The 112,818-nt window shown below is 69.8% G+C and carries 106 protein-coding genes and 11 pseudogenes (2 of these 117 only partly in view); 58 read left to right on the top strand and 59 right to left on the bottom strand.

Annotated features, from left to right (window positions below; translation table 11 throughout):
• Positions 1-185: the 5' end (the start) of a 4-hydroxyphenylpyruvate dioxygenase gene (gene hppD, locus QEG98_RS14635; RefSeq protein ID WP_090488868.1), read on the bottom strand. It extends 880 nt beyond the left edge of the window; the window shows 185 of its 1,065 coding nt (coding positions 1-185); the start codon lies at positions 183-185; its stop codon lies off the left edge, out of view.
• 368 nt (positions 186-553) lie between these two features.
• Here hppD and QEG98_RS14630 point away from each other — a divergent pair, with 368 nt between their 5' ends.
• The 6 genes and pseudogenes from QEG98_RS14630 (at position 554) to QEG98_RS14605 (ending at position 7,851) form a co-directional block, all read left to right on the top strand.
• Positions 554-1,690: a PAS domain-containing protein gene (locus tag QEG98_RS14630; protein ID WP_316567129.1), complete on the top strand. Its 1,137-nt coding sequence runs from the start codon at positions 554-556 to the stop codon at positions 1,688-1,690.
• On the top strand, positions 1,587-3,584 hold the full coding sequence (locus QEG98_RS14625) for an ATP-binding protein (protein WP_316567895.1): 1,998 nt from the start codon (positions 1,587-1,589) through the stop codon (positions 3,582-3,584). The genes QEG98_RS14630 and QEG98_RS14625 overlap by 104 nt, the downstream gene beginning before the upstream one ends.
• 120 nt (positions 3,585-3,704) lie before the next feature.
• Positions 3,705-4,383, top strand: a pseudogene (locus QEG98_RS14620) (hypothetical protein).
• Positions 4,384-4,543: 160 nt separating this feature from the next.
• Positions 4,544-5,917 (top strand): ABC transporter permease, encoded by a 1,374-nt coding sequence (locus tag QEG98_RS14615; RefSeq protein ID WP_316567128.1) that lies wholly within the window; start codon positions 4,544-4,546, stop codon positions 5,915-5,917.
• Positions 5,918-5,988: 71 nt separating this feature from the next.
• Positions 5,989-6,945, top strand: a complete 957-nt coding sequence (locus tag QEG98_RS14610; RefSeq protein WP_316567127.1) for an FtsX-like permease family protein — start codon at positions 5,989-5,991, stop codon at positions 6,943-6,945.
• A 135-nt stretch (positions 6,946-7,080) separates the two neighbouring features.
• Positions 7,081-7,851 carry a hypothetical protein gene (locus tag QEG98_RS14605; RefSeq protein ID WP_316567126.1) on the top strand — a complete coding sequence of 257 codons (771 nt, stop codon included), beginning with the start codon at positions 7,081-7,083 and terminating at the stop codon, positions 7,849-7,851.
• A gap of 22 nt (positions 7,852-7,873) precedes the next feature.
• On the opposite strand, the gene QEG98_RS14600 is transcribed toward QEG98_RS14605, so the two are convergent.
• Positions 7,874-8,572, bottom strand: a complete 699-nt coding sequence (locus tag QEG98_RS14600) for a pyridoxal-phosphate dependent enzyme (protein WP_316567125.1) — start codon at positions 8,570-8,572, stop codon at positions 7,874-7,876.
• Between the two features lie 232 nt (positions 8,573-8,804).
• Between QEG98_RS14600 and QEG98_RS14595 the strand changes: the two are divergent.
• The 3 genes and pseudogenes from QEG98_RS14595 (at position 8,805) to QEG98_RS14585 (ending at position 12,269) form a co-directional block, all read left to right on the top strand.
• Positions 8,805-10,631, top strand: a pseudogene (locus QEG98_RS14595) (sensor histidine kinase).
• Entirely contained in the window at positions 10,628-11,344 is a 717-nt protein-coding gene (locus QEG98_RS14590; protein WP_090488889.1) for a response regulator transcription factor, read from the top strand. The pseudogene QEG98_RS14595 and the gene QEG98_RS14590 overlap by 4 nt, the downstream one beginning before the upstream one ends.
• A 424-nt stretch (positions 11,345-11,768) precedes the next feature.
• On the top strand, positions 11,769-12,269 hold the full coding sequence (locus QEG98_RS14585) for an energy transducer TonB (protein WP_316567124.1): 501 nt from the start codon (positions 11,769-11,771) through the stop codon (positions 12,267-12,269).
• Positions 12,270-12,802: 533 nt separating this feature from the next.
• On the opposite strand, the gene QEG98_RS14580 is transcribed toward QEG98_RS14585, so the two are convergent.
• On the bottom strand, positions 12,803-13,405 hold the full coding sequence (locus tag QEG98_RS14580; protein WP_194863318.1) for a hypothetical protein: 603 nt from the start codon (positions 13,403-13,405) through the stop codon (positions 12,803-12,805).
• Between the two features lie 645 nt (positions 13,406-14,050).
• Between QEG98_RS14580 and QEG98_RS14575 the strand changes: the two genes are divergently transcribed.
• Entirely contained in the window at positions 14,051-14,320 is a 270-nt protein-coding gene (locus QEG98_RS14575; protein WP_316567123.1) for a hypothetical protein, read from the top strand.
• Between the two features lie 955 nt (positions 14,321-15,275).
• Here the strand turns inward: QEG98_RS14575 and QEG98_RS14570 are convergent.
• From QEG98_RS14570 to QEG98_RS14560, 3 genes are all read right to left on the bottom strand, one after another.
• Positions 15,276-16,394 (bottom strand): tetratricopeptide repeat protein, encoded by a 1,119-nt coding sequence (locus QEG98_RS14570; protein ID WP_316567122.1) that lies wholly within the window; start codon positions 16,392-16,394, stop codon positions 15,276-15,278.
• A 285-nt stretch (positions 16,395-16,679) separates the two neighbouring features.
• A complete protein-coding gene (locus QEG98_RS14565) occupies positions 16,680-17,279 on the bottom strand; it encodes a PDZ domain-containing protein (protein ID WP_316567121.1) in 600 nt (199 codons plus the stop codon).
• Positions 17,276-17,941, bottom strand: coding sequence for a hypothetical protein (locus tag QEG98_RS14560; protein WP_316567120.1), 666 nt, complete (start codon positions 17,939-17,941; stop codon positions 17,276-17,278). Before QEG98_RS14560 ends, QEG98_RS14565 begins: the two co-directional genes overlap by 4 nt.
• A 341-nt stretch (positions 17,942-18,282) precedes the next feature.
• Here QEG98_RS14560 and hsp20 point away from each other — a divergent pair, with 341 nt between their 5' ends.
• The 11 genes and pseudogenes from hsp20 (at position 18,283) to QEG98_RS14500 (ending at position 24,904) form a co-directional block, all read left to right on the top strand.
• The gene (gene hsp20, locus QEG98_RS14555) at positions 18,283-18,807 is read left to right on the top strand and encodes an archaeal heat shock protein Hsp20 (RefSeq protein WP_316567119.1); all 525 of its coding nucleotides are present in this window, start codon (positions 18,283-18,285) and stop codon (positions 18,805-18,807) included.
• Between the two features lie 80 nt (positions 18,808-18,887).
• Positions 18,888-20,587 (top strand): annotated as a pseudogene (locus QEG98_RS14550) (AAA family ATPase).
• The gene (locus tag QEG98_RS14540; RefSeq protein ID WP_316567893.1) at positions 20,518-20,937 is read left to right on the top strand and encodes an AAA family ATPase; all 420 of its coding nucleotides are present in this window, start codon (positions 20,518-20,520) and stop codon (positions 20,935-20,937) included. Before QEG98_RS14550 ends, QEG98_RS14540 begins: the two are co-directional and overlap by 70 nt.
• On the top strand, positions 20,934-21,776 hold the full coding sequence (locus QEG98_RS14535; RefSeq protein WP_316567892.1) for a GvpL/GvpF family gas vesicle protein: 843 nt from the start codon (positions 20,934-20,936) through the stop codon (positions 21,774-21,776). The genes QEG98_RS14540 and QEG98_RS14535 overlap by 4 nt, the downstream gene beginning before the upstream one ends.
• A complete protein-coding gene (locus QEG98_RS14530; protein WP_316567118.1) occupies positions 21,773-22,540 on the top strand; it encodes a GvpL/GvpF family gas vesicle protein in 768 nt (255 codons plus the stop codon). The genes QEG98_RS14535 and QEG98_RS14530 overlap by 4 nt, the downstream gene beginning before the upstream one ends.
• A 7-nt stretch (positions 22,541-22,547) precedes the next feature.
• Complete coding sequence (gene gvpJ / locus QEG98_RS14525; RefSeq protein ID WP_140788962.1) at positions 22,548-22,772, top strand: gas vesicle protein GvpJ; 225 nt, start codon at positions 22,548-22,550, stop codon at positions 22,770-22,772.
• A gap of 30 nt (positions 22,773-22,802) precedes the next feature.
• Positions 22,803-23,612 carry a GvpL/GvpF family gas vesicle protein gene (locus tag QEG98_RS14520; protein WP_316567117.1) on the top strand — a complete coding sequence of 270 codons (810 nt, stop codon included), beginning with the start codon at positions 22,803-22,805 and terminating at the stop codon, positions 23,610-23,612.
• The gene (locus tag QEG98_RS14515; RefSeq protein WP_316567116.1) at positions 23,609-23,890 is read left to right on the top strand and encodes a gas vesicle protein GvpG; all 282 of its coding nucleotides are present in this window, start codon (positions 23,609-23,611) and stop codon (positions 23,888-23,890) included. Before QEG98_RS14520 ends, QEG98_RS14515 begins: the two co-directional genes overlap by 4 nt.
• A complete protein-coding gene (locus QEG98_RS14510) occupies positions 23,887-24,108 on the top strand; it encodes a gas vesicle protein (RefSeq protein WP_011552834.1) in 222 nt (73 codons plus the stop codon). Before QEG98_RS14515 ends, QEG98_RS14510 begins: the two co-directional genes overlap by 4 nt.
• A gap of 48 nt (positions 24,109-24,156) precedes the next feature.
• A complete protein-coding gene (locus QEG98_RS14505; protein ID WP_316567115.1) occupies positions 24,157-24,483 on the top strand; it encodes a gas vesicle protein K in 327 nt (108 codons plus the stop codon).
• 34 nt (positions 24,484-24,517) lie between these two features.
• Complete coding sequence (locus QEG98_RS14500; RefSeq protein WP_316567114.1) at positions 24,518-24,904, top strand: gas vesicle protein; 387 nt, start codon at positions 24,518-24,520, stop codon at positions 24,902-24,904.
• Between the two features lie 50 nt (positions 24,905-24,954).
• On the opposite strand, the pseudogene QEG98_RS14495 reads toward QEG98_RS14500, so the two are convergent.
• From QEG98_RS14495 to QEG98_RS14460, 8 genes and pseudogenes are all read right to left on the bottom strand, one after another.
• Positions 24,955-26,108 (bottom strand): annotated as a pseudogene (locus QEG98_RS14495) (hypothetical protein).
• Positions 26,105-27,670 carry an ATP-binding protein gene (locus QEG98_RS14490; RefSeq protein WP_316567113.1) on the bottom strand — a complete coding sequence of 522 codons (1,566 nt, stop codon included), beginning with the start codon at positions 27,668-27,670 and terminating at the stop codon, positions 26,105-26,107. The pseudogene QEG98_RS14495 and the gene QEG98_RS14490 overlap by 4 nt, the downstream one beginning before the upstream one ends.
• An 88-nt stretch (positions 27,671-27,758) precedes the next feature.
• The gene (locus QEG98_RS14485; protein WP_316567112.1) at positions 27,759-28,664 is read right to left on the bottom strand and encodes a TIGR02757 family protein; all 906 of its coding nucleotides are present in this window, start codon (positions 28,662-28,664) and stop codon (positions 27,759-27,761) included.
• 174 nt (positions 28,665-28,838) lie between these two features.
• Positions 28,839-29,195: a GatB/YqeY domain-containing protein gene (locus QEG98_RS14480; protein ID WP_090488926.1), complete on the bottom strand. Its 357-nt coding sequence runs from the start codon at positions 29,193-29,195 to the stop codon at positions 28,839-28,841.
• Between the two features lie 106 nt (positions 29,196-29,301).
• Positions 29,302-31,344: a M20/M25/M40 family metallo-hydrolase gene (locus QEG98_RS14475; protein ID WP_316567111.1), complete on the bottom strand. Its 2,043-nt coding sequence runs from the start codon at positions 31,342-31,344 to the stop codon at positions 29,302-29,304.
• A 165-nt stretch (positions 31,345-31,509) separates the two neighbouring features.
• Positions 31,510-31,977 (bottom strand): molybdenum cofactor biosynthesis protein B, encoded by a 468-nt coding sequence (locus QEG98_RS14470; RefSeq protein ID WP_090488930.1) that lies wholly within the window; start codon positions 31,975-31,977, stop codon positions 31,510-31,512.
• Positions 31,953-32,129, bottom strand: coding sequence for a hypothetical protein (locus tag QEG98_RS14465; RefSeq protein WP_316568093.1), 177 nt, complete (start codon positions 32,127-32,129; stop codon positions 31,953-31,955). The genes QEG98_RS14470 and QEG98_RS14465 overlap by 25 nt, the downstream gene beginning before the upstream one ends.
• Positions 32,130-32,195: 66 nt before the next feature.
• A complete protein-coding gene (locus tag QEG98_RS14460) occupies positions 32,196-32,513 on the bottom strand; it encodes a Rieske (2Fe-2S) protein (protein ID WP_090488932.1) in 318 nt (105 codons plus the stop codon).
• Positions 32,514-32,591: 78 nt separating this feature from the next.
• Between QEG98_RS14460 and polX the strand changes: the two are divergent.
• The 4 genes and pseudogenes from polX (at position 32,592) to QEG98_RS14440 (ending at position 38,114) form a co-directional block, all read left to right on the top strand.
• Positions 32,592-34,335 (top strand): annotated as a pseudogene (gene polX, locus QEG98_RS14455) (DNA polymerase/3'-5' exonuclease PolX).
• A gap of 19 nt (positions 34,336-34,354) precedes the next feature.
• Entirely contained in the window at positions 34,355-34,975 is a 621-nt protein-coding gene (locus tag QEG98_RS14450; protein WP_316567110.1) for a serine protease, read from the top strand.
• Positions 34,972-35,691: a myxosortase MrtX gene (gene mrtX, locus QEG98_RS14445; protein ID WP_090488938.1), complete on the top strand. Its 720-nt coding sequence runs from the start codon at positions 34,972-34,974 to the stop codon at positions 35,689-35,691. Before QEG98_RS14450 ends, mrtX begins: the two co-directional genes overlap by 4 nt.
• Before the next feature lie 227 nt (positions 35,692-35,918).
• Entirely contained in the window at positions 35,919-38,114 is a 2,196-nt protein-coding gene (locus tag QEG98_RS14440; protein ID WP_316567109.1) for a M4 family metallopeptidase, read from the top strand.
• Positions 38,115-38,202: 88 nt separating this feature from the next.
• Here the strand turns inward: QEG98_RS14440 and QEG98_RS14435 are convergent, their stop codons facing one another.
• The 7 genes from QEG98_RS14435 to QEG98_RS14405 all read right to left on the bottom strand — a co-directional run bounded on the left by QEG98_RS14435 (position 38,203) and on the right by QEG98_RS14405 (position 43,003).
• A complete protein-coding gene (locus QEG98_RS14435; RefSeq protein ID WP_090488942.1) occupies positions 38,203-38,532 on the bottom strand; it encodes a DUF1330 domain-containing protein in 330 nt (109 codons plus the stop codon).
• Between the two features lie 19 nt (positions 38,533-38,551).
• Positions 38,552-38,797: an AgmX/PglI C-terminal domain-containing protein gene (locus QEG98_RS14430; RefSeq protein ID WP_316567891.1), complete on the bottom strand. Its 246-nt coding sequence runs from the start codon at positions 38,795-38,797 to the stop codon at positions 38,552-38,554.
• Complete coding sequence (locus QEG98_RS14425) at positions 38,710-39,630, bottom strand: hypothetical protein (RefSeq protein WP_316567108.1); 921 nt, start codon at positions 39,628-39,630, stop codon at positions 38,710-38,712. Before QEG98_RS14425 ends, QEG98_RS14430 begins: the two co-directional genes overlap by 88 nt.
• Positions 39,631-39,824: 194 nt before the next feature.
• Positions 39,825-40,478 carry a DUF4339 domain-containing protein gene (locus QEG98_RS14420; RefSeq protein WP_316567107.1) on the bottom strand — a complete coding sequence of 218 codons (654 nt, stop codon included), beginning with the start codon at positions 40,476-40,478 and terminating at the stop codon, positions 39,825-39,827.
• Positions 40,479-40,787: 309 nt separating this feature from the next.
• The gene (locus QEG98_RS14415; protein ID WP_316567106.1) at positions 40,788-41,456 is read right to left on the bottom strand and encodes an ATP-binding protein; all 669 of its coding nucleotides are present in this window, start codon (positions 41,454-41,456) and stop codon (positions 40,788-40,790) included.
• Complete coding sequence (locus QEG98_RS14410) at positions 41,453-41,704, bottom strand: hypothetical protein (RefSeq protein ID WP_316567105.1); 252 nt, start codon at positions 41,702-41,704, stop codon at positions 41,453-41,455. The genes QEG98_RS14415 and QEG98_RS14410 overlap by 4 nt, the downstream gene beginning before the upstream one ends.
• A gap of 465 nt (positions 41,705-42,169) precedes the next feature.
• Positions 42,170-43,003, bottom strand: coding sequence for a class II glutamine amidotransferase (locus tag QEG98_RS14405; RefSeq protein WP_316567104.1), 834 nt, complete (start codon positions 43,001-43,003; stop codon positions 42,170-42,172).
• 205 nt (positions 43,004-43,208) lie between these two features.
• On the opposite strand from QEG98_RS14405, the gene dnaK reads away from it, so the two are divergent.
• From dnaK to QEG98_RS14390, 3 genes are all read left to right on the top strand, one after another.
• Entirely contained in the window at positions 43,209-44,816 is a 1,608-nt protein-coding gene (gene dnaK, locus QEG98_RS14400) for a molecular chaperone DnaK (protein WP_011552814.1), read from the top strand.
• 1,741 nt (positions 44,817-46,557) lie between these two features.
• Positions 46,558-47,352 (top strand): J domain-containing protein, encoded by a 795-nt coding sequence (locus QEG98_RS14395; RefSeq protein ID WP_316567103.1) that lies wholly within the window; start codon positions 46,558-46,560, stop codon positions 47,350-47,352.
• 14 nt (positions 47,353-47,366) lie between these two features.
• The gene (locus QEG98_RS14390) at positions 47,367-48,122 is read left to right on the top strand and encodes a CvpA family protein (protein ID WP_090488954.1); all 756 of its coding nucleotides are present in this window, start codon (positions 47,367-47,369) and stop codon (positions 48,120-48,122) included.
• A 1-nt stretch (position 48,123) separates the two neighbouring features.
• On the opposite strand, the gene clpX is transcribed toward QEG98_RS14390, so the two are convergent.
• Positions 48,124-49,194, bottom strand: a complete 1,071-nt coding sequence (clpX, locus tag QEG98_RS14385) for an ATP-dependent Clp protease ATP-binding subunit ClpX (RefSeq protein WP_316567102.1) — start codon at positions 49,192-49,194, stop codon at positions 48,124-48,126.
• A gap of 238 nt (positions 49,195-49,432) precedes the next feature.
• Between clpX and speA the strand changes: the two genes are divergently transcribed.
• On the top strand, positions 49,433-51,463 hold the full coding sequence (gene speA, locus QEG98_RS14380; RefSeq protein ID WP_186817810.1) for a biosynthetic arginine decarboxylase: 2,031 nt from the start codon (positions 49,433-49,435) through the stop codon (positions 51,461-51,463).
• 74 nt (positions 51,464-51,537) lie between these two features.
• Here speA and QEG98_RS14375 read toward each other — a convergent pair whose 3' ends face one another.
• The 3 genes from QEG98_RS14375 to QEG98_RS14365 all read right to left on the bottom strand — a co-directional run bounded on the left by QEG98_RS14375 (position 51,538) and on the right by QEG98_RS14365 (position 52,956).
• Entirely contained in the window at positions 51,538-52,065 is a 528-nt protein-coding gene (locus QEG98_RS14375) for a hypothetical protein (RefSeq protein ID WP_244171617.1), read from the bottom strand.
• 106 nt (positions 52,066-52,171) lie between these two features.
• Positions 52,172-52,606, bottom strand: a complete 435-nt coding sequence (locus QEG98_RS14370; protein ID WP_316567101.1) for an OsmC family protein — start codon at positions 52,604-52,606, stop codon at positions 52,172-52,174.
• Between the two features lie 62 nt (positions 52,607-52,668).
• Positions 52,669-52,956 (bottom strand): hypothetical protein, encoded by a 288-nt coding sequence (locus QEG98_RS14365; protein ID WP_316567100.1) that lies wholly within the window; start codon positions 52,954-52,956, stop codon positions 52,669-52,671.
• A gap of 118 nt (positions 52,957-53,074) precedes the next feature.
• Here QEG98_RS14365 and QEG98_RS14360 point away from each other — a divergent pair, with 118 nt between their 5' ends.
• The 8 genes and pseudogenes from QEG98_RS14360 (at position 53,075) to QEG98_RS14325 (ending at position 58,277) form a co-directional block, all read left to right on the top strand.
• Positions 53,075-53,893 carry a PHP domain-containing protein gene (locus tag QEG98_RS14360; protein WP_090488962.1) on the top strand — a complete coding sequence of 273 codons (819 nt, stop codon included), beginning with the start codon at positions 53,075-53,077 and terminating at the stop codon, positions 53,891-53,893.
• 57 nt (positions 53,894-53,950) lie between these two features.
• Positions 53,951-54,019: pseudogene (locus tag QEG98_RS14355) on the top strand (hypothetical protein); the annotation flags it as partial.
• Between the two features lie 25 nt (positions 54,020-54,044).
• Positions 54,045-55,037 (top strand): serine/threonine-protein kinase, encoded by a 993-nt coding sequence (locus QEG98_RS14350; RefSeq protein WP_316567099.1) that lies wholly within the window; start codon positions 54,045-54,047, stop codon positions 55,035-55,037.
• Positions 55,038-55,317: 280 nt separating this feature from the next.
• A complete protein-coding gene (locus QEG98_RS14345) occupies positions 55,318-56,313 on the top strand; it encodes a tetratricopeptide repeat protein (RefSeq protein ID WP_316567098.1) in 996 nt (331 codons plus the stop codon).
• Positions 56,267-56,680: a tetratricopeptide repeat protein gene (locus QEG98_RS14340; RefSeq protein WP_316567890.1), complete on the top strand. Its 414-nt coding sequence runs from the start codon at positions 56,267-56,269 to the stop codon at positions 56,678-56,680. Before QEG98_RS14345 ends, QEG98_RS14340 begins: the two co-directional genes overlap by 47 nt.
• A complete protein-coding gene (locus QEG98_RS14335; RefSeq protein ID WP_316567097.1) occupies positions 56,644-57,060 on the top strand; it encodes a hypothetical protein in 417 nt (138 codons plus the stop codon). The genes QEG98_RS14340 and QEG98_RS14335 overlap by 37 nt, the downstream gene beginning before the upstream one ends.
• Positions 57,057-57,947, top strand: coding sequence for a sigma-70 family RNA polymerase sigma factor (locus QEG98_RS14330; protein ID WP_316567096.1), 891 nt, complete (start codon positions 57,057-57,059; stop codon positions 57,945-57,947). The genes QEG98_RS14335 and QEG98_RS14330 overlap by 4 nt, the downstream gene beginning before the upstream one ends.
• 93 nt (positions 57,948-58,040) lie before the next feature.
• The gene (locus QEG98_RS14325) at positions 58,041-58,277 is read left to right on the top strand and encodes an amphi-Trp domain-containing protein (protein ID WP_090488968.1); all 237 of its coding nucleotides are present in this window, start codon (positions 58,041-58,043) and stop codon (positions 58,275-58,277) included.
• Between the two features lie 3 nt (positions 58,278-58,280).
• On the opposite strand, the gene QEG98_RS14320 is transcribed toward QEG98_RS14325, so the two are convergent.
• A complete protein-coding gene (locus QEG98_RS14320) occupies positions 58,281-59,843 on the bottom strand; it encodes a methyl-accepting chemotaxis protein (protein WP_316567889.1) in 1,563 nt (520 codons plus the stop codon).
• Between the two features lie 249 nt (positions 59,844-60,092).
• Here QEG98_RS14320 and QEG98_RS14315 point away from each other — a divergent pair, with 249 nt between their 5' ends.
• A complete protein-coding gene (locus QEG98_RS14315) occupies positions 60,093-60,464 on the top strand; it encodes an NADH-quinone oxidoreductase subunit A (RefSeq protein WP_011552801.1) in 372 nt (123 codons plus the stop codon).
• A 6-nt stretch (positions 60,465-60,470) separates the two neighbouring features.
• On the top strand, positions 60,471-61,034 hold the full coding sequence (locus QEG98_RS14310; protein ID WP_013939311.1) for an NADH-quinone oxidoreductase subunit B: 564 nt from the start codon (positions 60,471-60,473) through the stop codon (positions 61,032-61,034).
• 87 nt (positions 61,035-61,121) lie between these two features.
• Here the strand turns inward: QEG98_RS14310 and QEG98_RS14305 are convergent, their stop codons facing one another.
• Both QEG98_RS14305 and QEG98_RS14300 read right to left on the bottom strand, forming a co-directional pair.
• Entirely contained in the window at positions 61,122-61,490 is a 369-nt protein-coding gene (locus QEG98_RS14305; protein WP_316567095.1) for a PaaI family thioesterase, read from the bottom strand.
• Entirely contained in the window at positions 61,480-63,615 is a 2,136-nt protein-coding gene (locus QEG98_RS14300; protein ID WP_090488983.1) for a sulfatase-like hydrolase/transferase, read from the bottom strand. Before QEG98_RS14300 ends, QEG98_RS14305 begins: the two co-directional genes overlap by 11 nt.
• A 464-nt stretch (positions 63,616-64,079) precedes the next feature.
• Here QEG98_RS14300 and QEG98_RS14295 point away from each other — a divergent pair, with 464 nt between their 5' ends.
• From QEG98_RS14295 to QEG98_RS14270, 6 genes and pseudogenes are all read left to right on the top strand, one after another.
• Entirely contained in the window at positions 64,080-64,598 is a 519-nt protein-coding gene (locus QEG98_RS14295) for an NADH-quinone oxidoreductase subunit C (RefSeq protein WP_020478794.1), read from the top strand.
• A 12-nt stretch (positions 64,599-64,610) separates the two neighbouring features.
• Complete coding sequence (gene nuoD / locus QEG98_RS14290; RefSeq protein WP_090488985.1) at positions 64,611-65,858, top strand: NADH dehydrogenase (quinone) subunit D; 1,248 nt, start codon at positions 64,611-64,613, stop codon at positions 65,856-65,858.
• A complete protein-coding gene (locus QEG98_RS14285; RefSeq protein ID WP_316567094.1) occupies positions 65,855-67,735 on the top strand; it encodes a 2Fe-2S iron-sulfur cluster-binding protein in 1,881 nt (626 codons plus the stop codon). The genes nuoD and QEG98_RS14285 overlap by 4 nt, the downstream gene beginning before the upstream one ends.
• Before the next feature lie 2 nt (positions 67,736-67,737).
• Positions 67,738-69,186 carry a complex I subunit 1 family protein gene (locus QEG98_RS14280; protein ID WP_316567093.1) on the top strand — a complete coding sequence of 483 codons (1,449 nt, stop codon included), beginning with the start codon at positions 67,738-67,740 and terminating at the stop codon, positions 69,184-69,186.
• A gap of 42 nt (positions 69,187-69,228) precedes the next feature.
• Positions 69,229-69,992 (top strand): annotated as a pseudogene (locus QEG98_RS14275) (NuoI/complex I 23 kDa subunit family protein).
• A gap of 155 nt (positions 69,993-70,147) precedes the next feature.
• Positions 70,148-70,513 carry a (2Fe-2S) ferredoxin domain-containing protein gene (locus QEG98_RS14270; RefSeq protein WP_316567092.1) on the top strand — a complete coding sequence of 122 codons (366 nt, stop codon included), beginning with the start codon at positions 70,148-70,150 and terminating at the stop codon, positions 70,511-70,513.
• Between the two features lies 1 nt (position 70,514).
• Here the strand turns inward: QEG98_RS14270 and QEG98_RS41880 are convergent.
• A pseudogene (locus tag QEG98_RS41880) lies at positions 70,515-73,051 on the bottom strand (CHASE2 domain-containing protein).
• Between the two features lie 142 nt (positions 73,052-73,193).
• On the opposite strand from QEG98_RS41880, the gene QEG98_RS14240 reads away from it, so the two are divergent.
• Both QEG98_RS14240 and QEG98_RS14235 read left to right on the top strand, forming a co-directional pair.
• Positions 73,194-73,649: a hypothetical protein gene (locus QEG98_RS14240; protein ID WP_316567087.1), complete on the top strand. Its 456-nt coding sequence runs from the start codon at positions 73,194-73,196 to the stop codon at positions 73,647-73,649.
• Positions 73,547-74,044, top strand: coding sequence for a hypothetical protein (locus QEG98_RS14235; RefSeq protein ID WP_316567086.1), 498 nt, complete (start codon positions 73,547-73,549; stop codon positions 74,042-74,044). The genes QEG98_RS14240 and QEG98_RS14235 overlap by 103 nt, the downstream gene beginning before the upstream one ends.
• Positions 74,045-74,069: 25 nt before the next feature.
• Here QEG98_RS14235 and QEG98_RS14230 read toward each other — a convergent pair whose 3' ends face one another.
• The 8 genes from QEG98_RS14230 to QEG98_RS14195 form a co-directional block, all read right to left on the bottom strand.
• Positions 74,070-74,993 (bottom strand): hypothetical protein, encoded by a 924-nt coding sequence (locus tag QEG98_RS14230; RefSeq protein ID WP_316567085.1) that lies wholly within the window; start codon positions 74,991-74,993, stop codon positions 74,070-74,072.
• A 111-nt stretch (positions 74,994-75,104) separates the two neighbouring features.
• Positions 75,105-75,404, bottom strand: coding sequence for a YtxH domain-containing protein (locus QEG98_RS14225; RefSeq protein WP_090489000.1), 300 nt, complete (start codon positions 75,402-75,404; stop codon positions 75,105-75,107).
• A 40-nt stretch (positions 75,405-75,444) separates the two neighbouring features.
• On the bottom strand, positions 75,445-75,879 hold the full coding sequence (locus QEG98_RS14220) for a hypothetical protein (RefSeq protein WP_090489002.1): 435 nt from the start codon (positions 75,877-75,879) through the stop codon (positions 75,445-75,447).
• A 35-nt stretch (positions 75,880-75,914) separates the two neighbouring features.
• On the bottom strand, positions 75,915-76,115 hold the full coding sequence (locus QEG98_RS14215) for a hypothetical protein (protein WP_090489004.1): 201 nt from the start codon (positions 76,113-76,115) through the stop codon (positions 75,915-75,917).
• Positions 76,116-76,153: 38 nt separating this feature from the next.
• Entirely contained in the window at positions 76,154-76,375 is a 222-nt protein-coding gene (locus tag QEG98_RS14210) for a DUF3618 domain-containing protein (RefSeq protein WP_011552784.1), read from the bottom strand.
• Positions 76,365-76,826 (bottom strand): phage holin family protein, encoded by a 462-nt coding sequence (locus tag QEG98_RS14205; protein ID WP_090489007.1) that lies wholly within the window; start codon positions 76,824-76,826, stop codon positions 76,365-76,367. The genes QEG98_RS14210 and QEG98_RS14205 overlap by 11 nt, the downstream gene beginning before the upstream one ends.
• 144 nt (positions 76,827-76,970) lie before the next feature.
• Positions 76,971-77,735 carry an endonuclease/exonuclease/phosphatase family protein gene (locus QEG98_RS14200; protein WP_316567084.1) on the bottom strand — a complete coding sequence of 255 codons (765 nt, stop codon included), beginning with the start codon at positions 77,733-77,735 and terminating at the stop codon, positions 76,971-76,973.
• Positions 77,736-77,744: 9 nt separating this feature from the next.
• The gene (locus QEG98_RS14195; protein WP_316567083.1) at positions 77,745-78,275 is read right to left on the bottom strand and encodes a hypothetical protein; all 531 of its coding nucleotides are present in this window, start codon (positions 78,273-78,275) and stop codon (positions 77,745-77,747) included.
• Between the two features lie 300 nt (positions 78,276-78,575).
• Here QEG98_RS14195 and QEG98_RS14190 point away from each other — a divergent pair, with 300 nt between their 5' ends.
• Positions 78,576-79,565, top strand: coding sequence for a M23 family metallopeptidase (locus QEG98_RS14190; RefSeq protein ID WP_316567082.1), 990 nt, complete (start codon positions 78,576-78,578; stop codon positions 79,563-79,565).
• A gap of 6 nt (positions 79,566-79,571) precedes the next feature.
• On the opposite strand, the gene QEG98_RS14185 is transcribed toward QEG98_RS14190, so the two are convergent.
• The 12 genes from QEG98_RS14185 to QEG98_RS14130 all read right to left on the bottom strand — a co-directional run bounded on the left by QEG98_RS14185 (position 79,572) and on the right by QEG98_RS14130 (position 92,323).
• A complete protein-coding gene (locus tag QEG98_RS14185) occupies positions 79,572-80,354 on the bottom strand; it encodes an enoyl-CoA hydratase/isomerase family protein (protein ID WP_316567081.1) in 783 nt (260 codons plus the stop codon).
• On the bottom strand, positions 80,303-81,004 hold the full coding sequence (locus QEG98_RS14180; protein ID WP_316567080.1) for a TetR/AcrR family transcriptional regulator: 702 nt from the start codon (positions 81,002-81,004) through the stop codon (positions 80,303-80,305). The genes QEG98_RS14185 and QEG98_RS14180 overlap by 52 nt, the downstream gene beginning before the upstream one ends.
• 108 nt (positions 81,005-81,112) lie before the next feature.
• Positions 81,113-82,651: a hypothetical protein gene (locus QEG98_RS14175; RefSeq protein WP_316567079.1), complete on the bottom strand. Its 1,539-nt coding sequence runs from the start codon at positions 82,649-82,651 to the stop codon at positions 81,113-81,115.
• A gap of 160 nt (positions 82,652-82,811) precedes the next feature.
• Positions 82,812-83,162, bottom strand: coding sequence for a helix-turn-helix domain-containing protein (locus QEG98_RS14170; RefSeq protein WP_002634858.1), 351 nt, complete (start codon positions 83,160-83,162; stop codon positions 82,812-82,814).
• A gap of 59 nt (positions 83,163-83,221) precedes the next feature.
• Entirely contained in the window at positions 83,222-85,858 is a 2,637-nt protein-coding gene (locus QEG98_RS14165) for an LPS-assembly protein LptD (RefSeq protein ID WP_316567078.1), read from the bottom strand.
• 47 nt (positions 85,859-85,905) lie between these two features.
• Complete coding sequence (locus QEG98_RS14160; RefSeq protein ID WP_316567077.1) at positions 85,906-86,238, bottom strand: AMIN domain-containing protein; 333 nt, start codon at positions 86,236-86,238, stop codon at positions 85,906-85,908.
• Complete coding sequence (locus QEG98_RS14155; protein ID WP_316567076.1) at positions 86,214-87,332, bottom strand: AMIN domain-containing protein; 1,119 nt, start codon at positions 87,330-87,332, stop codon at positions 86,214-86,216. Before QEG98_RS14155 ends, QEG98_RS14160 begins: the two co-directional genes overlap by 25 nt.
• Before the next feature lie 81 nt (positions 87,333-87,413).
• Entirely contained in the window at positions 87,414-88,688 is a 1,275-nt protein-coding gene (locus tag QEG98_RS14150) for an alpha/beta hydrolase (RefSeq protein WP_316567075.1), read from the bottom strand.
• Positions 88,689-88,697: 9 nt separating this feature from the next.
• Positions 88,698-89,930 carry a folylpolyglutamate synthase/dihydrofolate synthase family protein gene (locus tag QEG98_RS14145; RefSeq protein WP_316567074.1) on the bottom strand — a complete coding sequence of 411 codons (1,233 nt, stop codon included), beginning with the start codon at positions 89,928-89,930 and terminating at the stop codon, positions 88,698-88,700.
• A gap of 71 nt (positions 89,931-90,001) precedes the next feature.
• On the bottom strand, positions 90,002-90,853 hold the full coding sequence (gene accD, locus QEG98_RS14140; protein ID WP_090489023.1) for an acetyl-CoA carboxylase, carboxyltransferase subunit beta: 852 nt from the start codon (positions 90,851-90,853) through the stop codon (positions 90,002-90,004).
• 62 nt (positions 90,854-90,915) lie between these two features.
• Complete coding sequence (locus QEG98_RS14135; protein ID WP_316567073.1) at positions 90,916-91,671, bottom strand: 3',5'-cyclic-nucleotide phosphodiesterase; 756 nt, start codon at positions 91,669-91,671, stop codon at positions 90,916-90,918.
• A gap of 1 nt (position 91,672) precedes the next feature.
• Positions 91,673-92,323, bottom strand: a complete 651-nt coding sequence (locus QEG98_RS14130; RefSeq protein ID WP_316567072.1) for a Crp/Fnr family transcriptional regulator — start codon at positions 92,321-92,323, stop codon at positions 91,673-91,675.
• Positions 92,324-92,443: 120 nt separating this feature from the next.
• Between QEG98_RS14130 and purM the strand changes: the two are divergent.
• The 3 genes and pseudogenes from purM (at position 92,444) to QEG98_RS14115 (ending at position 94,818) form a co-directional block, all read left to right on the top strand.
• Positions 92,444-93,479 (top strand): annotated as a pseudogene (purM, locus tag QEG98_RS14125) (phosphoribosylformylglycinamidine cyclo-ligase).
• Positions 93,476-94,150, top strand: coding sequence for a phosphoribosylglycinamide formyltransferase (gene purN, locus QEG98_RS14120; protein ID WP_316567071.1), 675 nt, complete (start codon positions 93,476-93,478; stop codon positions 94,148-94,150). Before purM ends, purN begins: the two are co-directional and overlap by 4 nt.
• Positions 94,147-94,818, top strand: coding sequence for a DUF523 domain-containing protein (locus QEG98_RS14115; RefSeq protein ID WP_316567070.1), 672 nt, complete (start codon positions 94,147-94,149; stop codon positions 94,816-94,818). Before purN ends, QEG98_RS14115 begins: the two co-directional genes overlap by 4 nt.
• Before the next feature lie 9 nt (positions 94,819-94,827).
• Here QEG98_RS14115 and QEG98_RS14110 read toward each other — a convergent pair whose 3' ends face one another.
• A complete protein-coding gene (locus QEG98_RS14110) occupies positions 94,828-95,910 on the bottom strand; it encodes an enoyl-CoA hydratase/isomerase family protein (protein WP_316567069.1) in 1,083 nt (360 codons plus the stop codon).
• Positions 95,911-95,990: 80 nt separating this feature from the next.
• Between QEG98_RS14110 and QEG98_RS14105 the strand changes: the two genes are divergently transcribed.
• The 4 genes from QEG98_RS14105 to QEG98_RS14090 all read left to right on the top strand — a co-directional run bounded on the left by QEG98_RS14105 (position 95,991) and on the right by QEG98_RS14090 (position 100,034).
• Positions 95,991-96,680, top strand: a complete 690-nt coding sequence (locus QEG98_RS14105; protein ID WP_141589053.1) for an HAD family hydrolase — start codon at positions 95,991-95,993, stop codon at positions 96,678-96,680.
• 72 nt (positions 96,681-96,752) lie between these two features.
• Positions 96,753-98,282 (top strand): NAD(P)-binding protein, encoded by a 1,530-nt coding sequence (locus QEG98_RS14100; RefSeq protein WP_316567068.1) that lies wholly within the window; start codon positions 96,753-96,755, stop codon positions 98,280-98,282.
• Between the two features lie 102 nt (positions 98,283-98,384).
• Positions 98,385-98,576: a 50S ribosomal protein L28 gene (rpmB, locus tag QEG98_RS14095; RefSeq protein ID WP_011552763.1), complete on the top strand. Its 192-nt coding sequence runs from the start codon at positions 98,385-98,387 to the stop codon at positions 98,574-98,576.
• A gap of 339 nt (positions 98,577-98,915) precedes the next feature.
• Positions 98,916-100,034, top strand: coding sequence for a GTP-binding protein (locus tag QEG98_RS14090; RefSeq protein ID WP_090489035.1), 1,119 nt, complete (start codon positions 98,916-98,918; stop codon positions 100,032-100,034).
• 12 nt (positions 100,035-100,046) lie between these two features.
• On the opposite strand, the gene QEG98_RS14085 is transcribed toward QEG98_RS14090, so the two are convergent.
• A complete protein-coding gene (locus tag QEG98_RS14085; RefSeq protein WP_011552761.1) occupies positions 100,047-101,132 on the bottom strand; it encodes a DUF4388 domain-containing protein in 1,086 nt (361 codons plus the stop codon).
• 32 nt (positions 101,133-101,164) lie between these two features.
• Between QEG98_RS14085 and QEG98_RS14080 the strand changes: the two are divergent.
• A pseudogene (locus QEG98_RS14080) lies at positions 101,165-102,096 on the top strand (metalloenzyme).
• Complete coding sequence (locus QEG98_RS14075; protein WP_316567067.1) at positions 102,093-102,998, top strand: DUF6055 domain-containing protein; 906 nt, start codon at positions 102,093-102,095, stop codon at positions 102,996-102,998. Before QEG98_RS14080 ends, QEG98_RS14075 begins: the two are co-directional and overlap by 4 nt.
• A 28-nt stretch (positions 102,999-103,026) precedes the next feature.
• On the opposite strand, the gene QEG98_RS14070 is transcribed toward QEG98_RS14075, so the two are convergent.
• The 3 genes from QEG98_RS14070 to QEG98_RS14060 all read right to left on the bottom strand — a co-directional run bounded on the left by QEG98_RS14070 (position 103,027) and on the right by QEG98_RS14060 (position 108,260).
• Positions 103,027-104,802 carry a TldD/PmbA family protein gene (locus QEG98_RS14070; RefSeq protein ID WP_316567066.1) on the bottom strand — a complete coding sequence of 592 codons (1,776 nt, stop codon included), beginning with the start codon at positions 104,800-104,802 and terminating at the stop codon, positions 103,027-103,029.
• Positions 104,803-104,881: 79 nt separating this feature from the next.
• The gene (locus QEG98_RS14065) at positions 104,882-106,201 is read right to left on the bottom strand and encodes a nucleotide sugar dehydrogenase (RefSeq protein WP_316567888.1); all 1,320 of its coding nucleotides are present in this window, start codon (positions 106,199-106,201) and stop codon (positions 104,882-104,884) included.
• Positions 106,202-106,268: 67 nt separating this feature from the next.
• Positions 106,269-108,260, bottom strand: a complete 1,992-nt coding sequence (locus QEG98_RS14060; protein ID WP_316567887.1) for an alginate lyase family protein — start codon at positions 108,258-108,260, stop codon at positions 106,269-106,271.
• Between the two features lie 305 nt (positions 108,261-108,565).
• Between QEG98_RS14060 and QEG98_RS14055 the strand changes: the two genes are divergently transcribed.
• On the top strand, positions 108,566-109,582 hold the full coding sequence (locus tag QEG98_RS14055; protein ID WP_316567065.1) for a sensor histidine kinase: 1,017 nt from the start codon (positions 108,566-108,568) through the stop codon (positions 109,580-109,582).
• Between the two features lie 12 nt (positions 109,583-109,594).
• Here QEG98_RS14055 and QEG98_RS14050 read toward each other — a convergent pair whose 3' ends face one another.
• The 5 genes and pseudogenes from QEG98_RS14050 to QEG98_RS14030 all read right to left on the bottom strand — a co-directional run.
• Positions 109,595-109,918 (bottom strand): response regulator, encoded by a 324-nt coding sequence (locus QEG98_RS14050; protein WP_316567064.1) that lies wholly within the window; start codon positions 109,916-109,918, stop codon positions 109,595-109,597.
• Positions 109,915-110,973 (bottom strand): chemotaxis protein CheA, encoded by a 1,059-nt coding sequence (locus tag QEG98_RS14045; protein WP_316567886.1) that lies wholly within the window; start codon positions 110,971-110,973, stop codon positions 109,915-109,917. The genes QEG98_RS14050 and QEG98_RS14045 overlap by 4 nt, the downstream gene beginning before the upstream one ends.
• A 308-nt stretch (positions 110,974-111,281) precedes the next feature.
• Positions 111,282-112,139, bottom strand: coding sequence for an Hpt domain-containing protein (locus QEG98_RS14040; RefSeq protein ID WP_316567063.1), 858 nt, complete (start codon positions 112,137-112,139; stop codon positions 111,282-111,284).
• Between the two features lie 9 nt (positions 112,140-112,148).
• Positions 112,149-112,732 (bottom strand): annotated as a pseudogene (locus QEG98_RS14035) (chemotaxis protein CheW).
• Positions 112,733-112,736: 4 nt separating this feature from the next.
• Positions 112,737-112,818, bottom strand: partial view of a PleD family two-component system response regulator gene (locus QEG98_RS14030; protein WP_011552752.1) — the final stretch only. 302 nt of this gene lie beyond the right edge of the window; the window shows 82 of its 384 coding nt (coding positions 303-384); the start codon falls outside the window, past its right edge — the gene reads right to left on this strand; its stop codon occupies positions 112,737-112,739.

Below are 112,818 nucleotides of genomic sequence, written 5' to 3'. Positions count from 1 at the left end.
TCGCGGTTGATGAGCAGGTTGATGCCGCCCTGCTTGTAGCGGACCAGTTCCTTGGACGGGTGCTTGGAGTACGCGGTGAACCCCAGCCGCTCGAAGAGGCGCTCCATCACCTCGGGCTGGGGGCTCGTGAACTCCACGAACTCGAAGCCATTCAGCCCAAGAGGATTCTCTGCCGTATCCGCCATGACGCCGCCTCCGTGCGTTGCTGGGGCGCGGGCCTACGGCCCGCGCGAGTCGCCGAAGCGCCCCGTGCTCGGGAGCGCCTCCTGTCGCGAACGTAGGGATGGCTCCCCTGCATAAAAAGTACAAAGTCCAGCCAGAGACTGTCAGGGCATTGCACAGTGCGCCGCACCATGAATCCGCCATCAACTTTCCCTGGCGGCGGGTGGCGCCCGGGCGGCGGAGGGCTGTTCACGGCACGACGCTGGGCGCGCCTCGAGCGCTTGCCTCCCCGCTTCACCGCGATTCGGCCGAACGCATCCAGCCAGGACGCGGCAGGCTGCATCGCTAGATTACGCAAGATGTCGCACCCGCCCCGCACCCCACCGACCGCGTGAAACAACTCACTTCCCAGACTGAACGCCCTGTCCCTGGTGGCGAACTGGGCGAGCTGCTGCGCTCGCACGATTGGAGCCGCACCCCACTTGGCCCCTACGAAGCGTGGCCCCGCTCGCTGAAGGCCTTCGTCGCCATGATTCTGGAGATGCCGGCCCCGGCCATCATCTTCTGGGGACACGAGCTCATCCAGGTCTACAACGACGGCTACGCGGTCATCATGGGCCCGCGCCATCCCCGTTACCTGGGCGCCACCTACCGCGAGTGCTGGCCCGACACCTATCCCGTCATCTCGCCCTGGATGCGCAAGCTCCTGGCGACGGGCGAAGTGACGCAGGTGGCGAAGACCTTCTTCATGCTCACCCGTTACGGGTTCAATGAAGAGGCCTATTTCACCTTCGACTTCAGTCCCCTGCGGGACGACGCGGGCACCATCGCGGGCATCCTCCAGGTCGTCTTCGAGGTCACCGACGTCGTGCTCAGCGAACGCCGGCTGGCCACGATTCGCGCGCTGGCCCCCCGGGTGAACGGGCCTTCTGAGAGCGCCACCACGGATGCCATCCGGGCCCTGGCGGACAACCCCAAGGACATCCCCTTCGCCCTCATCTACCACTGGGACGAGGGCGAACAGCGGCTGGAGCTGGCGGAGTCCACGGGGCTCGCCGGGCTGGCGCAGCACGCCGTGGTGGACCTGGGACGAATCACGGAGGCCACGACGCAGGCCGTGGCGGCGAACGTCCCCGTCCTCCTGGAGTCGGTGCCATCCCTCCTGGGCGCCCGCCAGTTCGGCCCCTGGCCCGAGCCGACGGAGAAGGCGCTGGTGCTGCCCCTGCGGCGCACCAGCACGGACAGCCTCCGGGGCGTGGTCGTCCTGGGCATCAGCCCCCGGCTGCGCTTCGACGACACCTATCGCCAGTTCTTCGAGGACCGGCGCGCGAGCTGGCCACCCACCGGCCGTGGAGCAGGAGAAGCGCGCCGAGCGCGAGGCTTACACACACGCCGTGCAAGCCCGGGCCCAGGCCGAAGCGGAGGTGGCCCGGAGGGCCCAGGCGGAGGCCGCGCTCCGGTCCAGCGAGGAACGCCTGCGGATGGCCCTGGCCGCCGGTCAGCTGGGCGTCGTGGAATTGCAGTATGAGCGCGGCGTGCTGTCGTGGGACGAGCGGGCCTTGCAGCACCTGGGCCTTCCCCCCGGCACGTCTCCGACGCTGAAGGAAGCCGCGGCCCGGATTCATCCCGACGACGTGAACCGCGCACGGCGCACCATCGAACAGGCGCTGCGTCCGGGCGCGGAGGCGATTCGCCTGGAGTGCCGCGTGCAGGGCTGGGATGGCGTGCAGCGCTTCCTGCTGGCCATGGTGAAGACGCACTTCGACGCCCAGGGGAAACCTGACCGCGTCGTCGGCGCCCTGCAGGACGTGACGGAGCAGCGGAGCGCTGAACGGGAACGCGAGCGGCTGGCCACCATCGTCGAGCAATCCCCCGACTTCATCGGCGTGGGAGACCCATCCGGCCGAGCGGTGTGGGTGAACGATGCGGGGCGGCGTCTGCTGGGCCTGGGACGCGATGAAGACATCACCCGGTACCACCTGCGGGACTTCTTCCTGGCCGAAGACCAGACCTACGTCGACGAACACATCGCGGCCGCCATCCTCCAGGGCGGCCGGCGGGAGGGAGCGTTCCGCTTCCGGTACTTCCCGACGGGCGAGCCCATCGCGGCGCAGTACCACACCTTCGCCCTGGTGGAGCACGACACCCAGCGGCAGATGGGCATCGCCACCGTCGGCCGCGACATCCGCGCACAGAAGCGGCTGGAAGCGGAGCGGGAGCGGTTGCTCGCCCGGGAGCGCGTGGCGCGCGAGGAGGCGGAGGAGGCCAACCGGCTCAAGGACGAGTTCCTCGCCACCATCTCCCACGAACTGCGCACGCCGCTCACGGCGGTGCTCGGCTGGGTGCAGATGCTGCGGACCGGCACGCTGCCGCCAGAGAAGCGAGAGCGGGCGCTGGCCACCGTGGAGCGCAATGCCCGCGCCCAGGGGCAGCTCGTCGAGGACCTGCTCGACGTGAGCCGCATCATGACGGGCAAGCTGAAGCTGGACGTGTCGTCCGTCGACGTGAGCCAGGTCGTGGAGGCCGTGCTCGAGTCACTGCGGCCCGCCGCCGAGGCGAAGGGCATCCGCATCCAGGCCGCGCTCGACTCGGGCGGCACCATCATGGGCGACATGAGCCGCCTGCAGCAGGTGGTGTGGAACCTGCTGTCCAACGCCGTGAAATTCACCCCCAAGGGAGGCCGCGTCCAGGTGCTGGTGGAGCGGCGGAACTCCTCGGTGGAAATCACGGTGGCCGACACGGGCCAGGGCATCTCCCCGCAGTTCCTGCCGCACGTGTTCGAGCGCTTCCGACAGGCCGACGGCAGCACCACGCGCAAGGCCGGTGGGCTGGGGCTGGGACTGGCCATCGTCCGGCACCTGGTGGAGCTGCACGGCGGCACCGTGACTGCCACCAGCGAGGGCGAGGGCCGGGGTGCCACCTTCATCGTCAGCCTGCCGCAGGCCGTGGCGCTGAGGCGGGAAGTGCTGGTGCCCCCCACCCTCCGCGGCCCGTTGCAGGAGCAGGACCTCCCCTGCCCGCCCCAGCTTTCGAGCCTGCGGGTGCTCGTGGTGGACGATGAGGAGGACACGCGCGAGCTGCTTCGCAGCATCATCGAGACGTGTGGCGGCATCGTCACCACGGCCAGTTCTTCGGAGGACGCGCTGGCCGAGCTCCGCGAGGCACCGTTCGATGTGCTCGTCTCCGACGTCGGCATGCCCGAGGAGGACGGGTACCGCTTCATCGCCCGCGTCCGGGCCCTGCCCGAGGAACAGGGTGGCGGCATCCCCGCGGTGGCCCTCACGGCCTACACCCGCATGGAGGACCGGACGCGCGCGCTGCTCGCGGGCTTCACCACCCACGTGCCCAAACCCATCGAACCGGTGGAGCTGATGGCCGTCATCGCCTCCATGTCCAATCGGGGCCCATCACGACGGGCCTGACACGGCCTACCCCACGGGTGTGATTTCCATGGGGCGGCGGGCCCGTCGGGCCGTCCCGGGAATGTCAGACCCTTCCGGTAGTCTGCCTTCATTCCCGAAGCCGGAAAGGAAGGCCGAACCATGACCGTCACCCGTGAGAGTCCGCGCGTTTCCGTCAACAAGCTGGGCCAGTACCTCACCGCGACGCCGTCACTGCGAAAGCGCATCATCCAGGGCCAGAAGCACCCGGTGGACCCGCAGTACCTGCGCTACCCCGCCGCCGCCCAGGCCATCATCGAGTTCCTGTGCGAAGGCCGGGACGAGGTCATCCTCCGCTACCACCAGCGGCGGCTCCTCAACGCCCAGCCGGAGTCCGACTACGACGCGCACCGGCTGGCCCTGTGCGCGGAGGCGCTCCAGCGTTGCCTGGCGTCCGCGGGGACCGGCCACCCGCGCGATTGCCAGCCCCGTAGACGCGGACCTGCCGCCGCTGGCGCTGGCGGGCGTGGACATCAGCGTGCGCCCGGACGTGCTGCTGCGCAGCGTGGATGCCCAGGGGCTGATGCGCTCCGGGCTGCTGAAGCTCTACTTCTCCAAGCACACGCCGCTGGACGAGCGCTCCGGGCAATACATCGCCACGGTGCTCCAGCGTTACGCCGAGGAGCGGCTGGAGCAGCGCGGCCCGGTGGACCCGCGGCTGGTGGGCGTGTTCGACGTCTTCGCGGGCCGACTCTTCCAGGCGCCCAAGGCCCAGCAGCGCCGAATGAACGACGTCCGGCTGGCGTGCGAGGAAATCGCCGCCCGGTGGGACGTCCACTGACGCGCCGGTGAGCGGGCGTCCCGTCCCGGGCCTGTCCGCTTCCGGGACGGGCCTTCCCGCATCCGCGCACTCCCAGGGCGCGCTCCGGGGAGGCCCCTCCACATGCCCAGGGGTTGCGCCCGCGAGGCGGTTGGCATGTCCTTCGCTCATGGCCGCAGCCATGGACTCGCTCCTCCAAGACCTCCGCTACGCGATACGCACGCTGACACGAACCCCCGGCTTCACGCTGGCCGCGGGCCTCACGCTGGCGCTGGTCATCGGGGCGAACGCCGTCCTGTTCAGCGCCATCCACGCGATGCTGCTGCGGCCCCTGCCCTTTCCCCTCCCCGAATCCCTGGTCCGTATCTGGTGCGTGCAGGAGTCGGTGAGCCACGCCTCGGTGGCGCCACCGGAGCTGCTCGGCTGGCGGGAGCATTCGAAGGGCTTCAGCCAGCTCGCGGGCTTCGGACGCACCAGCCTCAACCGGACGGGAACGGACGAGCCCGAGCGGGTGCGGGCGGCGCGCATCACCCCCAACTTCTTCTCCGTGCTGGGGGTGCAACCCGCGCAGGGGCGCGACCTGCGTGAAGAGGATGCGCCGCCCGGGGGTGACACCTCCGTGGTGTTGGTGAGCCATGGCTACTGGCAGCGGGCGCTCGGCGGCGTCCCGGACGTGGTGGGCCAGACGCTGGTGCTCAACGGCCGGAGCCACACGGTGGTGGGCGTGCTGCCGGAGGACTTCTCGTTCCCCGAGTTCGCCGAGGACACGGATGTGTGGGTCCCCGAGTGGCAGGACCCGCAGCGGCATGGCAACCACTACCAGTCGGTGCTGGGGCGGCTGGCACCGGGCGTCTCACTGGAGGCGGCCCGAGCGGACCTGGAGCGCGCGGCGCAGGGCATTGGCCACCCCGAGCCAGGGCAGAAGCGCCACACCGTGCGGGTGACGGGCTGGCAGGACCACCTCACGACGAACACGCGGGATGTGCTGTGGATGCTGTGGGTGGCGGTGGGCTTCGTGCTGCTCATCGCGTGCGCCAACGTGGCCAACCTCATGCTGGTACGCACGTTGTCCCGGCAGCGGGACGGCGCCATCCGGGCGGCGCTGGGCGCCAGCCAGGGACGGCGGCTCCAGCAGTCCCTGGTGGAGAGCGTGCTGCTGTCCCTCTTCGGCGGCGTGCTGGGGCTCTTGCTGATGCTGTGGGGCATGGAGCTGGTGCGCACCCTGCTGCCCGCCAGCATGCTGCGCGTGGCGCCGCTGGAGCTCAACGGCACCGTCCTGGGCTTCAGCGTGCTGCTATCGGTGGGCACCGGCCTGCTCTTCGGCCTGGCGCCCGCGATGCATGCATCGGGGATGAACGTGCTGCCGCTGCTGCGGCAATCCGGCAGCGCCGTGGGCGCGCGCTCCGGGCATCCGCTGCGCAGCGCGCTCGTCATGGTGCAGCTCGCGCTCGCGCTGGTGCTGATGGTGGGCACGGGTCTCATCGTGCGCTCGCTGCAGAACATCCAGGCGGTGGACCCTGGCTTCGACGCGGAGGGGTCGTCGCCGCGCAGCTGACGCTCGCCCCCGACGCGTACCAGGAGGACGCGCGCAAGCGGGCCTTCTTCGAAGGCGTCGCGGAGCGGCTGATGGCACGACCCGGGGTGGAGGCGGTGGGCTTCATCAACGACGCGCCGCTGGGGGGCTCGGGCTCCGGCGGGGACTTCTTCCTGGAAGGTGGCTCGGCCTCGCCCAGCGAGCGGTACTACACCGAGTACCGGGTGGCCTCGCCCGGCTACTTCTCCGCGATGCGCATTGGCGTGCGACAGGGCCGCGACTTCGGGCCCCAGGACACGGAGAAGAGCGCGCCCATCATCATCGTCAACGAGGCCTTCGTCCGGAAGTTCCTCGGTGGCGGGGAGGCCCTTGGCCGGCGGGTGCAGCTGAGCTGGTCTGAAGAGCAGCCCTTCCGGGAAATCGTCGGCGTGGTGGAGGACGTCCGTCACCAGACGCTCACGGAGCCCGCGGAACCCGAGAGCTACGTGCCCTTCGCGCAATTTCCCCTGCGGGCCATGACGATGCTGGTGCGCACCCAAGGCCCGTCTGCATCGGCGCTGGCCGCGCTGCGCGAGGAAGTCAAGGCGGTGGACGCCGAACAGCCCATCTACGACTTGCTGCCCTTCACCGAGCGCGTGGAGAAAATCCTGCTGCGCCCCAGGGCCACGACACGGCTGCTGGCGGCCTTCGCCGTGCTCGCCGTCCTCCTGGCCGGTGTCGGCGTCTACGGCGTGCTGGCGTATTCGGTGAGCCAACGGACGCGGGAGCTGGGCATCCGGATGGCGCTGGGGGCCCATCCCCAGCAGGTGCTGGGGCTGGTGCTCGGCCAGGGCCTGCGGCTGACCGCGGCGGGCGTGGGCGTGGGGCTCATCGCGGCCTTCGGCTGCACCCGCCTCATGGCGGCGACCCTCTATGGGGTGGAGCCCTTCGCGCCGGACATCTTCCTGGGCGTGGCCGTGGCGCTGTCGGTCATCTCCCTGGTCGCCTGCTGGCTGCCCGCGCTGCGGGCAAGCCGTGTCCCGCCGTCGGTGTCCTTGCGCGCGGAGTAGGCCACGCGCCGGGGGCGGCCGGTGAGCGGGCATCCGGGCGGCCCTTCGGGGCGATTTCCCTCCCGGCAGGTGGGCGGACGGGGCTGGACAGCACCTGATATGGAATAAGTCGTTCCAGCTTCCGTCGGAGTAGACGTGAACAAGCTCGCCAGCATCGCCGCCCTCTTCCTTGCCGCCACGGCGCTCGTGGTGGCCCTCTGGAGTCCACGTGAGACGGTGCAGGCTCCGCCCCCGTCCCCTCCGCCCGAGCAACCCTCCAGCGTCGCCGCGGACGTCATCAACCTGGAGCGCCGGGTAAAAGCCCTGGAGGACACGTCCATCAGCCTGTCCCGGCGGCTGATGGAGGTGGAGCGGCGCCCCACGTTGACGGCGGATGGGAAGGTGGTGGCCTCTCCGCCGCCCGCGGCGCTCGCGGCGGAGGTGGAGCAACTGCGCGCCGAGGTGCGCGGCATGGTCGCCGGCGAAGCGCTGAACTCCGAGGGCGGCCGCGACTACCTCAAGGACGCGGTGCGCAACGTCCAGGACGAGATGCGCAATGAGCAGCGCGCCGAGCGGCAGCAGCAGTGGCAGCAGGCGCAGGTTCAGCAGCAGGCGCAGCAGAAGGAGCGCGTGCGCAAGTTCATCACCGACGCTCGGCTGAACTACACCCAGGAGCAGACGCTGACGCGCCGGCTGGAGGCGGAGTCCACCAAGCGCCAGGCGCTCATGGAGGAGGTCCGCGCCGGAACGAAGACCATGCGAGACATGCGCCAGGCGCTGCGCACGGAGAGCCAGCAGACCGACCAGGAGATGAGCGCCATCCTCGACGAGGGCCAGCGCTCCCAGTACCAGTCGCTGCGCCGCGAGGACCGGAGCGTGGGTGGCCCACCGGGCGGTCAGCGCGGTGGGCAGGGCCGCGGCCGCTGAAGCGCCGTGACGAAGGCCCTCGTCATTCAAATGGGGGCCTCGCGTTGTGGGAGATGACGAGCACCTCCTCTGGCCGCCGCTCCGAGCGCGCCCAGGCCAGCAGCGCGGCGAGCGCGTCCACCGCCTTCGCATCCGCCGTCTCCAGGGGCACATCCTCGCGGTACGGATAGAAGAGGTCCTTGGAGCCCAGGCTCTGCTCCGCCCAGCGCCGCCAGCCGGGCATCGTCCTGCCGGACGCGGGTTGCAAGCCCACCACCTCGTAGCCCGCGGCGGAGAAGGGCCGATACAGCCCCGCGACGGTGGCGCCCGTGCCGAAGCCACACACCACGCAGCGCACGGCGGGGTACACGTCCTGGACGATGTCGAGCAGCCGCGTGGTCCATGACTCCACGCTCTCCACCAGCGCGCCATTGGCGAGCTGCCGGGGCCAGAACCAGCCCTGGCGCTCGTAGTCCAGCGCCAGCTCCCAGGCCTGCGTGAAGCCGTGCACGGTGCGCACCTCTCCACCGAAGCCGTTGGCGCGCAGGTACGCGGTGCCCATCGTGTCCGTGAGGGCCACCACCGGCAGCCCGCGCTCGCGGCCCAGCGCATCCAGCGCCAGCGCCGACGACGCGCCGGACAGCTCCACCAGGCCCTTCGTCTCCGCGGGCGCGGACTGGAGGTGATGGGAGAACGTCAGGTACTTCAGACTGCCTGCCGGAAGCGCTCCACCCCAGAGCACCACCGGCCCCCGGCCAGGGCCGTGACAAGGGAAACACGACGCGCATGCGTGAACCTCCAGCCCCAACCTCCCCGGTGGGGGCGTCCCACGCCAGCCGCGCGGCCCGGGGGCTGTCCGGACGTGGACCCGAAGTCCGCCCGCTCACCGGCCCAGGACACTCGCCCCGGCCAGGAGGCTGAAGTGAAAAGCCTCTGGGGGAAGGCGGCTGTGCGATAGTCAGCGGCGGCTCCACATGCTGCGCCGGCTCCTTCCTACGCTCGTCGCCCTGGGTTGTGGCCTCCTGGCCCTTGGCTGGGGGCTGGTCAGCCTCCAGCGCATCTTCAGCCAGGAGCGAGATGACGCCCACGCGCAGCTGCGCTCGCGCCGGGACGCGCTGGCCCACGCGGCCGAAGAGGCCCTGCGGCAGAACCTGGCGAAGAAGCTCGATGAGAGCATCCCCCTCTCCACGCCGCCGTGGGCGACCCGCTCGAGCCCGGCGAGGGCTACTACATCAACTTCCGCGGCTACCAGTTCCTGCCGCGCCTCACCATCCCCATGCCGGGCACCGGGACGCCCGCGCGGGACGTGCATGCCCTGCTGGGCGCGAGGCTGAAGGACGGCGCTCCCGCGGGGAATGGGAGCCCCGCCTCACGCGGCTGCGCGCGGTGGAGGCGGCGCTGGCGGCCCGGGACGCGCGGGGCGCGGCCATCCGCGTGGAGGAGCTGCTGCGCTACCACGCGGCGAACCGGCTGCCACCGGAGCAGGAGCTGCCCTTCCTGCTGCTGGTGGTGGAGCGGCTCCAGCGCGGCCCTGCCACCACGCCGCTGGTGCGGGCCCTGCTGCGCGAGGGCCTTCCAGAGGACCTGGGCGGCTTCGCCCGGGCGTCGGGGTTGCAGCGGGACGTGCTGCGCGAGCGCTCACGCTTCACGCGGGCGGACTTCGACTTCCTCCATGCGCGCATCGTCCGAGTGAGCGCCGCGCTGGGCGAGCCCACGAGCGACTTCCTCGCCCGAGCGGGCGAAGCGGGCGCGGGCATGCTGGTGATTCCCGAGGAGCTCTACGAGCCCACCCTCCTGGGCGAGTCCTGGTACGTGGCGCTGCGCGGCGAGGCGGTGTACGGCATCGCGGTGGACCTGGAGGCGATGCTCCAGCCCATCACCCAGGACATGCAGGCGCGCGGCCTCTTCGACGCGACGGGGCGCCTGCGGCTGCGCGCGGGCGGCGCCGTCCGCCCCTGAGCACGCTGAAGCTGGCGGTGGACATGCCTCAGTGGGCGCGCCAGGAGGCGGACATCGACGCGCGCTACGGGCTGAAGACGCTGCTGGTGGCCGTGTGCGGCGGGCTCGCGGTGGCCATCGTCGCGCTCGCGGTGGTGGCCCAGCAGCGCAAATACCGCTTCCTGGAGCTCAAGAGCGACTTCGTGGCCACCGTCTCCCATGAGCTGCGCACGCCCCTGGCCTCCATCCGCCTGCTGGGTGAGACGCTGGAGCGGAAGCTGGCGCAGGCACCGGAGGTGCGCGACTACCCGGCGCGCATCGTCCAGGCCGCGGACGGGCTGCACTTCCTGGTGGAGAACATCCTGTCGTTCAACCGCATCGACAAGGGCCGCTGGACGCTGCGGACCTCGCGCGTGCGGTTGGAGGAGCTCATCCCCCCGTTGCGCGACGACCTGGCCATCGCGACCAACGTCCCCGTCCACATCACCTCGGAGCTGGAAGGCGTGGAGCTGGAAGCGGACCCGGGCCTGCTGCGGATGGTGTTCTCCAACCTGGGCCGCAACGCGTGCGCCTACAACCGGAGAAGCCCCGTCGAAATCTCCATCCGCGCGCAGATGATTCCCGGCTACGGCTGCACGGTGCTCTTCCAGGACAACGGCATCGGCATCCCCGAATCCGAATGGGAGAACGCCTTCCTGGACTTCTACCGGCTGACGGTGCCCGGACCGGAAGTCCATGGCAGCGGGTTGGGCCTTGCCCTGTGCCGCAAAATCATGAAGCTGCACCGGGGCGACATCCAGGTGGCCTCCTCGGGACCCGACGGCACCACCTTCGCGCTGATATTCAACGAGCCGGCTCGATGAACACCGCCACATCCACCCCGCCCCTCCGTCCCGCCATCCTCATCGTCGAGGACGACGCCCACCTGCGCGTCGGCCTCCGGGACAACCTGCTGGACGAGGGCTACCTCGTCGCCGAGGCCCCCAGCACCCGCGACGCGGAGCGGCTGCTGCAAGAGCGTGCGTTCGACCTGCTCATCCTGGACGTCATGCTGCCCGGAGAGGACGGCTACAGCTTCTGCCGCCGGCTGCGGACGCAGGGCAACAAGAGCATGGTGCTGATGCTCACCGCGCGCTCACTGGAGGACGACATCCTCAGGGGTTTCGAGGTGGGCGCGCAGGACTACCTCACCAAGCCCTACCGGCTGCGGGAGCTGCTGGCCCGGGTACGCGCCCTGGTGCGCCGCTCCGGCACGGCGCCGCCGGAGCAGATGGGCTTCAGCGGCTTCACCCTGGACCTGGGCCGGCGGCAGGTGTCGCGCGCGGACGGTTCGGTGGTGGAGCTGACGCGCACGGAGTTCGACCTGCTGGCCTTCCTGCTGCGGCACCAGGACCGGGCCCTGCCCCGAGGCGAAATCCTGGACGCCGTCTGGGGCCGCGACGTGGTGGTGGATCCGCGTACGGTGGACAACTTCGTCTCCAGCCTGAAGAAGAAGCTGGGGTGGACGAGCACCTCTGGATTCTCCATCCACACCATCCGGGGCGTGGGCTACCGCATGGAGGTCGCTTCGTCATGACACAACCATGACGAAGCGATGGCCGACCCACCGCCATTCGAAGACGCCGACTCCGTAGGTTGACTCTTGCGTGGACAGGGCGCTCCGCAGCCACCCGTCCCCGTCGGTGCCGTCCGTCCTGCACGGCCGTCACCGGGAGCGCCTGACGCTGAGGGAGGCCATCCGGAATGTTCAATTCGGTCATCGAGCGGCAGCGGGCTGGACGTCTTGGCACGGGCGTGTGGGTGTCCATCGTCCTGCATGCGGCCCTGTTCGGGGCGGTGCTCTTCATCTCCGCGAGGCCGCCGGGTCCCAGCGAGCCTCCGGAGCCGAAGGAGCTGGTGCTCCGCGTGGCGCAGCCCCCGCGCGTGGCGAAGGGCTCCCCGCCCCCGCGCAGCCGAAGGCAGCCTCCGCGCCACGCCCTCGCCCGCGCAACCGGGACCGCGTGCCCGCGCGCGTGCCGCCGCCGGTGGTGGATGCGCCGCCCAAGCCGGTGGAAACGGTGGCGAGCAACGACACCAGCACCTCGACGGACGAGGAGGTGGACCCGGGGACGGGCGTACCGGGTGGACATCCGAAGGGCTACGAGGATAGCGACGTGATTGGCGTGCCGTACGTGCCCGGCCTGGTCCCCGGACAGGAAGCCACGGGCACCGACGTCATGCCCTTTGGCCAGGGCATGTCGCCGCCCAGACTGATGGGAAGCCCGGGCATCGAATACACGCACCAGGCGCTCGCCGCCCGCGTGGAGGGCACCATGATTGCCAAGTGCGTCATCACGGTGAGCGGCGACGTGACGGACTGCCGCATCATCAAGGGCCTGCCGCACATGAACGAGGCCGTGCTCGATGCGCTGCACAACCGCCGCTACACCCCGGTGCAGTACCAGGGCCGGACGGTGAGCGTGTCCTACGTGTTCACGCTGCGGCTCAAGCTGCCTCGCTAGGAGTGTGTAGCGGTAATGGAGCTGGGAGCGAGACCGGACGCGAGACGCCGGTCCGCCGCTGGGTGCGGCAGGCCGCTACGCAGCCATCATGCGGAAGAGCTTGAGGAGGTTGTGGGTGGCGCAGATGTGGGCCCACTCCTCCCGGGCGGCCTTCAGTCCTCGTCGCAGCAGGGCACGGATTCCGCGTGCCTCTTTTGGCGCGCCGCATCCACCGCCGCCTGCGCGTTGTAGGCATGCTCGAAGCTTGCGCCCTTCGACTGACCGCTGGCCGTCCAGCGCGCGCCGGCATGGTCAGCGCTACGCGCCGGTAGGGGGCACGGCGAGCTCTTACATCCTCGCGCCGTAGGCCGAGGGGGAGCCGAAACACCGTGGGTGCATTCAGAAGCCCAGCAATCCCACCGGGTTGCTGGGCTTTTCCCGTGCGGTGACTGAATCCGCGCGCCCCCAGGAGCCACGCCTTGTCCTCCCGTTCCCGAGGCCTGTTGCATGGAGCGGCGGGAGCTTTCCCTCGCGGCGTAGCGGTGGGCCCTCGGTTACAGCGTGACGTCGACGGTATAGACGCCGTCGCTGGACGTGGCGGTACCCGTCACATGGGTGCTGCCCGTCGTGCGGAGGACCTGGCCGGTGCCGTCGGGCTCGATTTCACCCGTGAGGGCGAGGTCCAGGGTGACGCTGCCCTCCAGGTCCCCGGTCATCTGGAAGGGCCCCTTGAGCGTCCCGGTGAACGTGCCGTCTGGGATGCCGCGCAACTGGAGGGTGAGCTCCGGCTGCGCCGCCGTGTCCGTGCTCGAAGTGTAGGTGATGTTCACCGGGTCCTCGTCCCCGCCCAGGATGATCTCGCCGTCGGAGTACCCGGTCATGCCAATGCGCAGGCGCATGCCCTTGTTGGCCGAACTGCCCTGGTCCACCTGCCCGGTGACGAGCAGCGTCCCGGAGACGGCGCCCGTCGTGGACTGGGGCGGGATGTTCGCAGTGGACGCGGTGTTGAAGCCGACGAAGCCCAACTGCAGGGCCTTGCCCACGGACGGGTCGAGTCCGAGGTACGCGCGGCGGGCCTGCTCGTCGGAGCTGAGTTCGTCATCACCGCAAGCCGTGAGGCCTAGGGACAGGAAGAGGGAACACGCGACAGCGGTCACGGTACGCGGAAGTGGTGTGAGCATGATGGGTGCCGCCTTTCATCCGATGGGGCTGAGGCACGTGCAGGGCGTCGTGCCGGTGCAGGCTTCCCCGTCGACCGTCTGGCAGTTGAGCCGCGGGCAGCACGGGCTGGTGGGCGAGCACGCCTGACCGCTGGCGGAGCAGGTCGAACCCGTCTCGCAGGTGCCGACGATGCTCCCACCCGGGATGTTGCAGCCGAGCCCGACGCAGCAGTCCGCGGGCGAGGTGCAAGCCTGGCCCTGGGGCTGACAGGCGTTGGGGGTCGAGCAGGTGCCATTGCTGCAGATGCCGGAGCAGCAGGCGGCCCCCGAGGCACAGGCATTCCCGTTCGCGGCGCACGTGCCCGCGTCCGTCCCCCCGTGCCGCCGTCCGTACCGCCTCCGCCCGGCACGGTCCCGGCACGGCACGCGTAGGCGGATTCGGAGACGAGGGAGCAGGTGGTGCCAGCACAGCACTTGGAATCCTGCGGATCACAGAGCGTGCCCACGGGATCGCACGTCACCTTCTGGCAGGTCAGGCCGCCATCCGCGCCGGGCAGGCAGCGCGCGCCGCCGCAGCACTGGTCGGAAAACTGGCACTGCTGGTCCTGCGCGATGCAGCACGGCTCCTCGCCGGTGTAACCCGTGGGACAGCCCGCCGGGCAGTTGTTGTTGGGGCAGCCGCCGAAGCAGCGTGGCACGCCGACGGAGTCCACCTTGCACACGGCCTTCATGCCGTCGCAGCAGGCCTCGCGGGCGTTCACGTCGATGATGCCGCCATCAGGCAGTTGGCCGCTGCCGCAGATGTTGCCCACGGGGTTGCAGCCATTCGGCTTGTCACAGCGGCTCTCGCGGCAGCTCACCGCGTTGGACAGCTTCTCACCGCCACAGCACACGCCATCGTTGGTGCAGTAGTTGCCCGTGGGACGGCAGCCGCCCACCGGCTGGCACACGGTGGTCCCGTAGCCCAGGTCCACGCATGTGCGCGAACAGCAGTTGCTGGAGCCGGAGCACGGGTTGCCATCCTGGAGGCAACTGCCCGCGCCGCCACCGCTGACCGCCACGCAGCGGCCCGGGGTGCCCGTGTTCTCCTGCGTGCACACACCTCCACAGCAGTCCGCGCCCTTCATGCACAGATCGCTATTGGCTTGGCACGAGTACGCCGGCTTGCAGATCCCCCCCTGGCAGTTGTTGGAGCAGCAGTCCCCCGCGCCGGTGCAGGCTTGGCCCGGCACCTTGCAACTGTCGGTGCTGCTGGAAGGCAGCGCCGCGCACTTGCCGTCCGCGCCGCAGAGCTTCGTGCAGCACGCCTCCGCGCTGGCGCACATGCTGCCCACGTCCAGGCACTGCAGCGTGGAGCACTTGCCGTCCAAGCAGCTGTTCGTGCAGCACTCAATGCCGCTGGTGCAGGTCTCACCCGCGGCGGTGCACTGGGCACTCGGGGCAGGACAGACGCCCGTATCAGAGCAGAGGCCGGTACAGCACTGGGCGCCCGAGTCCCTGCTGCATGCCGTGCCTTCGCCGAGGCACTGGGAGCCGGGCCCCGCGTCGGGCAGGGGCTGCCCCGCGTCCGTTCCGGCATCCACCGTGACTGGCGGGAGGTTAGGCGGCTTGTCGATGTCTCCGCTGCTACAAGCCACGACACCCAAGGCCAACAACAACAGCCAGTGGTTTGCCTTCATTCCCACAAGACCTCGGCTAGTGGCGACCGGCCACGCGGTCGGCCCCTCCACCCGCCAGCCCGTCGGCGCCAATCCCCAACCCGCCGCCGCCGTCACTCGCGATACTCCTCGCGCTCCGACATCGAACACCCTTCCATCGCATCGGGGGTGTCCACGGAAGCGGGGGACTCTCAAGGCGCCTAGGGCGCTCAGCCCCCGTGGCCTCCCGCCGGCACCAGGACGTGCGTCAGGACGTACTTCTTGAGGCGCCGGCGGAGCTCATCCTCCAGGGTGAGCGCGATTTGCGGGTGAACGCGCGCGCCCACCTCGAACAACACCGCCTCCAGCAGCAGCCCCTCCTGGGCGATGGCGAAGAGGCGGTCCAGCGTAGGGTCCGAGGCCTCCGTCTTGCCCTCCGCCTTCTGGCTCTCATGGACGGCCAGCGCCGATGCCAGGCACTCCATCTCCTCCACGGAGGTGAACTGCTCCTCGGTGGAGCCCGTCATCTTCGCCCGGTGTGACGGCTCGCCCAGCCACAGGGCCTTGCAGTTGGCGAACGCCAGCCAGGCTGGGTCGTGGTTGGGGTCGAACTGGATGGAGACGCCCTGCGCGTCGCGCTCGGCATACCCGCGCGGGACAATGGTGTCGCCGCGGATGACGAGCCCCAGGTGCGCGTTGGTGCGGAAGAACTGGCGGATGACGGGGTAGCGCGGGCTCAGCGCCAGGCACTGCGCCCAGGCATCCAGCGCCTCCTCGAAGCGCCCCAGCTTCGCCAGGGCATTGCCCTGGAAGAACCAGGCACGGTGGTCATAGGGGTTGAGGGTGGTGGCGCGGACGTAGTGCTCCAGCGCGGCGGCCGCGTCTCCGGCGAAGTAGTCCGCGTCACCCCGGAAGACCCACGCCACGTAGCACTCGGGACACAGGTCCGTGGCCTGGGCGTACAGCTTCGCGGCCTCATCGTAGCGCTTCGCCTGGAAGTGGGGCTCGGCCTCATCGAGCAGGGCTTTCATCCCGGCGGGCGTGGGCCACTCACGGATGGTGCGGCGGCCGTCCTCCACCTCCACCTGGGGGACGTCAATCAGGGCCACCCGCTGAGGCCACAGCTGGTCGCCCCACCCGCCCGGGGGGGAGTCCTTGCCCTCGACCCGATAGGCGACCTTGGAATCCTCCAGCACCTTCACGATTTCGGACGGCGAGAGGTACGTCGGTGTCTCGTGCTCCGCCTGGGACGTCTCGGTGGCTTCGTTTGGCGCTGCTGGAACGGGCTTCGGCGTGGACGCGCACCCGAGGACGAAGGAACAACCAAGGACGATGAAGAATGGACGCACGCGCGAGGGCCCCTTCGAAGGATGCGAGGACAACGGCCACCAGTCTATGCCCTGGAGTTCTTCCATCCGGAGCCTCGAAACACATCGACACGTCCCGAGCCTCCTCGGCTGGGAGATGTCCACCGCCAGGCAAGCACTTCGGAAGTGGCTTGAAAGGGCTCGCGGGGCTGGCGCGCCTTCGTTTGCAGGGAGCGCCCCAGGCCCCGCACGTCCTCCTCGCGCCGCAGGTCCTCCTCCGGCCCCGTCAAGCCATCGTGAGCCGCATGAGCGCTCGCGACACCCGGCTCAGGGGTGCGCGCCAACGGTGAGGTCGATGTCCCTGGCAGCCCCGGCGCGCAGCACCTTGGCGTGCACGGTCTGGCCCACACGTTCCGGAGGCAGCTGCGCGACCAGGTCATCCACCTCTCGCAATGGCTGCCCCTCGAGCGTGAGCAGCGTGTCACCCGGATGCAGCCCCGCCTCCTCGGCCGGGCCATCTGGCTCCACGCTCGCGACCTTGAGGCCGCTCTGGGTGCCATGGGTCTTCGCGAGCTTCTCCGGCAACCGGACGGGAAAGGCCCCCATCCCGAGGTAGCCGCTCGGCGCTTGTGCGGGCGCCTTCGTGGACGTGGCCTCGGTGCTGGCCGGCGACTTCTTCCCCCCTGGTTTCGCTGCCCCTCGAGCGACCTCGCGCGTTGTGTCCTTCATCGCCTTGCGCGCGCCGCTCGCAGCCTCACCGCCCTTGCGCGCTGCGCCCCGGGTCGCCTCTGCGAACGCGCGTGTTGCACCCTGGGCGCTCTTGGTGACCTCGTCGAAGGCGCGTGTTGCTTCCCGGGCGCCCTCGGCGACGTCTCGCGCCACTTCCTTCGCCCTCACCGCGGGCTCTCGCGGCGCTCGCTCCTTCACGTCGCGCTTGCGTGGCCCCCCTGCTTCGGCCCTCCAGCCTTCTGCAGGCGCAGGCGCGTTGCGGCCGGGGGCCGACCCACTCCACCACCATGAGTCGCCATGGACATGCCTTCGCGCAATCGCTCCTTGAAGCCCTCGGCCACGCCTCCCTGCGTCGGCGCTCCACCCGCGCCACCCCTCAGCAACCGCTGACGTGCGGCGGCTGGGGGCCGCCCCACTCCACCATGGGTCGCCAGGAACATGCTTTCGCGCAATCGGTCTTGGAAGGACTCGGCTCCCCCCTTCTCCGCCATCTTACGGAGCAGCCGCCCGGCGAGCAGTCCAATGCCCAGCAGCCCGAGGATGGAGCTCCCCGGACTCGCCTTCAGCTTTTTTTGCGCAGCGCGGAGCAACTCCTCCATCGACGCTTCCTGGAGGTAGAGGGTGGTGTCCTGGAGAACGCGGCTTCCCCCCTCGAGCACGGGCAGCGTCAGCACGGTCGGCAACCGCCTGGCCGCGACCGTGAGGAGCCTCGCTCCGGACTGCGCGACGTTGGCGATGAGCGCCTCGCGCTGCGAGTGGAGCCGTTCCAGTTCCTGCGCATGTACATCCTGGGGGAGCGTCTCTTGCTGGACGCGCTTGCGCGTGTTCCCCCCGTTCGCATTTCCTTTGACCGAGGCCATGGGTGCTCACACCGCTGACGCACACGCGTGCCAGACGCGCATGTGTTGTCCATGGAGAACGTACACACGCCAGGCGGCGGAGTTCAGGGAGGTGAGGCGGCCCCGCCCCTCCCACCCCTGCCAGGTCGATCTGCCACCTCCCGGGCGATGGGCAGAGGGTCGCCGTGACTGACGAGCCCCCTCAGGCGATGCGCCGATCCCCGCCGACCAGGCATCACCAGCCGGCCCCTATTCGTGCCGCTCCTCGCCGGACATGGGGCGGGCGGAATCCCCTCCTTCGCGTCTTGCCGCTGGGCATGGAGGGGGTGATGCCAGAGCTTTGAATCACGACAGGTGGAGCAATGGCAGAGAAGACCGGCATCAGCGGTGGAGGGTTCCTCGAAGGAATCACCACCCTCGTCACGAAACTGGCGGAGCTCGCGGAGAAGGGCGAACAGCTCCAACGCTCCGGAGAGTTCGGAGCCTCCGACAAGGGGCTCAGGGGCGTCTATGGCTTCAACGTGCGGATCGGAGGAGGCGCACCCGGTCAACCGAGCGGCATTCCGCGCGTGGAGCCCTTCGGGAACATCCGCCAGGATCACCAGACCGGCAAGGCGGTCGTCCACCCCATCCGCGAGCCCCTGGTGGATGTCTTCGAAGAGGGGCCGGACGTGCTGGTGGTGGCCGAGCTGCCGGGTGTCGACCGCAAGGACATCACGCTGGAGCTCCGCGAAGACATCCTGACCCTGCATGCCGAGCACGAGGCGCTCAAGTACCACAAGGAGGTCCTGCTCCCCAGGCGCTTCACCCGTCGGCAGATGCACACCAGCTGCCGCAACGGCGTCCTCGAGATCCGCCTCACCGCCCAGGAGGAGCGCCGCTCGTGACCGTCGCGACACGGGAACATACGCGGACGCTGCGTGCCGCCGAGTCCCTCGGCAAGGACCTGGGCCGTGGCCTCGCCCGCATGGACCCCGCCGACATGAAGCGGCTGGGGGCGCATGTCGGCGACATCGTCACGCTGTCCGGCAAGCGCCGCAGCGCGGCCAAGGTGATGCCCTCCTACCCGGACGCCCGGGGGCGCGGAATCCTCCAGATTGACGGTGTGACCCGGGCCAACACCGGGGTGCAGTTGGACGAGCCGGTGAAGCTGACCCTGGCCCCCGCCCGACACGCCGAGAAGGTCGTGCTGGCGCCCCTGGAGTTCACCCCCGCGCAGCGTGACCTGGCCTACATCGGCACGCTGCTGGACGGACTGCCGGTGGTGAAGGGAGACCGGGTCCGGGCGCTGCTGTTCGGCAGTCGCACGGCCGACTTCCGCGTCGTCGAGACCGCTCCTGTGGGGGCGGTGGTGATTCACCCCAACACCCTGCTGGAGGTCGCCAAGGCGCCGGAGAAGGAGAAGGTGACGCACGAGCGGGCGCGCGCCGTCAGCTACGAGGACGTGGGTGGGCTGAAGCGGGAGCTGGGCCGCATCCGCGAGATCGTGGAGCTGCCACTGCGGTATCCGGAGGTGTTCGAGCGGCTCGGGATCGACGCCCCCAAGGGGGTGCTGCTGTATGGCCCGCCGGGCTGCGGCAAGACGCTGATCGCCCGGGCGGTGGCCAACGAGACGGCGGCGGCGTTCTTCACCATCACCGGCCCGGAGATCATGCACAAGTTCTACGGAGAGAGTGAGGCCCACCTCCGGCAGATCTTCGACGAGGCCCAGCGCAGGGCCCCGGCCATCATCTTCGTGGACGAGATAGACGCCATCGCTCCCCGGCGCGAGAACGTGCAGGGCGAGGTGGAGAAGCGCGTGGTGGCGCAGCTGCTGTCGCTGATGGACGGCCTGGCCCAACGCCGGCACGTCATCGTGCTGGCTGCCACCAACATCCCCAACGTGCTGGACCCGGCGCTGCGTCGCCCGGGGCGGTTCGACCGCGAGATCGCCATCTCCATCCCGGACCGCACGGCGCGCAAGGAGATCCTCGCCATCCACAGCCGGGGCATGCCGCTGGCAGAGGACGTGGACCTGGACCATCTGGCGGCCGTGACGCATGGCTTCGTAGGCGCAGACCTCCAGGCCCTGTGCCGCGAGGCGGCGATGCTCTGCCTGCGCCGGCTGATTCCCCACATCGACTTCGCCTCGGCCGAGATTCCCTACGACGAGCTGATGCAGATCCAGGTGACGATGGCCGACTTCCAGGCGGCGCTGCACGAGGTGGGGCCATCGGCGATCCGCGAGGTGTTCGTGGAGACCCCGGACGTGGGCTGGAAGGACGTGGGCGGACTGGGGCAGCTCAAGCAGCGGCTCATCGAGGCGGTGGAGTGGCCGCTCCGGTATCCCGAGGAGTTCGCGCGGGCCAAGGTCCGCCCCCCCAAGGGCGTGCTGCTGAGCGGCCCTCCCGGCTGCGGCAAGACGCTGATGGCCAAGGCCGCCGCCCGCGAGAGCCGGGTCAACTTCATCTCGGTCAAGGGCCCGGCGCTGCTCAGCAAGTTCGTGGGGGAGTCCGAGAGGGGGTGCGCGAGATCTTCCAGAAGGCCCGTCAGGCGGCCCCCTGCATCATCTTCTTCGATGAGATCGACTCACTCGTGCCGACGCGCTCCGCCGGGGGATGGACGAGCGCGTCACAGAGAGGGTCGTCAGCCAGTTCCTGGCCGAGATGGATGGCATCGAGGAGCTGACCGGCGTGCTGGTGCTCGCGGCCACCAACCGCGCGGACCTGCTCGACCCTGCGCTGCTGCGCCCGGGACGCTTCGACCTGCTCGTCGACGTGCCGCTGCCGGACCGCGAGGCGCGGCGCGACATCTTCCAGGTCCACCTGCGCGAAAAGCCCGTGGAGAAGGACCTCGACCTGGGCGTGCTCGCTGCACGCAGCGAGTCCTTCTCCGGCGCCGACATCCAGGCCGTGTGCAACCAGGCCGCCTGGGAAGCCGTGCGTCACGTCATCAGCGGCAAGGGAAAGCGTCTCGTCATCACATCCGAGAGCCTGCTCAAGGCAATCCGTGGGCACAAGGAGGCACGCCGGCCATGAGAGCCCACAGCAATCCCGATGTGCAGGGGCGACGCAAGGGCCAGCAGGCCCTGTACGTCTATGGCTTCACGCGGGCAGGGGCGGTGGAGCGCTTCTCCGTTCCCGGTGTCAGCGGCGCCGCCGACGTGCGGGCGCTGAAGCTGGGGAACCTTGCCGCCATCTACAGTCCGCTCTCGATGGAGGAGTTCCTGGGGCCGGAGGGTGCGGACCACACCCAGGACCTGGAGTGGGTGGCCCCCCGGGCGGTCAGGCACGAGGGCGTGCTCGAGGAGGTGATGCAGTCCTCGCCGGTGCTTCCGGTGAGCTTCGGGGCGATCTTCTCCTCACCGCGAGCGTTGTCCAAGGCGGTCGACGCCCACCGGCAGGAGATCTCCAGCTTCCTCGACGACATCGCCGACAAGGAGGAATGGGCAGTCAAGGTCTACGCCAACGCCCAGCGCCTGCGCGCGCATCTGGAGCGAGCGCCCGAGTTCCGCCAGCGCCTCCAGCACCTCCCCCAGTCTCCCGGCGCGCGCTACTTCCACGAGAAGAAGATGCAGCGCGAGCTCGACGTGCGCAGCCGCAACGAGGGACAGAGCCTGGCGGCCCACATCCGCGAGGAACTCGCCCCGGGGGCGATCTCGGTGAAACCCCTGCGCCTGGCAGATCGCGGGCTCTCGGGCCGGCAGGACGACATGGTGCTGAACTCCGCGTTCCTGGTGCGCGCCGGGCAGGTGCAGCGGTTCACCCAGCGCGTGCAGCAGCTCGCGGCCCGGTACCAGCCGCAAGGGTTGACGGTGGAGGCGACCGGCCCCTGGCCTCCCTACAGCTTCTGCCCCAGCCTGGAGGAGCGGCCGTGAAGTCAATCGTGTACGGCATCCTGGACGCACGACAGGCTACGAAGGAGGCGCTGCCGCCGGGGCTGAACCAGGCGCCGCTGATGGCGGTGAAGCACGGCAACCTGGCTGCGGCCATCTCGCCGGTGGCGGAGGAGCTGGCCTCCTCGGCCGGCATCGAGCAGGCGCTGGAGTACGCCCGGGTGGTCGAGCAGCTGCACCGCCGACTGGCGGTGTTGCCCATGCGCTACGGCTGCTTCGTCCATCACCCCGAACAGGTGGTGGAGTTCCTGCACCGCTACGAGCAGCAGTTCTCGGACGCGCTGGCCCAGGTGGAGGGCTGTGAGGAGATGGGTCTGCGCATCCTGTTCCAGGAGTCGGACGTGGCCGAGCCCCCGGAGCAGACAGGGGCGCCCACCGGGGCGGACGCCCAGACCCGGGGACGGGCCTACCTGGACAACCGGCGTCGCTTCTACGCGCAGCAGACACGTGTGGACCGCGCGGCCCGGCGCATGGCGGAGCGGGCGCAGGCGGCCTTCTCCGGGCTGTTCGTCCGCTGCACCTGGGACCATGCCGCTCGCCCCGACGGGCAACTGCTCTCCATGGCCTTCCTGGTGGAGCGCCCCAAGCTCGCCGAGTTCCGGCGAGCCTTCCTTCGCTTCCAGAAAGACGGCCCCGGCAAGGTGATGTGCAGCGGCCCGTGGCCCCCCTACGGCTTCGTGGCAGACCTGGCAAAGCCTGCCGTCGCGGCCCTCGCCGAGCTGGAGCACCTCCAAGAGAAAGGATGAATACGTCATGGCAAACGTCTCAACTTCTACCGGGACGTCCTCGACGGCCGACGTCATCGACCGGATCCTGGACAAGGGAATCGTGGTCGATGCCTGGGTGAAGGTCTCGCTGGTCGGCATCGAGGTGCTCTCTATCGAGGCACGCGTCGTGATCGCTTCGATCGAGACCTACCTCAAGTACGCCGACGCCATCGGCCTCACCGCCGCTGCGGCTGCGCCTGTCGCGGTCTGAATCTCCACCTGAACAGGACAGGACAACGTCATGCCACGCGCCAAGACTCGACACGAGAAGTCCACCCCGGAGGGACGCTACCTGTACGCGGTGGTTCCGATAGAGGTGGTCGACTCGCTGAACCTCGACACCCCCGGCATCCAGGGTGCAGACGTGCACCCGGTGACCTCCGGAAAGCTGGCGGCCATCGTCAGCAATATCGAGCAGCAGACGCTCCGGCCGGAGCGCAAACACCTCAGCGCCCACAGCGCAGTGCTGGGCCAGGTGATGGACCAGGCGCCGATGCTGCCGGTCGCGTTCGGCATCATTGCCGGCAGCGAGCGGGAGGTCCGGAATCTGCTGGCCGAGCACGCGAACGACTTCCTCACGCAGCTCCGTGAGGTGAGAGGGAACGTGGAGATGGGCCTTCGGATCCGGCTGAGCGACCCCGATGCGTTCGGGTACTACGTCAACGCCTTCCCCGAGCTCAAGGCGATGCGGGACGACCTCTACCGCGAGGGGGAACCGTCGCGCGAAGAGAAGATCGAGCTGGGGAAGTACTTCGTCGACCTGCTCAACGGCTTCCGTGAGGCGACCGCCGACAAGGTGCTCGATGGAATCGAGTCCGTGGCCAGGCAGACCGTGGTCAACGAGCCGCGCAATGAGTCGGAGGTGGTGAATCTGGCCGCACTGGTGCCACAAAAGAAGGTCGACGCCTTCAACGCGACCGTGGAGAAGCTGGGCGCGACGCTGCCCGAGAACTTCCAGGTGGACGTGACCGGACCCTGGCCGCCGTACAACTTCACCCATCTGCGAATCCACTTCGAAGAGGTGGAGGAGGCAGCGCAGGGGGCGCCTTGATCATCCTGGACGACATCCTGATGGCCCCTGTCCGGAGCATCGCGTGGATCTTCCGCTCGGTGCACAAGGCCGTGGAGGACGAACAGGCCCAGGAGCAGACCGACCTCCGCACCCGCCTGAGCGACCTGTACCGGGAGCTCGAGCGCGGCGAGATCACGGAGGAGCAGTTCGACGAGCAGGAGTCGCAGCTGCTCGACCGCCTGGACGCGTTGAAGGCAGCGCAGGAGGGGGCAGGGCCTGCGCCTCCTGAAACAGGCCCTGGAGGTGAGAACAGATGAACGGGCAGGCGACGACACCCGAGGCACAGCAGGAGCGCGCCTCGGTGTTGGAGTTGCTGGACCGGGTGCTCAACAAGGGCGTGGTCATCAGCGGTGACCTGGTGATTTCAGTGGCCGACGTGGACCTCATCTACCTGGGCCTACGGCTGCTGTTGACCTCGGTGGAGACGGCGCTGGAGGTGGGCACCCTTCCCGAACATCCGCAGCGCTTGCAGTGAGGCGGGAGGAGGACCCGCCCACGCGCGGGATGGGAGACAGGGTGAACCATGGGAGTCGAGGGCGCACCACAGGCGGTGGAGGAGCTCGCCCGAGCGTTGGAGCCGACGAAGCCGCCCAAGCTGGAACTGGACGAGGAGAACGTCCAGGCCGGGCTGGTGCGGCTGGTGCTCGCCGTCGTCGAGCTCATCCGCCAGTTGCTGGAGAGGCAGGCGCTGCGCCGGATCGACGCCGGATCACTGAGCGAGGAGCAGATTGAAAGGCTGGGCGTCACCTTCCTACGCCTGCAGGAGCAGATGGATGACTTGAAGAAGCATTTCCACCTGACGGACGAGGACCTGAATCTGGACCTCGGGCCGCTGGGCACGACGCTGTGAGGCTGGCCGAACAGCGGACAGAGAGCGAGGAGCCATGGCCGAAATCGACGATCGCGTGACGACGCCCCCTCAGCGACACTACCCGCCCACCTCGACCCGCGGCAGCTCCGTGGCCGACATCCTCGAGCGGGTGCTGGACAAGGGCATCGTCATCACCGGGGACATCAAGATCAATCTGACGAACGTCGAGCTGCTGACCATCCAGATCCGACTGATCATCTGCTCGGTGGAGCGGGCGCAGGAGATGGGCCTGGACTGGTGGACGACCAACCCCAACTTCAGCTCCCGTGCGCGACAGCAGCTCTCGGCGGCTCAGGCGCCCGTGGCGGCTCCGGCTCGAAGTGCCTCGGCCGAACCGGCAGCTCCGGCCCCACGTGCTGCTCCCAAGCCCAGACGCGCGCCCAAGGCCAAGAAGGTATAGGGAGGCGCACCGCCGCGAGCATCGCCTCGCGAAGCGGAGGCCGGCGCCGCTCAGGCGTCGAGCAGGTCCGCCCAGAAGCGTACCAGCCGCAACACGTCCATCAGTGCCTGTGGCCCGTCCATCTCCGCGTGGGTGATGAGCGGCGTCGCCAGCGCGTGGACCTCGGTGTGGGGACGCAGAGCCGCGGCCAGCCGGCTGGACTCCACGGCGGGAATCACCGTGTCCCCCGCGCCATGCAGCAGGAAGACGGGCGCGGTGGGCGGCGGCGAGCGCTCCGGCGACAGCGCCGGGTCCGCGGCGAACGTCTTCACGAAGGGCAGCAAGCGTGGGCCCAGCGCCGCCACGTCGCGCGTGTTCACGTAGCCCATCAACGTGGCCGCAGGCTCCGGCAGCTCCGCCTGGAGGTCACGCGCCTTGGCGAACGTCTCCGCCGCGAGGCGGCCATCCACCATGGCCTGATGGGATGCGCGCAGGAAGGTCCGGATGCCCGCGCGCAGGGGCTCCACCTGTTCGGGAGGAACCAGCTTCTCCGCCACGTTGAGCAGGATGATGACCACGCCATAGTCATGCGGGACCAGGTGACTTCCATCCGGCAGCTCGCCCGAGCACAGGAAGGTGAGCACGCGCGGCAAGTCCCCATGGCCGCCAAAGGAGAGCGTGGCCGCCACCCGGTCCTGCAAGGCGGGCCGTCCCGCCGCCACCACCGACAGGCCGCCGGAGAAGCTGATGCCGAACAGGTTCACCTTGCCGTCGGGCGCCAGGTCCGCTTGCGACGCGGCCCACACGGCGGCGTCCTCGATGATGTCCGGCAGGCGCGGCGTGATTTCGTAGCGCAGCAGGTCCGGCGGCTCCGGGGTGAGCACCGCCTGACCGCCCATGGCCGGTCCTCCGCCAGCTTCACGAGCCGAGGCTCGTCGATGCCATCCGCGTGGACACCCGAGGTCAGCACCACCGTGCGTCCGCGCTGCGTCACCGGCCGGAACAACCGGGCACGCACCGGACCGTGGCGCGTGGGCACCTGCACGTCGCTCACGTCGAAGGGCCCGGTGCGCCAGTCCGCGAGCGCCGTCTCCACGCGGCCCTGCATGCCCGCCGCGCGCACCACCAGCGACAAGCCCTGCAGCCACCCCGGCACCACGAACAAGCCCGCGGCCAGCAGCGCCACCAGCGACGCCGCCAGACTCCGCCGCACCGCCCGGCTCATTGGAAGAGGTGCTCCACGAAGGTACACAGGCGCTCGCGCTCGAAGGGCTTCTCCAGCAGCCCGCGCGTGCGGCGGCCCACGAACTCACGCGCCTGCGCGGTGAAGGCGCCCCCTGTCATCAGCCCAGTGCGCAGCGCGAGGTCCGGCGCCAGCCGCTCCAGCTCCACCACGAAGTCCAGCCCGCTCATGCCCGGCATCATCACGTCGCACAGGATGGCATCGAACCGCTCTCCCATGGAGAGCAAGCGCAGGGCCTCGCGCGCGTCCTGGACGACGTGAATCTCATACACGTCACGCACCAACCGGCTCACCGAGTTGCCCACGGAGGGCTCGTCATCGATGAGCAGCAGACGTCGACGGATGCGAGCGGGCGCCGGCTCCACAACCTGCGTTTGCTCCACGCCATCCGTCCAGCCCGCGGCCTGCGTGGGCAACACGATGCGAAAGGTGCTGCCCCAGCCGGGCGCGCTGGAGACCTCGATACGTCCACCCATGGCCTGCACCAGCGTCAGGCTGATGGACAGCCCCAGCCCCGTGCCCTCTCCGACAGGACGGGTGGAGAAGAACGGGTCGAAGATGCGGCGTTGCACGTCCGGCGCCATGCCGTGTCCGTTGTCGGAGACCTCCAGCTCCACGTGCCGGCTGCTGCTGGCGCGCAGGGACACCCGCACCCGGTTCTCCTCGGGCGCACGGTCCGGCAGCGCCTGGAGCGCGTTCAACAGCAGGTTCACGACAATCTGGGTGAGGCGCCCTTCGTTGCCATGAACGGGCAGCACCGGCTCCAACGTGCACGTCAACCGGGCGACTAACCCAATCTGGTTGCGGAGCAGCCGCAGCGCGCCGTCCACCACGTGCACCATGTCCACCGGACCATGCAGCTCTTCATCCGCGCGGGAGAAGGTGCGCAGGTCGCGGACAATCGCGCTGACGCGTCCAGCACCCTCCTGCGCTTCGGCCACCACCTCACGCAACTCCATGAGCTGTTCGTGGGACAACTCCGGCTGGGCGAGCAGCTCGCGCAGGTACGAGAGATTGGAGCTGACGTAGGACAGGGGGTTGTTGATTTCGTGCGCGACGCCCGCGGCGAGCGTGCCAATCGACGCCATCCGATCCGCCAGCACCCACTGCGACTCCAGCCGCGCGCGGTCCGAGGCTTCGAGGAGGCTCGGCGTGGGCATGGCATCCCCATCCGACAGCGCCGACAGGCGCCGGCGCAGGCTCGCGAGCCGCACGCCCCAGTGTGTCCCGGGCGCGGGCAGACACTCATCCGCACCAGCTGCGGCCAGGGCGTCGGCTTCCACAGGAGCGCGGCCCGTGAGCACGACCAGGTGCGTGCGGGGTACGCCGCGCAGGGCATTCAACCGCTGACAGCTCGTGCACAGCTCCGACAGCGGGCCGCCGTCGTCCCACAGGATGATGAGTCCCTCGGAGATGGCCCCGGGCAAGGTACCCGCCAGGGGCACACGCAAGATCTGGCAGTTCCGCCCCGCGTCGGACTCGAGAATCCCTCGCTCGACCTCCTCCGACACCTCGGGAGGTAATGCCACCAGCGTCACAAACACGGCGTCAATCCTCCGGCCCCATGAGCCCCGGGTTCCGCGCGCAGGAGCCGAAGCCACATGCCCATTGCAGCGCCCGGGCGCTCCACGGTCAACGTCGTCGCGTCGCCGACAGTTCTCTGCGCTTCCGAGCGGTGGCTCCTTGGACCCGGCGGGTCGCCGTCGCCACCACCTGTGGCCCCACGGCGCACACCGGCAGCAGCGGGCAGCGACCGCAATTCTCCGGCACGGGTTGGGCGGGGCAGGCCCCACTCATGCCGTAGTGACACAGTGCGAAGTCGTAACGGACAGGGTCGGCCGGGTCCAACACGCGCAACGCGGCTGTCACCTCCTCCGCCGTGCGCCACGTCAAATCATTGCGGTGAGTCAGTCCCAGGTGCCGCGAGATGCGACCAATGTGGGTGTCCAAAGGAATCAGGAGCGCGGAAGGTGGCACGCGCTTCCAGATGCCGAAGTCCACGGTGTCCGGGCCCCGCACCATCCACCTGAGGTAGAGGTTGAGGCGCTTGGCCGCTCCCCCACCCAGCGGCGAGGGCAGCAGGTGATGCAGGCCGCGCTCCGGCCCCAGGGCCTTTCGCAAGGCGTCCATGGGGATGGCACGCAGGCCCGTCGTGAAGTGGTCCAACGCGCCGTGCAGGGTGTCACGCGACTGGAGCCCCTGGAGGAACAGCGCCTCCAGGCTGCCCAGCTCCCGCAGCACACGCCCCATGCCCAGCAGGAGCACCGCCACGTCCGTGCCCACATTGAAGCGATACACGAAGCCTTCGAGCAGCGCCCGCGCACCCTCCACGTCGAGGGCCATGACGAAGGCGGCGGGAGACGGCCCCATCCGGCGCAGCAGCGCGTCCACCTTGGGACGGAACAGGTCCGCGCGGCCGTACGCCAACCCGGCCGCCAGCAGCGCGCTGACCTCGATGTCTCGGGGGTCCTGGTAGCGGTGCGGGAACTCCACCGGATCGAAGGCAATGCGGGCGCGAGAGTCGGTGGACGTCAGCACGGCCTCCAGCCGTGGCCGGAGGTGCTCGGCGGCTCGAGGCGAGAGTCCAGCAACCAGGGCAGTGCGTCTCTTCGAGCGCGGTGTCACGTCAGGCGGTCCCACATGGTCCAGGAACGGCAAGCGGCCCGCCCGTCTTCCCGATACCCGCCGCAGGCATTCGTGCGCCTTCGCGCCTCATAGCGCCAGGAGCACATCCAGCTGGGCCTTCACGGCACTCGCCTCGTCCTGCTTGCCGAGCTTCTCGTAGAGGGCCACCGCGTCACGCCGCTCTTGAAGCTCGCGGTCGATGACGGCCTGCACGGCCTCCGGAGTCAAGGCCAGCCGGGGCACTTCGCCATGCCCCACCCCACCAGCGCTTCCGGCGAACACCTCACCCACGGCGGTGGGCGCCACGCGCATGTCCGGTGCTTCCGCGTTGTCGATGGCCGCGAGCAGTTCGCGAAGCACCGCTGAAGCCTGCGAGCTCCGCGAGCGCATGGCCTCCTTCAATGCGGCACGCAGCGCCGCCTTCCACTCATCCACGGTTCGCATGCGCGCACCCTATCGACGCGCTTGGGGCGACTCAAGGTGCGCGCGCCGTCAGAGGTCCCCAGGCCCGGACAGCGACGAAGCCTGAGGACCCGACGCACCGGGAGCGTCAGCGCAGCAACGCGGACGGCTGCGCGGCGAAGATGAGGTCGTCGTGGTCGTTGTAGTTGCCGTCCACGCAAGGCGCCGTGCTCCCGCGGTTGCGGAAGACCGCTCGCACGGCCTGGGCGGCGGTGCCCTCCGGCAGCGTGTAGGTGGCGGACAGCGTGTGGAGGCCCTTGGACGGAACGGGCATCGTGGTGATGAGCTGCCAGACAGGGTTGTTGGCGTCGGCCGCGTAGAACAGGTCCAGCTTGTCGTTGAGCTTGTTGTAGGCGAAGACCGTTGCATCGACGCGCACCAGCTTGCCCGGCGCGAAGTTCGTCCCGTCCAGCGTGGACACCACGATGCGCTCGTTCGACTGGTCCACCAGGTGCGCGCCCGACAAGCCGTCCTTGCAGGAGTTCTTGATGGTGTTCGGCGCGTTCATCTCGGGCCCGACGTAGCCGCCGCGGCCATTGAGCAGCGTGCCGGAATCACACGCATTGGAGGCCGAGGCACACCGCGGCGCCCCCAGGACTGAATCGAATCCAGCCGTACTGGTCGCATTGCTCACCGTCACGGACACCCCGCCGCTGGTCGCCGCGACGCCCACGAGGTCGACCGCCCGCGCCGTCACGGTGTGGCTGCCATTGGGCACCGCGGCCGTGTCCCAGTCGAACGCGTACGGCGCCGTGGTGTCCGTCGCCTTCAGTTCGCCGTCCACGAAGAACTCCACGCGGTTCACACCGGAAGCATCCGTGGCCGAGGCGGTGACCGTCGTGATTCCAGTCACCGTGCTGCCGGCGGCGGGGGCGGTGATGGCGACCTCCGGCGGCGTCTCGTCAATCGTCACCCCACCCTTCGCCAGCTCCGCCACATACGCGGCGGCCAGCTTCGCGAACTTGAGCGCGTGACGGGCATCGCCCCCGCTGTTGTGGAGCGTGTCATTGACGGAGTGGATGTACGGGTTGGACGCGCTCAGCGGCGCCTCGAAGGGCATCGAGGCCGCGAAGCCCGCGCTCGTCCACGACGCATGGTCCGAGCACGCGTAGCCACACATCGTCGTGGTCCATTCGAGTTCGGGCTGATACGTGTCCATGAGGTTGGTGACGAACGTGTTCTGCGCCGCGTTCGTCCGGTCGCTCACCAGGGCCACGTCGATGTTCGACCGCAGGTTGTAGTTCGTCATGTCGAGTTGGAGCACGCCCACCACGTCGACTCCATCCGCCGCGTACTTGGTGGCGATTGCCGAAGAGCCGCGCAGGCCCACTTCCTCGGCCGCGTAGGCCATGAACTTCACGGTGCGCTCCGGGCGGTAGTTCTGGAGCATGGCCACGCGAATCACCTCGGTGAGCGTGGCGATTCCCGATGCATCGTCGTCCGCGCCGGGAGCCGTGCTGCCGTTGCTGGTGGAGTCCAGGTGGCCACCGAGCACGACGACCTCTTCCGACATGGTGGTGCCGGTAATCGTCAAGATGACGGAGGGCTGCGCCCACGAGGCGTGGTTGAAGAATTCGACGGTGACGTCGGAGCGCGTCGCCGGAACCAGCGACTCCCAGTAGCCCTTCAGCCAGTTGGCGGACGCAACGCCCGTCGTCGACGTGTAGTAACGCGTCGCATAGCTGGACAGGTGGTCGATGACCCCTCGGATGGAGAGCTCCTGAACCCCCGCTTGCAACGCGTTGACCGTTGACGCGTTGTCGAGGCTGTACGTGACGGCCGTGGCCTTGGCGGCCTTCGCCGCGACCGACGGGTCCAGGGCGGCGAGCGCGGCCGCTTCGGTGTCGTGGTAGATGAAGCCACCGCAGCGGTTGAGCTTCTCGTGCATCATCCGCGAGATGAGGTTGAGCTGGGACTCACGCACGCGCAGCGCGGTGACGTCCGCCTTCTGCCCTCTCATCGATGGCGCCGCATGTCCGGCGCTGGCGAAAGCGGCGTTGACGTGCTCGAGGGCATCCGAGCCGAGGGTGATCCACACCTCGCGGTCGGGAGCCTTCGTCGGGGGCGCCTTCGCGAACGCCGAGACACTACAGAGCACCAGGAGGACTGAAGCGAGGCGCTTCATGGACATACGTTTCTCCACTGCCAGGCGGGGACGTGCGGTTGAGATGGCAGGGAGAGAAATCCCCGCCTTCACCGTCAACTTACACTTCCGGCGAAAACAGGGGACACTGCTCGCGACAAAACACGCCGGCCTCAGCCATTCTCATGGATTGAGACAAGCGCGAAGCGGACGCTATCGCGACAGCTCACGGACGGCGTGGCCCAGCTCAGGGAGGATGAGCGCCTCCAGCGCGAGCCGTACGGCCTTGGGCGAGCCCGGCAGCGCGAAGAGAATCATCCCCTGGTAGGTGCCCGCCGTGGCGCGGGACATCATCGCCGCGCTCCCCACCTGTCGGTAGGACAGCATCCGGAAGAGTTCACCAAACCCTGGCAGTTCCTTCTCGAACAGCGGACGCAGCGTCTCCACCGTGCAGTCGCGCCGGCCAATCCCGGTGCCTCCGGTGAACAACACGGCCCGGGCCCCCGCCTCGCGCGCGGCTTCCAGCGCGCCGCGAATGGCTTCCGGGTCATCCTTCACCACGAGGGTGCCAGCAATGCCGTGGCCCGCCGCCTCCAGGCCCTCGCGCAGGACCCGGCCACTGTCATCGCGCGCCGCGTCGCGGCTGTCCGAGCACGTCACGATGAAGGTGCTGACATGCACCGGCGCTCGCGCCTTGTGCTCCTCCGCCGGGCCGTGGTCGTGGCCGTGCGGGTGGTGATGATGGTGGTCGTGGTGAGGATGCGTGTGGTCGTGGTCATGACCGTGGTGCCCATGAGGCCCGTGGTCATGATGATGGTGCCCGTGAGGCCCATGGTCGTGGTCGTGGTCGTGGTCGTGGTCGTGTGCCATGACAGGTACTCCGGAGTGCGAGAGGGGCTTCAGGGCGTGTCGGGCCAATCGATGACGAGCGTGCCGTCCTCGACCGCGACCTGCACCGTCGGCTGGTCGTCACAGACCCCCGGCGAGGTCGCGTTGCGCCCGGTGTCCATGTCGAAACCGACCTCATGACACGGGCAGACGACCATGTTGTCCTCGATGCGACCGCCGGACAGCAGACACCCGGCGTGGTTGCACCAGTCATCCAGGCCCTTGTAGCGCCCGTGGATCTTCGCGATACACACGTTGCGCTTGCCGACCTCGTAGCCCCGCATTTCCCTCTCGGCGAAGTCCGCCGGTCCCAGCTTGATCTTCGTCATCGCGGCCCCTTTTCCCACAACGCGGGACTGGCTGCACTCCCGATGCCCGGGCATTACCTTCTCCCCGTGACTCCCGACGTGACCATCCCCACTGCTGTCGACAAGGCCACCGTCGCCCAGGTCCTCCGTGACATCTCCCTCCTGCTCCAGCTCCAGGGCGAAAGCGGGTTCCGCGTCCGCGCCTATGACATGGCGGCGGACCGCATCGCCGGGCTGCCCCAGGAACTGGGCCCCCTGGTCGCGGAAGGCCGGCTGGAGAGCCTCCCAGGCATCGGCCGCGCGCTCGCCGAGAAGATCTCCGAGCTGGTGTCCACCGGCCGGCTCGGCTACCTGGAGGAGCTGCGGGCGCAGTTTCCTCCCGGGCTGCTGGAGCTGACGCAGCTGCCCGACGTGGGGCCGAAGAAGGTGGCCACGCTCTGGCGCGAGCTCCAGGTGAGCAGCATCGAGGAGCTGGAACGGGCCTGCCGTGAGGGCCGCGTGCGGCAGGTCCGCGGCTTCGGCGCGAAGAGCGAAGCGAAGATGCTGGAAGGCATCGCCCTGTACCGCCGCGCGCGCGGCGAGCGCAAGCTGCTGGGCGAGGTGCTGCCGGTGGCCACGGCGCTGCTGGAGCGGGTGAAGGCCGCGCCGGGCGTGGTGCGCGCCAGCCTGGGCGGCAGCGTGCGCCGGCAGGCGGAGACCGTGGCGGACGTGGACATCATCGCCTCCGCGCCGGAGGCTGAACCGGTGCTGGATGCCCTGGCGAACGCCCCCGGCGTGGCCACGGTGCTGGGCAAGGGCGAAAGCAAATGCTCCGTGCGGTTGGAGGCCGGAGACCTCCAGGTGGACCTGCGCGTGCTCCCCGACGAGGACTTCGCCACCGCCCTGCACCACTTCACCGGCTCCAAGGCGCACCACATTCGCCTGCGGAACCTGGGGCAGGAGCGCGGCCTCAAGATTTCCGAATGGGGCGTCCACCGGGACGACGGCACCAAGGTGCCCGTGACGGAGGAGTCCGGGCTCTACGCCCTGCTGGACATGCAGTACGTGCCCCCCGAGCTGCGGGAGGACAACGGCGAGGTGGAGGCCGCACGCGCGGGACAGCTTCCCCAGGACCTGCTCACGTTGGAGGACGTCCAGGGCGCGGTCCATGCGCACAGCACCTGGTCCGACGGGCGCAACAGCCTGGAGGAGATGGCGCTCGCGGCGCGGGCGCTGGGCCTGAAGTACCTGACCATCACCGAGCACAGCGAGGCAGCCATCTACGCAGGCGGCCTGAAGGTGGATGACCTCAAGCGCCAGTGGGAGGAGATCGACCGCATCAACGCGGCCGTCTCCGGCGTGCGGCTGCTCAAGGGCATCGAGGTCGACATCCTGGAGTCCGGCGCGCTCGACTACGCCGACAGCGTCCTGGAGCAGCTCGAGGTCGTCATCGGCTCCATCCACGTCCGGCACGGCATGGACGAGGACCAGATGACGCGCCGGCTGCTGGCCGCGATGGACAACCCCTGCCTCCAGATTCTGGGGCACCCCACCGGCCGGCTCATCAACAGCCGGGAGCCCTACCCCGTCCGCATGGACGAGGTCCTGGAGCGGGCCGCCGAACGCGGCGTGGCCGTGGAGGTCAACGGCAAGCCCGCGCGCCTGGACATCAAGGCCGAATATGTCCGGCAGGCCGTGAAGCAGGGCGTCCGCCTGGTGGTGAGCTGCGACGCGCACCAGAAGGAGGACCTGAGGAACCGGCCTTCGCGGTGGCCACCGCGCGCCGGGGCTGGGCCCGGAAGGGGACGTGCTCAACACGCTCCCGGCGGACCGCTTCGTCACCGCGCTGCGCGAGCGCCGGTGATAGGCTGCGGCACCCGCCGATGTCCCGCCTGCCGCCGCTGCTCCTCCTCTGCGTCCTCCCCTTCGCCTCCGCCGCAGCGGAGGCCGACAAGCCCTCGCGCGCCGACCTCCAACGGGTGCTGGAGCGACACGGGCGCTCGGTGGTGCACGTCAAGGGGCCTCGGAACGCGGGACCCGGCGTCTTCGTGGGGTCCGCGGGGCAGATCCTCACGTCCGTCACTCCCGTGGGAGCCCGCTTCACCGGCCTGAATGCCGCCACGGTGGAGCACGACGGAAAGACGCTGCCCGCCCGCGTGGTGATGGCCAGCCAGGAACTCCAGGTGGCGGTGCTCGCCGCTCCGGATGGCGCGTACCCGGCGGCGCCCGTGAAGGTGCTTCGGGACGGCGACAGCCTTGACGGCCGCTGGCTGGTGGGCGTCCTCCCCGCCAAGAAGGGCCAGCCCGCGCGCCCCGTGCCGGCGCGAGCCCGGGCGACCCAGGCCCCCTTCTATGACGTCCCCCTGGCCCTGCCCGCGGGCAGCCCCGTCTTCGACGCGGAGGGGCGGCTGGTGGCGGTGGTGGTGAAGAAGCACCGTCGCGGCTGCCGGGTGCTTCCGCTGAGCGCCGTGAAGGTGGAGCTGGCGTCGGTGGACCTGCCATGACCCAGGCCGTGACGACGCCCTGGCGACCGAACGCCGTGCAGGAAGCGGTGGGATTGTGGGCGGTGGGCTTCCTGTCCATCGTCGCCGCGTTCCTCCTGTTTGGCGGCACCAGCATCCCCAAGCTGGTCGCGACCGTGGGCTTCCTCTACCTGCCGCTCATCCCCATGCGCTGGCGGGACGAGGACTACGGGGACTACGGCCTGTCGCTGCGCGCGTGGCGCGAGGACCTGCGCCTGTTCCTGCTGCTGTCCGCGGTGGTGGGTCCCCTCTTCTTCCTGGGTTTCGCCGCGTTCGTGGAGGTGCTCCCCCACCTGCCCCCGGCGCTGGCCAAGCACCTCACTCCGCTGATGGGCGAGGCCCGCTTCCAGCCCCGCCTGCCCCCGCGCTTCGGCGAGTGGTTCATCGACCAGCTCTTCGTCGTCGCGCTGCCGGAGGAGTTCTTCTACCGGGGCTACCTCCAGACGCGGCTGCGCGACGCCTGGCCCCAGGGCCGCAAGTTCCTGGGGGGCCGGCTGGGCCCCGCCTTCTGGCTGACGGCGCTGCTGTTCGCCCTGGGCCACCTGGCCATCTTCCAGGCGTGGCGGCTGTCCGTGTTCTTCCCAGCGCTGATCTTCGGCTGGATGCGGGAGCGCACCGGCACCGTCATCGGCGCCGCCCTGTTTCACGCGGCTTGCAACCTCTATGTGCGGTTTCTCGAGGTTTCTTTTTTCGGCTGATTTCTGCCGAGTTTCGCCGCGCCTCCCACTCCGTGCAGCAGCACCGAGCACACCACCCGTGAAAAACGGGCGAATTTACGCGTCCGTAACCTGATTTCAACGGAACCGCGACAGGGTTTTACTTGCCTTTCGAGAATCGCTTATTGCTTTGAAAATATTGCAAGAAACTCTGCGCCACACTGCGGCGATAACTCTTCAACCCCCTTGCACTGAGTTCGAGACCCCCAATGACGATTCGCCGCACCGAAGGTCCGAAGCCCACGATTCGCTCCACTGCTGCTTCCGAGGCTCAGTCGAAGACGGCCGCCAAGCCCGCGACCATCGCCCCGAACATCATCAAGGACGGGTTCGGCCCCGCGGCCAAGACGTCGGACCTGGCGCGCGCGGAGAAGACGCTGAAGCCGCTGCCGCCTCCCGTGGGCCGGCTCTCCCTGGACAGCCGCGAGGCGCAGACCGCCATCCAGACGTCGCTGGCGCACCTGGCCCCCTCCACCCAGACCTCCATCCGCAACCCCGGCATCATCGGCGGCGTGCAGTTCCCGGCGTACACGCCGAAGAGCGTGGAGCGTGACTCGCTGGGCATGACGCACGTGCGTCTGGACCGCCAGCACGAGGGCGTGAAGGTCTTCGGCGAGCAGGTCGTCACGCACCTCGACGCCGACGGCAAGGTCAAGAGCACCACCGGCGACCAGTCTGAGATCCCGGCCGGCCTGGGCAAGGAGAAGCCCAAGGTGTCGCACAGCCAGGCGCTGGACATCGCGATGAAGGCGTTCGACGGCAAGCCGGACCGCCAGCCGAACTCCGAGCGCGTCATCTACAAGGACATCTCCGGTGAGTACCACTCCGCCTACCGGGTGGAAGTCACCAACGTGGATGGCACCGACAATCCGCGCAAGATGAACTACCTGGTGGACGCCAACACCGGGAAGCTCTTCGAGCAGTTCAACACCATTGACGGCTTCGCCCGCCAGCACGGCGCCGCGCACGGCCACAGCCACGCCCACGGCGCGGACCACGCCGACCACGCCCACGGCGCCGACCACGCGCACGGCGCTGCCGCGACGGCTTCCGAGATCAAGGCCTCGGCCACGCCGAAGGCGGAGATCGCCGACCTGGCCACCGTCACGTCGAAGATCAACGTGACCCAGGACGGCACCGTGGACCAGCTGAAGCTGGACCTGGACATCGACCACACGTTCAAGGGCGACCTGTCGGTCACGCTCACCAGCCCCTCCGGCAAGTCGGAGACGGTGCACAACCGCAAGGGTGGCAGCGCGGACCACATCAAGGGCAGCTTCGACCTGAGCGCCTTCGCGGGCGAGTCCGCGAAGGGCGAGTGGACGCTGTCGGTGAAGGACAACGCGCGCCGCGACACGGGCACGCTGAACAGCTGGGGCCTGACCATCACCCCGAAGGCCGTTGAGCCCAACGAGCCCGGTCCCGGCGAGAAGATCGCGGACGACACGTCCATGTACAGCGGCAAGGTCGCGCTGGAAACGAAGAAGCAGGCGGACGGCACGTACACGCTCGAGGACGGCACGCGCGGCAAGGGCGTGGCGACCTACGACGCGATGAACCGCGAGCGCGCCAGCGGCCAGACGCCCATCAAGGACAACAACGACGTCTGGGGCGAGGCCACGGACCCGGAGCGCAACAAGGCCGCGGTGGACGCGCACTACGGCGGCCAGATGATGTACGACTACATGAAGGACATCCTCGGCCGTGACTCCATCGACGGCGCGGGTGAGAAGCTGGTGTCCTACGTCCACGTCAGCAACAACTACGTGAACGCGTACTGGGACGGCGAGAAGATGAGCTACGGCGATGGCGACGGCCGCAACTCCGGTCCGCTCACCGCGCTGGACATCGCGGGCCATGAGATTGCCCACGGCCTCACCGAGCGCACCGCCGGCCTCATCTACCGCGGCGAGTCCGGTGGTCTGAACGAGGCGATGAGCGACATCATGGGCGCTGGCCTCGAGTGGTACGCGTCCCAGAAGAACCCCGACGTGAAGTTCAACTGGACGGTGGGCGAGACGGCCTGGACGCCGAAGGACGGCGACCCCACCGACGGCCTGCGCTACATGGACGATCCGACGAAGGACAACTACTCGGTCGACAACTACAAGAACTACCCGAAGCAGACCGAGGTGCACGGCTCCAGCGGCATCGCGAACAACGCCTTCTACCTGCTGGCCAACGGCGGAACCAACCGCACGTCCGGCATCGAGGTGAAGGACGCCATCGGCATGGAGAAGGGCCTGAAGATCTACTACCGCGCCCTGGCCCACTACATGACGCCGAGCACCACGTTCGCCCAGGCCCGCACCGCGACCATCAACGCGGCCACGGACCTCTACGGCGCGGACTCCGTGGAAGTGGCGAAGGTCAAGGAGAGCTGGACCGCCGTCGGCGTGAACTAGTCCTCCCGCTTCACTGAAGCCCCCCGAGCCCGGCCCGGCCCGCGACACACCGCGGACTGGCGCCGGGCTTCGGCTTTCCAGCGGCCGCTCAGGCCGGCGACTCCCCTATTTCGGTGACGGGCGTCGTGGCCGGCACGCCCTCCACCAGCAACATGATGGAGTGCGCGCTTTCGTGACGGAGCGCCTTGGCGGCGGCGTATTCCGGGGATGCCCACCAGGCCCTGGCGAGCTCCACGCTGGGGAACTCCAGCAGGACGAAGCGCGGGGGCTGCCAGGTGCCTTCCAGGGCCTGGGTGGGGCCCCCCTTGACGAGGTAGCGGCCCCCGTAGGGCTTGAGCGACGGAGGCGCGAGCTGCTTGTACCGCTCGTAGGTCTGCGCGTCGTGCACCGAGACCTCGACCAGGACGTAAGCAGGCATGGGCGCTCCTCGCGGCGGCTCAGAACTCGTATCGGAAGACGACGGGCGCTCCCTGCGTTCGATGCCTGGGGAACGTCCAGGCGCCTATCTTCTGCTGCATGCAACGCACGAGCGACGTGCCTCGCAGCCACGGCGTCTCGGTGGTGATGGACTCCACCTTCCCGCTCGGAAGGACGCTCAAGCGCAGGACTGCCCGGTCCCCCTCCCGCGGCGGCGCGGACTGCTCCCGGGCACACGCCGCGAGCTCCGAACGCCGGGCATGCACCACCGCGAAGACGGTGGCCGGTCGAGCGACTCGCGCGGCGCCGTCGGGTCGGGCGGAACATAGACGGTCGGCTTGTGGTGCTTGGTGGCGTTGGGCCCTGGGCCGGAGAGCATGCGGTCGAAGTCCGCGTCGGGCCCCAGGTCGTCCTCCGAGCTGCCAGCCGTCGCGGCTTCGGCCACCGTCGTGGCGGGCCGCCTGGCGGGCTCCGGCTCCGGAGCAGGCGCCACGGAGTGCTTCCCGATGACGAAGGCCACGGCGACGTCTCGCGAGGAGAGGCTGCCCGTGGGCCGCTCGAAGACGCGCTCTTCCGGTGACGGCCGTCCGCCGCCGGTCGCGGCGCGCGCCGTGCTCTCCGTGCCGGTCAGCTCCGGCACGCGGCCTCCGCGCTCGACCGAGGCGGCCGAGAGCGAGGGCGTCGATGGGCGTGTGGGCTCCTGCACCGGGCTCGGGTCGCGCGCGCTCTCCGCGGCCGACGTCGCGACGCCCGCGCCGCGGAAGCCAGGGCCCGCGCTGCCCGTGCCGCCCGCTGACGTGGAGGTACCCGTTGCCGCGCCGCCCTGGCTCGCGGCCACGACCGCGTCCGGCGTGGGCGCGGCGGCCACCGGCTGTTCGGCGGGCGGCGGCGCACCGGGGCCACGCGTCGTGTCCACGGCCTCACCGGGGCTCGCGGCACCACGGCCGCCCCCAACACCCAGGACGCTCAGCGCCAGGGCCACCGACACCCCGCCGATGGCGCCACCCGCCAGGATGAAACCCAGCCGGCGCTTGCGACGCGCGCGTTCCTCAGGGGACGGCGACGCGAGCACCGCGTGGGTTCCCACGGGCTCCGCCACGGGCATCGGGTCCGACGCCGGGGCTCCGTACGCGGAGAAGTCACTCGCGGCCGGCGCGGTAACAGGTTCCGGTGCGAGCGTCGCGACCACAGCTTCTGGAGCAGGCCCGACGACAACGCCCGCGGCCGGAACCCCTGGGGCCTCCACAGAATGGGGTGCGTCGGACGCCTGCGTCTGCGGCAAGGCGACAGCACTCACCGCGGGAGTGGCCACGACGGCGGCGGGAGCAATGGCCGCGAAGGGGGCACCACCGTGTCTGGTGCGTTCAGGCTCACCCGCTCCGTGGTGGCCTCGGACACGTCCACCGCGCGCGCGGCCTGGGGCATGAAGGCCCCGGACGCTTCCGGTGGAATGGGCGGAGGTCCCGCGGGCACGGCTGGCGGCAGCAGCGCGGAGGCGAGCTCTGGGATGTGCCCCAGGGGCAGCCACTCACTGAACCCCTCGCGCCAGCACAGGGAATCAAAGCCCAGAAAGCCCCGCTCCACGTGGGCCTTCAGGTCCGCGAGGTCGTGAGGACCGTAGGCCGCGCCGCCCGTGACGAAGTACCAGGCATGCTTCACGACAGGCGCGGCTTCCTTCGGCGGCGCCTCCTCCTCGCCCAAGGTGGACGCCCGTGAACGGCCCGCGCCCCGGTGCAGTCGCTCCGACTGCGCGGCCTCGCGGTAGCGCGGCTGCGCGCTGGGCCGGGCACGCAGGCTCTTGTCCGTGCGCAGCTGGCCCACGATGGCGTCCAGCTCTGCATCCGACACGCCGTCCAGCACGGGCGAATCGCCCTCGTCAGGGCGCTCTGGGGCCACCTCCCGGGCGTTTCCCGGGTTGGCGTTGTCTTCCCCTGAGTTGCCGGCCATCGACCCGCTCCTTGATTCCATCCGGTCCCGATTAAGCCGCACCATCAGACCTCACCCAATGGAATGCCACCACGGCGATTCGTCAATGGCGAGCATCTGCGCGGAGGTGGACACAGCCCCCACGTGGGACGGAGCCCTAGCGTAGTTCCCATGCCCCACTTTCGTACAATGTCCCGACTGTGCGGGATGGACACACAGTCGTCGACGCGCCACGCGTGGGAGCGAGAGCAGTGCCCGCACACCTCGCGGCACGTGCCGGCACACCCAATCCCCGGGCGATCAAACGGGAGCGGTGGGCGACCGCGAGCCTCACAGCCACACCTCGAAGTCCACCTGCGTGCCCTTCGGGCCGGTGCGCACATCGAAGCGGTCCGCCAATCGCTTCACGCTCAACAAGCCCAGGCCCATCCCCGTCTTGCTCTGGTACGTCCCCGACAGCACGCGCTCCAGGTCCGGGATGCCTTGCCCGGAGTCCTCGGCGCTGACACGCAGCAGCCGCTTGGGCGCCAGCTGCGGCGCGAGTTGGATGGTGCCGCCTCCGGCATACGAAATCTGGTTGCGCGCCAGCTCACTCACCGCCGTGGCCACCTTCTGGCACTCGTAGCCGCGCCCGCCCAGGGACTCGCACAGCATCCGGGCGGCGAGCCGCGCGTGGCTGGCGTCCGCTTCCGTACGCACCAGATAGGTGGTCGCCCGAACCTCCGCCGAGGCGGAAGTGGCCGTGCCCTCCGGCCCCTCAGAGGGCGCGAGCTGCGCGCGAAGCTGCGCCATCATCTGCGGCCGGCGACAAGGGTCCACGAATTGGCGGGTGGCGAGTTCCAGCGCCTCGATGAGGCGCGACAGGTCCTCCGTGGTCGCCGTGTCCAGGGACAGCCGGAGGGACTCCACGGTGCCTCGCAGCGCCAACCGCGCCGCCGTCTCCGACATGAACTGCTGCAAGACGCGCAACAGCGCCGAGCACACCCAACCACCGCTCACCCTCGCCTCCTTTTCGCCTGGACCACCCGCTTGCGCGCCAGCACCTCGAACCCTCCACCTTCGCGGTTGGCCACCTGGACATCGTCGGTGAGCCGTCGCACCGCGGCCCCGCCTTCGCCCAGGCTGTCTCCGGGCAGCGGGCTCGGACGCCCTTCCCTGCCCGCGAAGAACCGGGATGGGTCCTCCATGCCGGGGCCGCGGTCGCGGGAGCGGATGAAGAGCCACTCCGCCTCGAGCCACAGCTCCACCCAGCCCCGGCCCCCGCGTGGCGCACCAGGTTGGTGGCCAGCTCGCTCACCACCACCGCCACCTCGGCGCTGGCTTGCGCCGTCAGGCCATGCTCACGGGCGTAGCGGCGGCTCAACGCGGCGGCGACCGCCGCATCCGACCTCAAGCGGATCTCGATGCTGAACATCGGCTCAACTTCTGAGAGCATGGGAGACACAAGCACCGAAAATCCAGTGAGCCTTCAACATTTCAATGAAGCATCCTCAATGGAAGCATTTCCCCTCCGGGGATGTAAAGCGGCTCGCAGTCATCCTGGACCCGGAGCGCCCATCTCGGGAAAGCCTGGGTGTGAATGAGGGGTATTCGTGAAGCGCGGTCGGGAGTTCAGCGCTTCATGGCGGGACCGCCGGGACTTCCACGAGGCGGCGCCGAGGTCCGCATCCGATTCGGGAGCGGCCTCCAGGCGCCTGCCTCGCGTACGTCGCTCACGTGCCGGACAGCTCGTGCATCTGCAGATCCGGCCCCACCGCCAGCGTGTGGCCATGAGCCAGCTCCACCCATCCCGTGGTGCGCTTGAGCGCGCTGGCCACCACGACCGTGCGGCGGCGGCGGTGCGCTCCCACCGCGGGCTGCGTATCGGGTGTCGAGGGCGTCACCTCGCACAACTCGCATTCGGCCGCCCCCTCCAGCCGCGTGCAGTACAAGGGATGCTCGCCGTACCGGGTCGCCGCCAGGAGGATGCCGTTGGTGGCCACCAGGTTGAGCGTGGGCGTGCGTGCCACGCCGGCCTGGGCCGCGGCCTGAACCACCTCGCGCGCCGTGTCCGCCAGCACGCGTCCAGCGACCTCGGCCTCCAGCCGTGGATCCTCCGTGCGGCCCAGGTCGCGCAGGCGCCTGAGGAAGACGGCGAACAGCAGCTCCCCTTCGGTTCCACCGCGCACCTGACGCCGCAGGTGGTCCGGCAGCGACGCCAGCAACGGGGCACGAAGCAGCTCGAAGCCCTGTACGCCGCCATGAAGGGCGAACAACCAGCGCCGGGAGCGGAAGGGCTGCGTATTCTCCTCCAGCGACAAGCCCACGGGCAGTTGGCCGGCGTGGAACAGCAGCGCCTCCGACTCATGCGGGGGCACGAGCGAGTCCAGGGACAGTGCCTCGCTACTGGAGAAGCGCCGCAACAGGACCTCCTCCTGGGCGTAGGCTCCCACCCCCACGGCGTTCGCCCTCGGCTCTCCCTGGAGCAGGACCTGGCCTTGGAGGCGGTGCAGCTCACAGCGCAGCAGGTTCGGGTCGGACGTCAGAGCGGCGAGGATGACGGACATGGATGAGTAAACCCCCTTCGCCATGAGAGATAATGGCCTCGGAGCGCCCCCTCAAGCCAGTGGGCGTGCTCCCTTGCACCCTCGCTAAGCCCTTGAAATGGCTGGGCTTTATTGACACGGGAACGTTGACACCCGCTTCTGGGGGTGCCTAACCTCCGTGCCCTTCACCGACGGACCTCTGCTGAAGGTCTTCACCGGAGATGGAATGGCGGACGACATCGCAATCGGCATCGACCTGGGCACGTCATTCTCATGCGTGGCGGTGGTCCAGGACGGCCAGCCCACCGTCATCCCCAATGAGTGGGGAGAGACGACTCACGCCTCCTGCGTCTCGTTCCTCGAGGATGGCTCGGTCCTGGTCGGTAACGCGGCCAAGAAGAACATCATCACCAACCCCGAGCAGACCGTCTATTCCGCCAAGCGCCTCATCGGCCGCTACTACTTCTCCGACGAGGTGAAGAAGGCGCAGGCGGTGATGCCGTACCGCATCGTGGAGGGCGACAACAACTCGGTGCGCATCGCGATGAACGAGCACTCCTATTCGCTCCCGGAGATCAGCGCGCTGGTGCTCAAGGAGTTGAAGGCGGTGGCGGAGACGTACCTGGGCCAGGAGGTGACCAAGGCCGTGGTCACCGTGCCCGCGTACTTCAACGACAACCAGCGCCAGGCCACCAAGGACGCGGGCCGCATCGCCGGCATGGAGGTGCTGCGCATCCTCAACGAGCCCACCGCCGCGGCGCTCGCATACGGCTTCGGGCGCGACGTCAACCAGCGCGTGGTGGTCTACGACCTCGGCGGCGGCACCTTCGACGTCTCCATCCTGGAGATTGGCAAGGACGTCTTCGAGGTGCTGGCCACCGCGGGCGACACGTACCTGGGCGGCGACGACTTCGACGACCGCATCATGACGTGGCTGGCGGATGACTTCCTGGCCCGTACGCGCCTGGACGTGCGGCAGAACAAGTTCTGCCTGCAGATGCTCAAGGAGGCCGCGGAGAAGGCGAAAATCGACGTGGGCCAGACGGGCTCCGCGGAGATTCTCTGCCAGGGCATCTGCCAGGACGCGGACGGCAACGTCATGGACCTGCGTGGGCAGCTCAACCAGGACCAGTTCAACCGCATGGTGATGGACCTGGTGCAGCGCACCTTCAAGGTGTGTGACGAGGCGCTGCAGAGCGCGCGCCTGACGGCCGCCGACATCGACGCGGTCATCCTCGTGGGCGGGCCGACGCGGCTGCCCATCATCCGCAATTCGGTGAAGCACTACTTCCAGAAGGAACCGCTGGAAGGCATCAACCCGGACCAGGTCGTGGCCATGGGCGCGGCGCTCCAGTCGCACGCGCTGCTGGACAGCAAGACGCAGACGTTCCTGGTGGACGTCACGCCGCTGTCGCTGCGCATCGGCACGGTGGGTGGGTACACCGAGAAGATCATCGACAAGAACACGCCGGTTCCCATCGACCGCTCGAAGACGTTCACCACCAGCCGCGACGGCCAGGAGAAGGTGAAGATTCGCGTGTACCAGGGCGAGTCCAACCGCGCCGACGAGTGCGAGATGCTCGGCGAGTTCGAGTTCGCGGGCTTCCGCATCGGCTACCGCGGCGAGGTGAAGATCGAGGTCACCTTCGAAATCAACACGGATGGCCTGGTGCACGTGTCCGCGTGCGACACGGCGACGGGTCAGAAGACGTCGACCTCCATCACCCTGTCCTCCGGCATGAGCGAGGCCGATATCCAGCAGTCCATCCAGGCAAACCGGAACATCCGGCTTGCTGGCCACAACAGCGACGACCTGCCCGCCGCGGCGCAGTAAGGCCGCGACTCGACCACGCCGATGTCCGAGCCTTCAGACCCCAGCGCCGGCAAACCGCCGGGAGCCACGCCCGGGACACCGGCCACGCCCGCCCGGCCCGCAGTCCCGCGCGTGACGGCCGCCGTCCCCGGCCCCGTCGCGCCCGGGACGATTCCGTCGTCGCCCGCCGCCAGCGCGCCGACTCCGCCGCCTAGGCCCCAGGGAACACCTGTCGCACGTCCCACCGGCGTGATGCCCCCGGTGCCGCCCCGGGCCACGACGACGGGGATTCCCACGGTGCGGACAGGCGCTGGAGAGGGTGCGCCTTCCCCGCCTGGACGTGCGACGGCGCCGGGTGCGAGTCCCGCGGCGGCGCCGGCACGTCCGGCGTCGGGTTCGGTGCCGTCCGTGCCGGGTTCGGGGAGTGCGCCGCGAGGCACGCCCACGACGCTGCCTGCGATTCCTGCCGTGGGTGCCGCGACGAGCCCCGCCGCGAGGCAGCCGGCAGGTGGCGCAGTGCCGGGGCAACGCAGTGCTGCTGGAGATGCGCCATCCGCTGCGGTCGCCACGACGCCGGTGCCGCGCCCGGCGGGAGCTGGCACAGGGACCTCGGTGTCCGCGCCGGGTACGGCGGCTGGCGCGAGTGCAACGGGTGCTGACGCTCGGACACCCGTGCCACGTTCGGCGCTCGCGAACCCTGGCGTGCAGGCGCCCACGGCTCCGCAGGGCACCAGCGGAGCTGACGCCCGGACACCCGCGCCTCGCCCGGCCGCCGGAGCAGCGGAGGCTGCCACGCCCGTACCGCGTCCGCCTACCGGTGCAGCGGGAGCCGCCACGCCCGTACCGCGTCCGCTTACCGGTGCAGCGGGAGCCGCCACGCCCGTACCGCGTCCGCTTACCGGTGCAGCGGGAGCCGCCACGCCCGTACCGCGTCCTCCTGCCGATGCAGCGGGGGCCGCTACGCCCGTACCGCGTCCGCCTACCGATGCAGCCGGGGCCGCTACGCCCGTACCGCGTCCGCCTACCGGAGCAGCGGGAGCCGCCCCCTCGTACCGAGCCAGGTGACGGGCGCAGGCGCCAACACACCTGTCCCCCGCGTGCCCCCCGCGGGCACCACCACGCCCGCTTCGCGACCGGCACCGGCCTCCCCCGCCGCTGGCGCGAGTACGCCCGTGCCACGCGTCGCGACGGCTGGCGCCACTGCCACTGGAGCCAACACGTCCGCCCCGCGCCAGGCTCGAGTCCCCATGCGGCGGGAGCACCGACGCCCGCGCCTCGCCCGGCCGGTGGAGGAAACACGCCTCCTCCGCGCCCGGCCGGTGCAGTTCCTCCGGCGCAGCGTCCCACCATGGGCGCAATTCCCGCCGTTGCCCCTGCCATCGCGCCCGTGGGAGCAACAGCGTCGCCAAGCTCGGCGGGTGTCGTTCCCCCCATCGCTCCCGTGGGGGCCTCCGCTCCACTCGCGGGCGCAGTGCCCTCCATCGCCCCCGTGGGCGCGCCGGCTGCGCCCTCATCGACAGGCGTCGTCCCCTCCGTGGCCCCGGTAGCGCCCCGCGCTCCGGCCCAGACGAGGGCTGTCCCGACAGTCGCCCCGGCAATCCCCGCAGCCGCGCCGCAGGCAGGCGCCGTGCCTTCCGCACCGGCGCGCTCCCAAGGAACAGCACCGACGTCGAGGCCGCCTCCCGTACTCGCGTTGGGACAGGTTGTCCCTCCCGTGGCGCCCTCCACGGCCCCACAGCAGAAGCCCGGTGCCCGGCCCACCATGTCCCTCCCAGCGCTGGTGCCCGCCGGCGCCACGCCGCCGCGCCCTCCCCCGTCCGTGGCGCCCGCCGTCCCGGGCATCGCACCGCTGACGCCGGCCCCACGCGCTCCATCCGGCGCGGTGCCCTCGATTCCTTCCGTGGCGCCCATCGTCCCGCCCGTCGCCCCTGCCGCGGCCACGGCGGTCACGCCACCGCCAACGCATGCTGCGTCAACGGACCTGGGCCTGGACATCCAGCAGCTCGCCGACCTGGAATCGCGCTGCGCGAAGCTGGACCAGCTCGACTACTTCGAAGTGCTCATGCTGGAGAGGACCGCCACCCCCGCGGACATCAAGCGCGCCTTCTACCGGGAGAGCCGCACCTACCACCCGGACCGCTTCTTCCACGTGGACTCCAAGGAGCTGAAGGAGCGCATCAACGAGCTCTACAAGCGCGTCACCGAGGCCTACTACGTCCTGCGCGACGACACGAAGCGCAAGAAGTACGTCGTCGACGTGACGGGCCCCGAGCGCGCCCAGAAGCTGCGCTTCACCGAAGCCTCCGAAGCGGAGACCAAGGCCGCCGCCAAGAAGGAGCAGGAAGAGCAGATCGGCACCCACCCCAAGGGACGCCAGTTCTTCCAGCAGGCGCAGAAGGACGCGGACGCCGGCAACTGGTCCGCCGCCGAGCGGAACCTGAAGATGGCGCTCACCTATGAGCCCTCCAACGCCCGCTACAAGGAGCGGCTGGCGGAGGTCCAGAAGCAGTCCCAGGACGAGGCTCGCGACAAGGGCGGCTCGTTCAAGATCCGCTGACGGCGGCGGCGCCCATGGTCATCGACCTCATCATCCTCGGACTGGTGCTGTTCTTCGCCATGATCGGCGCCATCACCGGGGCGTCGCGCCAGGTCGCCAACGTGGTGGGCCTGGCGGTGGGCTACTTCGCCTCGCGCCGCCTGGGTCCCGTGGTGGCCCCACACCTGGCCGAGGCCCTGGGCAGTCCGCTCTTCCTGGGCGCCATCGTGGGCACGGTGCTCCTGTTCATCTGCACGTGGCTCGCTGTGCGCTACGCCCTGGGCGCGCTGCTGCTGCGCATCCTCTCCACCGGTCAGCACCATGAGAACCGGGGCGTGGACCGCTTCCTCGGCTTCGTATTGGGCGGCGCGAAGATGGGCATCATCGCCTGGGTCGTCCTCAGCGCCATCGCCTTCTTCGAACAGCACGTCGTCATCGCGGGCCGCCGCGTGGGCCTGTCCCCGAAGGAGTCGCTCTCCATCGAGGTCGCCCGCCGCTACAACCTCTTCGAGATGACGCAGTTCGCCCCGGTGAAGAACCTGGTGGAGGTCGCCAAGGCCGCCAGTGATCCGAAGCGCGCGGGTCGGCTCCAGGACGACCCGGCCTACAAGGCCCTGCGCAAGGACCCTCGCTTCCAGCGCCTGCTGCAGGACCCGAAGCTGAAGCAGGCCCTGGCGCGAGGAGACACCGCCGCGCTGCTGCGCCACGACGGTGTGCTCCAGCTCATCCAGGACCCGGACGTGGCGGCCCGGCTGGGCGCCGCGGCCCGCGCCTCCGAGCGCGAGCCCTGACTCACACGTCCAGCTGCGTCGAATCCAGCCCCCGCAGCCGCTCTCGCACGAAGCCCGCGTCCACCGTCACCTGGCGCCGCCGCCGCTCGGGCGCCTCGAACATGATGTCCGCCATGACGTGCTCCAGGATGGACCGCAATCCTCGAGCCCCCAGCCCGCGCTCCACGGAATAGCGCACCACCTCGCGCAGGCCCGGGTCGGCGAAGTCCACCTCCAGGTCGTCCATGGACAGCAGCTCGCGGAACTCGCGCACGATGGAGTCCGGCGGCTCGGTGAGCACGCGCATCAGGTCCTCCTCGCCCAGCCGCTCCAACTGCACCACCACCGGCAGGCGGCCGAGGAACTCCGCCAGCATGCCGAAGTCCGTCAGCTGGCGGGTGCTGATGCGCTTCTGGCTGCGCGTCGCCGAGTCTTCCGCGCCAAAGCCCATGGCGCGGCTCCCTTCATCTCCGGAGTCGTGCAAGTCACTGAACGTGCCCGCGCAAATGAAGAGGATGTCGCGCGTGTCCACCTGCACGAAGTCGCTCTTGTTCCAGGCCTGGGTGACGTTGAGGGGCACGTACACCTCGCGGCCCTCCAGCAGCTTCAGCAGCGACTGCTGGACCCCCTCGCCGCCGATGTCGCGGCTGCCCGCGCCGTTGCGGGCGCCCTGGGAGCGGCGGGCAATCTTGTCCACCTCGTCGATGAAGATGATGCCCCGCTGGGTGTCCTCCACGGAGTGGTTCGCCTTGAAGAGGAGGTCGGAGATCATCACCTCCACGTCCTTCCCGTAGTAGCCGGCCTCCGTGTACTCGGTGGCGTCCACGGTGGTGAACGGCACGTGGAGGATGTCCGCCAGATTGCGGGCGATGTGCGTCTTGCCGCTCCCGGTGGGTCCCATCAGCAAGATGTTGGATTTCTTGATGAGCGACGTCCGGCGCAGCCTTCGCGCCAGCAGCCGCTTGAGGTGATTGTGGGCCGCAATGGCCACCGCGCGCTTGGCCCCGTCCTGGCCGATGACGAAGCGATCCAGCCGCTCGTAGATTTCCCGCGGGGTCAGCAGCGCCTCTTCCCTGCGTGCGGACGACTCCATGTACCCTCCCCTTGTTTCCACGCGTCCCTCATGACTCACGGGAAAAGGGTAGGAATTGAATGGAGGGTCGGCCCGCGGGAGGAGGAGCACCGGGCGGCCGCCCCGCCAGCCTGCCTGCCCTCCGCACAAGCGGCTGTTGAATACCGAGGGGCTTTCCGATAGTTCCCGCGCGATTCCTGTGATCGTCCGTTGTTCACGGGAGTCCACCCCATCTACCCCCGGGAGCCTCGAGACGCCGATGCCCGTAAACGCCCCTCCCCACCGCTGGACCCTTGCCGACGCGCACGAGCTGTACGGAATCCGGAACTGGGGCAACCCCTACTTCGGCATCAATGAGAAGGGCCATGTCATCGTCCACCCGGACGGTCCCCAGGCCCCGAACATGGACCTGAAGGAGCTGGTCGACGAAGTGCGCCGCCGGGGCATCGGCCTGCCGCTGCTCATCCGCTTCACGGACGTGCTGCGCCACCGCGTGGTCCACCTGAACGAGGCCTTCCGCAAGGCCATGAACGATCAGGGGTTCAAGGGCGGCTACCGCGGCGTGTACCCCATCAAGGTGAACCAGCACCGCTACGTGGTGGAGACCCTCATCGAGGCGGGCAAGGGCTACAACTACGGGCTGGAGGCCGGCAGCAAGCCGGAGCTGCTCGCGGTGATGGCGCTGCTGGAGAACGAGAACGCGCTCGTCATCTGCAACGGCTACAAGGATGAGGAGTACATCGAGACGGCGCTCTTCTACTCGCGCCTGGGCCGCAACGTCATCCTGGTGGTGGAGAAGCCCAGCGAGCTGCCGCTCATCGCGGAGGTCGCCCGGCGCACGGGCATCGCCCCCCGGCTGGGCATTCGCGTGAAGCTGTCCACGCGCGGCGCCGGCAAGTGGGAGGCCAGCGGCGGCGACCGCTCCAAGTTCGGCCTGACCTCCTCCGAGCTGATGAACTGCATCAGCTTCATGAAGGACGCGGGCCTGCTCAACTCCTTCGAGTTGCTGCACTTCCACCTGGGCAGCCAGATCTCCAACATCCGCAACGTGAAGAACGCGCTGCGTGAGGTGGGCTGCTTCTACGTGGAGGTGGCCCGTCAGGGCGCGCCGCTGAAGTACCTGGACGTGGGCGGCGGCCTGGGCGTGGACTACGACGGCTCCCAGACGAACTTCGCCTCTTCCATGAACTACACCACGGAGGAGTACGCCAACGACGTGGTGTTCGGCGTCATGGAGGCCTGCGACCGGGCCGGCGTGCCGCACCCCACGCTGGTGTCGGAGTCCGGCCGCGCCGTGGTGGCGCACCACGCGGTGCTGGTGGTGGACGTGCTGGGCACCAGTGAGTTCGACCCGGCGCCGGTCCCCGAGAAGGTGGACGAGAAGGCGCCCTCCGTGGTGCGCAACCTCTGGTCCACCTACCGCGAGGTCACCAACAAGAACCTGCTGGAGGCGTGGCACGACGTGCAGGACGCCAAGGAGGAGAGCCTCACCCTCTTCTCGCTGGGCCACCTGTCGCTGGAGCAGCGCGTGGCGGCGGAGAACATCTACTGGGCCACCTGCCACAAGATCATGCGCATCGCGCGTGAGCAGGGCGAGATTCCCGAGGAGCTGGACTCCCTGGAGAAGGCGCTCAACGACACGTACTTCTGCAACTTCTCCGTGTTCCAGTCGCTGCCGGACTCGTGGGCCATCGACCAGCTCTTCCCGATGATGCCCATCCACCGGCTGGCGGAGAAGCCGACGCGCCGCGCGACGCTGGCGGACATCACCTGCGACTCGGACGGGAAGATCGAGCACTTCATCGACAAGCGCGAGGTGAAGGACGCCCTCGAGCTGCACGCGCTCAACGATGACGACTACTACCTGGGCATCTTCATGGTGGGCGCCTACCAGGAGATCCTCGGCGACCTCCACAACCTGTTCGGCGACACGCACGCCGTGCAGGTGTCGCTGGGGCCCAACGGGGGCTACCTCATCGACAATGTGGTGGCCGGCGACACGGTGACGGAGGTGCTCAACTACGTCAGCTACACCAAGGACGACCTGGTGGCGAAGCTGCGCAAGTTCACCGAGGCCGCGCTGCGCCAGGGCCGCATCACCCTGGACGAATCGCGCAACCTGCTGCGCATGTACGAGGATGGCCTGTCCGGCTACACGTACCTGGAGCGCGAGGTGGACGCGAGCTTCGGCAGCAGCGCCAGCCAGCTCCGCCTGGTGCCCACGCCGGACGCCTCGGGCGCCCGGCCCACGACGCCGCCCGCCGGCGCTTCGGGAACGTCGGGCACCTGAGCCCCGCGCCAGAATGAAGTCCTCGCCCCCTGTCGCTCGCCGCGGCAGGGGGCTTCTTCATGCCCGGGCGTCAGTCAGTGGCCCGCGACGAGAGGCTCTCCGGTGCCGAAAGGCTGCGGCTCCTCCGCGAAGGCCACGTCGGCCGCCTGGGCCCTCAGGCGCTGGAGCACGGAGCGCTGCGCCTCGCCGCGCTGCACGAGCGACTCGAAGGGAAACACCGCGAGCCGCGCGTCTTTCACCGACACGCGCGCCAGCGTGCGCCAGAGGGACAAGCGGCCCTCCGTGGCCGAGCACAGGCCTTCCAATTCCAGCAGCCGGCTCAAGGGAGAATAGCGCACGAGCGTGCCGTTCAGCTTCAGCCGGCTCACCTTCTCCGCGGCCCACGCGGCGCGCGTCTTCAGCCCATCTCGCTTCAGCTCCAGGGCGTCCATCACCGCTAGCAGCGTGGACTGGTCTTCCTTCAGCTCGGGGATGAGCGTCGCCAGATAGCGGCCCAGCAGGTTGCCGTGGTTCTCCGCCTCCGTGCGGATTGCCAGCTCCAGCCCGCCCACCGAGCCCGCCAGGTGGTCATTGAGGTAGATGCCCAACCGCTTCGCATGCATGCCGTGTCCTCCAGGACGAGCCCCGCAGTCGGGGAGGATGAACACGAAGGGGCCCACCCGCAGTATTCGCGGGCAGGCCCCCTGGAGGGCAAGCGGCCTGGCGTCCTCAGTCCGGATAGCTGAACGTCAGCGGCAGCTTCACGTCCGGGTGGAGGCTGCGGGCCACCGGGCACTCGCGGCCCACCTTCTCCAGTGTGGCCCGGTGCTCGGCGGACAGGCCGGCCGGCATCTGGATGTCCAGCACCAGCTCGGCGATGCGGCGCGGCGGCGGCGACATCCGCTTCTCCACACGGGCGCGCACCTCGCCCAGGGCAATGCCTTCACGCGAGGCGAACAGGTGCATCGTCGTCACCGCGCACGACATCAGCGCCGCGCCCACCAGGTCCGTGGGCGAGAAGCTGCCACCGGTGCCGCCGTTGTCGCGCGGCGCCTCCGTCTGATTCACCGTGCCTGACGGGCCATGGGTGAGCTGCGTCTTGAACTGGGGCTGGCTGACCAGCGTCATCACCACGCCCGTGGCGGGCGTCTGCGGCGGGCTCATGTCGGCGCTCCTCGAAGCAAAAGGGCTCCGCCGACATACCACCCGAACCGCGACAGGGGCCGCTACTTGTTGCGCTTCCGAGCCGCGCCGCCGGACACCTTCGAAGGTGCCTCCGGGACGCGCTCGGGCGCGCCGAGCACCTGGGCCCGAACCTGCTCGGCCGGCAGATGAGCAGTGTCCGCCATGACACAGGACACGAAGGCCATCTCCGCCAGGGCCCGGCGCGCGCGCTGCCGCACCGCGGGGTCCTCCGAGGACAAGACCTCGGTGGCGGATGCCACGTAGCTGCTCGCCAATGACTCGAAAAGGTAGACCCGGTTCTCGATGGTCGTATCGGACTTCTTGCCCATAGGGCCCGGACAGTAGCCACACCCTGGGTGGCGGTGGCACCCCCCATGCCGCAAGTTGGTGTGAAACCCGGCATAGGTCGCGTATGGGAAACATTGCCCCCACACCCTGGAGCCCGCCGTGATTGACCTGCACTCGCACACCACCGCCAGCGACGGTCAATATGCGCCCACGGAGCTGCTGGCGCGGGCCGCCGCCGCCGGGGTGACGGTGTTGGCGATTACCGACCACGACACCGTCGCGGGGTTGGCCGAGGCCGAGGTGGCGGCGCGCGCCCACGGCGTGGAGCTGGTGCCGGGCATCGAAATCTCCGCGTTCATTCATGGACGCGAGTGCCACATCCTGGGGCACTTCCTGAGGCCGGACGACGAGGACATCGCCCGCTTCGCCGACCGGCTCCGACTGGAGCGCGAGCAGCGCATGGAAGCCCTGCTGGAGCGCATGCGGCAGTTGGGCTACCCCGTGCGCATGGAGCACGTCCGGGCGGTGGCCGGCGACGCGCAGTTGGGCCGTCCCCATCTGGCCCGCGTGCTGGTGGACCGCGGCTGGGTGGTGGACGTGAAGGAAGCCTTCGACCGCTTCCTGGGCATGCGCGGCGCAGCCTGGGTGGAGCGCTTCAAGCTGGCGGGCGAGGACGCCATCCGACTCATCCGCAACGCGGGCGGCACGGCCACCCTCGCCCACCCGGGCGCATCGCGCATGGAGCGACTGGAGATCCGCGCGCTCGCCCAGGCGGGACTGGCGGGCCTCGAGGTGCTGCACGAGGACCACAACCCCAGCGTGCGCCAGAAGTATCTCGGCCTGGCCAAGGAGCTGGGCCTGGTCCCCACCGCCGGCAGCGACTTCCACGGCGAGGCCATCTCCGCCGACCACCGGCTGGGCTCCGCCTCCATGCCTCCCGAGCTCTTCGCCCGCCTCAAGTCACGCGCCCAGGCCTGAACCGCCACAGGCGGGCAAAAGTGAAAAGTCCAGGAATTTGTTAGTCTCCGGGCCTCCATGGGGTGCCCGAGCGAGACGACACTGAGCGACTTCCTCGAAGGGGCGCTCCCGGACGCGCACCGCACGCGCGTCCTGGCCCACGTGGAAGGATGTGAGCGCTGCCAGGAGCACCGCCCTGGGCGCCAGTGCGGCGGAGGCCGTGCCCCCGCCCGTCGATGGCCCGCTGGTGGCCACGGGCACCCAGCTCTCACGCTACGTGGTGCAGGAGCGCATTGGCCGGGGCGCCATGGGCGAGGTGTACGCGGCCCATGACCCGGAGCTGGACCGAAGGGTCGCGCTGAAGCTGCTGCGCCCCGAGGGCCGACACCTGGAGGAGCTGCGCTTGCGGCTGCTGCGCGAGGCGCAGGCCCTGGCCCGGCTGGCCCATCCGCACGTCGTCACCGTCTACGACGTGGGCGTCTGCGAGGACTGCGTCTTCCTGGCGCTGGAGTTGGTGGAGGGCGCCTCGCTGGCGGAGTGGCTGGAGGCGCCGCGGCCCTGGCAGGACGTGGTGCGCGTCTTCGTGGACGCGGGCCGGGGACTGGCGGCCGCTCACGCCGCCGGGCTGGTCCACCGCGACTTCAAGCCGGGCAACGTGCTGGTCGGGAAGGATGGGCGCGTGCGGGTGACGGACTTCGGCCTGGCCCGGCCCTCCCACCGGCGAGGCTCGGGCCACGCCGCGCCAGCGAGCCTGGACACGGTGACGGCGCCGGCCTCGCTGGTGGACTCACCGTTGACCCATTCGGGCGCGCTGCTGGGCACGCCCGCGTACATGGCGCCCGAGCAGCTTCAAGGCCACGGCGTGGACGCGCGCTCGGACCAGTTCAGCTTCTGCGTGGCGCTGTACGAAGCGCTCCACGGCGTGCGCCCCTTCGAGGGCCGGACGCTGGAGGCGTTGGGCCAGGCCGCGCGGGAAGGACGCATCCGCGCGCCAGAGCGCGAATCGAAAATCCCGGCCCGCGTGCGGCGCGCGGTGCTGCGGGGTTTGCGAGCCCAGCCGGAAGAGCGCTTCCCATCGATGGAGGCGCTGCTGACCGAGCTGGCCCCCGCGCTGGAAGGCGCCTTGCCTGGATGGGCGCCTCCGCTGCCGTGGCGTGTCTCGTAGGGCTCACCGTGGGCTACGTGGCGGCGCATCGGAGGCAGGCCCGCTGCGAGTTGGAGGCGGAGCGGCTCACCACCATCTGGGGACCGGAGCGTCGCGCGCGAATCCATGCGGCCTTCCTGGCCACGGGCAAGCCCTTCGCCGCCGCCGCGTGGGAAGCCGTCGCCAGCACGCTCGACGGACACGCGGACACGTGGCGCGAGCTGCGCACCGACGCGTGCACGGCCTCGCGCGATGCCCCCCATGCCTCATGGCAGACAGCCGCGTGCCTGGACACGCGGCTGTGGCACCGGCCGCCGTCGTCGACGTGCTGGAGAAGGCGGACGCGCGAACGGTGCAGCACGCGCCGCAGATGGTGGCGTCCCTGGAGGGCGTCTCCGGCTGCCGGGATGCTCCAGAGCTGGCGAACCGGCCGCAGCCTCCGGATGCCCTGCGGCCTCGCGTGGACGCGGCGCGACGCAAGCTGGCCGAGGCACGGGCGTACATGGACGCGGGCAACCACTCCGGCGCGTTGAAGGAGACGACGGCCTTGCTCCAGGACATCCAGGGGCTGGACTACCGCCCGCTGGAGGCAGAGGTCCTCACGCTGCACGGCTATGCCCATGGGCTCGCGGGCAAGCCCAAGGAAGCCGAGGAGCACCTCTACAAGGCGCTCTGGGCCGCCGAGGCGGGCCGCGACGACGAAACCGTGGCCCGTGTCTGGAACCTCCTCCTGTGGGTGGTGGGCGACCAGATGGCGCGCATGGACGAGGCGAACCGGCTGGTGCACCACGCCCGCGCCGCGGTGGAGCGGCTGAGCCGCGAGCGCTTCCCACACATCGCCACCGACCTGCACCTGCGAATGGGCGGCTTGCTCCTGGTGCAGGGCAAGCTGGACGAAGCGGACGCGGAGTTCACCCAGGGGCTGGAGCTGGCGCGGAGGACCGCGGGCCCCTCACGGCCTCGCGTGACGTACTTCCTCACCGGCCTGGGGCGCGTCCGCTCGCGGCAGCTTCGCGCGGAGGAGGCCCTGGCGCTCTACCAGGAGGCGCAGGCCTACGCGTTCCAGGAGCGACAGTGGAGCCCCGAGCACCCGGTGCTCGCGCTCAACCTCAACAACATCGCCACCGAGCTGCTCGCCCTGGGCCGCACGCAAGAAGCGCTCGACACGTTCCAACGCTCGCTGGCGCTGCTGGAGGCCGCGCGCTCCAGGGACCACGCGAGCCTGGCCGCCCCCTCAACAACCGGCCGGCCTGCTGCGCCGCGAGGGGCGCCTGGAGGAAGCCCGGAGCCACTATGAGCGAGCCCTGGCCATCTTCGAGCGCAGCAAGGGGACGGACCACCCCAGCACCGTCACCGCGCTCGGCGGGCTGGGCATGGTGGCCTATGATTCCGACCGACTCGACGAGGCGCTCGCCCACAACCAGCAGGCGCTGGAGCGCATCCAACGCAGCGTGGGCCAGGACTCGCCGCGCCTGGAGATGTCGCTGCGCAACCTGGGCCTCATTCACCTGCGCGCGGGCCGGCCGGCGGTGGCGCGGCGCAACCTGACGCAGGCGCTTGGCCTCCTCCAGAAGGAGAACGGCACCGACAGCGTGGTGGCATGTGGCGTGGTGCGGGACCGGCCCGGGTGGACCTGGAGACGGGCGCATTCCGGGCGGCACTGACCCGCTGCCAGCGCGCCCTGGCGCTGGATGAAGCCGCGCAGGGTGACGACAGCCCGGACGTCGCGCTCGACCTCGCCTGCCTCGGAGAGGCCCACCTCGGCCTGCGCGCGCCGGAGCAAGCCGTCCCATTGCTCGAGCGCGCACGGCGCATCCATGCTCGGGTGTGGCTGGACCGGAAGGAAGCCGCGCGAGTGTCCTTCCTCCTCGCACGGGCCCTGTGGGAACGACCCACCCCGGAGGGACGCGAACAGGCCACGGTCCTCGTCCGCGAGGCGAAAGCGTGGCTGGAGGCCCAGGGTCTGCGCGCCCGGCGCGAGCACGACGAACTCGTGGCATGGCAGGCGCGGCACCTGCCCCGTGTGAGCGAGGTCACCCGATGAGCCAGGCTCCGGAAACGCTGACGCCGCTGCTGCTCGCGGGGGCACCCGAGTCACTGCACGACACGCTGCGCTCCGCGCCCGCGCTGGAGGCCCTGCTCACGGAGCTGCTCGACCAAGGCCGTGCGGCGTGGCCCACCGTGGCGCTGGCGCCCGCGGCCCTGTTGCACCACGTGGGCCGGCACCTGCGCGCGGAAGGCACACCCCTGGATGCGCTCCAGCAACTCCATGCCGCGGACGTCTACCTGGCGTGTGCCTGTGCCCAGGGAGAGCCCCAGGCGTTGCAGCTCTTCGAGAAGCACGTCCTCCAGAAATCCGCCGCACGACTGTCCCGGCACCTCACGGCGATGGTGGACGAGGTGCTCCAGGTGACGCGCCAGCGGCTCCTGCTGGGCGTTCACGGCGGCGCGCCGAAAATCGCGGAGTACTCGGGCCGGGGCTCGCTGGGCGGCTGGGTGCGAATCGTCGCCTCGCGCATCGGCGGCGAGTTGCTGGAGCAGACCGGCCGCCACGAGCAGGCCTCCACGCCTCCGGAGGCCTTGGAACAGCTGTTGTCCCGGGACGACCCCGAGCGAAACGTGCTCCAGGCCCACTCCCGGCAAGCCCTGTCCGAATCCCTCCAGGCCGCGCTGGCGACGTTGTCCGAACGGGAGCGCGCGCTCTTGCGCCTGCACCACCTCCACGGCCTCACCATGGACCGCATCGCCACGCTGTACGCGGAGCCCCGCTCCAGTGTGGCACGCCACGTGGCCCAGGCCCGTGAGCGGCTCCTGAAGCAGACCCACAGAGAGCTGGCCGCCCGGCTGAAGCTGGACGGGCGCGAGGTGGAGAGCCTCCTGGGCCTCGTCCAGAGCCGCCTGGACCTCAGCCTCCACCGGCTGATGGGCTGACGCGTGTCTCAACGGCCGCGCTGATTCAGGCTGCGCATCCATCGCGGGCGATGCCATCATCCGGGGAAACCCTGGACGAAAGAGCCCCCAACGATGGCGCAAAAGAAGGCGAAGCGAGCGAACCGAGACCTGGAGAAGACGTACCCGCGCAAGGACTTCGTCGCGAAGCTGCGGCGGTTGGCGGACGCCATCGAGGAGGGCAAGGCCTTCAACATCCAGGTCGCTGGCGAGCGCCTGCGCATCCCCGCCGACGCGCTCTTCAACATCGAGCACGAGCGCGAGGGCGGCGTGGACGAGGTCGAGTTCCAGCTGCGCTGGCAGCGGGAGTGAGCCTCAGTTCCGCGTCGTCTTGAAGCGGCTGGTGACGGCGGTGAGCCCCTCGGCCACCGCCTGCAGGTCCTGGGCGATGCGCGTGGTGCGTCCCGTCGCGTCCACGCCCTGCTTCACCAGCTCCGCGACGTTGCGGGCGCCCTGCACGGCCTGCTCGCTGGACTGGCGCTGCTGACGGGTGGCGATGGTGATCTGCCGCGCCGCCTCGCTGGTGCCGCGCGCCAGCTCGACGATGCGTTGGAACACGGAGGAGGCCTGCTCGGCCACCTCCACACCCCGGTCGCTGGTGGCCATGCCCACGCGGGCCTTGGCCGCCGCTTCCTCACCGGAGTCCTGCACCTTCTCCACGATGCGGGCGATGTCACGCGCGGACGCGGACACGTTCTCCGCCAGCTTGCGCATCTCCGCGGCCACCAGCGAGAAGCCCCGCCCCACCTCGCCCGCCTTGGTGCCCTCCAGCGCCGCGTTCAGCGCCAGCAAGTCGGAGCGCTCCGCCACCTGGTTGATGACCTGGGCAATCTTCGACACCTGTTGCAGGTCCTGGTTGAGGCCGACAATCGCATCCGCCACGCCCTTGGACTCGGTGCGGATGTCGTTGATGCCCGCCACCACCTGCGCAACCACCGCCATGGCCTCCGCCACGGCCTCGTGGGTCCGCCGCGCGCTCGACTCCACCACCTCCGTGGAGCTGGAGATCTGCTCGGCCGTGCGGCTCAGCTCCTCGAACGTGGCGGCAATCTGCTGCGCGTACGCCGCCTGCTGGCTGATGACGTGCTCCTGGTCCGCGGACGCCCCCAGCAGGCCCCGCGACGCGCCGGACAGTTGCTCCGTGCGCGACACCATCTCCATCACCGAGGTGCGCAGCGTGCCCAGCATCTTGTTGAAGGACTGCGCCATGAGGCGCACCTCGCCCGTGGCCGGCACGTCCAGTTCCCCGCGCGACATGTCGCCCCGGGCCACGTCCCGCACCACCTCCGTCACCCGGGCCACCGGTTCGGCGATGGCGCGGCTGATGAACAACGCCAGGGCCAGCCCCAGCACCAGCGCGCCCGCCAGTCCGGCCAGCACCGCGCCCCGCATGTCATCCACCGAGCTGAGCGCTTCCTGGACGCCGAAGCCCGCCACGTAGATGCGCTCACCACTGGCGCAGCGGACCGACACCTCGTCGCGTTGAGTGGACGTGGCGCAGCCCTCCAGCCCCTCCACGCCGAGCGAGCGGATGGCCGTGGGAATGGAGCCGCGCGCATGGAGCACGGTGCCTTCCGCCGACACCAGCCCCTGGTAGCGCAGGGTGAAGCCACTGCGCTCGTTCAGCGCCTCCGGGGCCTCCAGCATCGACAACACGTCCCGCACCCGGGCCGTGGATTCCGGCGTGCTGTCCGCGGACAGGAGCGCGGGGTGCTGCGATATCAGCCGCGCCACCACCCGCACCCGCTTCTGGAGCAACTCCAGCGTGACTTCCCGCTGGTGCATGGGGAAGTACACGACGCAGAAGCTCACCACCGCCAGGCACGGCACGAGCACCGCGATGGCCACCTGCGTCCGCAAGCCGAGCCGGCCCCACATGCTTGCCATCTCCCCGGTGAGAAAGTTCCACGCCGGATGGATGCCGACGGTCCTCGGACGCTAGGCGTCCCTTCGCGGAGCGTCAAACCGGCCGGTCAGACCGGAGCGGTGCGGGCGGGTGATCCACGCCAGGCGCGCCCCGGGGTGCCATGAACACCGCTTTTCGCCGTCATCTCAAGGGGTTGGCGCGCCGCTCCCTGGACTTTCCCTTTGACATTGCGAGCACGGTGTCATTAGGTTCCGCGCGCGATGACTCCGACTCCCCTCACGCCATACCTGCCGCTGGCCGTCGTCCTGCTGCTGGCGGGTGGCATGGCGATGCTCATTCCCCAGATCACCACGCGGCTGGGTCCTCGCCGCCCGAGCGCCATCAAGGCGACCAGCTTCGAGGCCGGCTCCGAGTCGAGCGGCCCGGCGCGGCAGCGCTTCGCGGTGAAGTTCTACGTCGTGGCCCTGCTGTTCATCGTGTTCGACGTGGAAGCGGTGTTCCTGTACCCCTGGGCGGTGAACTTCCAGGCGCTCGGCTGGTTCGGGTACGTGGAGATGCTGGTCTTCGCCGTGACGCTGGTGGTCGGCCTTATCTATATCTGGAAGAAGGGCGCCCTGGACTGGGAGAGCTGAGACATCATGGCTGACGCTGACCTCGCAAACATCGTGACGACCCGCCGTGACGAGTCCATGGGCTGGCTCCAGTCCATCGTCTCCAAGGGCCTGGGTTGGGCGCGCAAGTACTCGCTCTTCACCTATCCGTACGCCACGGCCTGCTGCGGCATGGAGTACATGTCCGTGGCCGCCAGCCGGCACGACATCTCCCGCTTCGGCGCGGAGTTCCCCCGCTTCTCGCCACGCCAGGCGGACCTGCTGATGGTGGTGGGCACCATCAACCTGAAGCAGGCCCCCATCCTCAAGCGCGTCTACGAGCAGATGGCCGAGCCCAAGTGGGTCGTGGCCTTCGGCGTGTGCGCGTCCTCGGGCGGCTTCTACGACAACTACGCGGTGCTCCAGGGCATCGACCGCATCATCCCGGTGGACGTCTACATCCCCGGCTGCCCGCCGCGCCCGGAGCAGGTGCTCGACGGCCTGATGCTGCTGCAGGACAAGATTGGCAACCAGGTCCACCGCATCGCGGACCGCGAGGAGGCCAACCCCACGGCCGCTCGGCACAACCTGCTGCTGTCCATGAACAAGTAACGCGCCCCACGCGCGGTACCGCCAGGGCCCCGCCCGCTTCCCGCCTCAGTCGGTGGAAGCGGCGGGGCCTTGGTATTTCTGGCGCCACTACCAGCGGTGGTACGCGGGGTGGCCCGGCTTCACGGCAACGAAGGTGCCCCGGCAGGTGGCCGTCACCTTCCCACCCGCGGTGAGCGTGCCTTCGATGACGGCGCGGTCCCCCTGGAGTTCCACCGGCTTCGCCTCCAGGCGCAGCGGCCCCGCCATGGGCGTGGGGCGCTTGAGGGTGATAGCGTACTCGGCGGTGACGGTGCACGGCGGCGCGTCCCCGCCCTGCGCGCGCATCAGGTGGTACGCCGCTGTCCAGTTGCAGTGGCAGTCCAGCAGCGTGCCGACGATGCCGCCGCTGAGCACGCCTTCGAAGGCGTGGTGGTGCTCTTGCGGCGTCCACTCCGCGACGACGACATCACCCTCCACGCGGCTGCGGATGCGCAGGCCCTGGGCGTTGGCCGGGCCGCATCCGAAGCAGCTGTTTTGGGGCGCGTAGCGTTCCTGAAGGCTCTGGGTGTCCGGAGTCGTCGACATGGCCGGCCACCTTACGCCAGCCTCCCGCCGCCGTCCGGCCCTGCACGCGGTCGAACCACGCCTCCAGCGCGAGGGCGTCCAGCCCTTCACAGTCGCCCTGGCAGGCCCGCAGCACCGTGCCGTCGGCCTGGGGCCGGTCCACCCACCAGCGCTGGCCGTCGAAGGCGCCCACGTCCTTTTCCTGGAGGATGCGGGCGTGGGCCGCGGGCCCCATCTCCACCACGCCATCCGGACGGATGCGGTACGCGTCGAAGGAGCGAGGCGCCCCCGGCCAGTGCCCCGGGTCGAACACCTCCGGCAGCACATGGGTGAAGCCCGTCTCCGCGTACAGCGACAGCGGGCCCAGGTCCTCGCCGCGCAGCAGCGGCGCCAACGACACGCCGTCCACATCCGACAGGCTCGGCAGCCCGGACAGCTCCAGCAGCGTGGGCCCCACGTCCACCAACCGCACCAGCGAGTCCACCAGGGCTGGCGCCGTCCCCCGTCCCTTGGGCGGCTTCACCGCCAGGAGGATGCGGTTCTCCTCCTCCGACAGCCGCGCGCCATGCACCGGCGTGGCGCCCGCGAGGTCCGCGCGGTCCGCGTGGAAGCTCTCGCCATGGTCCGACAGCAGGAGGATGAGCGCATCGTCGTAGCGCCCCGAGCGGCGCAGCGCGTCCAGCAGCGTCCCCACCTGCGCGTCCGCCTGTGCAATCAGCTCGTCGTAGAGCGCCTCCGCGCCCGCCCGGTTCCAACCGCCCTTCGCGCCTGGAGACACCGGGGCGAAGTGCATGCGCAGCCGGCGCTCCAGCGGCTCCGAGGCGGGCACGAAGCGGCGATAGAATGGATGCACCGGATCGCCCGGAAAATGCGCCGCCGTCGCGTGGAAGGCGAACAACGTAGGGCCCTGGCTCGCCTCGTCCACCAGCCGCGAGGCCAGCCGCTCCGCGTAGCCCATGGGGTCATGGATGCCGGCCAGCGCGCGGTTGTCGATGAACTCGGGCAACCAGGCGGCGCCCAACGCATGGTCGGCGAACATGCCCAGCGCGCGGTAACGCAGCTTCTCCAGGAGGAAGTTCACCGCCCCGCGCGGCGGTTGCAGGCGCGTCTCGAAGCCGGACGCGGGCCCCTCCGCGTGGAAGCGCGAGCAGTCGGTGGCGAACACCGTGCGCCACCCCGCCTGGGAGAAGGACTCCGCGAAGGTTCGCTGGAGCTGCATCCGCGAGTCGGACGTCAGCGAGTAGCGCACGCCCGTCTCGTGCGGCCACCGCGCGGTGAGCAGCGAACGCCACGCGGGCTCCGTCTGGGCAATGGGCGTGTACGCGCGGGTGAAGAGCGTGGCCTCTTCCAGCAGGCGCTCCACGTGGGGCGCCACCTCGCCCGAGCCTCCCTGCGACTTCAACCGGTCCGGCCGGAACGCGTCGATGCCGATGACGACCACCAGCGGATGCGCGGGCGCGCCGCGTCCAGCCATCCCCTTCCCCACCACCAGCAGCCCCGCCACGCCTGCCAGCGCCGCGCCTGCCCATCCCGCGCGCCGCCACTGCCGCGTGCGCGCCACCCACACCGCCGCGTGCGCCACCAGCCAGGCCGCCAGCACCGCGCGGGGATGCCAGGGCTCGCCATGATCCACCAGCCAGGCCAGCAGCGACCGGAGCGCGGGCAGGTCATCGAAGAGGGCCGGACGCGCGATGGCCCGGTCCCACGCCAGCAGCATGAACAACAGCAGCCCCTGCCCCAACGTCGCCCACGCGCCGCCCCGTCCCCAGGCACGCGCCAGCAAGGTCCCCGCCACGGCCAGCACCATGCCGGCCACGGCGTACACGGCAGCGATTCGCAACAGCAGGCCAGGGAGGACAGGCCGCACGGCCGCCATCAACGCGGCGTAGGGGCCATCCACCGGGATGTCCATGCCCACGACACCCGAGCGCAGCAGCAGCCACGACTCGGCGGCGAACAGCAACACACCCAGCACGGCCCCCACGAGCAGGCGCGGCCACCAGGAACGGAGAATGCCGGAAGGGGGGGATTCGGGCATGACCTCCTCTTCTATACCCGATTGAAACAGGCGTGTGCCGCCCGGACGACCACCCCTCGCCGACATGCGCTCCGCGCGAGGCCATTGCAGAATGGACGGCCTTGACTCCGCCTCGACTGGCAGCCAGCGAGGGCCCTGCATCACCTCACGGTGCCCGTCCCGATGACAGCCAGGACCTTCGCCTGGGTGCCGGTGAACCCCACTTTGGTGCTCGGCAAGCGACTGCCCATGGATACCTTTGCACTCAGTGTAGGACAACCCGGGGTCGCGCTCGCGGCCGGCTGATCCACCCCCTGTCCGGGCCGCCGCCCACCCACCCACCCGATTTCGCGCAACGCCCGCTTCTGGGCCTCCTAAGTGGGCTACATGGTTGAGGGTTTACGTTGACGCACCCGCCGAGGGCTCCTTATAAAGCCGCGGATTCTTCTCCCTTAGTCATTGGGGCACCCTTGAGCACTTTCGCGTTGGACAGGGTCTCCGCCCAGCTCCCAGAGGCGGTGGCGGATCGCTACGTGGATCGGACCGGAGGCGCCTGGGCCGTCATCCATGCAGACTCGCTCCCGAAGGTCGCCGCGTTCTTGAAGAACGACCCGGAGCTGGAGTTCAAGCTGTTCGGCTCCATCGACGCCGTGGATCGGCTGCACCTGGCGGAGAACGACCCTCGCTTCGAGGTCGTCTACTTCCTCTACTCCCTCAAGCGGCACGAGCACGTGCGGCTCAAGGTGCGGGTGAGCGAAGCCAACCCGGTGGTGCCCACCCTGGTGCCGCTCTTCCGCGGCGCCAACTGGTGGGAGCGGCTGACCTTCGACTTCTACGGCATCCGCTTCGACGGGCACCCGGACCTGCGCCGCATCCTCCTCTACGACGAGTTCGAGGGGCACCCCCTGCGCAAGGACTACGCGCTGCGTGACCGGCAGCCGCTCATCCCCGAGCGCCCCATCAAGGACATCTTCCGCGGTCCCGGCACCAGCGGGCTCTCCTGAGCGAGGACATCCATGGCTGACACCCTCAAGCCCGAAGCGCCGAACCCCGACACCGACGCGTACGCCCACGAGTCGGAGCTGGACGCCCACCTCCAGACCAAGCGGATGGTCATCAACATGGGCCCCTCCCACCCGGCCACGCACGGCACCGTGCGGCTGAAGGTGGAACTCGAGGGTGAGACGATCGTCAAGATCGACCCTGAGATCGGCTTCCTGCACCGCGGCTTCCAGAAGAGCTGCGAGAACGTCACGTGGACGCAGTGCCTGCCCTACACGGACCGGCTCAACTACCTGTCCGCGATGATGAACAATTTCGGGTTCCTCAACGCCGTGGAGAAGCTCATCGGCCTGGAGATTCCCGAGCGCGCCCAGTACATCCGCGTCATCGGCTCCGAGCTCCACCGCCTGACGGACCACCTGACGTGCGTGGGCGCCACCGGCCTGGAGATGGGCGGCTTCGCGCCGTTCCTCCTCGCCATGGAGTTCCGTGAGCTGCTCCATGACCGCACCGCCGAGCTGACGGGCGCGCGCCTCACCACCAGCTTCGGCCGCGTGGGTGGCAGCAACCGCGACCTGCCCGAGGGTTGGATTCCCCGCGTCCACAAGACGCTGGACCAGGGCCTGGCGCTGCTCGACGAGATGGAAGGCCTGCTGACGAACAACCGCATCTTCGTGGACCGCACGAAGGGCACGGGTGTCATCAGCGCCGAGGACGCCATCGAGTTCGGCTACACCGGCCCCGCCCTGCGCGCGTGCGGCGTGGACTACGACATCCGCAAGACGAAGCCCTACTGGGTCTACGACCGGTTCGACTTCGACATCCCGGTGGGCGAGCACGGCGACAACTACGACCGCTACCTGGTCCGGCTCGAGGAGATGCGTCAGTCCATCCGCATCCTGCGCCAGGCCATGGACACCATCCCCGCGGGCCCCATCATTGTGGATGACTGGCGCATCGCGCTGCCGCCCAAGCCCGAGGTCTACGGCACCATCGAAGGCGTGATGTCGCACTTCAAGCTGGTGATGGAGGGCATCCAGGTGCCCGCCGGCGAGGTGTACGACGCCACCGAGGCCTCCAACGGCGAGCTGGGCTGGTACCTGGTGAGCGACGGCCGCGGCCGTCCCTACAAGGTCCACGTCCGCGCCCCGGGCTTCCCGGTGCTCGCGGCCGTCCCCCACATCATCGAAGGCAAGATGCTGGCGGACCTCATCCCTACGTTTGACACCATCAACATGATCGGCGGCGAGGTCGAGCAGTGAGCGACAACGACACGAAGAAGCCCACCGGTGATGCGCAGCCGCCTCCGAAGGGGGCGCCCACGGACACGCCCGCGGCCAAGATTGGCCCCGAGCCGTCCAACCCGCCCGCCGGCGCGAAGCTGGACAACCCGCCCGCCGCCGCCAGCGGCCCCACGGGGACGCCACCGCCCAAGCCGCCCTCCGGCCCGCCGCCCAAGCCGGCGCCGAAGAACCCGGGGTTCATCACCGCCACCATCGACGGCAAGGAAGTCGTGGTGAAGCCGGGGACGAACATGATCGAGGCGGCCAAGGCGGTCGGCTCGGACATCCCCTACTACTGCTACCACCCGCGCCTCTCCATCGCGGCCAACTGCCGCATCTGCCTCATCGAGGCGTCCAACGCGCCCAAGATGGTGCCCGCGTGCCAGACGCCCATGGCCGAAGGCCAGGTCGTCAAGACGACCACGCCCAAGGTGAAGGAGCAGCAGCGCGCGGTGATGGAGTTCCTGCTGCTGAACCACCCGGTCGACTGCTCCATCTGCGACCAGGCCGGTGAGTGCAAGCTGCAGGACTACTACATGAAGTACGACTACCGGCCCTCGCGCCTGGAGGGCTCCAAGGCCCTCAAGAACAAGCGCAAGGTGCTGGGGCCCCGCGTCGTCATTGACCAGGAGCGCTGCATCATGTGCACCCGCTGCGTGCGCGTGATGAACGAGGTGGCCAAGGAGCCGCAGCTGGGCGTGTTCGGCCGCGGCAGCCATGAGCGCATCGACGTGTTCCCGGGCAGCGAGCTGAACAGCAACTACTCGCTCAACACCGTGGACGTGTGCCCGGTGGGCGCGCTGCTCAGCCGCGACTTCCGCTTCAAGGCGCGCGCGTGGTTCCTGTCCGCCACCCCGTCGGTGTGCACCGGCTGCTCGCGCGGCTGCACCACCTACGTGGACTGGATGTCGCAGGACTCGTACCGCTACCGCCCGCGGGAGAACGAGGCCATCAACAAGAGCTGGATGTGCGACGAGGGCCGGCTCACCTACAAGTACCTGAACCTGGGCCGCGTGCTCCAGGCGCAGGTGGGCCGCCGCGCCAACCGCGCCGGTGAGGCGGTGCCCGTCACCACGCGCAAGGAAGCGGTCCAGGCCGCGGCCAAGGCGCTGCGCTCGGTGCAGGGCAGCAAGCAGCTGGCGGTGCTGGCCTCGCCCCTGGCCTCCAACGAGGACCTGCTGGCCGGGCTGAACTTCGCAAAGAGCACGCTGGGCGTGTCCACCGTGTACGTGGGCGGCCGTCCTTCGGGCCCCGCCGACCACTTCCTGATGACGGCGGACAAGAACCCCAACCGCAAGGGCCTGGAGCTCATCGCGAAGGGGCTGGGCCTCAAGCTGGAGACCTTCGACGCGCTCACCACCGCGCTGAAGGCGGGAACGGTGAAGGCGCTCTACGCCATCGGCACCGAGGTGCCGGACAACGTGGACGCCTTCGCGGAGGCCGCGGGTCAGCTGGACGTGTTCGTGGCGCAGGCCTTCACCGAGTCCGCCATCACCGCGCAGGCCACGGTGCTGCTGCCGGCCTCCGTCCCCGTCGAGGACGAGGGCTCGTTCGTGCAGCAGGACGGCATCATCCAGCGCTTCCGCAAGGCGTACCCGCCCAAGGGCGACGTCGTCCCGGGCTGGGAGTGGATCAGGGAGCTGACGCGCGAGCTGGGTGGCGAGTCCACCTGGAAGCGCGCGGTCGACGTGTGGCGCGAGCTGGCTGGCAAGGTGGCCGAGTTCGCGGAGTTCAACTGGGAGAAGGCGTCTCCGGCGGACCGGGAGAAGCCGGGCATCAATCCGCTGCCGGCAGGTGCCGACGGTCGCCCCGCGGGGTACCGTGAGTTCGGCACGCCTCGGGTGAGGGGTATCTAGTCATGAGCCGCGTACTGACGATTCTCGTCGCCATGTTCACCATCGTCTTCCTGATGGCGGGTGGCATGGCGACGGCCTACCTCGTGGGTGGCCTGGTGGAGGAGCACTGGTTCACTGGCGCGAGCCGGCTGACCAACGTGCTGTTCCTCGTCCTCATCTTCGTGATGGTCATCGCCACGCTGCTGACCATGGCGGAGCGCAAGTGGAGCGCGTTCATCCAGGACCGCATGGGTCCCAACCGCGCCCGCATCGCCCTGCCCGGCCTGAAGAACCGCTCGCTGGGCGGCCTTCCGCACATCCTCACGGACGTGCTGAAGATGCTGACCAAGGAAGACCTGATTCCGGCCGCCGCGAACCGGTTCATGTTCAACCTGGGCCCCATCCTGGCCTTCGCGCCCACCTTCGCCCTGTTCGCCGTGGTGCCCGCCGGTCCGTCCGTGCAGGTGTTCGGCCACAACGTGGACATGGTGGTGGCCACGCCGGACTTCGGCGCCCTCTACGTGCTCGCCATCGCCTCGCTGGCCGTCTACGGCACCGCGCTGGCCGGCTGGGCCTCCAACAACAAGTTCGGACTGCTGGGCGGCGTGCGCGCCACCTCGCAGATGATCGCCTACGAGGTCGCGCTCGGCCTGTCCCTGGTCGGCATCTTCCTCACGTTCTCCTCGGTGCAGTTCCCGGCCATCATCGGTGACATCGGCAACGCGCTCACCGGCGGCACCGGCCAGGGCCGCTACCTGTGGCGCACGGACGGCGCCTTCGACCTGGGACTGCCCGCGTGGGGCATCTTCATCCAGCCGCTGGGCTTCCTGCTCTTCTTCGCCGCGTCCTTCGCGGAGACCAAGCGCGCCCCGTTCGACCTGCCGGAAGGCGAGTCGGAGATCATCGGCTACTTCGTTGAGTACTCCGGCATGAAGTTCGGCCTCTTCATGATCTCCGAGTTCGTGGAGGTCGTGGTGCTGGCCGGCGTGACGACGGCGTTCTTCTTCGGCGGCTACCACCTGCCCTTCGGCAACGAGTGGCTGGCCAACCTGCCCATCATGCAGGAGCACGGCTGGCTGCTGGGCACCATCCTGGGCACGGTGTTCTGGCTGAAGGTGCTGTTCCTCATCTGGGTGCAGCTGCTCATCCGCTGGACGTTCCCCCGCTTCCGCTACGACCAGATTCAGTCGCTGGGCTGGAAGATCCTCCTCCCCCTCGGCCTGGTGAACGTGTTCGTGACCGGTGCGCTGGTCCTCTGGGATCCGTCCCTGCGGGCGCTGGCGGTCCTCGGCATCGCGGAGATTGGCATCCTGGTGGTGTTGACCACGACGACGAAGGTCCCCGCGGGCGGTGCGCACGGGGCGCACGCCGGCCATGGTCACGACCACGGACATGGCCACGCCCACGGTGGGCACGCTGCCCATGACCTGCCGGCGCACGCCCACGGCGTGGCCCCGGCCTCCACCCACTAGGCCGCCCCTTTCGGCCCCAGCATCCGGGAATCGAGAACCATCATGGCCTACAAGGTAAGCAAGGACCCTCGCACGGATATCCGCGAGCGGACCTATGTGCCCAACCTGCTCCGCGGCCTGGGCATCACCGCGAAGCACTTCTTCCGCAACCTCTTCGGGACGCGTGACACCAACACGCAGGTGGTGGACCGCACCGGCGCCAGCCTGATGACGACGGTGGCGTACCCCGAGGAGAAGCCCATCTACCCCGAGGGCTACCGCGGCCTGCACCGGCTGGTTCCGCGCGAGGACGGCAAGCCGCGCTGCGTGGCTTGCTACATGTGCGCCACCATCTGCCCGGCGCAGTGCATCTACATCGAGGCGGGTGAGTACGAAGACGAAGCCTCGGACTCCGAGGACCGCGTCATCGAGAAGTATCCCACCCAGTTCGTCATCGACGAGCTGCGGTGCATCGTGTGCGGCCTCTGCGTAGATGCGTGCCCCAAGGACGCCATCCGCATGGACACCTACATGCACACCCCGCCCGAGTACACGCGGCAGAACTTCGTCTACGACATCCCGAAGCTGCTCAAGGGCGCGCCGGTGTCCCACCCGTCGGACCCGTGGAACAAGCGCGAGGGCTCCGAGGAGCCGCACCACGTCCACAAGGAAGCGCACACGCGCATCGGTGAGGGCCTGGTGGAGCTGAAGCTGCCGCACGGAGAGCACGGCGGCCACGGCAAGGCGCTGCCCGCGGGGCCCAGGCGGGCCACCAGGCCGTCGTCACGCAGCAGGGCCCCATCCAGGTGACGAAGTTCATCAAGTGAATCCAGATTCCCAGTGAGGCCGTAGCGGCCTCACCAGGACTCCCGGCCCGCCCTCCCGCGTTGAAGCGGAAGGCGGGCCGGCGCTTTTTCAGGGGGCTGGTGGTGAAGCTGAACCTCTTCAATACGCTTGATGGCGGCCTCCCGGAGACGCCGCCGTGAAGCGCTACCGCTTGTCGGTGTGCAAGGGCTCCAGTTGCAAGGCGGGCGGCGCGGACGCCGTCTACGCCGAGGCCCGGGACGCCCTCTCCGGCCAGGGGCTGGTGCCGCGCTGTGAGCTGTACCGCGGCGGCTGCTACGGCTTCTGCCACATGGGGCCCAACGTCGTCGTCCGTGAGGACACCGGCCGCAAGAGAGACCCGCTCTCTCCCGAGGACTACCAGCTCATGGGCTGGCCGGGAGAGGTGTACTACTCGGCGATGACGGCGGAGAAGATGCGCCGCGTGGTGGCGGAGCACATCGCGAAGGACGCCCCGGTGAAGGAGCTCTTCGGCCAGCCGGACTCGGACGACGGCGAGGAATGACTCACGCCGCAGCGGCGGTGGGCTCGCCCTCCTCCAAGCCGTGCACGCCGTCCCAGTCCGCGGGCGGCGGCGTGACGAGGAAGCGGGCGCAGCGGCCGGCGTAGAGCGCAGCGACGGTGTCCTGGTACGCGTGTGAAGCGCGCTCGAAGAGGGCATGCGCCTCCGCGAAGCGGCGCTGGTGGTAGGCGGTGAGGGCCTGCTCGTGGAGCGCGAGCTGCTCCTGCATGCGGGGCGTGATTTCTCCGCGGCGCGCCACCAGCTCATGCACGCGCACCGGCTGCGGCCGGCCCTTGAAGCGCACCAGGTCCACCACGCGGAAGACGTAGCTGCCGCTGGCGAGCTGCGCGGTGGTGTCTCCGGCCAGCACGTAGGTGCCGTACACCTTGTTGATGGCCTCCAGCCGCGAGGCCAGCCCCACCGCGTCTCCGAGCACGGTGTAGTTGGACTTCATCTCGCTGCCCAGGTCGCCCACCACCAGCTCCCCGGTGTCCACGGCCGCACGGAAGCTGAGGCGGTGGCCGTACTTCTTCTCCCAGGCGGACTGACGCTCGGTCAGCACCTCCCGCATCTTCAGCGCCGCCTCGCATGCCAGGTGTGCGTGGCGGTCCGTGCGCACCGGCGCGCCCCAGAAGGCCAGCACCGAGTCACCGATGTACTTGTCCACCTGCCCCGCCGTGGACCGCACCACCGCGGAAATCTCAGTGAGGTACGCGTTGAAGAGGCCCACCAGTTGCTCGGGCGGCATGCTCTCCGACAGCCGCGTGAAGCCTTCGATGTCACAGACATACACGGACATCTTCCGGCGCTCGGGGCGCATCAGGCTCAAGTCCCGCGCCACCAGGCGGGCCACGTCCGGGCTGACGTAGCGGCCGAGCGCGTTGTGCACGAAGTCGCGAATCTGCCGCTCCGTCCCGTAGGCGTAGCGAATGGTGGCGACGAAGGCGCCCACCATGGCCAGCAGCGGCCCGGCCATGGCCACCCACAGCCGCTGTTCGACGAAGACGTACGCGGCACCGAAGGCGTAGCCCGCGGCCGCCGCCACCAGGAAGCCCACGTAGAGCACGGCGCCGCGCACCGAGCGCAGCAGGAAGCTGAGCGACAGCGCCAGGAAGGCGCCGAGGAAGGCCAGCCCCACCGTGAGGAGCAGGTCCAAATCTGGCGCCGCGCGGGTGATGCCCTCCGAACGGAGGATATTGGCCAGCGCCTGCCCCAGAATCGCGCCCCCGGCGTCTCCGGCCCCAGGGGCGTGGAACGCAGGTGCGCGGACTCGCCGGCGGTCCGCGTGAGGACAACGGTGCGGCCTTCCAGGTCATTCTCGAAGCGCGCGGGGCGCTCGTCCGCCACGTCGAAGACGTTGAGGAGCACGTTCCACGCGCGGATGGAGCGCGCCAGCGAGCCGCGTGAGCCCCGGCCCGCGTTGGGTGCATCCCAGCGCAGCAGGCTCAGGCCCGAGTCGCTCATCGGGAACGCGTACTGGTCCCCCACGTGCAGCTTGCCGTCCGCGTAACGGAGCGAGCGAGTACCGGCGAGCCGCATGGCCGCGGCCAGGGGCAGCGACGGCAGGATGTGGCGCTTGCCGCGCACGGTGTAGCTCATGAGGTGCGCCACGGCGCGCACGCGCCCGTCCCGGCCCGCCACGAGCGTGGACGCACCAAACCCCGCGCTTCCGCTCAACAGCGGAACCACGGGGTGCTGAACTGGCGCAGCTCGATGAGCTTCGCCGCGTCCAGTCCCTCCACCTGGACCTCCGCCAGCGCGATGAAGAGCTCCGTGGGGCCCACGCGGTAGCTGTCGTCCGCGGCGCGGCGCTCCTCGAGGACATGCGCGGTGGCGCCCAGGCGCGAGCCCAGCGCCCTGCCGTCCGCTTCGTCCGTGGCGCCGCCCCAGACCTCCACCTGGCTGCCCGCGGGGATGATGAAGGCCGGGCGCTGCGCCGCGAGCACGGCCTGCGCGCGCAGGGAGGCCGCCTCGGATGCGTCATAGACGCCCAGTTTCACGCGGTACGGCCACAGGCGGTTGGCGGGGGCAGCACCCGGGGCCCCTGCGCTTCCCAGGTGAACGACAGCAGCGCCCGGCCCGGGTCCTTCGCCAGCTGCGCGGCGAAGGCCGCGTCGTCGCAGGAGAGCGACGAGGCCGACGCGGACGAGGCTTCGGCGCAGGCGTTGGGGCTCAGGTCCGTGAAGGGCAGGTCCACGAGCACCAGCAGCGCCCCTCCTGGACCAGCCGGTGCACCATGCGGCCCACGAGCTGGCGCGGCCAGGGCTGCGTGGCGACGCCAGGGCGCACATCCTGGCGGGCCTCGGCCAGCGTCTCGTCGTCGATGGCGATGACGACGGCCTCGTCGGGACGCTCGGAGCGCTCGCCCAGCTCCCGCACGCGCCAGTCGTAGGTGACACGCTCCCAGCCTTCCAGCCAGGCCTGCGCGGCATCCACCGCCGCGGAGGGGACCCAGGCCGACGGCGGGTCCTTGGGCGGCACGAGGCCCGTGGGGCGCAGGTACACGAGCAGCCCCAGCACGCCTCCAAAGAGGAGGGCCATCAACAGGGAGACGCCAAGCCGCTTCAGGAAGCGCCGGCCTGCGGAGTGAACGCGGTGACCTTGCACGGGTGGTCCGGAGGATACCCTGAGATGGGCCCGCGCGCGGTCGTCGTTGCGGGGGGCCTGCTATGCTCGTGCTCCCATGAAACGCACCCTGGTGTCCGCGGCGCTCGCCGCCTCCTCCCTCGCCTTCCTGGCTTGCGACCTGGAGCAGCTCACCGCCGACCACGTCATGGTCGGCACGCTGCTCTCCACCCCGGAGGTGGAGGTCTCCGCTTCCGCGTTGGCCGGCTATGACGCGGGCACCTTCAGCCCGGACGGTGGCGACGTGCTCGCCCTGCCCGCGCAGACGGCCGCCGTCGTCTTCTTTGGCAGCAAGACGGGTGAGAACTCGCAGCCCTCCGGCCGGCGGGGGCCGACATCACGGTGCAGCCGGTGGGTGGCGAGGCCACGGCGCTCGCGGACGAGGGCTCCGGCAACTACCGCCGCACCAGCGTGGGCGCCTCCGACTTCACCTACCAGCCTGGCGCCACCTACCAGTTCATCGCGAACCGGGGTGGCACGCGCTACGTGGGCCAGGTGGACGACGCGCCGATGAAGGAGACCATCGCCGCGCTGCACCCGCCCGAAGGCTTCCTGCGCATCGACGCGAGCACGCCCCTGTCCTTCGACCGGCCGGCGCCCCCGGCGAATACGGACCGCACGCTCGGCTTCGTCACCGTGGTGCCCCTGAGCGCCGAGGGCGCGCAGGGCGAGCCGACGTACACCAACCTGCCCTCCACGCCGGTCCAGTTCCTCCAACTGGTGGGCCTGCCGGGCCCGTACCGCGAGGCCCGCGTGACGATTCCGGGCACCGCCTTCCCCGAGCGCGAGCAGACCTACCTGGTCATCTTCCACGCCGTGCGAATGGGCGGCGCCGAATCCGGCAACCTGTTCCTCGGCAGCGCGCTGCTGGCGGGCACCGCCGAGGTGGGCGTCGTGCGCACGCGCTAGGACGGCCCCACCGGCGCGAGGCGCGTCAGCCCACTTCGATGTCCAGCCCGATGCGCCCTTCCAGCTTGAGGCGCAGCAGGTGCCCCGCGAAGCGCTCGGACTCCTCGCGGGAGAGGACGTTGCGGAAGGCCGTCCCGTCCGCGACCTCCACCTCCAGCACCACGCCCCGCTGAAGCAGCCGGAAGAAGTCCTCGCCTCCCGAAGGGCGCGGAACGAACACGGGGAGGAAGCCCTTCAGCGGCACCACCTCCCCTGCCCCCCGCACGCGCGACTCCAACCCCACCGCGTCCGGACGCACTTCGTCCGCGGCCACGCCCGCGTCGGCATAGAGCGGCGCGGGCGGCAGCGACACGTCCTCGGTCGCGTCATCCAGCAGGAAGCCGTACCGGGACGGAATCCTGGCCGCGAACAGGAAGCACAGCAGCACGGGCGTGTCTCCGGACACGCGCTCCAGATGGAGAATCGCGCGCTCCGTTCCCACACGGCGCAGCAGCAACGTCAGGGATGGGCGGCTCGCGCTCAGGTAGCGCTGGACGCGGTCCTTGAGCGTGGCCCGAATCTCCGCGAAGGCCTCGGCATGCTTCGCCTCGCTCTCCGCCTCTCGCCGGGCAAGCGCGTCGCGGGCCTGCGTCAGCTTGTCCTCCGCGTCCCGCAGGAAGTCCCCTGAAGCGGCGGGCGGAGTCACCAGCGCGGGCTCGGCGCCCGACGGAGGTGTCAGCCCCGCGGCGCGCACCGCGCCCAGCAGGAACGAGCCCTGCTGCTCCAGCCGCTCGCGCTCCTCACGGAAGCGCAGGCGCGATGCGGCGTGCTCCACCTGGAGCTCCAGCCACGCCTCATACCCGGACTCCAGCGTCTCCAGCGCGCGCAGCCGCGCCAGCGCCGCGTCCGGGCTCACGCTCTCGCTGGCCCCGGCGTGCTTCACCATCCCACCCTGCGTCGTCTCGCTCACGGCCGTGGACTCTAACCGGCTCCAAACGGGAAGGCCCCCACCCGCGGCCGTTGCCGGCGCGAATGGAGGCCCCTGGCCCCGTCCGGGGCCGTGTGCGGCGGATGCCGCGAATCAGGCGGTGCGAGACACGGTGCCCTGCGGGCCCGTCTGCGCCGCGCCCTCGGAGGAGCGGCCGACCGCGTTGGACAGGTACTCCTGGCCGCTGTGCAGGCGCTGACGGAGGTCATCGCGCAGCTGGTTGCCCGGCTTGGGCGCCAGCAGCAGGCCCAGGCCCGCGCCCACGAGGATGCCCGCGGCGAAGGCGCCCACGACGGGCAGGAGCGTGTCCACCGTGTCCCGACGCGTCTCCAGGCCCACCAGGTGCAGCAGGTCGTCCTTGTCCAGCTTCTTGAGGTTGTTGAAGTTCACCATTTGAGACTCCGGGGGTTGTGGGGTGGAGGAAAGCCCGGCCTCAGTACGTCGGCGGGCGAGGAGTGCCTGCGGAAGTGGCGTTCGCCGAGGCGGAGCCCTGCGGGCCCGGACCAGCCATACCACGTCCAGTTTGATAGCCCTGGAAGGCCGCTTCCGCCATGCCCAACAGCTCATCCTTGACCAGTGGCAGCGCCGCGAGGCGCACGCCGAGCCGGAGGATGCGCGCCGTCAGCGGCGTGAAGAGCCCGCCGCCCAGCAGATAGCCGACGCCCACGGCGGCCGCCATCATCCCGTACGGGTTGCGCTCCACGCGCCCCCGCAGGTCCAGCGTCTGCCCCAAGTCCGTCACCGCGCCGCGCGCGTCGGACCAGAGCTGCTGCGCGTCGCTGCCAATGTGGTCCACTCGCTGCCCGAAGCCGCCGCCCTGCGGGTCCTGAGGCATGCCATTGCCCGATGCACCTGGAAACGTCGTCATGCGTTCACCCTCTCGTGTGGTTCCAGCGCGCGTCTTCAGCGGCGCGAGGCAATGCGTCCGACGAGGAAACCCACGGCCACGGCGCCCAGCAGGCACGTGCCCGGATTGGCGCGGATGAAGCTCACCACGCGGTTGTTCAGGTCCACGATGTTCTGACGGGCCTCATCAATCTGCGGCACCACGCGGTCCTGAAGCTCACGCGCCTTGTCGGCCATCTGCTGCGGATTCATCTCCATCGAAGCCATCTCCTCAATTGGGGGTACTACGGCAGTCGTCAATCGCGCGAGCCCAACCACAGGCCCACCACGAACGCCGCGCCTACACACGCGTAGGGATTGCGGCTCACCCACTGGCGCCAGTCGGCGGCCACGGCCACTTCTTCGCGAAGGGCACTCACGGACGTGGCCAGCTCGGCGCGCGTGCGCTCGATTTCGGCACGCAGGTCCGCGCTGCTGCGGGGGCTGTAGGCCTTGGGCTGTCCATTGCTACCGGCCATGCGGGGGCTCCTTGAAGAGTTCACGGTTCGTCCCCTGGAGCGCATTCACGGATGCGCTGGGGGCGGCGTTGGTGAGCGCGGCCACGCTGAGCGAGAGCTCCTGCGACGTATCATCCATCATCCGGCGCGCCTTCAGGCGGTTCACCGCCCACATCGCGCCGCCCGCGCCGCCCACCAGGTTCAGCAGGCCGATTCCAGCCAGCGCTCCGGACCATCCCAACCACGTGGACAGCCACGCCGCCAGCGCCGCGCACACGAAGCCATAACCCACGAGGATGAAGGGCACGAAGGCCACGATCATCGCCACGTCCAGGCCCGTGGCCTTGACGTCCTCGGCCAGCTCCATGCGCGCCAGCTGCAGGTGCTGCGTCACCAGCCGGCTGAAGCCGTCGGCCATGCGCCCGACGAGCGCGGAAATCCCGCGCTCTGCCTGTTCACTTCCCACGTGCATGCGCTCTCCGGCCGACGCATACGGCCTCTCAGGTGCGGGCCAACCTAGGCATGCACCTGTTCCGCGACAACCACGTCACGGAGTTTTTGTCCGGCGCACGCAAGCGTCGGCCAGTGAACGCGCGCGTCGGCCCATCCGCCCAGTCTACCCGATGAGCTGCACAGGAGGAGAGACGGAAGGCTCCACGGCGATGGGGGCCTCGAAGCGCAGCACGAGGGGCAGGTGGTCAGACGCCACCCGGCTCAACTCCGTGCGGTGAGGATGGATGGACAGCGGGCGCACGCCCGCGTCCACGAAGATGCGGTCCAGGCGCAGCAGGGGCAGGCGCGTGGGATACGTGCGAGCGGGCGCGCCGAGCTCCAGCGCCGCGTCGTGGATGGCCTGGCGCACCAGCGAGGGCACCGGGCCATTCCCCCAGTAGTTGAAATCTCCACACACCACCAACGGGGCCTTCCGCGCGGCATCGCGGAGGATGTCCGAGGACAACAGCAGCGCCTCCTGCCTGCGCCGCTCACCCAGGCGCAGGCCCAGGTGGAGGGAGAAGACGTGGAGCTGCCGCCCGCCCCCGATGTCCAGGTCGCAGCGCAGCGCGCCGCGAGGCTCGCGGCGGCCCACGCTCAAGTCGTAGTTCTTCGACTTGACGATGGGCAACCGCGACAGGATGGCGTTGCCGTAGCGCCGGCCGTTGCGCACGACATTGGGGCCAAAGGCCATGTGCAGCCCGAGCATGTCCGCCAGGTGTTCGGGCTGGTCCTCCCGAGGCGTCACCGCGCGAAAGTCGCCGACCTCCTGGAGAGCGACGATGTCCGCGTCCACTTCGCGGAGCACCGCGCCCACGCGGCCCAGGTCGAAGCGGCCGTCCGTTCCGATACCACTATGGATGTTGTACGAAACGAGCCTCAGCTCCACGCGCGTCGCTCACCCAATCAGGACAGGGGAAGGATGCGGCCCGCGGCCATGCGGACGACCGTGACGGGCAGCAGGATGAGCCGGGACACGGCCTTGACGGCGTCGCCCAGGCCCCCGCAGGGCCTGGAGCTGGTGCTCCGCCTCGTCGCGAATCTCCGGCAGCCGCCCGCGCGGCGGCTGCTCGCGCGTGGGGGGCAGCGCGCCAATCGGCGCCGTTCCTCCCACGACAGGCGCGGAGGCCGTGCGCGCCTTGCCCTTCGACGTGCCACGTGCCGCCTTGAATTCCGGGCCGTGGGAGAACTTGGCGTCGGGCTCGGGCCGCGCCAGCTCCTCCAACTGCGCCTCCATCTGATGCGCGATGTAGAGTTCTTCCGTCTCCGCGAAGCGCTTGCCGTAGTGAACGCCCTCGTGGCTTTCCATGGCCTCGGGATGCGCCTTGGAATGGGCCAGCCGCGCCTTGTCCTGCCGACGCAGGCTTCGCTTCGGCGCCGGCAGCGTCTTCGGAACCTGGTAGTGGTCAAAGCTATAGGGACGAGGCATCCGCGAATCTCCCAATCAACGAGTCCGTTCAGAAGCTAGGAAGCCCCCAGTCCCCCGGGTACGCCTTGACGGAATGCGCCCTGGTGGCCCGCCTGCCCTGCAGCCAGGCAGGCGGTACGCGGACAAGATGCGTCGTCCAAGTACCGACAACCTCTAACGTCGGCTCCGCGCAGAGGAGGCGTGCGGCCATCATCCCACCCAGGCGACGGGCCGAGCGCTTTCGAGGGACGGAGCAGGCGTCCGGCGGCGCAACACCACACTCCGGGAAGAGTTGCGCGCGACGTGGTGTAAAAACGGCCCATGCCTTCGCACGCACCCGGCCGGAAGTATTCCAAGTCCCCTTTCCTGCTCCTCGCCCTGCTCGCACTTGGAGCGAAGGCCGGTGCGGCCGAAACCGCCTCGGTCCCCGTGCGCACGACCAGCGAGGACGCTTCCCTGGAGGCCCCTCCGCAGCTGACGCTCCAGCCCGGCACAGCCAAGCCGGGAGACCCGGTGCTGGTGACGGTGAGCGGCATGACGGCGCCTCCCACCGGCACGCTCGCTGGACGCGCGCTGCGCTTCTTCCCCTGGGGTGAAGGCTATCTGGCCGTCGCCGGCTTGCCGGTGGAGATGGCGCCCGGCGCGGCGAAGGTGACGGCCATGGGCCCCGTCACGCCGGGAGCGCCGCAGGTGGAGCTGACGGGCACGCTGGACGTCGTGGAGTCCGGTTACCCGTCTCGCGAGCTGCGCGTGGCCGGCAAGTACGTGAAGCCGCCCGCGTCGGTGCGCAAGCGCATGGCCGCGGACCGCCGCGCCTTCGCTGAAGCCTTCGCCCAGGACTTCAGCGCGCCGCACTTCGCGCAGAACTTCGCGTGGCCGAGGGCGGACCGCATCACCGCGCCCTTCGGCGACCGCCGCACCTTCAACGGAAAGCTGTCCAGTCAGCACTTCGGCGTGGACATCGACGGGGACCCGGGCACGCCCGTGCAGGCCGCCAACGACGGCACGGTGGTGATGGCGCGCGACAACTACGCGGCGGGCAACACCGTGCTGGTGCACCACGGCGCGGGGCTCTACACGGCGTACTTCCACCTGTCCCGCATCGACGTGAAGCTGGGCACCCAGGTGAAGCAAGGCCAGCTGTTGGGCACGGTAGGCAGCACCGGCCGCGTCACCGGCCCGCACCTGCACTGGGGCGTGAAGGTGGACGGGCTGTGGGTGGACGGAGAGCGCCTGCTGAAGCTGGACTTCTTCCCGCACCTGCCGCCCAGCGTCGCCCGGGGCGGCAACGCCGAGCTGGGCACGCCGTAACCGGCTTCAGCGATCGTTCCACTTCGGGGGACGCTTCTCCAGGAACGCGGAGATGCCCTCCCCCGCGTCGTCCGCCAGCACGTTCAGCGACAGCTGCGAGGCCAGGTACTCCAGCGCGGCGGGCAGCGGCAGGTCCTCGGCGGTGAAGAAGGCACGGCGCCCCAACGCCAGCACCGCCTGGCTCTTCCCCGCCAGCTTTCCGGCGAGCGCGCCCACCGCGGCGTCCAGCTCCGCGGCCGGCACCACGCGGTTGAGCAGCCCCAACGTCAGCGCCTCGCGCGCGGGCAGCCGGTCTCCGGTGAGCACCAGCTCCAGCGCGCGCTTGCGGCCCAGGTGACGCTGGAGCAGCGCCATCATCATCATCGGGAAGAGGCCCACGTCGATTTCGGGCGTGCCCAGGTCAGCACCCTCCACGGCGACGGCCAGGTCACACGCGAGCACCAGCCCCAGGCCACCCGCCAGCGCGTGTCCGTTGACGCGCGCCACGGTGGGCTTGCGCAGCTCCTGGAAGCGCGCCAGCAGTCGCCCATAGGAACGGCGGCCCTCGTGCGTGGACAGGAAGCCCTCATCACCGGCCAGGGTTCCCAGGTCCCCGCCCGCGCAGAAGACCTTCTCACCGGCGCCCGTCAGCACCACCACGCGCACCGAGGCGTCGGATTCGGCCCGCTCCAGCGCGGCCATCAGCTCGCGCACCACCCCCGGGGACAAGGCGTTGCGGGCCTTGGGCCGGTCAATGGTCAGGAGCGCTTGGGCGCCTTGGACTTCGTAGCGGACTTCTCCGGCTTCCATTCGGACACCTCCGCTGCCTGGGCCCCCGTGAGGACGCCGTAAAGGAAGGAGTCGGCAATCTGCGACTTCGCCCGCTCCAGCGCGTCGGGGTCGCGCGCGTCGGCCAACCCCACGACGAAGGCGGTGAGCGCCATTTCGATGTTGCCGAAGAGGAGCGCGGAGGCCAGGTGCGGGTCCAACCCCGTCCGCAGCTCGCCCCGCTCCTGCGCGGCGTTGAAGAGCGCCGAGCTGAGCCGGATGGCATCCACGAAGGCCGTCTGCCGGTTGATGCGCGAGCCCGCCGGGCTGCGCGCAATCTCCAGGATGAGCACCTTCACCGCGCGCGGGTCCACCCGGTAGGCCTCGAAGGCCACCTCGACGATGCCGCGGACCTTCTCCGCCAGCGGGCCTTCGCCCTCCACCACCGCGCGCACGCGCGTGACGAAGCCGCTCCAGCCGGTGTCGAACACCGTCTCGAGCAGCTCATCCTTGTTCTTGAAGTAGTGGTAGACGAGCCCGTACGCGACGCCGGCCTCCTTCGCCACGTCCGCGATGCGGCAGCCGTGGTAGCCCTTGCGCGCGAACACGTCGATGGCCGCGCGGAGGATGGTGCGGCGGCGCTCGCTTTCGCGCGTGCCACTCTCCACCGCCGGCTTGCTCTGCTGACCCACGGTTGTCCTCCACCGGCGGGTGATTCGCCAGTCAACCAGCGGAGAACCTACGGAGGGCGGGCCCTGGGGTCAATGCCTTCGTGGGCCCGCCCGGCGAAACGACGGAGACTACTCCACGGTGCCCCGGACGACGGGTCCCTGGACGATGGCCTCGTGGCCCTCCAGCTGTGCCGCCGTGTACTTGCAGATGGGCGTCACCCTCCATTCAACCGGGGGGTTGAAGACCGGCGGCGGGGGGCCTTCGGCGGGCGGCTCGTGCGCATCGCGGACCAGGTACGTCTCGAAGTTGAAGGACGGGTAGGTCAGCGCGATGCCCGTGTTGGCCGGGGACACCGTGACGGGGCCGGACGCGCCGCCACTGCAACCGTCATTGCCGCTGTTCTGGGCCATGCGGTTGTACCAGGGGTCGGAGACGATGAACGAAATCGAGATGCCACCGAAGTGGCTGATGAGCGGCGGCGGCGCGTTGGGCAGCGGGTCGAGCTGCCGCTGCGTCTGGTCCTTGTCCAGCGCGTGGGGCATGCCCGTCCAGAGGATGCGCTCCTGCACCCAGATGAGCGTGCTGGCGTCGTGCTGGCCATTCTTGCCCGTCCAGCGACCGTCGCCGTTGGTGTCCACGTAGCGCTCGCCCGGGTCCCACGTGCCGTTGTCGTTGTTGTCGACGAAGGGCTCGGTCAGGTCCTCGAACGGCTCGCCCGTGTCCCAGACGCCGTTGTTGTTGAGGTCGTCGAAGGCCTCCTCACCGCTGGTGATGGCGATCAGCGAGACCAGGTTGTCACGCGGGTTGAGGACGATGCCGGGGCGGATGGGGTCCGGACGGCGCGGCTCCGGACGGTCCTGCTGGGGCTGCGCGGCGTTGCCGTAGGCGGCAATGGGGTTCTCGTCCCAGAGGAAGGGGTGCATCCACAGCGGCGCCAGGTACTCGCCCGTGTGGGTCGCGTCCTTCTGCGGGTTCCAGGTGAAGATGCCCGGCTCCACGTCCTGCGGCAGCGGCAGGGACGTCTTGTAGAGGACCTCCGCGTTGCCCACCACGTCGGTGACGGACACGGCGCTGGGACCGATGGTGCCCGCCTCCGTGAGGAAGGACACCTGGGCGCCCACCACGCCGTCACCGTTGCGATCGCCCACGTGGGCGATGCACCGGACCTTCACGCCCGCGATGAGGGCGCGCGTCTCGTCCCAGGCGCCAACGGCGTGGTGCAGACCGGAGCCGTCACCCGAGAACGAGCCACACTGGAAGGTGAACTGACGCGAGTTCGAGTTGGTGCCCGCGAAGCTGACCACCGGCGAGACCGCCCGCTTCATCTCGGCACCTGTGCCGGCGGTGGCGATGACCACGGCGGAGGCCACCCGGCCACCGCGCGCCGTCATCTGCACGGACACGATGCCGTCACCCGTGTTGGTGACACCCTCGGTGGGCGACAGCTCGACGCCCGGAACGGGGGACTCCAGCGTGAAGGACACCGGCGTACCCGCCTGCGGCTGGCCTCGGGAGTCCACCGCGCGGAAGCGCAGCGTGGTGATTTCTCCCAGTCGCGGCTGAGCCGGTGACTGGTCCACGAATTCAAGTGTGGCGGGGGCCGACGGCGAGCATGCGACAAACAGCAGGCTCGCGAAGGCCACCCACGGGGCCAGACCCGGACGCATCAGTGGAAACTCCTTGAAGGCGATGAAGGAAGCGGGCTGTACGCGAGCAGCGCACAGCGCATCTTCCGCATCTTCCCGGGCCACCTACCGTCCAGTCAAGGACAGGACAGGTGGACCGGCGCCCTCTTGCGTCCAGGGCCTGGAATCCCAGGGGGCAACGTCAGGCGGCGGTGCCGCTGAACATCACCCGGGCCACGCCCAGCAGACGGTCCACGTCCCGGGCGGTGAGGCCACGGGCGCGCGCGAAGTCAGACAGGGGCCGCAGGAGGTCCTCCGTCTGAGCAAGGGTCTGCTCCGTTCCCGTGAAGAGCTCGCCCAGGCTCACGCCCAGGGCGTTGGCCAGGGCCGCCAGCGTCTCCACATGGGGGACACGCTCGCCACGCTCAATCATGGAAAGGAACGACACGCTGATCTGCGCCCGCTCAGCGAGCTCTTCCTGCGTCCAGCGCTCCGGCCGCTGTGTCCGAAGCTCGCGGATGCGCTGCCCAATTCGTTTTCCGAGGTCCGACACGAAGTACTTCTCCTGGCTGTTTCGGGGTTGGAGGAACCACCACCTACCGCTGGTGATTCCTAGCCTCCGGAACCAAAGGATCCGAAATCCGCCACGATGAGGTTGATGCCGGAGAATTCCAGCCCCAGCTCTCGCCGCAACGTCACCACCCCCTCTACCCGCCAGCAGTCGCATGCAGGCCCATACGAGAGGCCGAATGTCTGCTGAGCAAGAGGGCGATTTTCTTGAGTTACTAGATCCTGGTAAAGCGGTTGCACAATTGCTTCGTACCGCACTCCCAGCCCAAATCCGAGCTTCAAACGCGTACCCGCGATGAGGGCTTGAGCCCGTTCGGCCGGAGGGAAGCCGGGCTCTACTCGGGATAGCCCGCCTACCAAGGTATCCAGCGAGCGGCGGAGCACATCGGGTCCCACGGAACGGGGATCCGCGCCGCGGTTGAGCGCATCTCCGCCGCTCCACAGCAGGTCATCGAAGCGCGCGTACACGGCGTGCCCCTTGCCGTTGTCGACATTCACCTCCGCGGAGAGCCCGGAGATGCGGCCTGCGTTGGGGTCGTAGCGAACGGTGCCCGCGGCCGTGAAGATTCCGGCGGTGGCGCTGAGGCGGGCGAAGGTGTCGCGCAGCACGGGCCCCGGGTCGTCCACCTTCCCCGCCGCGGGCACGTGTCGGGTGAGGTCGAAGCCCTGTCCGATGCGCAGGCGCAGCGGTTCGCGGATGTCGTTGCCGCGCTTGAAGCGCAGCGTCTGGTCCACGGCGAGCACCGCGTGGAGGAAGCCCCGGGTGCGGCCGTCGCTCTGGAACGGCACCGCGGCGTCCACTTCGTCATAGGGGCGAGCCACGTCCTCCCCGGAGGCCCCGGCCGAGGGAAGCCGGCCCCACCCGCCCGGCACGTAGCGCAGCTCCAGCGAAGGGGTGATGGCATGGCGGAAGCTCGTCTCACGTCCCTCGAAGACGCGCGCCACCTGGCTTTCGAGCAGCAGCCCGGCGATGGGGTATCCCCGCTGCCACGTCCGGCCCGACACCTCGCCCAGCCACACGTCCTGGCGCATGCCCAGGGAGGGCGACACGCGCATCAGACTGCCCAGAGCGAAGGACGTCGACAGGCGGGGGAAGAAGTCCACGCGGTCGCGGGCTTCGCGGTCGTTCGAATTGAAGATGCCATCGGACTGTGTGGTGTCCGCGGGAAACGGCCACCCGGCAGAGCCGAACGGGACATGGAACCCGTCGGCCCGGAAGATGCCGTCGATGCCCTCGTCGCCGTACCCGCCTCGCAGGGGCGCGAGCCGCAGATACTGCACCGACAGCCCCCCCATGATTCCGCCCAGCACGGGCCGCTCGGGCAGGGCCAGGGTGATGGCCGGCAAGCGCTGGAACGTGGTGGGGCCCTTCAGGTCCGGGCGCGAAGGGTCCGTGGCCGCCGGGATGCGGTTGTCCTGGAAGAAGCGATACCCCCACCGGATGTCCTGGCGCAGCGCCACGTCGAGGCCCGCATAGAGGTCGTCCTGGCGCTGGAACACCGTGCCCGTGCTGCGCAGGTAGGTGAACTCGCGGGTGACGAGGTCCGCCGTGAGGTCGCGGGTGTAGTTGCCGTCCGAGACGAACGAAGCGTCGACCCGGTTGTGCCACCCTCCCCCCATGTCCTGGGTGTGTTGCCACGACGCCTCGCCCCGGAGGCCTCGCCGCTCGTCGACGAACTCAGGCGAGGCGACACCGCCCTCCGTCCGCCGGTAGAACACGAAGCTGCGCGGATCCCGGATGGGCCGGAGGTCGTAGAGGAATCCCAACGTCGCCCGTCCCCGGGTCCGCTCGCTGGGCGCATAACGGAACTCGGTGAGCAGGCGCGGCCCCTTCACGCCCAGGTAGCGCGGCTCCCGGACCTGCTCGGTGGCGCCGGGAACGGTATGCAGTTCGTAGCCGCCGCTGAAGTACCCCGGCGTGAGCGTCACGTCGTAGCTCTGCCCCAGCGTGATGAAGAGGGGCTGCTCCAGGGAGAAGCCATTGAGCGAGGAGAAGGTGGGCTTGGGCAGCAGCAGACCGGTGCGCCGCTGAGACAGCGGCATGTAGAGCCACGGCAGCGCGAACACAGGCACGGACTTCACGTACACCACGGGCAGCGTCATCGTGGCGCGCTCGCCCAGGACGACGGTGGCCGACGAGGCCTCCATGCGCCAGCCGGGCTCACCCGGGCTGCAGTTGCACGGCGTGAAGGCCAGGTCCTCCACGAGGAAGGTGTTCTCCCCCGTCCGGCGGATGCGCGAGCCGCTCATGAGGAGGGGCGTCTCTCCCATGGCCCGCAGCTCCTGGGGCGTCTTCGCCGTGAACAGGGCCTCCTGGGTGACGCCCTGCTTCTGCATGAAGAGGCCGCCCTCGAGGTTCGCCTCGTAGGTGCGCACATCCATCTTCGCGGTGTCGGCGACCGCGGCCAGGCCGCTGGGGCCCACGAACATCACTCTGCCCGAGGCGGTGACGAGCTGGTTCACCTCGTCGTACGTCACCTCGTCGGCGCGAAGCTGCATCGTCTCCGTGCGCAGCACGGCGTTGCCGCGCGCGGTGACGACCTTCGTGTCCGCTTCGTAGACGACCAGGTCCGCGGCCAGCTGCGCCGTCTCACCGTTGGGCAGAGCCAACGGGGTGGCGAGTGGCACCTGCGAGGTGGAGACCAGCAGCGCGGCGGCGAGCGGAACGAGGAAGCTCATTCAGGGGTGCAGGGTATGCCGCGCCCAGGCCGAGCGGCCCGCCCTTTTCACCGGCCTGTGCGCTGGAAGTCCAATGAAATGACGTTGCCCTCCTGGCGGGCCTGGAACGGCGCGGACTGCCGGAGCTGGATGGTGATGCGCACATCCCGCCCGGACGCGCTCGGGTCCACCCGGAGCACCGGCGTCGCGAAGTAGGACGTGTCCAGCGGCAGCGTGTTGTTGCTGGCGTCCACGCGGGTGTTCTCCAGCTCCAGCACCACGGAGCGGCCCCGCTCCGACACGGAGTAGCTGACCGGCTCGTTGGTGCGGATGAACACGCGCGAGGCCCCCGACTGCTGCTGGAACCCCACCAGCGTCAGCGTCTTGCGACGCGAGGACACCGAGGCCTCCGAGCTGCTCGGCCGGGAGGGCTCCACCGCCTGATTCTGGCGGCGCTCCCGAGACGCACGGGCCTCGGCCTGACGCTGACGGCGCTCCTCGGCGGCGGCCTCCTGCTGGGCCCGGCGCTCCTCCGCCGCGGCCTGCGCGGCGGCACGACGCTCCTCGGCGGCGGACTGCTGAGCGGCCTTCCGCTGCTCGGCCTCGGCCCTAGCCGCGGCCTTGCGCCGCTCCTGCTCCTCGGCGGCGGACTGCTGCCGGGCCGGCGCTCGTCGGCGGCGGCCTGCGCGGACGCGCGCGCGGCCTCCTCCTGGCGACGCTTCTCCTCCGCCGCGGCTTGAGCGGACGCCTTCGCCGACTCTTCCTGGCGCCGCTTCTCGTCGGCGGCGGCCTGCGCCGAGGCACGCGAAGCCTCCTCCTGGCGCTTGCGCTCCGCCTCGGCCCGAGCCTGCTCCTCCTGCTGGCGCTGAGCGGCGGCCCGAGCCTCGTCCTGACGCCTCGCCTCGGCCTCCGCGTCACGCTTCGCGGCGGCGGCGGCTTCGGCGGAAGCCCGCTCCTGGGCCTCACGCTCGGCGCGCGCCGCGGCGGCGGCCTCCGCGGCGGCCTTCTCCTGGGCCTGACGCTCCGCCGCGGCGGCAGCGGCGGCCTCCGCGGCGCTGCTTCCCGCCTGGGGCTGCGCGGTGCCCGGAGCCTGCGCCACGGCTTGACCTCCGCCGCCCGCGACGCGGACGACGAGCTGGTTGCCCTGGGCCTGGATGTCTGCCTCCACCTCGCGCTCGTAGCCGATGAGCACGCGCGCGATGGATGACGCCTCGGAGCCATAGCTGGCGGTGCGGATGGCCGTCACCGTGCCATTGCCCACCTCGATCTCCTCGGGCACGTCGGAGAAGACGGCCTCGGAGATGTCGATGACGAGCCGCGGCGGGTCCGTCATGGTGAACGTGGTGAAGTTGGCCTTCTGCGAGCCGGAGATGGTCACCGTCCCACCGTTCACCTGGACCGCGGTGATGGTGTTCAGGTTCGTGGCCGGCGCCTGCGCGAGCGCCACGAAGGGCACGAGCACCACACCGAGCAGCCACGCGGCAAACGGCTTCATCGACCACACCCCTTCACGTTGACAGAAGAGCGTAGAGGCTATCACGCGCCAGCGTGCCTCCAACTTTCCGTCCTGACGCGTCTAGCGGAGCCGCGGAAGGCTCGGCGAGCGATACCGGTGGGTCCGCGCGTACTCGATGAGGTTCTTGATGTCGTAGCAAATCTGCCGGATGTCATGCCCCATCGTCAGTTCGATGTGGCTATTGCCCTTCACCGGACGCCAGAGCAGATACTCACTCTTGGCGGCGCGATACACGCTGCGCGTCGACTCCAGCGAGGCCAGCGGGTCCAGGTCCCCGAAGATGATGGCCATGGGCACCTCGATGCGACCGAAGCCCCGCTTGAAGTCGAAGCCGGTGCGGTAGCAGACCATCTCTCCCCGGCGAATCCACCGCGCGAACTGCTCCAGCACCCGGCGCGGCTCCCGCTCTCCACCTTCCCGGAGCAACCAGCGGATGTCATCCGCGCTCACCCGCTCCGGATTGATGAGACGGTTCAACCGCGTGGTGAGCTGTTGATACAGCGACGAGTCCTCGGCCTTCGCGAGCTGGCGCTCCAGCGTCTTGAGGATGATGTCCACCGGCACCGCGTCGAAGCGCAGCGTCCGCCGCGCTCGGGGTGACAGCCGGCGTCCCAGGCCCTTGTTCAACACGCCCACGCCCCGCGCGAGCAGCGAGCGCCCCGCCCCCTCCACCTTGCCACCCACGTTGAGGCTGGCGAGCGTCAGGTCGATCATCCCGACCAGCATGGGCGCGCCGTGCGCCAGCAAGCGCAGCAGCATGAAGCCGCGTCCCAGGTCCGCCGGGGAGCCGATGGTGATGAGGCCTTCGAAGTCATTGTGGATGCCGGCGTAGCCGTAGCCCAGCATCCCGCCCATGGAGTGGCCGCAGTAGAAGATGCGCTCGCGCCGGGTGATGCGCTTCACGCCGGAGACGGCCGCTGGCAGGTCGTAGAGGAAGTAACTGTCGATATCCCAGCCGTAGTCGAGGTCCGGCGGCAGGGGGCGCTTGAAGCGCTCGGCGCGCTCCTTCTGGAACGCGATGGAGCTCTTGCCGTGGCCACGCAGCTCCAGGATGTGGATGTCCACCCCGAAGAAGAGCAGGTTCTTGACGAACTGCCCGCTGGTCCAGGTATGCCGGTTCTGTGAGAAACCGTGCACCAGCAGCAGGGGCTCACCAAACAACGGTTGCGGAAAAGGCTGCTTCACAGGACGGTAGCGGGTGATGACCAGCGACCAGCCGTCCGCCGTCTCCACGACGTACTTCGTCTTCGAGTAAAGCGCCCTGAAATCGACTTCGTCGATGGAGGGGATGGGTGGCCCCGATGTCGCGGCGGCTCTCCAGTCCGGCAGGCGCATGTCTTGAATCTACGGCGGCTGATGCATCGCGCCAAGGTTTCGATACATGCGAGCCTTCATCATCCCGACAAGGAACAGTGAACCTGTACAAAGGACGAGGTCGTTCGCGGCTGCCCGCTTGCGCGCCGCGGCAAGGGCCGCGTCCGCATCCGGCCAGGCAGTCACATCCGCGCACAGCGCGCGCGCCTCTGCCAGGTAGGCCTCGGGAGCCAGCGAGCGAGGCGTCTCCAAAGGCGTGAGCTGCACCGAGGCACACTCGGGCAACAGCGCTCGCATCATCGGTCCCCGGTCCTTGTCCCCCACCACGCCGAAGACGAGGTGGAGGCGACGCCCCGGGTAGAGGTCCTTCAGCGACGCGAGCAGCACCTCCACGCCCGCCGGGTTGTGTGCGCCGTCCAGCAGGAGGATGGGCTGCTGCCCCACCTCCTCCAGGCGCCCCGGCCAGCATGCCGACGCCAGGCCCGCACGCGCGGCCTCGGGCGGCACGGTGACGCCGCGCTCCTGCAAGGCCTCCAGGCAGGCGAGCGCCACCGCCGCGTTCTGCCGCTGATGGGGCCCCCGCAGCGCGACGGACAGCCCATCCAGGGACCAGGTCACCCCGCGGTACGACAGGCCGCCATCTGGCTGACGCTCGCCCGTGAAGTCACGCCCCTCCAGCCGCACAGGGGCCCCGACCTGCTCGGCCTTGCGAAGGATGGCGTCCAAGGCCTCGGGGGCCTGCCGCGCGACGACACACGGCACGCCCGGCTTGAGGATGCCCGCCTTCTCGCCGGCGATGGCCGCCAGCGTGTCGCCCAGGTACTCCATGTGGTCGAAGGACACGGGGGTAATCGCCGTCACCACCGGGCTGGCGGCGGTGGTGGCGTCCAGCCGGCCGCCCAGGCCCGTCTCCAGCACGGCCACGTCCACGCGCACCTGGGCGAAGTGCCACAGGGCGACGATGGTGCCGAACTCGAAGTACGTCATGGGAGAGGACACGGCGCTGGGGTAGCGCTCCAACACCTCCAGGATGCGCAGGCCGAAGTCCGCGTCGGAGATGTCCTCGCTGTCCACGCGGATGCGCTCGTTGACGCGCACCAGATGCGGAGACGTGTAGAGCCCCACGCGGTGCCCGGCGGCATGGAGCGACGCCGCCGTCATGGCACACGTGCTGCCCTTCCCGTTCGTCCCGGCGACGTGGAGCGCCGGATACCGCCGCTCCGGGTGGCCCAACGCGGCCAGGGCCTCCTGCACGCGCTCCAACCCCAGCTTGATTCCAGAGGGGTTGAGCTTCGTGAGGAAGGCCAGCGCCTCCTCCGGTGTCCGAGGCGCGCTCAGCCCAGCAACCCCAGGATCTGGCCCAGCTTCGCGCGCAGGTCCTTGCGGTGGACGATGGCGTCGATCATCCCATGGTCCAGCAGGAACTCGGAGCGCTGGAAGCCCTCCGGCAGCTTCTGGCGGATGGTCTGCTCGATGACGCGCGGACCGGCGAACCCGATGAGGGCCTTGGGCTCGGCGAGGATGACGTCGCCCAGCCACGAGAAGGACGCGGCGACGCCGCCCGTGGTGGGGTTGAGCAGCACGGAGATGTACGGCCGCGTGCCGGTGCGGAAGCGGGCGATGGCCGCCGACGTCTTGGCCATCTGCATGAGGGAGAAGATGCCCTCCTGCATGCGCGCGCCGCCCGACGCGGAGAAGACGATGGCGGAGCACTTCAGCTCGTGCGCGCGCTCGAAGACGCGGGCCACCTTCTCGCCCACGACCGAGCCCATGGAGCCGCCCATGAACTCGAAGACGAAGCAGCCCACCGACACCTGGTGGCCCTGGATGCGGCCCACGCCGGAGATGAAGGCATCCGGCTCGCCCAGGTTCTTCCGGGTGGACTTCAGGCGGTCCTTGTACTTCTTCGAGTCACTGAACCCGAGCGGGTCCTGCGGCTCCAGCTCCTTGTCGAACTCCTCGAAGCTGTCGGGGTCCAGCAGCGCCGCCAGCCGCGCGCGAGCCGCCCAGTAGTGGTGGTGCTCGCAGTGCGGACACACCATCCAGTTCTTCTCCAACTCCTGGCGGTAGATGATTTCGTCGCACGTCTCGCACTTCGCCCACAGACCCTCCATGCGGGACGGGCGGGGCTCGGCTTGCGGTTCGGTGTCGACGGCGATGCGCGGCTTCTTCGAGAACCAGGCCATGGGGTGGGCGGGGTTAATCCGGCCGCTTTCGGCCGTCAACCCTTCCGTATGGCGCGACGCGTCTACAGCTCGAAGGTATCGCCCAGCTCCAGCACTTCCACCGGAAGCTCGGCCAGCTCCTTCTTGAGCTGCGACACGAAGGCGGGCTTGAGGTGATACAGCAGCACCGAGGCGCCGTTGCGCTCGAACTTCTGGAGTTCCAGGCTCAGCGTGTGCGGCGTGAGGTGGCCGGAGATGTCGGCCAGCGACTGGAGCTTGTTGGGGAAGGACGTCTCCAGCAGCAGCGCCTTGAGGTTCTTCGTCTCGTTCAGCGCCTTCCACAGCTTGTCCGTGGGGCCGGTGTCGCCGCTCATCGCCAGGGCGCTCTTGCCGTTGGAGATGATGAAGCCGCACGACTCCACGGGGTGGCTCACCGGCACGCTCCGCACGGTGTAGGGGCCCACCTGGAAGCTGCTGCCCGCCCGGAACGTCTTGATCTGCAGCACGGGCTTGCGCTTCGTCGGGATGCGGGTGAAGTCCGGCCAGAGCGAGTTGTTGAACATGTTGTCGCGCAGGGCCCGGGCGCACTCGCGCGAGGCGTAGATGGTGACCGGGGTGTCGCGCCGGCCGATGACCAGGTCCGCCATCAGCGGCAGGTCCTTCACATGGTCGAAGTGGCTGTGCCCCACCAGGACGTGGTCCACGCGGCACAGCTCATCCAGCGACAACGTCCCCGTGAGCGCCCCCGCATCGAGCGCCAGCACGTCATCGACGAGGAAGCAGGTGCTCTTGCAGTTGGGTAGCTCGCCGCCGTGGCAGCCGAGGACTCGCAGCTTCACGCTAGAGGTCTCCGAACTTCCACTTCATCTCCAGGTATTGGAGGAAGTCGTGCAGCTTGGCCGTGTCCGGCACGGTCATCCGGTCCCCGTTCCGCTCGACCAGGCCGGAACGCTCCAGCCGGTCCACCACGGCGCGGACCGCGGGCTCACCCACACCAATCTGGCGCGGCAGCTCCCGCACTGAGAAGTCGATCTCCACCCCCTCGTCCAGGGGACGGCCCCGGCTCTGGCAGGCCTGGATGATCTGGTGCACCACCCGGCTGGCCGGGTCGTTGTGCAGCAGGTTCTCGATCTGGGCGTCCGCCTCGGAGAGGCGTTCGGCCAGCTTCTTGATCATCCGGACGGCGATCTCCGCATTGCCGCGGATCATCCCCTCGAACGTCTTGGGGTCGATGACCAGCAGCCTCGCGTCCTCGTTGACCGTGGCCGAGGCATTGCGCGGCTTGTTGGAGATGATGGCCATCTCCCCGAAGAACTCACCGGGGCCCAGGACGGCGAGGACCTTCTCGACGTCACGGACCCGCTTGGAGATGGCCACCCGTCCTGCCTGGATGACGAACATCTCCTTGCCGGCTTCTCCCTCGCGGAAGAGCTCGGTGCCCTGGGGGAACTCCTTGCCGAAACGTTGAAAGAGGGTTTCCTCGGCGCCCATCCTGCAAAGGAGTCAATCAGCCCACACTCGCCCGGTCAAATTCCCTTTTCTGTGCGCGCCGGTGGGACAGCCGCCACGCCATGCGAGACACCGGCGCGGGGGCCGGGTAGAAGGCCGCCCGTGGGAACGACCTACAAGCAGTCCGGAGTAGACATCGAGGCCGGCGACGCGTTCGTCGAGCGCATCAAGCCCCATGCCGCGCGCACCATGCGCCCTGAAGTCATGGGCGGGGTGGGCGGATTCGGCGGTCTGTTCGCCCTGCCGCCAGGCAAGTACCAGCAGCCGGTGCTGGTGGCCGGCACGGACGGCGTGGGCACCAAGCTGAAGGTGGCCTTCGCCGCTGGACGCCATGGGACGGTGGGCATCGACCTGGTGGCCATGTCGGTGAACGACATCCTCACCTGCGGCGCCGAGCCCCTCTTCTTCCTCGACTATTTCGCCACCGGGCGCCTGGAGGTCGACGACGCCGCCGAGGTGGTGAAGGGCATCGCCCTGGGCTGCGAGCAGGCCGGGTGCGCGCTGCTCGGCGGCGAGACAGCGGAGATGCCGGGCTTCTACGCGCGCGGCGAATACGACCTCGCGGGCTTCTGCGTGGGCGTGGTGGAGCGCGCGGCCATCATCGACGGCAAGAGCGTGAAGCCGGGTGACGTGCTCATCGGACTCCTCCTCTGGCCTGCACAGCAACGGCTATTCGCTGGCGCGCAAGGTGCTGCTGGACGACGGAAAGCTGGCCCTGGACGCGACGCCCGAGGGCCTGGACCGGCCGCTCGTGGACGCGCTGCTGGAGCCCACGCGCATCTACGTGAAGGACGTGCTGGCGCTGCTCCAGGCGGTGAAGGTGAAGGGCTTGGCGCACATCACCGGCAGCGGCATCCCGGGCAACCTGCCCCGCTGCCTGCCGGACGGCACGCGCGCGGTGCTGAGTGAGAGGACCTGGCCCAAGCCGCCCATCTTCGACCTCATCGCGAAGCTGGGGAGCGTGGCCCGCGACGAGATGTTCAACACGTTCAACATGGGCCTGGGGCTCATCCTCGTCGTGGCGAAGGAAGACGTCGCCCAGGCGCTGAGCGTGCTGAGCGGCCGGGGCGTGCAGGCCTTCGAGGTCGGCCGCGTGGAAGCGGGCCAGGGCGAGGCCACGGCGGTCATCGACCCATGAGCGGCCAGCGGGTCCGCCTGGGCGTGCTCGTGTCCGGCAGCGGGAGCAACCTCCAGGCGCTGCTGGACGCCTGTGCGCGCGAGGACTTTCCCGCCGAGGTGGCCTGCGTGGTGTCCAACGTCTCCACCGCGTTCGCGCTGGAGCGGGCGCGCAAGGCCGGCGTGACGGCCAAGGTGGTGGACCACAAGGCCCACGCGACGAAGGCGGACTTCGAGAAGGCCCTGCTGGACACGCTGCGCGCGGCCAACGTGGAGTGGGTGTGCCTGGCGGGGTTCATGCGCTTGTTGAGCGCGGACTTCCTGGGCCACTACGCGGGGCGGGTGCTGAACATCCACCCGTCGCTGCTGCCCGCCTTCCCGGGCCTGCATGCGCAGCGACAGGCGCTGGAGCGAGGCGTGAAGGTGGCCGGATGCACGGTGCACTTCGTGGACGCGGGCACCGACACGGGGCCCATCATCGCGCAGGTGGCCGTGCCGGTGCTGCCGGATGACGACGAGAAGGCCCTGAGCTCGAGAATCCTCGCGGAGGAGCACCGGCTCTACCCGCTGGCCGTGCGGCTCGCCGTGACGGGCAAGGTGACGCTGGACGCGGCCCGCACGCGAGTGGAGGCGCGGGCCACGGTGGGCGAGCTGGCGCTTCGGAATCCCGGCGCGACGGTCGACCCGGCGTGAGCGGACCGAAGACGTTCGACGAGGAGCCGGAGTTCCCCAGCGCCGCATCAGGGGATGACGGCGACGTTCAGCCACTGGAGGCCGCTTTGGGGCTGACCAACGACGGGGTGATCGCCGACGAGCGGCAGTCCACCTGCCCCCTGGGCGGCCCTGCGTCCCCACGAGACGAGCAAGGCTCGACCGCCCTGCCCTCACAGGCCGAACGAGTCACCGCGCTCCAGGAAGCTCGCGTGGTGCTGGTCAGTGCCTGCCTGCTGGGCGAGGCGTGTCGGTACGACGGCCGCTCCCAGCGCTCCGAGCGCGTCCTCGCGGCGCTGGCGGACAAGGACGTCATCCCCGTGTGCCCGGAAGTGGCCTCGGGCCTGCCCGTGCCGCGCCCTCCCGTCGACCTGCGAGGAGGCACCGGTGTCGACGTCTGGGCTGGGCGCGCAGTCGCAGTGGAGCGCGCCGCGGGCACCGACCGGACGGAGGCCTTCCAACAGGGCGCCCGGCTCGCGCTCGAAGCGGCACAACGCTTCGGCGCGACGGTGGCGCTGCTGAAGGAGAAGAGCCCGTCGTGCGGCAGCCAGCGAGTCTACGAGTCCGGCCAGCTCCGCGCGGGCGAAGGCATCACCACGGCGCTACTTCGCGCGAAGGACATCACCGTCCTCAGCGACGAGGACCTCTAGCAACAGCCCCTACCCGCGCGCCGGAACCTTCCACGTGTCGTGAGGCAGCGGCGCGAAGAGCGCCTCCACCATGTCTTCGGTGACTTCCGCCAGCGTGGAGGGCCGCCAGTGCGGCTTGTTGTCCTTGTCCACGAGCACCGCGCGGATGCCCTCACGGAAGTCCGGCCGTGCCGTCATCGACTGGCTGAGCCGGTACTCCACGTTGGCCATCTCGTCGTAGTCGCGGGTGCGCCCCATCCGGAGCTGGCGCAGCGTCACCTTCAAGCTGGCCGGGCACCTGTGAAGCAACGTGGCCCACGTCTCCTGGGCCCACGGCGTGCCCTCCACCTCCAGCGCCTGCTGGATGTCGTCCACGCGTTCGGCCGCGAAGCACCGGTCGATGGCCGCGCGCTGCACACCCAGTGGCGACGTGCCCGCGTCCGCGTGAAAGCCGCCCAGCACCGAGTCCACCACCGTGCTCGCCGCGCCGGTGCCCCAGGGCGCCCCCACCAACGCGTCCAGTACCGCCTCCAGCCGCGCGGACTCCACGTGGTGCGTGGCGTAGCCCAGCCACATCGCGTCCGCCGCGCCGCACCGGGCCCCCGTGAGGCCCAGGTACGTGCCCGACTCACCTGGGAAGCGCGGCAGGAACCAGCCGCCGCCCACATCCGGGAAGAGCCCGATGGCCGTCTCCGGCATGGCCAGCACCAGCTTCTCGGTGACGACCCGGTGGGTGCCGTGAATCGACAGGCCCAGACCGCCGCCCATGCAGACCCCGTCCACCAGCGCGATGAACGGCTTGCCGAAATAGTGGATGCGGTGGTTCAGCCCATACTCGGCACGGAAGAACTCTCGCGACAGCCGCTCCTTCTCGTCGACAGACGCGTCCCCTACCGACAGCGCCACCGCGCGTACGTCTCCGCCCGCGCAGAAGGCTCGGCCGCCAGCCCCCCGGATGACCACGGCCTGGATGGACGGATCCGCCGCCCAGGCGTCGAGCGCCGGGTGCAGCTTGCGGCACATGCCCAGGGTCAGCGCGTTCAGGGCCTTGGGCCGGTTCAGGGTCACCACGCCTACCGCGCCACGCGTCTCGAGCAGAAGGTCGTCCATCATGGCGCCGGGGATATCAGGCGAGCAGCCCCTTGGGTGGATTCATTGGCCCACCGCGGGGACAGACGCGCTATGGGGAACGCATGACCTCCGCACTGGCGCCCCTGCGTGCCGTCGTCTTCGACATGGACGGCACCCTCGTCGACAACATGCAGTTCCACAACGAGGCCTGGGTCTCGTTCGCCCAGAAGCTGGGCTTGCCGCTGACCGCGAACGACTTCCAGAGCCGCTTCGCCGGCAGGAAGAACGAGGAGATCATCCCCGAGCTGCTCGGCCGCCCGGTGGCCCCGGATGAAGTGGAGCGCATCGCCGAGGAGAAGGAGAACCACTACCGAACCCTGTACCGCCCGCACCTGAAGCTGCACCGGGGCGCGGCGGCCTTCATCCAGCGCTTGAAGGAGGCCCACGTCCCGGCGGCCATCGCCACCGCGGCGCCCCAGGGCAACCGCGAGCTGGTGCTGGACGGGCTCGGCCTCCGTCCCCTCTTCGCGAGCATCGTCGGTGCCGAACAGGTGACGCGCGGCAAGCCCGCCCCGGACATCTTCCTGGCCGCCGCCAAGGCGCTGGGCGTGGCCCCCACCGAGTGCCTCGCCTTCGAGGACGCCGTCCTGGGCATCATGTCCGCCCGCGAAGCCGGCATGACGGTGGTGGGATTGACCACCGCCGCGCCGGAAGCCGACCTCCGCAAGGCCGGCGCGCACTGGGTGGTCCAGGACTTCACCCAGCTGCCCCCTGCGTTGGAGCAGCGCCTCTTCAGCGCCCAGGCCCGCTGATCCGCCCTCCGCAGGCGCGCCGTGGTGAAAAGGGCGCCAGCGGCGAGCACGTTGTGTAGTGTTGCCCGCCTCATGGCGACGTCCTCTGCCAAGCTCAAGCTTCCCGCCGGGCCGTCCCGGCATGTCTACGACGTCATCGTGCTCGGCAGTCAGCTGGGCGGTGCGCTCGCGGCGGCCCTCCTGGCGAAGCGCAACCACCGCGTCCTGCTGGTGGAGCACGACGGCATGGGGCCCGGTTACGAGCACGGTGGCTACGTGCTCCCCTATGCCCCCTTCGTCGCTCCGCCGCTCAAGGCCATGCCCGCGGTGGAGGAGGCCCTCACGGAGCTGGGCCTCAACGCCAACGTCCAGCGCACGCTGCGGCCCCATACGCCGGAGCTGCAGCTCCTCATGCCGCGCAGCCGACTGGACCTCCATGGCGATGCCGCCCGCCGCAAGGCCGAGGTGACACGCGAGCTGGGCGAGGAAGGCGAATCCCTGCTGGGCGCCCTGGCCGGCGCCGCCGCGCAGCACGAAGCCAGTGATGCCTTCTTCAAGGCGGGCCCCGCCCTGCCACCGGACGGCTTCTTCGAGGGCTGGGGTCTGAAGAAGCTCATCCGGGCCCATCCCGGCCTGGAGACGCCGCCCCGGCTCACGGGAGACAGCGCTTCGGTGTCCCTGGTGCGGGGGCTGCTGCCCTTCGTCACCCACCTGGACCGTCCAGAGGCGCCCCTGGCACTGACTCGGGCCATGTCCCAGGTGCTGTCGGCGCCTTCCTACTTCCCCGGGGGCCATGAGGGCCTGCGCGAGCTGCTCGCCCGCCGCGTGGCGGAGCTGGGCGGAGACGTGCTCGGGCGCGACAACCCGACGGGCTTCATCGTGGAGGAGCTGGCCTTCGACGGCAGCAAGTTCGCGGGCATGAAGCTGATGCGCTCGGACACCATGTACCGCGCGTCCTGCCTGGTGGCGGCCACGGACGCGGGCGCGCTGCGGCGGTTGGTGACGGACAAGAAGCACCACCGCGGCCTGCTGGAGCACCTGGACCAGTCCAACACCAAGGCGCTGCTTTTCACCGTGAACTGGGTGGTGCCGGAGTCGGCGCTGCCCCGCGGCATGGGCGAACTGGCCCTGCTGGACACGGGCGACGCGGAGCTGGGCCCCGTGCTGATCCAGGTCCACCCCGCGCGCGCGGCCCCGGTGCACGGCGGCAAGGAGGCCAAGGCGACGGAAGGGCTGCGCGTGGTGTGCGCGGGCGCCTTCGTCCCGGCCTCGGCGCGGGACCTGGGCGAGGAACACCTCCAGGGCCTGGCGACGCGCATCGACGAGCACCTGGACGCGCTGATGCCCTTCACCGCCCAGCACCGCGTGCTGCGCTCGGCCCCCTACCTGGACGCCGGCGGAGTCCGTGGCAGCCGGCTGATGCCACACCCCTTGTTCAGCTTCGAGTCGGAAGCCGTCCTGGGCGTCACGGGTTTGACTCAGCGCACGCCGGCCAAGAACATCTTGCTCGCCAACCGCGAAGTCCTCCCCGGGTTGGGGTTGGAAGGCGAGCTGCTCGCGGGCATCCGGGCCGCACGGCTGGTGCAGGATATGTTGAAGAAGAAGGATCCGCTCAAGGGCTGATCCTGGATCTAAGGCTGGATTTCCAGGCCGTTATCTGGCAGGTTCCGCCGCTCTTTTAATCGGCAGGCGTCCAACGCCCCAGTTTTCAAGGAGTTAGAGGTCATGGCGTGGAAGTGTGACTTGTGTGGCAAGCGTCCGCTGGTGGGTAACAACGTCAGCCACGCGAACAACAAGACCAAGAAGCGGACCCTGCCGAATCTCCAGAAGATCCGGGCCAGCGTTCAGGGCAGCACCCAGCGCGTTCTCGCGTGCACCCGCTGCATCAAGGCGGGCAAGGTGACGAAGGCCGCTTGAGGTCCTCTCGCTCGAGGGAGGGCATGACGCGCGTCTCACCACCGCGACTGCCCCCCACGAGCGGTTTCATTCCGCGCGGACGCCGCATCCCTGCTTGGTTTCGAGCAGCGCGGTGGTTCGCCGGTGGCATGACGTATTGGCCGCCATTCGTGCGGTTCGTGCCGTATTCCTCTTCAGGGAAGCGGTGTGAGCCGTCGCGGATGCCTTGCGGGCGCGCATCCTGGCGAGCCTGCCTCGATCCCGCGGCTTCACCCCCAGCGCTGGACCTCGCGGACCTGGGGTGAATGTCTCGCCGTCAACTGGCGCGAGGTGTCCAGTCGTTCTAGGTAAGCTGACACCGTGAGCAGCGTCAATCTGATGGCCCGTGAAGTGGCCGCGAAAATCGTTTTCTACGGACCGGGCCTCTCCGGGAAGACGACCTCGCTGAGGAAGATCTACGAGACTGTCCGCCCCGCACACCGCGGCGAGATGATGTCCATCGCCACGGAGGGGGACCGGACGCTCTTCTTCGACTTCCTTCCCGTGAAGGTGGAGCGCGTGGGCGACTGCTCCGTGCGACTGGCGCTCTACACCGTGCCGGGCCAGGTCTTCTACAACGCCACCCGCAAGCTGGTGCTCCAGGGCGCCGACGGCGTGGTCTTCGTGGCGGACTCGCAGCCGGAGGCCATGGACGCCAACCGCGAGTCCCTGGCCAACCTGGAGGAGAACCTCTTCGAGCACGGCATCCGCCTGGACCGCTTCCCCCTGGTGATGCAGTGGAACAAGCGGGACCTGGACGGCGTGCTGCCGGTGGAGGTGCTCCGCAAGGAGCTCAACCCCCGAGGCGTCCCGGAGCTGGAGACGTCCGCCGCCAATGGCCGCGGGGTGCTCGACACGCTCAAGGCCATCACCCGGCTGGTCATCAAGGACCTGCGCGCCAAGCGCATCGTCCCGCCGCCCCGCCCCACCGCGAGCGCACAGCCCGCGGGCCTGGAGGCCCAGCTCACCCAGCACCTGCAGCACCGGCAGCAGCCCGGCGCCGCCGCGTCCCAGCCGGTGCAGGGTGGCGGCCCGGTGCCTCGCGTGGCCCCGGTGGCCGTCATGCCGCCTCCGCGCGTGGAGCCGACGCCCATCCCCGCGCCCCAGCCCGGACCGAAGCTGCTGGGCGCCGCCAGCGCCCTGGCGCCGGGCGACATGTTCGACCATGCCCGCGCCGCCGAGGCCGCGTTCATGACGGGGGACTACGCCACCTGCGTCACCGCCTGCACCGACGCCATCCGGCGCGCGCTGGCCTTCGCGGGCGAGGGCTCCCTGGGGCAGCAGGCCTTCCTGCTCCGCGTGGACGGCGCCGACCTGCTCCGGCTCCAGGGGCTGGCCACTCAGCAGCACCTGCGCGTGGATGACGCCGCCTTCTCCCTGTACGTGATGATGCAGGTCTTCATCCGCCTCAACGCGGTGGGCCTGCCCAACGGGGAGTAGCCTCCGCCCCGCTCAGCGCGGGAAGACGAGCTGCAGCAGCCCCATGCGCTGCAGCTTCGCCAGCGTCTTCAGCGTCTCCAGCTCTCGCGCTGGACTGGCCAGCACCAGCGTGGACACGTCCCAGGTGCCATTCACCAGCCCGGCAATCTGCCGCTCCTCGGGCTTGAGCAGCGCCTGCCCCTGCGGGTCGTGAATCATGAGGGGCACCATCAGGGGCGGCATGTCCGAGTAGAGCGCCGCCACGTGCTCGCGCTGCACCAGCCGGGCGAATTCGCGCACGCGCCGGTCCGCCGGGTCGCTGGCCAGCAAGGACGCGCAGACGATGCCCGCGGCGTCGTACTGGCCCTCGCGCATCAGCACCGCGCCCTTCTCCAACATCTCCGCCACCGGATCCGCCTCCACCTGCGGCGCCCCGTCCACCTCCACCAGCTTCGACCGCAGCAGTTCGTGCACGCGCCGGGTCACCGAGGAGCGGGACACGCCCATGGACAGGCGCAGCCGTCCCAGGTTCTGCGGCGACGTGCACAGCCCCAGGATGATCCGGTGCATCAGGGGCTGGCTCGGGCTCGGCGGCGCCAGCGCGCGCACGCTGAGCGCGTCGATGGGCAGCGCCTTGTCCACGTCGGGCTGCTCGTCCACCCACCGGAGCGACTCGAAGAGCAGCTCGCGGATGCCCATGTCGGACGGCACCCAGTCCTCACCGGAGCGGTCCGCGTCCTCCGTCCAGTGGAAGGTGCCGCGGCCGGCGATGGTCAGGTCCGTCATCGCGGCGAACAGCTCCTCGCGGCCCAGGTCCCGAATCCACCGCGCCTGGATGCCGTGGATGTCGAACGCGGCGTCCACGTCCGGCGTGCGCGCCAGCTCATCGAAGCCCGCCAGCACCTTCGTCCCCGACGCCAGCTTGGACAGCGTGAGCAGCCGCGCCACGCGTCCGCGAAGTCCTTCGGCCGCGGTGGCACCCACCTGGCCGGAGAGAAGGAAGAGCTTGCGCTCGCCGGCCTCCCAGGAGAGCTGGAGCGTCCCCGTCTTGCGGGAGCTGTCCAGCCATTGAAGGAACTCGGGAAGCGGATAACTGAAGAGGTCGCCGTGGAGGGCCATGCGTGTCGGATTCGAGGATACAGTCCCCAGCCGTGCGCGTCGCGCTCCTGTTCATCGATGGTGTGGGGATTGGCCGGAAGGACCCGGCCGTGAATCCGCTCGCCCACCGGGAACACCTGCTATCCCACTTCGAGGACGCCCCCAGCCCGCCCCTCCCCTACGGAGGCCGCTGCATCCCCACGGACACCACCTTCGGCGTCCCCGGCCGGCCCCAGTCCGCGTCCAATCAGACGGCCATCCTGACGGGAGACCCGGCCCCCGCGCTGCTGGGCCGCCACGTCCTCGGCTACCCCAATGCGCCGCTGCGGGGTTGATGGCGGACCGCTCCATCATCCGGCGGCTGGGCGCGGCGGGCCGCACCGCCACCTTCGCCAACGCCTATCCCGCCCCCTACCTGGACGCGCTGGAGGTCCCCCGCCGGCCCAGCACCTCCCCGCCGGAGTTCGTCCTGTCCCCGGAGTCGCGCCGCAAGGCGAAGCCCTCCGCCTCCAAGCTGGCCTTCGCCGCGGGGGCATCCCCTGCGGACGCTCGATGACGCCCGCGCCGGGGACGGGCTCACCCACGACATCACCGGCGCCAGCGCCCGTGCCTACGGACTGCCCGCGCCGGAGCGCACGCCCGAGGAAGCCGCCGCCGTGTTCTGGGACATTGCGTCAGCCGCGGACTTCACCTTCTTCGAGCACTACCGGCGGACGAGGCCGGCCACGCCCAGGACTGGACGGCCGCCCTGGCCGCGCTGGACGCGTTCGACGCCTTCACCCGCGCGTTGGTGGCCACGCGCCCCGCCGACGCCCGGGTGCTGGTCTGCAGCGACCACGGCAACGTGGAAGACCTCTCCACTCGGGGACACACGCTTCACCCCGTGCCCGTGCTCTACTTCGGCCCGCCCGCGCCCGAGGTGGAGTCCTTCTCCACCGTGGCCGATGTCGGACGCGCGGTGGTTCGCTGGTTGGGTGCGGAGTGAGTGAGGAGTCACCAGCAACGAAGGGCCGTCGCGGCAGTCCCGGCTGGGCAGCGGTGCTGCTCGGCCTGAGCCTGCTCACCGGCTGCTACGCCTCCCAGAGCGCCCGCGTGCTCGTCGGCAAGGGCGCCGGCGCCGGCATCGACGTCGAATACCAACCGCGCGACGCCGAAGCGGCCGTGCAGGTGAAGCTCGCCGTCGAACGCGCCATTCCCCGGCTCCAGCGCTGGGGCACCTTCGACGACACCGTCACCATCGTCGTTCACCCCAACCACGCAGCGCTGGAGCGCGCCGCCAATCGCCCGGGGCATGACTTCCTCCGCGCCTGGGCGCGCTACGAGCAAATCGAGCTGCAGAGCCCTCGAACCTGGACGGCCCGAGGCGCCAGCCAGGGCCAGGTGGACGAACTGCTGCTGCATGAGCTCACCCACAGCCTGATGTACCAGGTGGCCTCGGACCGGCTCGGCTGGACACGCAAGCGGATTCCCCTCTGGTTCCGCGAAGGCATGGCCTCCTACACCGCCGAACAGGGCTACCGCGTCTCCAGCCTGGACGACCTGGAGCACTACTGGCGCCAGCACCCCAACGCCGACCCCTTGTCGCAAGCCGAAGCGCTCTACCAATCCGAGAGCGGCGTCGTGTATGGCGCCGCCCACCACGCTTTCACCTTCCTGGCGCGCCGCTATGGCGAGGACACCATCCGGAAGGTGCTGCGCGGCATGAGCCAGGGCCCGGACTTCGACAGCGCCTTCCAGCGTGCCGTGGGCGTCACCCAGGAGAGCTTCCTCCAGGACTTCCGCCGGTACGTGCGCCTGCGCGGCTTCAAGGGCGCCAGGCAGCTCCAACCTGCGCGCCCCCGGCCTGCGAGCCCCATGCCTGTCGCGCCCTCACCTGCCCCTCAGTAAGGCGCGACTGGGGCACGGAGGCGCGCGGCTACGGCTTCGCCGCCGGGGACTCCAGCGCCGCCGGGCTGGTGAGAATCGGCGGGCGGTCCTTCCCCTCCATGGTGCGCTGGAGCTCCAGCTCCTGCAGCAGCATGGCCGGCGCCACGGTGGACACCGGGACGTTGCCACTCTCCGCGCCGCAGAAGCCGTTGAAGACGCCGGACTTCTGCCCCGAGGCGAGGATGCGGTTCACCGCCGACAGCGGCGTGCCCACGATTTCCACGCCGCGCACCAGCGTCTCCTTCCCCGTCTTCACATCCACCCGGTACACCATGCGCGGCACGCCCTTGAAGGCCTGGTAGCCGTAGCCGGACGTGTTGGTGTTGCCCCCGGTGATGTCGCGGATGATGAGACCAAACGGCTTGCCCTGACGCTTCGCCTCGGCAATCAGACGCTTCTTCAGCTCCGCGTCGCTCACGCCGTTCGTGCTCTCCACCATCAGGTTCGCCATGCGCGCCACCGGCTTCAGGTTGCCCTGGCTGCGGCCGTGGCCGTTCGACTGGAGGAAGCCCTCCACCGGCCGGCGTCCCTGGAGGTAGTTGCGCAGCACGCCCTTCTCCACCAGCGTCACCCGCTGGCCGCGCACGCCCTCCTCGTCGAAGAGGTAGTAGCCGTTGAGCGGCTCGTTCTGGAGCACGCGCCGCGTCGGGTCGTCGTGGATGGAGATGAACGACGGCAGCACCTGCTTGCCCACCTGGCCCTTGAAGGTCTTGCCCTCGTTGTCACCTTCCTGCCGGTCTCCCTCCAGCCGGTGCCCCACCGCTTCGTGGAAGAGCACCCCGGCCGCTTCCGGCGCGAGGATGGCGGGCCCCGTGTACGGGTCGATGGCGGGCGCCGCGCGCAGGGCCAGCAGCTCCTGGATGACGTCATCCGCCGCCTTGTTCAGGCGCGCCACGTCCGGCAGCCCCGCTTCGGTGGGCACATAGAAGTTGCGCGAGTTGTCCAGCAGCTGCCCGTCCGGCGCCCGGGTGACGGCGGAGACATGCAGGCCGTACAGCGTCTCCTCGGTGATGATGCGGCTGCCTTCCGAGGACACGAACAGCCGCGTCACCTTGTCCTTGGTGACGCGCACCTCCGAGTCGAACAGCTCCGGGTGCGCGTTGAAGCGCGCCGACACGTCGCGGGCCACCTTCACCCAGCGCTCGCGGTCGAACGGAGCCTCCACCGGCGGATCCACGTGCTTCACCGGCTTCTCGCGCGTGAAGGACGGCGGACGCTTCGGGTCCTCCACCGCGTAGACGTCCTCGCCCTTCTTCTTCAGGTACTGGAACAGCGCGGACTTGTACTTCTCATCGGTGATGAGCCACAGCGAGGTGCGCAGCGCCAACGGCGAGTCGTCCAGCGGGCCTTCCTTGCGCGACACGTAGCTGGTGCCCTTGGTCGAGAAGCTGAACTCCAGCCCCTCCGCCACCGAGCTGTCGAAGTCGTAGTCACCGACGCGCACGTCGACGTACAGCTTCCGCTCACGGTAGCCGTCGTCCATGAACAGCGCCCCATAGCGCGCGGAGATTGCGTGCTGCTCGTAGTCCTTGAGCTGGTAGCTCATGAAATACGGGGGTTCGTGGTTCTGCATCTTCAGCTGTTGGTGGTTGCGCGCCAGCTCAGCGGACATCGCCTCGAGCAGCTTCACGCGCGCATCCGGCACGGGCGCCGCCGCCGTCAGCAGCGCCGAGAGTGCCAGTAGGGGAAACACCGTTCGAAGGAGGGATTGCACGGCCCCGACACTAGCCCATCCCTTCCGCGATACGAGCAGCTCCACGCTCACGGATGCCGCGAAGGCGGAATCCGTGAACGAGGGGCCCCCCGCCCGGAGGGTCGGTTTCCGGGCGGGCGGCGAATGACTGTCAGGCCTTCGTCACTTTCTCACGACCCTTGCTGACGCCCTTGGTGGCGTTGCGCGTGTCGACGACGACCTTCGCGCGGTCCACCAACATGGCGTAGTCGATGTCCGAGTGGTCCGTGAGGATGAGGACCGCGTCGTACTGGCCCAGCGTCTCCGGCTTCAGCGGCACGGACTTCATCTCCATGTTGAAGCCGTGGCCCTTGTGCAGCTCGGGGACGTACGGGTCGTGGTACGACAGCTCCGCGCCCTTCTCCGCCAGCAGCGTCATGACGCGCAGCGAAGGGCTCTCACGCATGTCGTCGATGTCCTTCTTGTACGCCGCCCCCAGGCAGAGGACCTTCGCGCCGTTGAGCGTCTGCTTGTTCTTGTTCAGCGCCTCCATCGTGCGCTGCACCACGTAGTACGGCATCTGCCAGTTCACCTCGCCGGCCAGCTCGATGAACTTGGTGTGGAACTCGTACTCGCGCGCCTTCCACGTCAGGTAGAACGGGTCGATGGGGATGCAGTGCCCACCGAGACCCGGGCCCGGGTAGAAGGGCATGTAGCCGAAGGGCTTGGTGCTCGCGGCCTGGATGGCCTCCCACACGTCCACGCCCATGCGGTCGCAGAGCATCTTCATCTCGTTGACCATGGCGATGTTGACGCAGCGGAAGATGTTCTCCAGCAGCTTGGTCAGCTCCGCCACGCGGGTGGAGGACACCGGCACCACTTCCTTCAGCGCGCTGCCGTAGAGGGCCGCGGCCACCTCGGAGCACTCGGGCGAGTAGCCACCGACAATCTTCGGAATCGTCTTGGTGTTGAAGCTCTTGTTGCCCGGGTCCTCGCGCTCGGGGCTGAATGCCAGGTAGAAGTCCTTGCCGGCCTTGAGGCCGTTCTTCTCCAGCAGCGGCTTGAGCACCTCCTCCGTCGTCCCCGGGTACGTGGTGGACTCCAGGATAAAGAGCTGTCCAGGACGCACGTGCGGCGCGAGCGCCTCCCCCGTCTGGATGATGTAGCTCATGTCCGGCTCACGCGACGCGGTGAGCGGCGTGGGCACGCAGATGATGACGCAGTCCATGTCCTTCGCCTTGGCGAAGTCCGTGGTGGCCTTCAGCTTGCCCGACTTGCTCAGCTCCGCCAGCGGAGCGCTGGGGATGTGCTTGATGTAGCTCTCCCCCTTCTCGATTTTGTCGATCTTCCGCTTGTCGACGTCGAGCCCCATGACGGGGAAGCCCGCCTCCGCGAACGCCATCCCCAGCGGAAGACCGACATAGCCAAGCCCGACCACACCCACCCTCGCGTCCCGCTTCTTGATGCGATCCAGAAGCGGGCTGCTCACCATCACCCTCATCGTCCTCACCTCTCCTGATGCGACGTGCCGTTAAGACGGTCACGCCCCGACCCGACACTCAGCGGAAAACGACCACCCACCTCAACCACGCCGGAGGCGCCACCTGCCCCCGGAACTCCACCGCCAGCGACGGCACCACCCGCCCGTACCCTGGCGAATACTTCGACGGCACCAACCGCGCCGTCAGTCCCTTCTCCAGCACCACCCAGGCGAGCGGGGCCCCTTCCGGCCCCAGCTCCACCACGAGCGGCTCGAACGACACCGGCTCCTCCATCACACGACCCGCGCGTGACAGGACCTGCACTTGAGGCGACACCACTCGCGCCTGTTCATCTGGCAGATGGAATCTGCCCACCACGTCATGCCGGCCCGTGCCCACGAAGCGATCACGTCCGGCCAGAGCGCGCTCGCCCCGGTCCAGCCGGAACGTGCGCTCGATTCCCACGGGCGCGGGCAGCCGGCGGTAGCCGTCATGCCGCACCAACAGCCTGTCCACCGACTTCCCCGGCAGGAAGGCCACCACCCGCGCCCGAGCCTCCTCCGGCAGCGCGAACAACCGCGCCGAATCCAGGGGTGCCTGCTCCGCGCCATCCACCTGCACCGTGTTGTGCGCGGCCGTTCCGCGGAACCAGTTCCGCAACGCGGGATCCCGCGTATAGGTGCCGGTGCCCGGATCCACGATGACGGGACGCCCGTCGACGTGGAGCTCGAAAGAGAGTTTGTCGTTGTGGCTGTGTCCCCCGACACCGCCTTGTCCCTGCTTGCCGGCGCTGACAGTGATAACGACACCCGCGCCGCGCAAGATGTGAAAGCCACCCTCCGGAAAGCTCACCGACACGGGCTCCGGCGCGGGCGTGAGCGCGGCGAAACGCGCCTGCCCGGCGCGCCCCAGCAGCCACGCGGCCTCGTCCACGAACTCGCCGCCGCCCAGGCCCGCATCGCCGAAGAGCGCCGCGCCCAAGCCCACCAGATAGCCGTGCGCGTTGTCCTCGCGATCACGCAGCGGGAAGACACGGCCGGAATCGTTGTCGCCAATCTGTGGCGCCAGGCCCTGCTCGGAACACCACGCGCGCACGGCGTGGAACATGCGACGCAGCCGGGACTCGTACTTGGGCCCCAGTGGCACCCCCGCGCCGCGCGCGGCGAGGTACGCCAGCGTGAACAGCTCCACGGACAGGCGATGATAGGGAATGGAGCCCTCGAAGGACGTGCCCTCGAGGTGCACCTGCTTCTCCATCTGTTCGCGCAGCCCTCCCACCGCCAGCGACACCTGCTGCGGCGCGCCCGGCAGCTCCGGGAAGAGCAGGCCCACCACCAACAGGCCCACGTAGTTGGAGACCAGGTGGTTGTTGGGCACCGCGCCGCGATCCTCCAGGTGGGCCTCCACCCAGGCGGAGTGCTCGGCCAGCGCGCTCAGCACCGGCACCAGGAAGTCCGGCCGGGCCACCGCGGGCGCGGCGGAGAACATGGCCAGCGCCTGCGCCAGGTTCGCGGCGCGCAGCGCCACCTCCATGGCGCACGTCCAGTGCACGCCCTGCCCCACGGGGTTCGCCTGGAGGAAGTCCAACACCTGCGCCACGAAGGCATCCGCCAGCCGCGCGCGCACGTCAGCAGCCGTCTCCACCCAGTAGCCCTGGCCCAGCGCCACGACGCTGTCGAGCCGGCCCATCACCCACGGGTACTTCGGGTCGCTCCCCGTCACGGCGAGCGACAGGCGCTCCACGGGCTCCACCGGATAGCGGTGACCGCTCACCGGATCCAGGGACCAGTCCACGGGGCGGCCCTCGCCGAAAACCACCGGGGTGCCGAAGACGTCCCACTCCTGGCGAAGCGCGGCCTGGGCACGGGCCCTCGCGCGCTCCAGGCCGCCGGGCACCGCAGCGAGCGCCTCCAGCACCGACGCGCGCTGAGAGACTTCACACCAGATGCGTGAGCTGCGCTGGCCCAGCGCCAGCTCCACCAGCTCCACGCCATCCGTCGCGCCGTAGCACTCGAGGAGCTGCACCTCGTCCGCGCGCTCGCGCCGACGATAGAGTGCCTGCCGCGCCACACCTTGGACACGCCGCACAGCGCTGCGCGCCAGTCCGCCTGGTGCAAGTCGAGCGATCGCCGCGTAGTAATCGAGAGTCCCCATTCGCCCCTTCCGCCACCCGTGACGGATGCCGTTAGCAAGTGCCTGGCCAGGAGCTATTTCTTAGGAGTTGAGCGGGGTTGCGCGGCGCCTCCGTCCCCCCTGACGGTAAAAAGTGGGGGGCTCACACGCCCTGAAGGGAAAAGGATTTCCGATTCGCGGGCGTCCGGCGCCCTCCCTGGGCAGTGTTGCGGCGCGCGCGTGGCGTGCCCATACCTTCCCGCGTGCTGGCAGGTGCTTGGACGGGGTGGCGCATCGGCAACGCGTCCGATGCAGGGGTGGAACAGGCGCTCGCGGAGGTTGCCGAGCGTGCCTTCCGCTGTGGTGCTCGTGCGGGATTGGAGTCCCTGGTACGCGAGGCCCAGCGGATGACGGGCGCTTCCGGAGCGGCTTTCTATGACGGACGCGTCTGTGTCGCGGCGACAGGGGTCGTCACGGCCACGCGCGCCCGGGGAAGGATGCGTCGTCGGCCGGCCCTGGTGGTGTGGCCCGAACGGCCCACCGGCCGGGATGCGCGGGTGCTCGCGCGCATGTCGGCGTTCGGCACCGTGCTGCTCGCGGCGCATGCCCGGGAGTCGGACGCGGCGGCGCGGCACGTGCAACTGCTGAAGACGCAGCGGCGATTGGAACGGCGGGTGGTGAACCAGGAGCACCGGCGCTCCCGGGCGTCACACGACCTCAGGACACCATTGATGGTCATCAAGGGATACGTGGACATGATGCTAAAGGGAACGGCGGGCGGACTGACGGCCCCCATCCAGCGCTACCTGGAGCGGCTGCGCCGCTCGGCGGACGACCAGAGCGCCATCATCGAACGCCGGCTGGCGAAGGTGCAGGACGAGGGCGTGGAGGACCTGCGCCCCCTGCTGCGCACGGCCTTCATCCCCGCCGCGCGCGGTCAGCGCATCGTGGACACGACGATGACGCTCCCGGACCGGCCCGTGGCCATTCCGGGCTCCCGCGATGACGTGGAGCTGCTGGTGCGCGCGCTGGCCCGCGCGGTGGCGGCGTCGGGCGCGCCCACGGCGGTGCGCGTGGAAGCCGCGGGGGACGCGGGCGTGTGGCAGCTGCGCGTCAACATCCGCGGCGGCAAGGCGCTGCCGGAGAAGACGGTCATGCTGCTGCGGCACCTGACGCAGCGGCTGCGGGGCGGCCTCTCGTTGCCGGAGGAGACCGGCAATGGCTGGGTGGTCCACCTGCCGGTGGATGACACCGTGCCCGTGGCGCCTCGCGAGTCGTGAGGCGCGGCGCCGTCAGGACACGGGCAGCAGCTGGCGCACCAGCTCCAGCAGGCGGCCTCGCTCCACCTCGCGCTTGACGAGGTACCCGTCCGCGCCCGCCTCCAGACCGGCGGCGCGGTCCTCGGGACTGTCGAGCGACGTCACCAGGATGATGGGCGTGCGGTGCAGCTGGGGGTGCGACTTGATTCGCCGCGCCAGGCCCACGCCGTCCAGCCGGGGCATCTGCCAGTCGCTGACCACCAGCTGGCAGGGCGTGCGCTCCAGGATGCCCCACGCCTCTTCACCGTCCGCCGCGGTCACCACCGGGTAGCCGGCAATCTCCAGCAGCGACTTCATGGCGAAGCGCGTGGTGAGCGCGTCGTCACACACGAGGATGCGAGGCCGCGCCGTCTCGCGAGCCACCGAGCGCGTCTCTGGCCGCGCCGCGCGCACCAGCTCCGCCGCGTTGAGCACTGGCACCACGCGGCCGTCGTCCAGCACCGCCGCGCCCGCCGGTGCCGCACGCCCTTGAGGTGGCGCCCCAGCGAGCGGACGACAATCTCCTGCTGCCCCACCACCTCGTCGATGGCGAACAGCACCTTGTCCTCGCCCACCGTCAGCAGCGCGGCGGCCTGCACGTTCCCGGAGTCCAGCGCCAGCGGCAGCCGGGGCAGGCCAATGGCCTCCGCCAGCGGAAGGAATGTGAGCTGCTCCCCATCCAGCCGCGCCACCACGCGGCCCGCGACGGTGCCCACGTCGTCCGGGTTCAGCCGGAGGATGCGATTCACGCTGTCGGAGGGAATGGCGGACACCGTGGTGCCCGTACGCACGAGCAACCCCAACGCCGCGGCCAGCGTCAGCGGCAGGTCCACGGTGAAGCGCGTGCCCCGGCCCGCCGTGAAGGCCACGTCCACCGAGCCCTGGAGCCGCTGCGCCGTCGCCTGCACCACGTCCAGACCCACGCCCCGCCCGGACGTCGCGGACACCTGCTCCCGCGTGGAGAAGCCTGGCTGGAAGACGAGCCGCGCCGCCTGCGCGTCCGACAGCTTCTCCGCTTCATCGGCCGACAGCAGCCCCCGCCGCACCGCCGTAGCGCGCACCCGGCTGGGCGACAAGCCGGAGCCGTCATCCTCCACCACCACCGCGATGCGCGACCCCCGAGGCTCCAGCCGCACCGTCAGGCGCCCCGCTTCGGGCTTGCCCGCGGCCCGCCGCTCCTCGGTGGACTCCAGGCCGTGGTCGATGGCGTTGCGCACCAGGTGCAGCAGCGGGTCCTTCAGCGCGTCGAGGATGCGCCGGTCCAACCGGACCTCGCCGCCCGACAGCTCCAGCGTCACCTGCTTGTCCAGCCGCGCCGACGTCTCGCGCACGGTGCGCCGCAGCGGCTCCAGCACCTGCGAGGCCGGCACCATGCGCAGGTCGCGCAAATCATCGCGCGCCACCTGGGCCACCAGCGTGAGCTGCTCACCGTCGCGGTGCGACTCCTTCGTCAGCTCCAGGAGCTGCTTCTGCAGTCCGCGCATCTGCGTCACGCCCGCGCGGAGCGGCTCCAGCGCGGGACCGCCGCCCGCCATCGCGAGCTGCGACGACGCGCGCTCCAGGTGCATCAGCACCTCGCGCATGCCGTCCATCAACACGCGGTGCGCCGCGCCGCGCCGCGTCTGCTGCGCGCGTCCGGCCAGGAGCAGCTCCACCTGGAGCGCGATGGACTCCAGCGTCTTCACCGACACGCGCACCGTCTGGTCCGCCGGTCCGCGGGACTCCGTCGTGGCCGCAGCTCCCGCGGGCCCCTGCGCCGCCGCGCCTTCCACGGGCGCGGGAGACGGCGAGGCGCGCAGCGAATGGACGGCGCGGGCCACCGCCCCTGCGCCCCCTCGGCCTCCAACGCCGTCCGCAGGTCCACCAGCGTGCCAGCCACGTCCGATGCGGCCAGCCCCGCGGAGTCACCGCCCGGCTCCATGCGTGTGAAGCCCAGCGCCGCGGCTTCCGCCAGCGTGGCCACCTTCTGCGCGCCGGCGGACTCGGCGGACGTCTTCAACGTGCGGGCCCGCTCCACCGCTGTGCGCACCACCGCCGCCCGGTCCGGAACATCCGGCGAGCACAGCGCGCTCAACCCCGCTTCGAGGAGGTCCAGCACCTCAAGCCCCTGCGCGGCCGCGCCCGAGGCCGCCGTCTGGGGGACGGCCTCCGCGGACTCGTGGCCCAGGGCGGCCAGCAGCGAGGACAGTCCTTCCACCACGGGCGACTGTCCGGCGTCGCCACGGGCCATGGCGCCTTCGATGGCGGAGAGGCCGCGCAGCATGGCCTCCACCGTGTCGCGGGGCAGCCGCTCCTCCTGATTGAAGGTGGCCAGCCCGTCCTCGATGGCGTGCACCACCTGCTCGATGTCGTCCAGGCCCAGGCTGGCCGCGGAGCCCTTGAGGCTGTGGACCAGCCGCTTGAGCGACGGGAGCAGGTCCGGCTCACGCCCCTGCGCCGGGCCCTCCAACCCCAACACCTTCGACCCGATGGCTTGAATCTGCTCGCGCGTCTCCGCGGAGAACACCGGCCAGATGCTGCGCAAGAGCTGAGGATCCATGGCGCGTGCCTACTCCCCTTCGGGCCGCGTGGCGGACGGGCCCCCGAGCTGCTCCAGGTCCAACACCGTCAGCCGGTCCGGCGTGAGGAACAAGAAGGGCCCGGGCGGAGGCTGGGACAGCTCCGCCTTCGGCAATTCCTTGCGTCCTTCGACGGACTCCGCCGCCAGCCCGAACCCCTCTTCACTGTCATCCGCCTCGACCACCACCACCTTGCTGAGGTCCGACATGCCGCCCCCTCCAGCCCCAGGAGCTGGCGCAGGTCCAACACCGGCACCACGCGCGAGCGGCTCACCAGCGCCCCCAGCACGTGCCGGGGAGCACCGGGCAGCGAGGCGATGCCGCGCGCTTCAATCACGTGGTCCACGTGCTCGATTCGCACCGCATAGCGTTCTCCGCCCACCTGGAAGGCCAGCACCGAGAGCACCTCCTGGCGCTCCTCGTGGCGGGATTCGGCCAGGGCCCGAGCACGGGCGCTGAGCACCTCGCGACGCTTCTCGGGGCTCACCCCCTGCTTGCCGTCCAGCAGCGAGTGCGCCTCGGTGAGCTGGCGTCGCAGCCCCGTGGAATCAATCTTGGCGTCGTCCTTCGACATGCGCTCAGTACCGGGTCGCGGGGAGCTTCAGGATGTCGCGCACCTTCGAACGAAGGTCGTCCACGGACACCGGCTTGTTGAGGAAG

The sequence above is a fragment of the Myxococcus sp. MxC21-1 genome, from assembly GCF_032612255.1.
Lineage (GTDB): Bacteria > Myxococcota > Myxococcia > Myxococcales > Myxococcaceae > Myxococcus > Myxococcus virescens.
Note: the sequence above shows the minus strand (reverse complement) of the source record. Positions and strands in the feature narration are given on the sequence as shown.

Bases quoted from the DNA above. Each gene is read 5' to 3' on its own strand.
- QEG98_RS14130 (WP_316567072.1), bottom strand. From the start codon at position 92,323: ATGGGCGCCGAGGAAACCCTCTTTCAACGTTTCGGCAAGGAGTTCCCC.
- QEG98_RS14310 (WP_013939311.1), top strand. From the start codon at position 60,471: ATGGCTGACGCTGACCTCGCAAACATCGTGACGACCCGCCGTGACGAG.
- QEG98_RS14190 (WP_316567082.1), top strand. From the start codon at position 78,576: ATGCCTTCGCACGCACCCGGCCGGAAGTATTCCAAGTCCCCTTTCCTG.
- QEG98_RS14220 (WP_090489002.1), bottom strand. From the start codon at position 75,879: ATGACGACGTTTCCAGGTGCATCGGGCAATGGCATGCCTCAGGACCCG.
- QEG98_RS14150 (WP_316567075.1), bottom strand. From the start codon at position 88,688: ATGCGCCTGCCGGACTGGAGAGCCGCCGCGACATCGGGGCCACCCATC.
- QEG98_RS14390 (WP_090488954.1), top strand. From the start codon at position 47,367: ATGGTCATCGACCTCATCATCCTCGGACTGGTGCTGTTCTTCGCCATG.
- QEG98_RS14460 (WP_090488932.1), bottom strand. From the start codon at position 32,513: ATGACGAAGATCAAGCTGGGACCGGCGGACTTCGCCGAGAGGGAAATG.
- QEG98_RS14085 (WP_011552761.1), bottom strand. From the start codon at position 101,132: ATGGCCCTCCACGGCGACCTCTTCAGTTATCCGCTTCCCGAGTTCCTT.
- QEG98_RS14540 (WP_316567893.1), top strand. From the start codon at position 20,518: ATGGACGAGCGCGTCACAGAGAGGGTCGTCAGCCAGTTCCTGGCCGAG.
- QEG98_RS14185 (WP_316567081.1), bottom strand. From the start codon at position 80,354: ATGGAAGCCGGAGAAGTCCGCTACGAAGTCCAAGGCGCCCAAGCGCTC.
- QEG98_RS14175 (WP_316567079.1), bottom strand. From the start codon at position 82,651: ATGCGTCCGGGTCTGGCCCCGTGGGTGGCCTTCGCGAGCCTGCTGTTT.
- clpX (WP_316567102.1), bottom strand. From the start codon at position 49,194: ATGGAGTCGTCCGCACGCAGGGAAGAGGCGCTGCTGACCCCGCGGGAA.
- QEG98_RS14395 (WP_316567103.1), top strand. From the start codon at position 46,558: ATGTCCCTCCCAGCGCTGGTGCCCGCCGGCGCCACGCCGCCGCGCCCT.
- purN (WP_316567071.1), top strand. From the start codon at position 93,476: ATGAGCGGCCAGCGGGTCCGCCTGGGCGTGCTCGTGTCCGGCAGCGGG.
- QEG98_RS14590 (WP_090488889.1), top strand. From the start codon at position 10,628: ATGAACACCGCCACATCCACCCCGCCCCTCCGTCCCGCCATCCTCATC.
- QEG98_RS14615 (WP_316567128.1), top strand. From the start codon at position 4,544: ATGGACTCGCTCCTCCAAGACCTCCGCTACGCGATACGCACGCTGACA.
- QEG98_RS14520 (WP_316567117.1), top strand. From the start codon at position 22,803: ATGCCACGCGCCAAGACTCGACACGAGAAGTCCACCCCGGAGGGACGC.
- QEG98_RS14100 (WP_316567068.1), top strand. From the start codon at position 96,753: ATGGCGACGTCCTCTGCCAAGCTCAAGCTTCCCGCCGGGCCGTCCCGG.
- QEG98_RS14610 (WP_316567127.1), top strand. From the start codon at position 5,989: ATGGCACGACCCGGGGTGGAGGCGGTGGGCTTCATCAACGACGCGCCG.
- mrtX (WP_090488938.1), top strand. From the start codon at position 34,972: ATGACCCAGGCCGTGACGACGCCCTGGCGACCGAACGCCGTGCAGGAA.
- nuoD (WP_090488985.1), top strand. From the start codon at position 64,611: ATGGCTGACACCCTCAAGCCCGAAGCGCCGAACCCCGACACCGACGCG.
- QEG98_RS14500 (WP_316567114.1), top strand. From the start codon at position 24,518: ATGGCCGAAATCGACGATCGCGTGACGACGCCCCCTCAGCGACACTAC.
- QEG98_RS14105 (WP_141589053.1), top strand. From the start codon at position 95,991: ATGACCTCCGCACTGGCGCCCCTGCGTGCCGTCGTCTTCGACATGGAC.
- QEG98_RS14320 (WP_316567889.1), bottom strand. From the start codon at position 59,843: ATGTGGGGCCGGCTCGGCTTGCGGACGCAGGTGGCCATCGCGGTGCTC.
- QEG98_RS14300 (WP_090488983.1), bottom strand. From the start codon at position 63,615: ATGCCCGAATCCCCCCCTTCCGGCATTCTCCGTTCCTGGTGGCCGCGC.
- QEG98_RS14535 (WP_316567892.1), top strand. From the start codon at position 20,934: ATGAGAGCCCACAGCAATCCCGATGTGCAGGGGCGACGCAAGGGCCAG.
- QEG98_RS14450 (WP_316567110.1), top strand. From the start codon at position 34,355: ATGTCCCGCCTGCCGCCGCTGCTCCTCCTCTGCGTCCTCCCCTTCGCC.
- QEG98_RS14205 (WP_090489007.1), bottom strand. From the start codon at position 76,826: ATGCACGTGGGAAGTGAACAGGCAGAGCGCGGGATTTCCGCGCTCGTC.
- QEG98_RS14465 (WP_316568093.1), bottom strand. From the start codon at position 32,129: ATGGGCCTCACGGGCACCATCATCATGACCACGGGCCTCATGGGCACC.
- QEG98_RS14475 (WP_316567111.1), bottom strand. From the start codon at position 31,344: ATGTCCATGAAGCGCCTCGCTTCAGTCCTCCTGGTGCTCTGTAGTGTC.
- QEG98_RS14040 (WP_316567063.1), bottom strand. From the start codon at position 112,139: ATGGATCCTCAGCTCTTGCGCAGCATCTGGCCGGTGTTCTCCGCGGAG.
- QEG98_RS14315 (WP_011552801.1), top strand. From the start codon at position 60,093: ATGACTCCGACTCCCCTCACGCCATACCTGCCGCTGGCCGTCGTCCTG.
- QEG98_RS14325 (WP_090488968.1), top strand. From the start codon at position 58,041: ATGGCGCAAAAGAAGGCGAAGCGAGCGAACCGAGACCTGGAGAAGACG.
- QEG98_RS14065 (WP_316567888.1), bottom strand. From the start codon at position 106,201: ATGGTGAGCAGCCCGCTTCTGGATCGCATCAAGAAGCGGGACGCGAGG.
- QEG98_RS14440 (WP_316567109.1), top strand. From the start codon at position 35,919: ATGACGATTCGCCGCACCGAAGGTCCGAAGCCCACGATTCGCTCCACT.
- QEG98_RS14480 (WP_090488926.1), bottom strand. From the start codon at position 29,195: ATGCGAACCGTGGATGAGTGGAAGGCGGCGCTGCGTGCCGCATTGAAG.
- QEG98_RS14375 (WP_244171617.1), bottom strand. From the start codon at position 52,065: ATGCATGCGAAGCGGTTGGGCATCTACCTCAATGACCACCTGGCGGGC.
- QEG98_RS14370 (WP_316567101.1), bottom strand. From the start codon at position 52,606: ATGAGCCCGCCGCAGACGCCCGCCACGGGCGTGGTGATGACGCTGGTC.
- QEG98_RS14365 (WP_316567100.1), bottom strand. From the start codon at position 52,956: ATGGGCAAGAAGTCCGATACGACCATCGAGAACCGGGTCTACCTTTTC.
- rpmB (WP_011552763.1), top strand. From the start codon at position 98,385: ATGGCGTGGAAGTGTGACTTGTGTGGCAAGCGTCCGCTGGTGGGTAAC.
- QEG98_RS14045 (WP_316567886.1), bottom strand. From the start codon at position 110,973: ATGGTGCCGGCCTCGCAGGTGCTGGAGCCGCTGCGGCGCACCGTGCGC.
- QEG98_RS14420 (WP_316567107.1), bottom strand. From the start codon at position 40,478: ATGGCCGGCAACTCAGGGGAAGACAACGCCAACCCGGGAAACGCCCGG.
- accD (WP_090489023.1), bottom strand. From the start codon at position 90,853: ATGGCCTGGTTCTCGAAGAAGCCGCGCATCGCCGTCGACACCGAACCG.
- QEG98_RS14215 (WP_090489004.1), bottom strand. From the start codon at position 76,115: ATGGAGATGAATCCGCAGCAGATGGCCGACAAGGCGCGTGAGCTTCAG.
- dnaK (WP_011552814.1), top strand. From the start codon at position 43,209: ATGGCGGACGACATCGCAATCGGCATCGACCTGGGCACGTCATTCTCA.
- QEG98_RS14560 (WP_316567120.1), bottom strand. From the start codon at position 17,941: ATGGCCTCGGTCAAAGGAAATGCGAACGGGGGGAACACGCGCAAGCGC.
- QEG98_RS14435 (WP_090488942.1), bottom strand. From the start codon at position 38,532: ATGCCTGCTTACGTCCTGGTCGAGGTCTCGGTGCACGACGCGCAGACC.
- QEG98_RS14155 (WP_316567076.1), bottom strand. From the start codon at position 87,332: ATGAAGCCGTTTGCCGCGTGGCTGCTCGGTGTGGTGCTCGTGCCCTTC.
- QEG98_RS14210 (WP_011552784.1), bottom strand. From the start codon at position 76,375: ATGGCCGGTAGCAATGGACAGCCCAAGGCCTACAGCCCCCGCAGCAGC.
- speA (WP_186817810.1), top strand. From the start codon at position 49,433: ATGCCCGTAAACGCCCCTCCCCACCGCTGGACCCTTGCCGACGCGCAC.
- gvpJ (WP_140788962.1), top strand. From the start codon at position 22,548: ATGGCAAACGTCTCAACTTCTACCGGGACGTCCTCGACGGCCGACGTC.
- QEG98_RS14165 (WP_316567078.1), bottom strand. From the start codon at position 85,858: ATGAGCTTCCTCGTTCCGCTCGCCGCCGCGCTGCTGGTCTCCACCTCG.
- QEG98_RS14050 (WP_316567064.1), bottom strand. From the start codon at position 109,918: ATGAAGTCGCTGCTGGAGATTGCCGGCTACCCGGTGGTGACCGCGGCG.
- QEG98_RS14225 (WP_090489000.1), bottom strand. From the start codon at position 75,404: ATGGTGAACTTCAACAACCTCAAGAAGCTGGACAAGGACGACCTGCTG.
- QEG98_RS14330 (WP_316567096.1), top strand. From the start codon at position 57,057: ATGAGCCAGGCTCCGGAAACGCTGACGCCGCTGCTGCTCGCGGGGGCA.
- QEG98_RS14505 (WP_316567115.1), top strand. From the start codon at position 24,157: ATGGGAGTCGAGGGCGCACCACAGGCGGTGGAGGAGCTCGCCCGAGCG.
- QEG98_RS14280 (WP_316567093.1), top strand. From the start codon at position 67,738: ATGAGCCGCGTACTGACGATTCTCGTCGCCATGTTCACCATCGTCTTC.
- QEG98_RS14510 (WP_011552834.1), top strand. From the start codon at position 23,887: ATGAACGGGCAGGCGACGACACCCGAGGCACAGCAGGAGCGCGCCTCG.
- QEG98_RS14195 (WP_316567083.1), bottom strand. From the start codon at position 78,275: ATGCCTCGTCCCTATAGCTTTGACCACTACCAGGTTCCGAAGACGCTG.
- hsp20 (WP_316567119.1), top strand. From the start codon at position 18,283: ATGGCAGAGAAGACCGGCATCAGCGGTGGAGGGTTCCTCGAAGGAATC.
- QEG98_RS14110 (WP_316567069.1), bottom strand. From the start codon at position 95,910: ATGATGGACGACCTTCTGCTCGAGACGCGTGGCGCGGTAGGCGTGGTG.
- QEG98_RS14240 (WP_316567087.1), top strand. From the start codon at position 73,194: ATGAAACGCACCCTGGTGTCCGCGGCGCTCGCCGCCTCCTCCCTCGCC.
- QEG98_RS14405 (WP_316567104.1), bottom strand. From the start codon at position 43,003: ATGTCCGTCATCCTCGCCGCTCTGACGTCCGACCCGAACCTGCTGCGC.